We start from the raw sequence: 104,887 nt of genomic DNA on the forward strand, positions 1-104,887 counted from the left end.
ATCGACCCGGTGCTCCGGTCCGGGGAGGTCGGCTACTGGACCGCCCCCTGGGCCCGGGGCCGGGCAGTGGCCGTCCGGGCCACCCGCGCGGTCAGCCGGTGGGCCTTCGCCGAGTTGGGGCTGCACCGGATCACCTGGCAGGCCGAGGTCGGCAACCACGCGTCCCGGCTGGTCGCCCTGCGGGCCGGTTTCCAGGTCGACGGACGGCTCCGGCTCGCCGACCCGCATCCGCGCGGTACCCGGGACGGCTGGATCGGCTCGCTGTTGCCGGACGACCTGGCCGGCACCGACCCGGACCAGCCGGACGGCGGTGGACCGGCGGGCGGCCCGGCCGGCAGCGGCTCGCTGCAGGCACGCCGGGCTGCCCTCTTCGCCGCGCCCCAACCGGTGCTCTTCGCCCGGGCCGCCGACGGTACGGAACTGCGGCTCCGCCCGCTGCACGAGCCCGACCTGGACGCGATCGTGCACGCCTGCCGCGACCCCGAGAGCATCCGCTGGACCACTGTTCCTGACCCGTACCAGCGGTCGGACGCGGAGTTCTTCGTGCACGAGCACGGCCCGACGGTGTGGCGTCGGGGCACCGGCGCGGTCTTCGCGATCGCCGACGGGTCCGACCGGTACGCCGGGGTGATGGAACTCCGGATCTCCCCGGCCGATCCCCTGGTCGGCGACCTGGGTTACCTGGTCGCCCCGCGGGTGCGCGGCCGTGGCTACTGCCCGGCGGCGGTCGCGGCCGTCTCCGCCTGGGGTTTCACCGCCCTGAACCTGGCCCGGATCGAGTGGCGGGCCAACGTGGGCAACACCGCCTCGCGCCGGGCCGTGGAGAAGGCCGGCTTCACCTTCGAGGGCACCGCGCGGCACGCCCTCAACCACCGGGGCAACCGGGTCGACGCCTGGATCGGCGCCCTGCTCCCCGGCGATCTCGGGCTCTCCACTGACCCCGGTCGACCTGGAGTCGGCGGCTGACCACCGGTCCGGCACGCTCGTGCGACGGCCCGGCCGGCACGCTCGTGCGACGCGTCGTGCTCGGCGGTCGACGCCGCAGGCGGACCGGCGGGCACGGTCGAACCCACCGGCCCCGGGACCATCCCCGGGTCCGGTGGGACACCGCAGGGGATCAGCCGGCCAGGGCGATGATGCCGTAGTCGTAGCCCTTGCGCCGGTAGACGACGCTGGGGCGGCGGGACTCCTTGTCCAGGAACAGGTAGAAGTCGTGGCCGACGAGTTCCATCTGGAACAGCGCGTCGTCGACCGTCATCGGCTCGGCCGGGTGCAGCTTCTCCCGGGCGATGTGCCAGGGCTGCGCGTCGTCGTACTCGTCGAACTCGGGTTCGGAGACCGCACGGCGGTTGCCGTTCGACCTCGCGGGTGCGGGGGCGGTGAGGGTGGCCAGCGCCGAGTCACCGGCGTCGACGACCGGGAGCCGGGCGGTGGCGGCGGCGACGGAGACCGGGGCGTGCCGGCCACGGTGTACGCGACGCCGGTCGGCGGCCCGGCGCAGTCTCGTGTCGAGCTTCGAGATCGCCGCGTCGAGGGCACTGTAGAAGTCCTTCGCGCACGCCTCCGCACGGACCACGGGTCCGCGGGAGATGCAGGTAATCTCTATTCGCTGGCAGTGATCGGACTGTCGCGGATTGCGTTCGTGAAAGAGTTCCACGTCGATCCGAATAAGCTTGTGGTCGTAGCGCTCGATCTTGGCGAGCTTCTCGGCTACGTGCACTCGGTAATGATCCGGCACCTCGACGTTTCGACCCTTGACCACGAGATCCATGCGTGACCTCCCTGCGCCATCGGAGAGTCTGCGGAAACAAAAATCCCGGTCAGCCCGCCCCTGGAGTGTCCATTCGGCTTGACCGGATCGAGAACAACGGCGATGCCTCCCTCCACGTGCGTCCGCGGGGCGGTGGAACATCCGTCATACCCCCGGTAAATAAGACGCTAACCCCAATCGACCCGTCAGTCACCCCGGTCACCAAGACCAATTCGAGAAGATTTGCAGGAGGTGCACGACGGGGTGAATGTAGTGGCACGCAGAGTGAACCCTTTCCAACCTCCCCTTGCGGTCCGGCGGACCGCAGGGTCGGGCGCGGTGCGTGAGCGCCGCGGTCCAGGTCGGAAAGGTTCAGTTATCCGCGCCCCCGCCGGACGGTGGCGGCCAGCACCGCCGCCGCGTACACCGGAATGCCGGCGCTCTCCAGCCGTCTGGTCACCGCGGCCAGCGTGACCCCGGTGGTCACGATGTCGTCCAGCAGCACCACCGCCCGGCCGGCGGCGATCCGGCGGACCGCCCGCGACCGGCCGGCCCGGAGCCGGAACGCGTCCCGGGCCGCTGCGGCCCGGCCGGCGCTGTCCAGCGTCGCGGAATCGGGCCGGGGCACCGCGTGCAGCGGCTGGGCCGTCGCGACCGGCCAGCCGGCGGCCCGCAGCCGGACGGCGCAGTGCCGGGCCAGCCGGCGCAGATGGTCGCCGTGCCGGGCCCGTACCGCCCGTGCGGTCGCCGGCACCGGCACCAGCAGCACCGGCCGGCGCTGGCCGACGGCCTCCGCCACCACCTCCGCGAGCAGCCTGCCCAGCGGCCGGGCCAGGCCGTGCCGGCCCCGTTCCTTGTACGACAGCAGCGACTCCCGCAGCGCGCCCTGGTAGCTGCCGAGCGCCACGCAGTCCGGCAGCCCCGGCGGTGCCGGGGTGGGGCGTACCGGGGTCGGGCGCAGTGCCCGCAGGGCGGCGGCACAGGCCGGGCAGGCGCCCTGGCGCAGCGGCAACCGCTCGGCACGACAGCCCGCACACTCGGCCGGCAGCACCAGGTCGGTCAGGTCGGCCCAGACCCCCGCCAGCACCACGCGCCCCCGAACAGGTCAGTAGAGGTAGAAGGAGGCGGTGGCCGAGTTCACGTTGGGCGGCGGCTCACCCGCACCGGGCGCGATCTGGCTCCGGGTGATGATCGTGTCGGAGACGAAGGCGACCTCGTTCGCCTCGTACGTCGGGGGTAGCGGCGGCGCCTCCAGGGAGGTGGGGTCGGCGGCCAGCGCCTCGACGGGGGCGGCGCTGACGTACCTGATCTGCCCCGACTCCACCGCGCCATCCACGTTGATCCGGTTGATCGCCTTGGCGTCCTCGCTGTCCACCCCGGCCACCAGGAGCAGGTTCTCGCCGAACCAGTCCACCGCGCTCAGCGAGTGCAGCGAGGTGGCCACCTGGCGGGCCGGCTCGACGTTCAACCCACCGTCGACCGGGCGTACCCCGGCGACGTAGAGCCGGCCGCCGGAGACGAAGGCGATCCGGTTGCCGTCCATCGACGCCGCCACCGCCGTCGCGCCGAGATCCGTACCGGAGAAGGAAACCCGGGTCAGCCGGGGATTTCCGGCGGTGAAGGTGTAGAGCTTGCCCTGGGCGACGACCAACCCGACCGGTCCGCCGATCCCCGCCTCCTTCAGCCACACCGGACGGCTGAGGTCGTCGTACTTCTCCTCGCTGGTCAGCAGGCTGGTCGCCACCCCCGGGCCGGTGCCGGTACGCAGTCGGAAGGACTCGCCGTCCCGGACGACCAGCGCCACCGCGACGTCGTCGCCGTTGCGGCTCACCCCGGCGGTGACGATGTCGTGGTTCTCCGCGGCGGGAATCGGCACCGGCCTCGGTTCGCCCGGGTTGGTCAACGGATAGATCCGGCCAGCGAACACGCCGTACCGGGCGGCGGCACCGGTGAGCTGGTAGAGCGGGTGGTCCCGGCGGTAGTCGGCGGCGACCTCGATCATCCTGGACTGGTTCTGGATCTTGAGTTCCAGCTCGTTGTCGAGCAACTGGTTGTTCCGCAGGGACCAGACGATCTGGGTGAAGAGCTTCTCCAGTTCGAGCTTGGTCTCCAGGGCACCGGCCTTGACCGCGAGGTTGATCTCCAGCCGGCCCCCCTCCTCCGGCGCCGGCACGTTACCTACCGGACTGGTGCCCTCGGGCAGCGCGACGGCCGACTTGAGCCACTCCGACGGGCCACCGGTCAGCCACTCGAGCACCTCGGTGGCGTGCCGCTGCACCGGCACCGTACGGGGCAGGTAGCGCAGGTCCGGCACCAGCGAGGTGCCGTTGGCGTTCCAGAAGTAGATGGTGTGTTCCTGGTAGTAGTCCCGCAGGGCGTCGTCGGTCATCAGCAGCACCTCCGGCGGCTGCAGCACCCACAGCCCGCCGCCCGTCCCCGGGTCGGTCGGCGCGGCGCCGACGACGAAGGAGTACTCCGTCTTCTGCTGCACCGGCTCGCCGATCGAGCCGTTGGCCCGGAGCACTCCGATCTGCTGGACCTCGACCGTCACCAGACTGGTGCCGTCCTTGTTCTGGGTGACCTCGATCCCGCCGCCGTCGACGTCGACCCGGACGACGTTGATGTCGCCCTTGTCGTCCGCCTTCGGTTTGAACTGCTTGCTGTCTTCGATGTACTCGTTGACCCGCTCGTACGCCTCGCCCGGCTCGCCGGCCGCGGCGGTGAGGAAGTTCTTCGCGAACGCCTCCGGGTCGCTGCCACTCGTGGTACGGCCGGGCGGCTGCGCTGCCGGGTGGTCGGCCGGAGCGGTGTCGGCCACCGGCCCCCTGCCGTCGATCCGCACGTCGCTCTCGCCCGGGATGCCACAGGCGGCCAGCCCGGAGAGCAGCACCGCCACGGCCCCGAGCGCGATGCCGCGCCGGCTCATCAAGAGCCGCCCGAGAAAGCCCTGGCGTTGGCCATGGGAAGGAGAGGGCGGTCAGGCGTGGCGTTGGTTTTCGGCATGGCGTCGACTCCCTTTGCCGGGCGGAAGTGTCGGATGCGGCTGGGTGTGGGCGAGACGGTGCGCTACACCTGGGGGAGCGTTAACTGGTCACCTCGCTCCGCTCGGCGTCGGCCGGAGCCCTCGGAGCGGCCAGCCCGCCTGGTACCGGCTCGACGGCCTCGTCCGGGGCCGCTGTCCCGACCGGGGCGTCGGGAGCGTCCATCGCCCCGTCGGCCGACCCGCTCGGACCGCCGGCCGGGGTCGGGCCGTCGGCGGCGGCCCCGGGACGGTCCGCGCCGGGCGGCGCTGCGGCGGTTGCGCCGCCGACCGGGGTCGGGACGGTCCAGCCCAGGCCGTCCGTACCCCCCAGCGGCGCGTCGGCCGGCACCAGCCGCAACGGCGACGAGGTCAGCCGGTCACCGGCCCGGGCCGGCAGGGTCAGCCGGAACTGGGCCCCCTCGCCCGGCGCGCCCCACGCCTCCAGCCAGCCACCGTGCAGCCGGGCGTCCTCCAGGCTGATGGAGAGACCGAGCCCGGTGCCACCGGTCTGCCGGGCCCGCGACGGGTCGGCCCGCCAGAACCGGTTGAAGACCAGCTTCTCCTCGCCGGGCTTCAGCCCCACGCCGTGGTCCCGGACCGTGATCGCCACCGCGGTCTCGTCCGCCGCCAGCACCACCGCCACCGGTTTCCCGGCACCGTGCTCCACCGCGTTGCCGACCAGGTTGCGCAGGATCCGCTCCACCCGGCGCGGGTCGACCTCGGCGATCACCGGGGTCTCCGGCACGGTGACCCGCAGCGGCGTACCGCAGCGGCTGGCGAGTGACTCCAGCCGGTCGGCCACCCGGTGCACCACCGGTACCAGGTCGGTGGGCTCGGCGTCCAGCATGGCGAACCCGGCGTCGAATCGGCTGATCTCCAGCAGGTCGGTGAGCAGGTCCTCGAACCGGTCCAGCTCGGCGTGCAGCAGCTCGGCGGTACGGGTGACCGCCGGGTCGAAGTCGTCCCGCTCCGCGTAGATCAGGTCGGCCGCCATCCGTACGGTGGTGAGCGGGGTACGCAGCTCGTGCGAGACGTCCGAGGTGAACCGCCGTTGCAGCCGGGACATCTCCTCCAGCCGGACGATCTGGCGTTGCAGGTTGGTCGCCATCTGGTTGAACGACGACGCGAGCATCGCCAGGTCGTCCTCGCCGTTGACCACCATCCGCTGGTCGAGCAGCCCCGCCGAGAGCCGCTGGGCGGTGCGGGCGGCGACCCGTACCGGATTGACCACCAGCCGGGTCACCAGCCCGGAGAGCAGCCCGAGCAGGACGACCAGGGCGAACCCGGTGGCTAGCACGGTGGCCCGGGAGCCGTCCGCGATCTGGTCCCACCGGGTCAGCGGTACGAAGTAGTAGAGCTCGACCTGGCCGAGCCGGGTCGGCACCGGCGAGCCGTAGACCAGGTATTTCGTCGGCCCCTTGTCGAAAAGGTCACCGGTGCGGAACTGGTGCGCGATGTCGCCGCCCCGGACCTTGTCCTCCAGCCCCGGGGTCAGGATGCCGTCGATGTCGACCTGGGGCGAGGTGGCTGGCGCGACGCCGGTGACCCGCAGCGACACCACCACGCCGCCGAGCTGGGCCGGGTCTCCGCCGGCCAGGTAGTTGACGGTGTTCTCCAGGGTGGCCCGCACCCCCTGCTCGGCAACGGTGGTGTGGTTGCTGAGCTGCTCGGAGGCGTACTCCTGGCCGTCCTCAAGCCGGGTCTTGACGTCGCTGGTGGCGTTGTCCAGCACGATCTCGGTGATGTTGTCGGCGACCAGATAGGCGAACCCGCCGACCAGCAGGCTCGACGCCACCAGGGTGATGGTGACGACCCGCACCTGGAGCGAGCGCCGCCAGGTGCGGTGCAGGCCGGTGACCGCCCGCGCCGCCCGGGCCGAGCTGGCGCGCCGGAGCCGCCGCCCGGTCGCGGCGGTACGGGCGAGAAGGGCGGACGACGAGGTCAGGGTGCGGGCCACAGTGCACCCCAGGCTATCCGGTGCCCGCCTTGTAGCCGACTCCCCGCACCGTCAGGATCACCTCGGGTCGCTCCGGATCCGGCTCGATCTTGGCGCGGAGCCGCTGGACGTGCACGTTGACCAGCCGGGTGTCGGCGGCATGCCGGTAGCCCCAGACCTGCTCCAGCAGGACCTCCCGGGTGAAGACCTGACGCGGCTTGCGGGCCAGCGCCACCAGCAGGTCGAACTCCAGCGGGGTCAGCTTGACCTCTTCGCCGTCCCGGCTGACGGTGTGCGCCGGCACGTCGATGTTGATCTGGTTGCCGGGCGGACCGATGGTCAGCAGCTCCGGCGCGGCGTCCTCGCCCCGGCGCAGCCGAGCCCGCATCCGGGCGACCAGTTCCTTGGGCTTGAACGGCTTGACCACGTAGTCGTCCGCGCCCGACTCCAGCCCGAGGACCACGTCGACGGTGTCGCTCTTGGCGGTCAACATCACGATCGGGATGCCCGACTCGGAGCGGATCGCCCGAGCCACGTCGATGCCGCTCATCCCCGGCAGCATCAGGTCGAGCAGGACGATGTCGGGCCGATTCTCCCGGAACGCGGCCAATGCCCGTTCTCCGTCGGCGACGAACGAGGGCAGGAACCCCTCGCTGCGCAGCACGATGCCGAGCATCTCGGCCAGCGCGGGGTCATCGTCGACGACCAGTACCCGGGCTCTCATGACACTAATATTCCACCCTCTTTTCCACGGCGTGGTCCCCGCGCCTCCCGGCGCGGCGTACCGCCGGCCCTTCCCTGGCCACGAGGCGCAGTAGCTTACCCTGGTCAACCTTCTGGCACCAGGGATGGACCGCTGCTGATCCGCCCTCGGCGGCGCACACCGAACCGTGACGTGGGAACCGGCCGAGCGGCTCCGTCCGGGATGAGCCGGCGTGACACCATGACTGCTGCGGCGTGTTCCCCGCCACCCCCGATGCCCGCCAGGAGTACGTTTGCCCGACGCCGGCCCGATCGCCGTACTGCCGCTGCGGCCGCTCACCGTCGGTGAGCTGATCGACTCGGCGGTCCTGCTGCTCCGCGACCACGCCCGGGTACTGGTGCCGGTCGCCCTGGTACTGGCCGCGCTGGAGCAGCTCCTGCTGTACCCGCTGCGGCTGGTCGCCGAGGTCACCCCGCCCGCCTACCTGCCGAGGCTGGACGAGCTGCCGGCGTACTGGTTCCTGCTGGCGGTCGGCGCCGCCTGCGAAGGGGTGATCATCGCGCTGCTCGGCAACCTGACCGCCCGGGCGGCCGGTACGGTCCTGCTCGATCCCGCCGCCCCGGTCCGCCGGCTGCTGCACCCGGGCGGTGCCCGGCTCCCCGCGACGCTGCTCGTCGCCCTGCTGGCCGGCGCGGTGATGTTCGTCGCGTCCCTGGTCATGCCGCTCTGGGCGGTCGGGTTCGCGCTGCTCGGCTCCGTGGCCCCGGCGATCGTGCTGGACCGGTTCGGGCCGTTCCGGGCGCTGTGGCGCTCCGCCACCCTCGCCCTGCGCATCAGCGGCCGCGCCGCGGCGATACGGCTGCTCGGCTACCTCGTCTGGTGGCTGTTGCGGATCGGGCTCGCCGTCGGTGCCGTCACCGGCCTGAACTCGGCCGGACTGCTCGCGCCGGAGTGGCAACTGCCGGTCGGCATCGCGGTCTGGGCACTGGTCAACAGCGTCGCCTATCCCGCGCTCGCCTGTGTCGACGCGGCGGTCTACCTGGAGGCGCGGATCCGCACCGAAGGGCTGGACATCGTCGTCAACCGGGCCCGGCAGACCGGAGCGCCGGTGCTCACCCCGATGGCGGGTCGACGGTGAGCTTCAGCCGCTGGTGGACCGAGACGACGGCTGCGCTCGGCGACCGCCTGCCGCTCTCCCTGGTCGCGCTGCTCCTGGTGCTGGCCGCCGTGCTGGTCGCGCTCGGCTGGTTCCACTACCCGGCCTGGGTGCCCCGCCGGCTGCCGCGCTGGCGCCTCTCCCGGTGGCGGCGACGGCGGCAACCCCGTCCCGCGCCGGCCCCCGAGCCGGAGCCGGAGGCCGCGGCCGAGGATCCGGAGCTGCCGGACGTACCGGCCGGGACGCTGGTCGCCCTCGCCGACCGGTTGGCAGCCGAGGGCCGGTACGCCGAGGCGGCCCGCGAGCGGTTCCGGGGGATGGTCCGGGAGCTGGTCGACCGCGGGGTGCTGGAGCACCGGCCGGGGCTCACCGTCACCGAACTCGCGACGGCGGCCGCCGGGAAGCGTCCCGAGGTGGACCCCCCGCTCTCCGAGGCCGGCCGGGTCTTCTCCGACCTCTGGTACGCCGAGCGTCCCGCCCGGCGCGAGCACGACGATCGGATGCGCATGCTCGCCACGGAACTGGGCCGGACCCTCGCCAGCGGAGACCGTCCGGTACCGACGACGGGATGGCCCGGAGACGGACCAGGACCCAATCATCCGGAGCTGAGCCACGACCCGATGGCCCGGGAGACGAGTCAGGACGGGACGGCCCGCAGATGACCGCTGCCCCGGACGCGCCCGCACCGGACGTGCCCGCCCCGGACGCCCCGGATGCGCCCGCACCGGATGCGCCCGCACCGGACGGCGAGCGGCGGAGCGGCGCTGCGGCGTCCACACCGGACCCTGTGCCGGCCCGGGGAAAGGCGGGCCTCCGACGGCGTCGCTGGCACCGGATCGCGATCCCGCTCGGTGCCGTCGCCGCGCTGCTCGCCGTCACCGGGATCACCCGGGCGATCGACCAACCCGACCCCGGCTCCCCCGGCTTCCTCTCCCCGGTCAACGCCGACGACGAGGGCGGGAGCCGGCTCGCCGACCGGCTGCGCGCCGAGGGCGTCACCATCGAACGGTTCACCAGTACCCGCCAGGCCCTGATCCAGGCGACCAGCCGGGGGTTCACCCTCTTCGTCCCCTCGCCGGGGCTGGTGCACCCGCTGTACCTGCCGTACCTCGCCGAGCCCGCCGACCGTGCCCGGGTGGTGCTGGTCGACCCGCCGCAGCGGGTGCTGGACGGCGCCGAGCTGCCGCTGGCCGTCGCCGGGCGGCGGTGGGCCGCCGGTGCGGTCGAGGCCGACGCCGACGGCCGGCCCTGCGCGCTGCCCGAGGCGGCGAGGGCTGGGCGGGCCGCCGCGCTGTTGCAGCGGTACGCCAGCCCGCCCGAGCTGGACGACAGTACCGACTACTGCTACTCGGCCGGGCTGGTCCGGACGGAGCGGCGCGGCAGCGAGGTCGTCGTGATCGGCGCCAGCGACCCGTTCCGGAACGACCGGATAGCCGAGCGGGGCAACGCCGCCCTGGCCACCGGGCTGCTCGGTACCCACGACCGGGTCGTCTGGCTCGACCTGGCCGGCCCGGAGCCACCGCCGCCGTACCATCGGGACGGCGAGCTGGACCCGTGGACGTCGGCGCCCGACGATTCCGGGACGTACTCCGACGGCGAGCCCGAGGAGGGCGACGGCACCCCGGAGTACGACGGCCGGCCGCAGCCGGCACCCGGGCAGGACGACCAGGCGGCCCCGTCGGAGCGGCGCAACCCACTCTGGGACGCCTTCCCGCCCTGGTTCTGGGCCCTGCTGGCGCAGCTCGCCCTGGCCCTACTGCTGGTGGTGCTCTGGCGGGCCCGCCGGCTCGGGCCACCGGTCGCCGAGCCGCTGCCGGTGACCGTTCCGTCCGCCGAGACGGTGCTGGGCCGTGGCCGGCTCTACCAGCGGGCCCGGGCGTACGGGCCGGCGGCGGAGACGCTGCGGGCGGCGGCGCTGCACCGGCTGACCCAGTCCCGGGGCGTACCGCCCGACGCCGGCCCGGACGAACTGGCCGCCGCCGTCGCCGCGCGCACCGGCCGGGGCCCGGCCGAGGTGCACGACCTGCTCTACGGGCCGGTCCCGGAGACCAACCAGGAGCTGCTCGACCTGGCCCGGGCGCTCGACGACCTGGCCGCCTCCCCCGGCACCGCCCCGCCCGGCCAGCCCCGGCACGACCGCCCCAGCGAAGGAGAAGCCTGGTGACCCGATCCGCCGGAACCACAGACCCGCGCTACGCCGCCGCGCCGTACCAGGTGCCGGCCCAGGCCGGCACCCCGGTGGAGGCCGACCAGGCCCGCGCCGCCCTGCACCGGCTGCGCACCGAGGTCGCCAAGGCGGTCGTCGGGCAGGACGCCGTCGTCACCGGGATGGTGATCGCCCTGCTCTGCCGGGGGCACGTGCTGCTGGAGGGCGTACCGGGGGTGGCCAAGACCCTGCTGGTGCGCACCATCGCAGCCGCACTCGACCTGGACTCCAAGCGGCTCCAGTTCACCCCGGACCTGATGCCCGGCGACGTCACCGGCTCACTCATCTTCGACCCGCGCACCGCCGCCTTCACCTTCCGGGAGGGACCGGTCTTCACCAACCTGCTGCTCGCCGACGAGATCAACCGGACGCCGCCGAAGACCCAGGCCGCGCTGCTGGAGGTGATGGAGGAGCGGCAGGTCTCGGTGGAGGGAAACCGCCGCCCGCTGCCGGACCCGTTCATCGTGGCCGCCACCCAGAACCCGGTGGAGTACGAGGGCACCTATCCGCTGCCCGAGGCGCAGCTCGACCGGTTCCTGCTGCACCTGACGATGCCGCTGCCGAACCGGGACGAGGAGCTGGGCGTACTCCGGGCGCACCACGCCGGCTTCGACCCGCGCGAGCTGACCGCCGCCGGGGTACGCCCGGTGGCCAGCCCGGCCGACCTGGCGCTGGCCCGCACGGCGGTCAGCCGGGTCGGCGTCGCCGAGAGCGTGCTCGGCTACATCGTGGACCTGTGCCGGGCCACCCGGGCGGCGCCCGCGCTGGAACTCGGTGCCTCGCCCCGGGGCGCCATCGCGCTGCTGGTCACCGCGAAGGCCTGGGCCTGGCTGGCCGGGCGCGACCACGTCACCCCGGACGACGTCAAGGCGATCGCCCGGCCGACGCTGCGGCACCGGCTGCGGTTGCGGCCGGAGGCCGAACTGGAGGGCGTCACCACCCGGTCGGTGCTGGACGCGGTGCTCGGCACCGTGCCGACGCCACGATGACGGGACGGGCGGCGATCCTGCTCGGTGCGGGCGCGCTGACCCTGCCGCTCTGGCCCGCACCCTGGCTGGGCGTGCTGCTGATGTCCGGGCTGGTGCTGGCGCTGACCGTACTGGACTGGCGGCTGGCCGCCCCGCCCGGCGCGGTCGAGGCGAGCCGGGACGGCGACCGGGCGGTCCGGCTCGGCGACACCGCCACCGTCTCGGTACGGCTGCACAACACCTCGGGCCGGGTGCTGCGCGGGCTGGTCCGGGACGCCTGGGTGCCGTCCGCCGGGGCCCGGTTCGACTTCCCCGGCGCCCCGACGGTACGCGTCGAGCCCGGTGCCCGGGTGGAGCTGCCCAGCCGGCTGACCCCGACCCGGCGCGGCGACCGGCCGGCGCTGCGGCTGACCCTGCGCTCGTACGGGCCGTTGGGGCTGGCGTTCCGGCAGCGGAGGGAGCAGCCGCCGACGCCACAGTGGACTCTGCGGGTGCTGCCCCGGTTCGAGTCCCGCCGGCACCTGCCGGAGAAGCTGGCCCGGCTGCGGGTCATCGACGGCACCGAGGTGGCCCGGGGCCGGGGCCAGGGCACCGAGTTCGACACCCTGCGCGAGTACGTGGTCGGCGACGACGTGCGCTCGGTCGACTGGCGGGCCAGTGCCCGGCGGGCCGACGTACTGGTCCGGACCTGGCGACCGGAGCGCGACCGGCGGGTGGTCTGCGTACTCGACACCGGGCGCACCTCGGCGGTACGGGTCGGCGACGAGCCCCGGCTGGACGCCGCCATCGACGCCGCGCTGCTGCTGGCCGCACTGGCCGCCCGGGCCGGTGACCGGGTCGACCTGCTGGCCGTGGACAGCGCCGTCCGGCTCGCGCTGACCGGGGGCGCCCAGTCGACGCTGCTGGCCCGGATGGTCGACGCGCTCGCCCCGCTCCAGCCGGCCCTGGTGGAGACCGACTTCGAACTGGTCGCCGGGGAGATCCTCCGGCGGGAACGCCGGCGGTCCGTGGTGGTGCTCTTCACGGCCCTGGAACCGGGCGCCCTCGGCGAGGGACTGCTGCCGGTGCTGCCCCGGCTGGCGACCCGGCACCGGGTGATCGTGGCGTCGGTGCACGACCCGGTGCTGACCGACCTCACCGCCCGGTCGCCGGAGACCGTCCAGGACGTGTACGCGGCCGCCGCGGCCTGGCGGGCGCTGGCCGACCGGGACCGGGTACGCGCGGCGCTGGCCCGGCACGGGGTGACCGTGGTCGACGCCCCGGCCGACCGGCTGGCGCCGATGGTCGCCGACACCTACCTCCGGCTCAAGGCCCTCGGCCAACTATGAAGAAAGTCGGTCCGACTTCCTCCCCCCGAGGGTCCTGGGACAAGCCATCGGATCTCTGACGCCTACCGAGGTCAGCGCGGGTCGATGCCGAGGGTGGTGAGGGCGGTCGGGAGGGTCGGCGCGGTGCAGAGCTGGCGTACGCCGCCGCGCTCCCAGAGCAGGAGTCGACAGGTGCGGCCGTCGTAGTGCACGGCGACGGGCTGGCCGGCGTGGTGTCGGGCGAGCCGGCGGATCAGCGGTACGGGATCGTCGACCGCGACCGGGGCCGGGGTCTGCGGCACCGGGATCGGTTGGGTGGGATCGTCGGGGACACGACGGGCCACGGCGAGTTCGAGATGTTCGAGGCAGTACCCGATCGCGGCCTCCGGGGTGGGCCGGGCGGGCAGGGTGTCCGGGGCGACTGGTAGCCCTGGTGGTTCGATGTTGACGTCCCAGCCTTCGCCCTGGACGAGTCGGAGGTCTCCGGCGTTGTCGACGTGGTCAACGAGGGTGACCGTGACGGTGAGGCGCAGTCCGAGGACGAGTCGGATCAGGTCGGCCAGGGGTGGCACGTCGGGCCGGCGGGCCAGCACGAACAGCCGGGCGCCGGGCTGGCCCCGGGACGCCTGGTGCAGGTATTCGGTGAGCGGGTCGGCGCCGGGGTGCGGCAGGGTGACGATGCCCTTGCGCAGGTCGTGGCGGACTTCGCCGCCGCCGTCGAGTTCGGTGAGGTCGTCCGGGCGTACCCCGAAGAAGCCGGCCCAGGTCGCCAGCCGGAACGGGTCGGGGAGCTGGTGCACCGGCTTGCCGCCGGGTTGGGTCGCGACGTGCGGCGCCGAGAGCCGTTCGCCGGCCCGCCAGCCCTGCTCACCGGTCTGCCAGGTGTGCTCGTCGCCGCGCCAGGTGAGGTCGCCGGCCCGCCAGCCGTGCCGGTCGACCTGCCAGTGCAGGTGGGTGACCCGGCCGGCGAGGTCGGTGAGTGTGACGGTCAGGTCCCGGTAGAGGCGGTGGCTGTCCCGGCAGGTGTCGCAGGGCAGCGCCGACGGGCTACGGCCGGCGCCGGAGCATTTCGGGCAGTCCGGGTCGGCCCGCTCGGCGAGCAGGAGGCAGTCACAGCGGCGGAGCCGACTGTGCGGGTCACAGTCGGGGCAGTCGACGTACGGGACGGGTGGGCCCCGCCAGGACGGTGCCGGCGGCTGCCAGCCGCGCCGCAGGATGCTGGTCTCCCGGCGGTAGATCTGCCCGGTGCCGGATTCGGTGAACGTCTCGGCGGTGTCGGCGACCCTGAGGCTGGTGTGCCACCAGCGGCCGTCGCGCCAGATCGCCTGTGCCCCGGCAGTCAGGGCGCCGGTGTGCAGGTCGGTGCAGTCGGCGAGCATCCGCCGTTCGAGCTGGTCCAGGTCGACGGCCGGCGGGTCGACCGGCGGCCGGTCGCCGCCGGTCAGGTAGTGAGCCGGGGCGGCCCGGCCACGCGCCTGAAGGTCGTAGAGCGCGTCGAGGTCGCCGGTGGCGACAATCGCCCCGGCCAGGTCGTCGGCGCCGCCGAGCGCGTCGGTCGACACCGGCCCGCCCGGCACCTCGTAGCGGAGATGCCAGGTGAGGTCGGCGGCGGGATGCCTGCGGCGGGCCTCCAGCACCAGGTCCAGGCGGAGCAGGTCGGCGAGCCGGCAGCGCCGGGCCAGGTCGCGGGCGGGGTCGGGGGGCGGCTCGGCGGCGCTGCGGCCGAGGAAGAGCTGCCAGGCGTCGTGGCCGTGCGACGCGATCGCCTCCGCCTCCAGTGCGGCCCGGGTCTGCGGTGGCAGGTCCGGGCGCCACCGGGACGGCAGCAACACCACCGGCCCGTCCGGGGACCTGGGCGGGTTGCCCGCCTCGGTCCAGGAGGCGGCGCCGACGGTGCTGGCCAGCTCGCGCAGCAGCGGCGCCAGCGGCAGATGCCAGCTTCCGCCGTCGCCCGGCCACCGCGCCGGTTCCACCACTCCGGGTACGACGTTCGCCGAGGCCACCGCCCCGGTGTCGACGTTCGCCAACGTCAAGACGAGTTGGGCGCGCAGCCGCCCGGTCTGCCGGCAGCGGTGGCAGGGCTGCGGCAGCGTGCCGACTCCCTGGCAGAGCTGGCAGTCCTGGTATGCCTCCCCGTCGCCCCACTGTCCGACGTCGACGAGCAGCCGATCACCACCGCTCGTGCAGGGGCAGGCGGCGAGGACGAAGGTGAGCCGGTCGCAGGCGGGACAGTCGAGCACCGGCGGACCGGCGCCGGGATCCGGTGGCCCGCTTCCGGCGCCGGGATCGATCGCCCCGGTCACCGGTCCAGCTCCAGACTCGCGCACGGCACCTCGTGTTCGGCGCGCAGCGCACAGCGTCTGCCGGCGGCGAGGAGCCGGTCGCAGAAAAGGCGGGACTGCACCGTCTGGTCGTCCTCGGCCGAGACGGTCGCCTCGGCCTGGTCGACCTCGGGCAGCCGGCCGAGAGTCCGGGCCAGCATCCGGGCCGCCTGCCGGGCCGCGTCCAGATCCGGCGCCGTGAAAGGCACGTGTACGACGTAACGGTCGGCCATCAACGATCCACCAGCTCGCCTGCCGTCGTCGCATGCCGGGACTGCCACCGCCGCAACGCGTCCTTGATCCGCGCGTTCTGCTCCCGCACCGCCGCAACCTCGTTGTAGGCCCTGGCCAGATCACCGGCCACCCGGTCAAGGAACTCGGCAACCTCGACCGGATCGACTCCCCGCCCGGTCAAGCCGACCGGGGTGAACCGGCGCAACCTCACCTGCGACGGCAACAGCGGCCGATACGCCGCCGACCGGTACGCCTGGCCGAGCCGCCGAGGCGACCTCCGATCCCGCCCGAACAGCCGCCGAAGAAGAACCCACACGACACACCACCAACCTCTCCTAACAGGTCAGGACCCTTCCGCAGCAGGTCAGGACGTGGATGGGTGGCGCCGGCCCGGATCCCCTGTCGCTGTCGAGCCGGCGCCACCCCGCCCCACCGACGCAGCCGGAGGCGCCGTACGACAGCAGGGCGTGACTCGGGGGTCGGGGCGGACAACCCGTACAGACTGGCCGCCCCGACCAGGAGGTACGAGCGCGCCAGAGGTTGGAGACCAAGGAGCACTCGCAGGAGGGAACTTAACCTAACTAGTTCCGTCTGGTCAACGCTCAACTGGTTCGGTGTACACAGAACTTGCTGCGTACACCTCGGTCGTGATCTCATGGCAGGTGGAGACCAAGGAGTGCCCATGCCTGCCACAAAGTGGGAGAAGCTTGCTGACCACATCCGGAACCAGATCAGGTCCGGAGAACTGAAGCCGGGCGACAAGCTGCCCTCGACAGCGCAACTCAAGGCCGAGCACCGAGTATCGAACGCTGTGATTCGCTATGCCATGCATGCACTTCGGACCGAGGGCTTGGTCGAGAGCGTGCACGGAGTCGGCGTCTTCGTAGCTCAGCCCAAGTAGTCCTGGCTACGGCACACACAGCGGCCAGCGGGGCTGCATGCCGAATCACTCTCAGATAGTGTTCGCTCGACCACCCGAGCGTGATGGCCGCCAACCTACTTACACCCGCTCCGTGCGGCCATCACTCTCACGCGAGCCGGTAACTGGGGAGGACCGCATGGCCAGCATCGAGGAAGTCAAAGCCGCACTGGCACAGGCCGCTGAGCAGGGCAACACCACGCTCAACCAGATCCGGTCATCGATCGAGAGCACTGACCAGGTACTCACGCGTCTGCGGGGCGTCGCTGCCGGCACAAACCACGCCATGATCGCCGAAGCAATCCAGCGCGCCGAGCAGAGCAAGCAACGGCTCACCGAGGCAGCGACCCTGATCCAGGGCAGCACCGCCGCCGCCCGCCAGTACGTGAGCGTCTTGGGCTAACAGGGCTGACGCCATGAACGTCAACGAGGTCAAGGGCACGATCCGCGAGGGAAACCATGCAGCCAGAGAGTCCAGGACGATCCTCGAACAGGTGGACGCAGAAGGCGATTCCGCCGCAGGACTCGCCCGTCTCACGATCCATGACAGCCAGGATCGAGACGCGCAGGCCGGTTTGCGGATCCTTGAGGATCTTGGTCGCGAGGTCGAGTTGACAATGCGTCGTATCGACGCCGCTGTCGACCACGCCGATGCCTATCTCAAAACTCTCGGATGACCGAGCCCATGGCCGAGGTCGTGGTGCAGTTGCACGACGTACGCCAACGCCTCGCCGCCGCCGCAGTCACCGCAAAGCGCGCTCAAGCCGACGCAGAACACGCCCAAGGGCGGTACGCCGAGGCGGCATCGGGCACCGAACACCCCCACATGCAGGAGGCTCTGCGGGATATCCGAACAGCCGGTGAGAAGGCAGCTAGGATAGCCCGCTTGTTGACCAATGCAAGGTCACACTTTACCGCCTATTTGAACAGGATCGCTCCCGGGTCCGCATCCGATTCCGACGTATCGGAAGCAGAGATGCCATCGGGTGAGCGTCTGCTTAGCGAAGCCGAGCGACGGGGGCGCAAGGCGGAAATCATCTGGCGCAAGCAGACGCAGAAGGCGGAAGACACCGAGTCCACCTTGAAGCAGGTCGAGGACGCCGGAAAGACGGTTATCAACTACTTCAGGCAGCAGCAGAACCCGCCCGGCACAACCGCCACCGGCACGACAGCACAGAAACCCCCACCGTCCCAGGAACGCCCGCAGATCGACAACCCGGTGACCGCCGCCATAATGGCTACCGGTGCAATCGCCGTCGCAGCAAAGTCGGTCTTGAACAACGTCAGAAAGCAACGAGAGAAGAAGCGAGATGACGATCAAACCTGAGCTGCCCGCCTACATCCGGACTCTTATCCAGGGCGACAATGACGCCCACGACAGGATCCAAGCCCAGCTCGACAGCGAGGGTTGGGACGGGTTCGCTCGCTTTCTCGCTTCGCTGTTCTTCCTCGCGGTTGAGAGGCGTTTCGGGGAAGACGCAACGTCAGCAGATATCATCAAGTTTGTGGCGGACCTGCGTGCCGGAATGACCGACGGTGGCCCCGAGATCAACGCCGAGGACGCCGAAGCGCTGATCAGGGCCAACATCGACCCAGAAGCCGACTACGATGTCGACCCCAGCATGATCGGTAAGGTCCAAGCCGCCGTCGTATACAAGGTGCTTACCGACGAACGCATCACAGATGAGGACCTCGACGCAGTTCTTACCGAGGCAGCTCAGCTCGCGTCGCGCTCTTGAGGGCGAGGAATGTCAGGCTACTTCAGGCAGCCTCGTATCAGACCGAGTGCCGAGCAATCGGAGCCGAGTTTGGATAGTTGGGTGTCGATAAATTCGGTGTAGAACGCGGCTGGCGAGCGGGATAGCCGGACTGCTCCGCGGCGTGCCACTGGTGCAGCCACGGCTCCAACTCCAGCAGGCCGGCGAGCAGCGGTAGCAACCGCTCCGGCGACCACAGCTCCTGTGTCTTCCGATCCAGGTAGGTAGTGGCCAACGCCTGCGCCTGGGCGAGATGATCCCAGCCGGCCCGGCCGAGCAGTTCGCTGCCGTCGGTGTCCCGGCTCGCTCCCGGGCACGAGATGAATCGCTCCTTCGGCACGTCGAGCTTGCCCCGCGCCCGCCAGTACGACGACCGCAGCTCCGGCCCGACGGCCAGGACTCAGCGCCGACCGGCTCGGCTCCGGTCCACCGGCCAAGTCAGGGCCGGACGGGTTCCCCGCCGGCGTTGGCCGCGCGGCGGCCGAAGTAGAGGACGTACCCGAGGAAGCCGAGCCAGGCGAGCACGCCGATCCCGACCCGGACCCCGGTGGGGACCGCCGCCGGGGTGACGAACGCCTCGATGAGGCCGGCGACCGCGAAGAGCCCCACCAGGCCGACCGCGACCAGGATGCCGGAACGGCCGGCCCGGGCCACCGCCTGGCCCCGGGTCAGGTCGGGCGGCGGCGCGATCCAGGCCCAGCCGATCCGCAGGCCGACACCGGCCGCCACGAAGATGCCGGTCAGCTCCAGCAGGCCGTGCGGTGTGATCATGCTGAAGAAGACATCGGTACGGTCGTAGGCGGCGAGCACCCCGCCGGTCACGCCGATGTTGAGGGCGTTCTGCCAGAGCAGGTAGAACACCGGCAGGACCAGGATGCCGGAGGCCAGACAGCGGGCGGCGATCCAGGCGTTGTGGGTCCACAACTGGAAGGCGAAGCTCGGCGCGGAATATTCGCTGTAATAGCCGACGAACCGGGCCTCGAACGCCTCGGCCGCCGCCTCCTCGCCGATCAGCGCCGCGGCGGTCTCCGGATGCGCGGCGGTCCAGTACATCAGAAAGCCCGCGACCAGGACGAACCCGACGCCGACCGCCGTCCACCACGGCCAGGCCCGGTAGACGGCCAGCGGAAAGCCGGTGGAGAAGAACCGACCGACGGCGGCCCAGGAGAAGCCGGACCGGCCGGCGAGCCGGCCCCGGGCGGCCAGCACCAGTTGGGAGAGCCGGGCGACCAGCACCGGATCGGGCGACCGGCTGCGTACCACCGACAGGTGCGTGGCGACCCGCTGGTAGAGCGCGATCAGCTCGTCGGCCTCGTCGGCGCCGAGCCGGTACCGCCCGGTCAGCTCGGCCAGCCGCCGCCATTCCCGGTCGTGCTCCGCCGCGTACGCGTCGAGATCCAACTCAGTCCCCCAGGGTTCGCGACCATAGTGTTCACTGTCCACGTGACAGCGCAAACACCGAGGTTCGTTCCGGGCCGGCCGGCACCGCCCGGCGGATACGGTGCGGACGCCGGACTGGTCAGCGGCGAAGCGGTCGAGTTGGACATCCGGGCCGCCCGGCTCGGCTCCCGGGTGCTGGCGCTGCTCATCGACATCCTGGCCCAGGTCACCCTCGCGGTGATCCTGGTGATCGGGGCGGGAATCCTGCTCACCTCGTTCGTCGGCCCCGGCGCCTTCGACGGGGCGACCCTGCGCGGGTTGCAGACCGTCGGCGTGGTGCTGATCCTGGTCGGCTACCCGGTGGCATGCGAGACCCTGAACTCCGGCCGTACGGTCGGCAAGCTCGCCGTCGGGCTGCGGGTGGTACGCGCCGACGGCGGCCGGGTCGGCGTCCGACAGGCGCTGACCCGCAGCCTGGTCGGCGTGGCGGTGGAGTGGCCCGGTCTGGTGCTGCCGCTGCTGACCTGGGCGGTGGGGGTGACCGTGATGCTCACCGACCCCCGGGGACGGCGGCTCGGCGACCTGGCCGCCGGCACCCTGGTCATCCACGACCGGAGTCCGGCCGGCACCGGCTACGTCCCGACCATGGTCCCGCCGCTGGCCGGCTGGGCGGCCACCCTGGACCTGACCCGACTGGACGACGGCCTGGCGCTGGCCGTACGCCAACTGCTCAGTCGCACCTCGACGCTGACCCGGGACGCCCGGCGGCGGCTGACCCGGTCCCTCTGGGCGGAGGTGGCGGCGGTGACCTCCCCACCACCCCCGCCGGGGCTGCCCGAGTGGGCCTACCTGGCCGCCGTACTGGCCGAGCGGCACATGCGGGCCCGGCAACGGCTGGCGGGTACCCGGTCGGTGACCTCGACCCTCTGGCCGGAACTCGCCGCGCCGGCCGTCGAGGCTCCGGGGTTCGCGCTGGTCCGGCCGGCGGCCCCGGCGCTGGCGCAGTCAACGGTGCCGCAACCCGCGATGGCGCGGCCCGTGGCGGCCGGTGCGGGCACGCCGAACGGGTCGGCCCGGTGAAGGCGTTCCTGCCCTGGCTGCTGGTCCTGGCGGTGGTGATCGCGCTGAACGCGCTGCGGCTCCGGCCGCTTGCCACGGCGGTCGCGATCGCCTGGCTCGGCTACTGCGTGTGGACCTGGGTCCGGCCCCGGCGTGGATGACCCGGCCCGGACCGGCCGAACGAACGAGCCCGGACCGGCAGGCTGCCGGCCCGGGCTCGACGGTCACGTCTCTCAGTAGCGGTAGTGCTCCGGCTTGTACGGGCCCTCGACCGGTATGCCGAGGTAGCTGGCCTGCTCCTTGGTCAGCTCGGTCAGCTTGGCGCCGAGCGCGTCCAGGTGCAGCCGGGCGACCTTCTCGTCCAGGTGCTTCGGCAGCGTGTAGACGCCGACCGGGTACTCCTCGGTCTTGGTGAAGAGTTCGATCTGCGCGATCGTCTGGTTGGCGAACGAGTTCGACATCACGAAGCTCGGGTGCCCGGTGGCGTTGCCGAGGTTCAGCAGCCGGCCCTCGGAGAGCACGATGATCGAGTGGCCGTCGTCGAACTGCCAGACGTCCACCTGCGGCTTGATGTTGATCCGCTGCACATCGGAGCGCTTGGCCAGCCCGGCCATGTCGATCTCGTTGTCGAAGTGGCCGATGTTGCCGACGATCGCCTGGTGCTTCATCCGGGCCATGTGGTCGTTGCGGATGACGTCGAAGCAGCCGGTCGCGGTGATGAAGATGTCGGCGGTCTCGACCACGTCGTCCAGGGTGGAGACCTGGTAGCCGTCCATCGCGGCCTGCAGCGCGCAGATCGGGTCGACCTCGGTGACGATGACCCGGGCGCCCTGGCCACGCAGCGACTCGGCGCAGCCCTTGCCGACGTCGCCGTAGCCGAGCACGACCGCGGTCTTGCCGCCGATCAGCACGTCGGTGGCCCGGTTGATGCCGTCGATCAGCGAGTGGCGGCAGCCGTACTTGTTGTCGAACTTGCTCTTGGTCACCGAGTCGTTGACGTTGATGGCCGGGAAGAGCAGTGTGCCGTTCTGCTGCATCTCGTAGAGCCGGTGCACGCCGGTGGTGGTCTCCTCGGTCACGCCCTTGATGCCGGCGGCGACCCGGGTCCAGCGCCGGTCGTCCTCGGCGAGCGAGCGGTGCAGCAGGTTGAGGATGACCGCGTACTCCTCGGAGTCGGCGCTCTCCACCGGAGGCACCGCGCCGGCGCCCTCGAACTGGGCGCCCCGGTGCACCAGCAGGGTGGCGTCCCCACCGTCGTCGAGGATCATGTTCGGCCCCTGGCCGTCCGGCCAGAGCAGCACCTGCTCGGTGCACCACCAGTACTCTTCGAGCGACTCGCCCTTCCAGGCGTAGACCGGTACCCCGGACGGGGCGTCGGGGGTACCGTCCGGCCCGACCACGATGGCGGCGGCCGCGTGGTCCTGGGTGGAGAAGATGTTGCACGAGGCCCACCGGACCTGGGCGCCGAGCGCCACCAGGGTCTCGATGAGCACCGCGGTCTGGATCGTCATGTGCAGCGAGCCGGTGATCCGGGCACCGCGCAGCGGCTGCTCGGCGGCGTATTCGCGACGGATCGACATCAGGCCGGGCATCTCGTGCTCGGCGAGTCGGATCTCTTTGCGCCCGAACTCGGCGAGGGAGAGGTCCGCCACCTTGTAGTCGCCCTCGGCGACAGTGCCGGGCCGGGGCGCGGCGGACGAACCACCCGCCGGTGCCGGGAGAGTGCTGGTCATGAAGGCTCCTGTCGTACGGTCTGCGGCCGACCCTCCACGTTACGCCCCGGCCGTACCGCGGCGGACTCCGGTCGGGTCGCAAACCGGACAGTACGGGTCGGCCCGACGGCTGCCCGAACCGGGCGGGACATCCTCGGGTGACGGCGGACAGCGCGCGGGGCGGTCGGTCCGGGCGGACTTCCACCCAGTCTCCGGCCGCCCCGCGCATCCCCCCGGTTTGGTTCCCCCGCGCGTGTCTCGGACCTGCGTCGCGATAACGCTGCGTACCCATAGCGTCACACTGAGCAAGGGGGGTGTCAAGCCGATCCGCAAATTTCCGTTTCGTGCGGACTCGCATTCCGCCGACCAGGGTGCGGCGCAGGTTCCGGCGACCGGGCGAAGCGCAGGGTCGGAGAGCTCGGGTAAGCCGGACGACTCAGGAGAGTCCGACCGAGGCGACGTAGAGTTCCCCGTCGCCGCTGACGGTCAGCGGCCCGCCGTCGGCCCGGCCGATCGCCGCCGCACCCGGCCCGAGCAGCGCCGACCCGGCGCCGTCCGCCACGGTGACCTCGCCGGCCAGGCAGAGCGCGATCCGGGGGCCCCGGAGGTCGAGCCGGGCCGACCCGACCCGCTCGTCGAGGCGTACGCCGTGCAGGGCGAAGTCGTCCACCGGTACCGGCCAGGTGACCACGCCCGGAGCCACCGGAGCCGGACTGACCACCGGGTCGGCCAGCACCTCGAAGCGGAGTACCCGGAGCAGCTCCCGTACGTCCACGTGCTTCGGGGTCAGTCCGCCGCGCAGCACGTTGTCGCTGGCCGCCAGGATCTCCACCCCGGCGCCGTGGAGGTAGGCGTGCAGGTTGCCGGCCGGCATCCAGATCGCCTCGCCCGGGGCCAGGCTGACGTGGTTGAGCAGCAGCGCGACCAGCACGCCCGGATCCGCCGGATAGCGCCGGGCCAGCTCGCGGGCCAGCTCGGCCGAGGCGGCGAACTGCTCGCCGACCTCCGCCGCGACCACCGCCGAGACCAGCGCGGCCCGCTCCGACGACGGCCAGGTGAGCAGGGTACGCACCGCGTCCGGCAGCCCGTCCGTGCCGGTCCGCAGCGCGGCGACCACCGGGTCGAGCGCGGCCACCCCGAACGCGTCGAGCAGGTCCGCCGAGCTCTTCGGATCACGGAACCCGCACAGCGCCTGGAACGGCGAGACCGCGACCAGCATCTCCGGCTTGTGGTACGGGTCGACGTAGTTGCGGTGGGTCAGCTCGGGGTCGGTGGTCTCGGCCGCGTACCCGGCCCGGGCCTGCTCGGCGTCCGGGTGCGCCTGCAACGACAGCGGCGCCTCCGGGGCCAGCACCTTGAGCAGGAACGGCAGCCGCTGGCCGAACCGGTCGATCACGTCGGCGCCGAGCCAGCGCCCGGGATCCTCGGCGAACGCGTCGACCAGGCTCAGCGGCGCCCCGCCCCGGAGCAGCGTGCTCGGGTCACCGGGATGGGCGCCCAGCCACAGCTCCGCCTCCGGGCCCTCGCTCGGCACCGGACGGCCCTGCAACTGGGCGAGGACGGTCCGCGACCCCCATGCGTAGTCGCGGATCCGACCGTGCAGCGGCTCCACTGCTCAGGCCCCCTTGAGTTCCGGTACCCCGTCCGCGGGCTGCTCCGCGTTGCGGTAGATGTCCGGCTCCAGGTAGATCACCCGGGCGATCGGTACGGAGTTCCGGATCCGCGCCTCGACCGAGTTGATCCCCTCGGCCAGCTCGGCCGCCGTGGCGTACGGCCGCACCGCGACCTTCGCCGCGACCAGCAGCTCCTCCGGGCCCAGGTGCAGGGTCTTCATGTGGATGATCCGCTCGACCTCGGAACCCTCGGTGATCGCCTGCTCGATCCGCTGGACGTCCTCCGGGCTGGCCGCCTCGCCCAGCAGCAGGCTCTTGGTCTCCAGCGCCAGGATGACCGCGATGGTCACCAGCAGGATGCCGATCGCCGCGGTGCCGGCCGCGTCCCAGCGGCCGTCGTCGGTGACCAGGGTCATCGAGACGCCGATCAGGGCGAAGATCAGGCCGAGCAGCGCGCCCAGGTCCTCCAGCAGCACCACCGGCAGCTCCGGGGCCTTCGCCCGGCGGACGAACTCCCGCCAGGACGCCTTGCCCCGGACCGCGTTCGACTCGACGATCGCGGTCCGGAACGAGAACGACTCCAGGATGATCGCGATCACCAGTACGACCACCGGCAGCCAGTGCCAGCTCTCGATGCCGTGCGGGCCCTTCGGGCCAGTCTGCTCGTGGTACTTGTGGTACGCCTCGTAGAGCGCGAAGAGGCCACCGACGCTGAACAGCACGATGGAGACGATGAACGCGTAGATGTAGCGCTCGCGGCCGTACCCGAAGGGGTGTTGCGGGGTGGCCTTGCGGGTCGCCCGGCGCCCGCCGAGCAGCAGCAGCGCCTGGTTGCCGGAGTCGGCCACCGAGTGGATCGACTCGGCGAGCATCGACGACGAGCCGCTCAGCCCGAACGCGACGAACTTGGTGACCGCGATGCCCAGGTTGGCCAGCAGGGCCGCGACGATCGCCCTGGTGCCGCCACTCGCGCTCACGACCGGTCCTGCACCGTGTCGGCCGGGGTGGGGGCCACGGCGGCCCCGGCCCGGGTGATCTGCTCGGTCACGGGTTGGAAAGCTCCTTCATCTCGGTGATCGCCGGTACGGCCATCGGGTCCAGGCCGTGCGCCAGCGCCAGGTAGATCGAGGCGAAGTCGGGCACCGCGGTCAGCGAGGCGAGCCGCTCCAGCGCGGATCCGCCCTCGGCGGTCACCACGTCGCAGCGCACCCCGCGCCGCTCGGCGAGGGTCTGCACGGCCTCGGCCCGCCGCTCCTCCACCACCAGCGGCTCGTCGGTGTCGTCGTCGGCGTTCAGGCCGCCGTCGCGGAGCAGCACCAGCCGCAGCCGGGTGCCGGTCGCCTCGTCCTCCGGGTCGGCGAAGATGTCCCGGCTGGACTCGCCGAGCCCGCCGAACACGCCGTCGAGCAGGCCGACCCGGCCCCGCCCCGCCTCGCCGAGCGCGCCGGCCACCACCGGGTAGCGGGCGTTCGCCGAGAGGGTGTCGCCGAACCGCCGGGCCGCGACCGTGGCCAGCGGCGACGAGCCCCAGACGATCGGCACCGATCCGGCCAGGCCCAGCGCCAGCGACTTGGCCGGGTTGACGAAGGACTCGGCGGACGGGCGGCACCGGTCGGCGTCCGCGTCCAGCCGGGCCGCCGTCTCGGCCAGGTCCGCCTCGTTCACCTTGACCAGGCCGAGCGCGCGGGCGGCGAGCAGCACCGGCACGGTGAGCGCCCAGAGACTGGCCCGGGCCGGTGCCCGGCGGGGCACCGGGACGAAAGGCGCCCGGGCGCCCTCGGCCACCGATTGGAGCTGCGAGTCCGGCGCGCCGACCGCCACCAGCCGGGCCCCGCGCCGGGCGGCGGCCTCGGCCGCGCCGAGCGCCTCGGGGCTGCGTCCGGAGGCGCTCACCGCGATGACCACGTCCGCGGCGCCTACCCAGCCGGGCACCCCGGCACTGCGGTGCTGGATCACCGGGACCGGGCAGCGCGGGCCGGCGACGGTGGCCAGCACCTCACCGGTACGCGCGGCGGTGCCGATGCCGGCGATCACGACCGCCCGGGGGCGCCCCTCGTCGGCCAGCACCCCGAGGTTGGCCTCGGCGGCCAGCGCGGCGGTCTCCCGCACCTGCGCACCGGCGGCGGCGGTGTGCCGGAGCATTCCGCCGGGGTCGTTCTTGTCCATCGCGGCGACGTCGTCGAGCAGCGCCTCGTCGGCGACCGGGCGACCGCGCAGACCGGCCGTGCCGTCCATCATCGCTGGTCCGTAGTGCCGCCGGGGGTCGCGTCCGAGCCGGCCACCGGGCCGCCGCGCGCCTCGTCCAGCAGCAGCACCGGCACGTCGTCGCGCACCTCGAAGATCCGCGCGCACTCGGTGCAGGTCAGGGTCTGCGCCGCCGGATCGTAGTCCAGCGGTGCGTGATGGGTGTCCGGGCAGGCCAGGATCTCCAGCAACTGCGGGTCGAGGGCCACCGTGCGGCTCCTTCCACTCCTCGTGCGGTAGGTCGGGTACGGCGGGTCTCCGACCAGCGCGATGGATCTTATCGGCGAACCAGTCCGAGCACCTCGTCGCGGAGTGCCACCATCCGGTCCGGGGTGGGCGCCTCGACGTTCAACCGGAGCAGCGGCTCGGTGTTGGACGGGCGCAGGTTGACCCAGGCGCCGTCGGGGAAGCGCAGGGTGAGCCCGTCCAGCTCGTCGGCCTCGGCGTCCGGGTAGGCCGACCGGACCTCGGCGAGCTTGGCCCGCTGGTCCGGTACCGTCGAGTTGATCTCGCCGGAGGCGGCGTACCGCGCGTACGCCCGGGCCAGGTCGGAGAGCGGGCCGTCCTGCTCGCCCAGCGCCGCCAGCAGGTGCATCGCGGCGAGCATCCCGGTGTCGGCGAACCAGAAGTCCCGGAAGTAGTAGTGCGCCGAGTGCTCGCCGCCGAAGGCCGCGTTGGTGCGGGCCATGTCGGCCTTGATGAAGGAGTGCCCGACCCGGCTGCGCACCGGCTCGCCGCCGTGCTCCCGGACGATCTCCGGCACCGCGCTCGACGTGATCAGGTTGTGGATGATCGCCGCGCCGGGATGCTTGGCCAGCTCGCGTACTGCCACCAGAGCGGTGATCGCCGACGGCGAGACCGGTTCGCCCCGCTCGTCGACCACGAAGCAGCGGTCCGCGTCGCCGTCGAAGGCGAGCCCGAGGTCGGCACCGTGCTCGCGTACGGCCGCCTGGAGGTCGACCAGGTTCGCCGGGTCCAGCGGGTTGGCCTCGTGGTTGGGGAACGAGCCGTCGAGTTCGAAGTAGAGCGGCACGATCGACAGCGGCAGCGCCGGCAGGACGGCGTCGCCGAGCACGGCCGGTACGGTGTACCCGCCCATGCCGTTGCCCGCGTCGATCACCACCTTGAGCGGGCGGATCCCGGTCAGGTCGACCAGGGTGCGCAGGTGGGCGGCGTACGCGGGCAGCAGGTCCCGGTGCTCGATCGGCGGCAGCGGCTCGTCCGCCGGCCGCGGCTCGCCCTTGTCCAGCAGCGCCTGGGCCCGGTCACGCAGCTCGGCCAGCCCGGTGTCCTGGCCGATCGGCTTGGCCCCGGACCGGCACATCTTGATGCCGTTGTAGGCGGCCGGGTTGTGGCTGGCGGTGAACATCGCGCCGGGCAGGCCGAGGCTGCCGGAGGCGTAGTAGAGCAAATCGGTGCTGCCGAGGCCGAGGTGGAGCACGCCGAGCCCCTCGGAGCGGACCCCCTCGGTGAAGGCGGCGGCGAGGCCCGGCGACGACTCCCGCATGTCGTGGGCGACGGCTACGGTCCCGGCCGGCTCTCCGGAGGTACGGAGAAGCTGCGCGAAGGCCGCGCCCAACGCCTCGGCGGCCCGCTCGTCCCACTGATCGGGAACGGTACCCCGGACGTCGTACGCCTTGACGATAGCGGACAAATCAGACAAGATCTCGCCCCTCAGCCGGACACTCAGTCAACGGCCTGAGCGTATCGGAGCCGGACGCCACGCCCCGCCCCAAGGCGATCTGCCGGCGGCGAACAGGTGCCGTCCGCCCGGCTCGGCGTGCCGTGGCGACCCCGACACGCCCGGCCGGACGGCGGTCCGGCTACTGCTGAAGCCTCCGGGCTACTGCTGAGGCCCCCGGGCCGGCGGCAGGATCAGGGTGGCGTCCGGTCCACCGGCCGAGGGCTGCTCCGGAGGTGCCGTTCCGGCCGATCGGGGCCGCGCGGCACCCGGCTGGGCCGGCGGCACGTCGCCGGGGGGCACGGAGCGGGCCCGGGCCGGCGCGTGCGGCGGCGTGGTGTGCGGCGGGACCGTCCCGGGCTGCCGGGGCGGCGTCGTTCCGGCCGGGCGCGGCGTCGGCGACCCGGCGGCGGGCAGGATCAGCGTCTGGTCACCCACGACCGGTGGTACCCCCGGCCGCCCGCCGCGCTCCGGCCCGACCCCGTCGACCGGACCGGCGCCCGGCAACGGTCCGACCGGGCTGACCGGACCGGCGCCGGGCATCCCCGCACCACTACGGAAGACCGGACCCACCGGCGCGATCCGGGCCGTCGGCTCCGCACCGGCCGAGCCGACCGGACCGGCGCCAGGCATCCCCGCACCACTACGGAAGACCGGACCCACCGGCGCGATCCGGGCCGTCGGCTCCGCACCGGCCGGCCCGATCCGGGTGGTCGGCTCCGCACCGAGCAGGATGATCCGGGCGGTCGGATCCGTACCGGCCGCCGACGCCCCGGCCGCTCGGCGCCGCTCCGCCCGACCACGCCGGATCAGCAGCACCATCAGGGCGATCCCGACCCCCACCATCACCACGCCGACCAGCATCACCATGCCACCCAGCCCGAGCGACGACCCGCCGGACTCCTCGGCGGCGACCGGCTGCGTCGGCAGGGCGCCGGCCACGTCCTGGGTCGCCTCCGCGGCCGGCTCCTCGGTGGCCTGCGCGGTGGCCGACGGGATCACCAACGCGGGGGTACGCGCCGAACCCGGGGCCTTCCCGGTCCGGCCGGTCATCCGGGCCGAGTCGGTGGCCCGGCCGAGCAGCCGGCCGCCCGCCGTGTACGCCTCGGCCAGCAGGGTCACCCGGCCGGCGGGCGCGCCTTCGGCCAGGTTCACCTGGTAGCGGCTGGAGACGCTCTTCCTCGCGCAGAGTTCGGGCTTGCCCGGTGCGGTACGCCCCGTGACGACCAGCCCGTTCGCGGCGTCGGATACCGAGACCGGGCGCCAGCGACCGTCGTCGGCGACCCGCACCTCGACCCGGTCGGCGGTCAGCCCCGGGAGGTGTACCGCGAGCCCGGTACGGACGCTGACGCAGCCGCCGCTGCGCATCGAGACATTCACCGTCACCGACGCTGGCGAACCGCCCGCGCTGATCGAGTTCGGCGCGCGGAGGCGTACCGACTCGCCCTCGGCCACGGCCGGGGCGGCGGCGAATGACACCGTCGTGCCGACCAGCAGGCCGACGGTTCCCAGCCAGGTCGCGCCACGCCGTACCGACATGATTACCTCGCTCGTCGCAGTCCAAGATCCGGGCACAGGCTACCGCTGGACCGGCAGCCGCCTTCTCTCATGCCCGGCCAGCGCCGCGCCGAATCCTCCGGCCTGGCCGGAAGTAACCTTTCTGCGACCAGAAGCGACCGGATGGCTCCCGCCGTTACACCCCGGCGAATTTGCGTAGTTCGGCCCGGCAGAGCCGGTCGGCCTGCCGGGTCGTCTCCGGCAACCGGTAGCGCGGGGTGAGCCGGAGCACCTGGGTGCAGGCATTGTCCAGGTCCATCCGGTGCCCGACCGAGACGAAGACCGGTTTGACGCCGTCCTGGGTACGCAGCACCCGGCCGACCTGCTCCGTGCCGTCGACCAGCGGCGCCCAGGACCCGCGCCGCCGCTCCGGCCCGGCCCACGTCCCGACCAGCGGGGTCTTGCCGACCCCGATCGCCGGACGGTCGGTGAGCACGCCCAGGTGGCAGGCGAGCCCGAACCGGCGCGGGTGGGCGAGCCCGTGCCCGTCGCAGACCAGCAGCTCCGGCTCGACGGTCAGCCGGGCGAGCGCGGCGAGCAGGGCGGGCAGCTCCCGGAAGGCGAACAGCCCGGGTACGTAGTCGAAGGCGGCCCGGCCGGTGACCACCGCCGTGTCGAGTACGGCCAGGGTGGTCGGGTCCAGCACGGTCACCGCGGCGGCGAGCCGGTCGCCGTCCTCGGCATACGCCACGTCGAGCCCGGCCACCGTGCGGGGGGCGGTCGGCCCCGGCCCGGCCAGGTCGACCAGCGGGCGCAGCCGGTCCTGCACCGCCTCCGCCTCGGCGACCGTACCCGGGGTCTCGATCGTGGCGGAGACGGTGCACAGCTCCGGCGGTCGGGCTACCACTCGATCCCGCTCAGCACCATCACCCGGGACTCGGTGTAGTCCTCCATCGCGCTGCGTACCCCCTCCCGGCCGACGCCGCTGCCCTTCACCCCGCCGTACGGCATCTGGTCGGCCCGATACGACGGCACGTCGCCGACGATCACGCCGCCGACCCGGAGCGTCCGGTACGCGGCGAACGCGGTCTGGAGGCTGTGCGTGAAGATCCCGGCCTGCAACCCGTACGCCGAGTCGTTGACGGCGGCGAACCCGGCCGCGTCGTCCGGCACCGGCGCCACCACCAGGACCGGCCCGAAGACCTCCTCGGTGTTGACCCGGCACTGCGGCGGCACCCCGGTCAGCACCGTCGGTGTGTAGTTCGGGCCCTCGCGACGACCGCCCAGCTCGACGGTGGCCCCGGCCGCCACCGCCTCGTCGACCCAGCTCTCCACGCGCCGGGCGGCGGCCTCGTCGATCAGCGGCCCGACGTCGGTCGCCTCGTCGGCCGGATCGCCGGTTTGCAGTGCGGCGACCGCCGCGACCAGCCGGGGCAGGAAGCCGTCGAGCAGCCACTCGTGCACGAAGACCCGCTGCACCGCGATGCAGCTCTGCCCGGCCTGGTAGTTGCCGAAGGCGGCGATCCGCCGCGCGGCGTGGTCGAAGTCGTCGGCGCTGGCCCAGTCCGCGCAGACCACCGCGGCGGCGTTGCCGCCCAGCTCCAGCGTGACGTGCTTGCCCGGCACCGCCTGCCGGATCGCCGCGCCGACCGGCCCTGAACCGGTGAACGACACCACCGGCAGCCGGGGATCCCGGACCAGTTCGCCGGCCCGGTCGTTCGGCAGCGGCAGCACCGAGCACATCCCGGCCGGCAGGCCGCTCCCCGGCCCGTCCGGCTCGGTCACCTCGGCCAGCAGCTCGCCGAGGAGCAATGCGGTCAGCGGGGTCGCCGGGGCCGGCTTGACCACGATCGGCGCCCCGACCGCGAGCGCGGGGGCGACCTTGTGGGCGACCAGGTTCAGCGGGAAGTTGAACGGGGTGATGCCGAGCACCGGTCCCCGGGGCAGCCGGCGTACCAGGGCGATCCGCCCCTCGCCGGTCGGCTCGGTGTCCAGCCGCTGCATCTCGCCGGACCAGCGCCGGGCCTCCTCGGCGCCCCACCGGAAGGTGGCGACCGCGCGGGCCACCTCGGCCCTTGCCCATCTGACCGGCTTGCCGCTCTCGGCGGTGATCAGCCGGGCGACCTCCTCGGCCCGCTCGGCGAGCCGGCGCGACACGTGGTCCAGGGCTCCGGCCCGGACGTGTGCCGGCAGCGCGGCGGCCCGGTCGGCCACCGCAGCGGCGGCGGCGACCGCCGCCTCGACCTGCTGCGGGTCGGCGTGGCTGGTCCGGCCGACCTCGCGACCGTCGTACGGATGCCGGACCACGAGCGGATCGGCGCCCCGGGCCGGCCGGCCGGCGAGGAGGAACGGCACGGATTCCACGCCCGGCAGCCTAACCCTCCGGTACCGGCCGGCGGGTCACCGCTCGCCGTCTCCCTCGCCCGGCCCACTGCTCGGGTGGTCGGCGGGTCACCGCTCGCCGTCTCCCTCGCCCGGTGCGGTGCTCAGGTAGTCGTGCAGCCGGCTGGACCCTTCGAGCATCGCGGTGGCCCGCTCGGTCAGCTCCAGCCGACGCCGCGCCACGGCGGCCCGGAGCGCGGCCGTACTCCCGGTGCGGCGCAGACCGTCGAGGATCGGCTGGATCTGCGGCAGCAGGTAGCGGCTCCGCCGGAGCATGCTGATCATCTGGGCGTCCCGGATCTCGGCCGGGCCGAACCGGCGGTACCCGGTGCCCCGTTCCCGCTCCGGTATCAGCAGTCCGGCGGCCTCCCAGACCCGCAGCGCCGACGTACGCACGCCCAGCCGGGCCGCCAACTCGCCGATCCGCAGCGTCAGCCGGGGCATGCTCGGCGACTCGGTCTCCTGCTCGGCGACCGACTCCAGCGCCGCAGCGGTCTCGGCGAGCGAGCGGCGCTCCTCGTGCAGCCCGGCATGACTGGCGTCGACCAGCGCGAGCGCGGACGGCAGGTCCCCGGCGTGCACCGCGTGCATGATCGAGCGGGCCGTCTCCCAGCCGTACCCCCGGGCCAGTGCCCGGTAGGTCAGCAGCGCCCGGCGGTGCCGCTCGTCGAACTGGCGGTATCCCGAGGCGCTCCGGGGCGCCGGTGGCAGGACCCCGGCGTCGAGATAGTTGCGCACCTGCTGGGTGGAGATGCCGGCCAGCCGGGCCAGATCGACGGGACGCAGTCTCCGCTCCGGCCGGCTCACCACGCCGTCCCGCCGCCCGGAGTCCGGCGCGCCGGGTTGAGGGTTGCCACGCGCATCCGCCCAGGATATGCCCAGGGGTTGCCAGAACTCTCAAGGCGGTTTGGAGCGGTGCTGGAAGGCCGGCTGATCGGCGGCTACTCGCCGACCGTACCGTCGAGCAGTTCCCGGGCGATGTCGAGGTGGCCGACGTGCCGTGCGTACTCCTGGAACAGGTGGAAGAGGATGCGGCCGAGCGACGGCGCCTGCGCGGCGGTGCGGAACCGCCCGCCGAGCCGGGCCGGCTCGGCCAGGTCGGCGGAGGCGGCGAGCGCCCGGGACCGGCGTACCTCGTCGTGGTAGGCCGCCAGCACGTCCTCGACGGACTCGTCGGCCGGTACCCGCCACTCCGCCTCGTCGTCCTCGGACGGGTACGCCAGCACGTCCTCGGCGGCGAACCCCCAGCGCATCCACCGCCGCTCCACCCAGCCGAGATGCTTGACCAGTCCGAGTGGCGACCAGCCGAGCGGCTCGACCGGGGCGCGGAGTTCCGGCTCGGTGAGGCCGTCGAGCTTGCGCAGCAGCGCCTCCCGGTACCAGTCCAGGTAACGCAGCAGCAGTTCGTGCGGGTCGGTGACATCGACCGGCGGATCGTCGAGGGTCGCCGGCCGGCGTTCGGGCGATGCGGACATGCCGGCGAGGCTAGCCGGAGGCCCGCCACCGCGCACAGGCCCGCGTCGAGGACGGGATCCGCTGTGCCAAGGACCGGTCTGGGCCTGGTCCCACGAACGCGATCGAGAGTGTCAGACCGTATCCCGCAAAGCCCTCCGGGCTCGTGGGCATTTCCCGAACGAGCAGGCGACGCGGCATGTGCTGGTGGGCGGGAACCTTGGAGATGTTGGCAGCGTCCCAGTGGGGCATCACTCTTCGAAGGAGGATCGGGTGGCGCGACGATACCTGGTGGCCGTCCTGTTTCTGCTGACCCCGGCTTTGGCAGCCGCAGGCTGCTCGGACGGCGCCCCGCCCACCGCCGGGCCGGTCACGGGTGCGTCGTCGGGCACGCCGAGTCCGAGCCATCCATTGCTGGCGAAGGTGCCCGAAGGCGGCACGCTGGGAGTCATCGTCACTCTGCAGTGGCCGGACGGCCAGACTCCCCCGCCATCGGACGACGAACGCCGGTTGCGGGCCATCGCCCAGGCGCAGGACGAACTCATCCAGGCGCTGAAGCCCTACGACGGCGCCAAGGTGAAGACGCGGTTCCGGCTCTATCCGCAACTCACGATGGTGGTTGATCGGCAGGCGTTGGCCTTCCTGCTCACCTCTCCCCTGGTGAAGTCGGTCGGCGAAAACGGCCGCAAACACACGACCGCTGCCCTACGCCTCCAGACGCAACAGGTCAGTTGACTCTGGCATGTGGCTCTGACACCGGAGCAGCGGGCGGACCGGAACTCACCGCCGGACCCTGGAAACCCCGTGCGTCGGGACCGGCATTCCGGCTAACCTGCCCCCGTGGCCAGTCCTGCCGCTTCGGCGTACCCCGACCTCTCCGGTCGGCTGGTGCCCTCGCCCGGGTCGTCCCCGGCCCTGGACCGACGGCGTTTGGTGGCTCGTTCCCGAGCCCGCCGAGGCCGCCTGAGCTGACCAGCCCTGTTCACGACCGGCGGACCGATCCGCCGGTACTTCCGGTACGTCGATCAGTCCGCTCCGCCCCATCGGTCCGGTAACGGATCGGAGCGAGAGAGACGTACCTGGGATGAATCTCGAAAGTCTGCTCACCGACCGGCTGGCGCGGTCGTTCGCGGCGGTGGCCGGCGGCCCGGTGGATCCGGTGGTCCGGCGCTCCCGGCACGCCGACTTCCAGGCCGAGGCGGCACTGTCGCTGGCCCGCCGGCTCGGCCGGGCACCCCGGGAGATCGCCGCCGAGGTGGTCGAGCGGGCCGCGCTGGCCGACCTCTGCTCGTCGGTGGCGGTCTCCGGTCCCGGATTCGTCAACCTGACGGTGGCGGACGACCTGCTCGGTACGCTGCTGTCGAGGATGGCCGCCGATCCCCGGCTCGGCGTGCCGACCGCGACCACCCCGGAGACGGTGGTGGTGGACTACTCGGCGCCGAACGTGGCCAAGGAGATGCACGTCGGCCACCTCCGCTCGACCATCATCGGCGACGCCACCGCCCGGCTGCTGGAGTGGCTCGGGCACCGGGTCGTCCGGGCCAACCACCTGGGCGACTGGGGTACCCCGTTCGGGATGCTGATCGAGCACCTGACCGACCTCGGTGAGTCCACCGCCGCGTCCGGGCTGTCGATCGGTGACCTGGACTCGTTCTACAAGGATGCCCGGGCCAAGTTCGACGCCGACGAGGCGTTCCGGCGGCGGGCCCGGGAGCGGGTGGTCGCGCTCCAGGGCGGGGACGAGTCGACGCTGCGGCTGTGGCGGCTGCTGGTCGCCGAGTCGGAGTCGTACTTCCTGGCCGTCTACGACCGGCTCGACGTGCTGCTGACCCGGGCGGACTTCGTCGGCGAGAGCCACTACAACCCGATGCTCGGCCCGGTCACCGACGAACTGGACCAGCTCGGCCTGCTCGTCGAGAGCGGCGACGCGGCCTGCGCCTTCCCGCCCGGCTTCCCCGGCCGGGACGGCGAGCCGGTGCCACTCATCGTGCGCAAGCGGGACGGCGGGTACGGCTACGCCGCCACCGACCTCGCCGCGCTCCGGTACCGGACCCGGGAACTCGGCGCCACCCGGCTGCTCTACGTCGTCGGCCTGCCGCAGCGGCAGCACTTCGAGATGGTGTACGCGGTCGCCCGGCAGGCGGGCTGGCTGCAACCACCGGCCCGGGCCGGGCACGTCGGCTTCGGGCTGGTCCTCGGCCCGGACGGCCGGAAGTTGGCCAGCCGGGCCGGCGACTCGGTGAAGCTGGTGGACCTGCTCGACGAGGCGGTGGCCCGGGCGGCGGCGCTGGCCCGGCAGAAGAACCCGGGCCTGGACCCGGCGGCGGTCGCCGAAGTGGCCCGGGCCATCGGCATCGGGGCCGTCAAGTATGCCGACCTCTCCGCCGACCGGACCCGGGACTACGTCTTCGACTGGGATCGGATGCTCGCACTGCACGGCAACACCGCCCCGTACCTCCAGTACGCGCACGCCCGGATCCGGTCCATCTTCCGGCGGGCCGGCCGGGCGGCGCCGGAGGGCGTACCGATCTCGATCGTCGAGCCGGCCGAGCGGGCGCTCGCGCTCGAACTGCTCGACTTCGGCGCGGTCGTCGGCGCCGTGGAACGGACCCTGGAGTTCCACCGCCTCGCCGGCCGCCTCTACGGGGTCGCGGTCGCGTTCAGTGGCTTCTTCGAGCACTGTCCGGTGCTCCGGGCCGAGCCGGCCGTCCGGGGGAGCCGGCTCGTCCTCTGCGACCTCACCGCCCGGGTACTCCGGCAGGGCCTGCACCTGCTCGGTATCGCGGCACCGGAGCGGATGTGAGCGAAACCGCGTACCTGAACGCCTGCCGGCGCCTGCGATAGCCCGAGGCGATAGCCCGAGGCCCGCCCCGGTTCGCCGGAGGGGGAGGCGGCGGAGCGGGGCGGGCCGGTCGGGTGACGAGGCGGTCAGCGGCGGCGGGGAACCCAGTAGAGGATCTGGCCGGTGATCAGCGCCGGATGCGTGTCGGGCAGCGCTTCCAGGGCGCGGGCAAGGTGTGCGGCGAGGTACATCATCAGCCCCACCCGGTCACCCCGGAAGCCGATCAGCAGGGACAGCCGGGCCGGCGAACACGGCCAGGGGTCGGAGCAGGTCTGGCAGCGGTACGCCTGCGCCGGGAGGTGCCGGCCGGACGGGTACTCGCGTCGCATCCGCCGCGTGGCGCGGTACCAACGCTCCTGCGGCCCGATCACCGGTCACACCCGCTCCCGCTGCCAGGCACGCCCAGCCTGTCCCGGGGTCAGCGCACCCGTGCGGCCGTTTCGCCGATAGGAGCGGGACGGCGCGTCCCAGCCGGGTCGGCGGTTGTTCGCCAGGAACCGGGCCGGCGAGGGTAACGCGTCCCGGTCCACTGGCACCGGAGCGTCAGTGCGGAGAACGGCCCGGTACGCCGCCCCGGTCAACGGCGGCACCGTCGGCGCGTGCGGCATCGGAACCAGGTCCACCGAGTCTGGGCACCGCCAGCGGAGGCCGCACCGGCAATACCGCCAGAGCCGACGCCAATTCCGGCGATGATACGGCTTCGTCCCGCGACCGAACCTCATACTGCCCTACCTTCCATAGCGCCCGACGGCCCGATGAGAGCGCCGGAAACCGATCTGAAATGCGTGGTTCCACCTTGGACGCATAGGCCCTACGCTGGGAACACCTCGCGCCCCTATGGGTAGTGCTGGCAGATCCATCGCGTGCGTGAATGCCGTTGAAGAGCCGTGAAGAATTGATCTATCTCCTGGGGAATGCTGATGACCGAAGTACCGGAACCACTGGCCGCTTTCATCGTTGTCGAGATCCGCCGAGGGAGGCAGGCGGCCAAGATGACGCAGGAGGCGTTCGGGCGGGCGGCGAACTTTTCCGCCACCCACGTGAGTGCCGTCGAGAACCGGACCCGCGCACTGACGATGGACTTCATCGCCGGTGCCGACCGTGCGCTGAAGACAGGCGGGGTGTACGAACGCCTCGTGATCACCCTCGGCGTGCCGACCTGGCTGCGCGAATGGATCGACCACGAGCGCGAAGCGGTCGCCCTGCGGTCGTTCGAGAACGCCGTGCTGCCGGGTTTGTTCCAGACCGAGGCGTACGCGCGGGCGCTGCTCAGCGGCGCACTATTCACCGTGGAACAGGTGCGGCAGAAGGTCACAGAGCGGCTGGCTCGGCAGGCCATCCTCACCCGCGAGGATCCGCCCCAGGTCATCTCCATCGTTGACGAGTGCGTGCTCCGCCGGGTCATCGGCGGGCGCGAGGTGATGCGCGAACAGTTGGCACACCTGCTCAAGCTGGGCACCACTCCGCTGGTGCAGATACAGGTAGTACCTGCCAACGTCGGGTCGTACCCTGGACTCGGCGGGCCGTTCGTGTTGGCGACCCTGCCGACCAACGCAGACGTGGGCTACATCGACAATCAGTTGCACGGGCAGGTGGTCGAGCAGCCCGCCGACGTGTTGCAGTTGCGTCGGGCATGGGACGCCATCCGGGGCAGCGCGCTAACAGTCCCGCAGTCAACCGAGTTGATCACGGAAGTGATGGACAAGCTATGAACCTAACCGGCGCCGAGTGGCGCAAGAGCACGCGCAGCAGCACGAACGGCGGGAACTGCGTCGAGGTCGCCCGCAACCTCCCCGGCGTAGTCGGCGTGCGGGACAGCAAGGACGTCACCGGTCCCGTGCTCGCCTTCGCACCGACCGCCTGGCGCGCATTCGTCGGCGAGGTCAGCCGGCGTTCGTAACGCCCAAGGATGGAGCAGCCATGGACCTGATTGGCGCCGAGTGGCGCAAGAGCACGCGCAGCAGCACGAACGGCGGAGACTGCGTCGAGGTCGCCCGCAACCTTCCCGGCGTCATAGCCGTACGAGACAGCAAGGACGTGACCGGCCCCGTCCTCGCCTTCGCACCGACCGCCTGGCGCGCCTTCGTCGGCGAGGTCACCCACCGCCGGTAGTACTGCTGCCATCGGACACGACCAGCGCCCCGCTCCCCGGCAGACCCGGGCGGTGGGGCGCGGTGTTCGGGTACGTCACTGTCCGGAGAGTTCGGCGAGCATCCCCTCGCAGCTTCGTACCACGACCCTCGCCGCGCGGCGCTGGTCGACGCCGCGCAGCGGGTCCTCGGCCAGGTCCTGCCAGCGGCGTACCGCCGCCGAGCCGCGCGCCCACAGCTCGTCTGCGGTGGCGTCGTGCTCGACGCCGAGCCGGGCCGCCACACTCGCACCGTCCCCGCCGATCAGCCGGTTGGCCTCGGCCGACAACTCGGGGTCGAACCGGAGCTGGCCGCCGAGCAGCGCGGCCGAGAGCCGCAGCTCGCGGAACTCGTGCGCGCCGGCCAGCACCTGCTCCAGCCGGGCCAGCAGCTCCGTCGCGCCCGGTCGCGGCTCGGATCGGAGCAGCGACTCCAGCGCCATCAGTACCGCCCGGGACTTGAGCACCGGGGCGCGGTCCACGAAATACCGGGTCATCGACTCGCGCAGCTCGGTCAGGCCACTGCGCCGGACCAGCTCGGCGGCGAGCCGGGCCCGGCTGTCGGAGCCGGTCCGGACGAGCGTGGTCGACAGGCGTACCCCGAAGATGCCGAGCCGGTCGAGCAGCCGGCGCCGGGTTTCCACGTCGAGCGGGATCGGGAAGTCGGCGGCGAGGAACCGGTCGGTGGAGAGCAGCAGCCGATCGGTTTCCGCCCGGGGCAACCCGGCCAGCGCGGCGAGCGCGGCGTACTCCGACTCGCTGAGCATCCGGCCGGCGAGCGCGACGAGCCCGCCGAGCGCGACCACGCTCAGGCAGTGCGCGTTGACCCGCGGGTCGCGGCGGTGCCGGCGGGCGAGCTGCCGGGCGGTGAGCAGCGCGTCGACCCGGCCACCGGCGAGTTCGTCCACCCTGGACAGCACCAGGAGTACGTTCACCGGCGCGGCCCGGGCCACCGAGCCCGGCTGCGCCGCCTGGAACGGCGGCAGATCGTCCCCGCTGCCGTCCCGGCTCAGATAGAGCACGGCGTCCGCCTCGCGGACGATCCGCTGCACGGTGGCCGCGCCGCCACCGGGACCGCCGACCAGTTCGGCGTCCCCACCGGCGGTCGGCCCCGCCCCGAGCGCCAGCCGCCCTTTCCCGGCCCGGTCGTCCTCGTCGGCCGTCCGGGTGTCGTCGGCCCGATGACTGACCGCCGGAGTGTCGATCAGTACGGCGTGCCGCAGCGCCCGGGTCGGCCACTGCACCACGATGTCGTCGACCTGGTCCCACCGCCCGCCACCGAGGTCCACCCGCATCCCGCTGGCGGTACGGGTCACCGCCAAGTCCCGGGGCGCCCCGCCGGTCGGGTACGCGGTGACCCGGGGCTCCGGTCCGTCCTCGTACCAGGTGAAGACCTGGCGGCCGTCGGCCACCTCGACCGGGGCGACCGCCTCGCCCATCACGGCGTTGACCAGCGTCGACTTGCCGGACCGCCACGGGCCGGCGACGGCGATCCGCAGTGGCTCCTCGAACCGGGCGAACTGCCGGTGCAACTCCTCCACCGCTCGGGGATCGTTGCCGTAGACCTCCAGCGCCTCGTGCACCAACCCCCAGGCCGCCTCGTCGAGCCGGCCGACCCGGCTCGCGCTCACGGCCCGGGCTCCAGTCCGGTGCGGCCGGTGTCGAGGGACTGGGCGCCGGTCAGCGCCTGCGCCTTCTCGTAGAGGTCGGCCAGCCGCTTCATTTCCAGGGCGAGCCGGCGCTGCCGCTGGTCACGCTCGGCGGCGTCGGCCTCGGCCGCCTGCTTCGCGCTCCGGAACGACCGTACGATGCCCTCCTGCAACTCCTCGGTCAGCCCGGTGAAGTGGTCCCGGAGCATCCGCTGCACCTGCCGGGCGGTGTCCTTGCAGTCCTTGCTCAGCCGGAGGAAGAAGTCGTCGACGTGCCGCTGCGTCGCCGTCTTGACCGCCACCTGCCGGCGTTTGAGCAGCGACTTCCCCTCGTCGCGGACGCTCTTGCCGCCGAACAGCGCACCGGCGCCGAGCGAGATCGGGTTGATCAGCGGCATCCCGGCCAGCGTGGTGGCCAGGCCGAACATCAGCACACCGCCGTACGAGCCGCGCAGCCCGGTGACCAGCTTCTGGGTCCGGGTGAACTTCTCCACCGTCGGCTGCTCCATGATCTGGATCCGGTCGCTGAGGTTCTCCGGTACCCGTACCGACCAGCTCGGCAGCGCGTCGAAGCCGTACCTGTCGAACTGGCTGGCGACCCGGTTGGCGATCCAGCCGCAGCGCTCGGCCAGCCACGCGTAGTTCGCCTCGGCCGCGTCGGTGAGGTTTTCGGTCAGCCACTCCTGGAAGGTGTCCCAGCCGGTGAGCGGGTCGGCCTTGTCGAACGCCTCGTCCACCTTGCGCAGGATCTGCCGGGTACGGTCCCGCAGGTCGTACTCGACGTCGGAGATCAGGTCCGCCATCTCGTCGTTCAGGGTGTTCTGCCAGCGCACCGAGCAGCGGCGCAGCTCGTCCACCTCGCGCTGGGCCGCGTGCAGTTTCGAGATCGGGCCGGACTGCTCGACGGCGACCTCCTTCGACACCGCGAGTTCGGCGCGGAGCGGCGCCGCGAGCTGTTCGAGGACGGTCCGGGCGCTGAGCGCCACCGCCGCCCGGGCCAGCACGTCGGCCTTGCCGGCCTGGTCGCGCTTGATCCGGTTGAGCAGCTCCGGGAAGTGCGACTCGGCGTTGAGCTGCTTGTCGTTGCTCCGGGCCGCCTGGAGGCGCAGCGTCGCGGAGACCGGGATCAGCGCCGCCGGTACGCCCGCGTCGGCCAGGTGCTGCCGGTTGCGCTCGACCACGGTACGCCAGTGCGGCACCATGTCGATCTTGCTCTGCACCACGGCCAGGTTGGCGTGCGACCGGGCGATGTGCAGCAGCAGGTTCAGCTCGGCGACCGAGAGTTCCCGGGTCACGTCCGAGACCAGCAGCACCAGGTCGGCCTGGTTCGGGGTGGCGGCCGGACTGATCGCCCGCCCCGGATCGGTACCGTCCGCTCCGGGCGTGTCGACGAGGACGAGTCCGGAGGCGAGCAACGCCCGGGGGATGCCGATCTCGGCGTGCTCCAGCCCACCGCCCGGCCGCCGCCCCACGGTCCCACCACTGGTGACCGTACGCCCACCGCCGGCCGGTCCGGCGGCGGCCAGGGCTTCCCCGATCCCGCCGCTGCGACCGCTGATCCGGGCCACGATCTGCTCGATCGGCACGGCGAGCCGCTGTGCCGGACCGGGTACGGCCGTGCCGGGACGCGCACCGGAGACCGGTGCGCTGGCCGGACCTGCCGGGCCGGTCCGCTCCGGTGGCCCCTGCGGGGCGCGTCGCCGGGCCGTCGGCCGCTCCGGATCCTGGCCGTCCGCCGGCCGCCGCGCCGGCTGGTCCGGTGCCTGCGGCGGGCTCCAGACCAGGGCGGCGGTCGGCGTCTCGGCGTGTCCGACCACGGTCGGGATGGTGGTGCTGACCCCATCCCCCACCGGGCAGACCGAGGCGTTGAGCAGCGCGTTGACGAGTTGGCTCTTGCCCTGTTTGGGTTCGCCCACGATCAGCACCCGCAGCCTCGGATCCAGCAGTTGGGCCCGCCGGAGCCGAAGCCACGAGATCAGGTCGCCCCGACCGTGCGCGCCGGAGACCCGCACGATCTCGTCGAGTACGTCAAGCCAGATGGGCGCCATCACCGCACCAAGTGTGCCGGTTGCGCCGGAATTATCAAGAGGACCGAAGGCCGGACCGTGGGACCACGGTCCGGCCTTCGGTGGGCCTCACGGACTTCCCGCGCTCAGAGAAGGTCGTCCGCGATTCCCAGGAGGCCGCCGGAGGTGGAGGCGTCTACTTCTCCGGCATGGCCGCTGTCACCGATGACACCCGAGGTGGTGTCGCTGAGAGTGTTGCCGAGGCTGTCGGTCAGGCCGGTCACCGTCGAGGTGGTGTCGTCGAGTACCGGTGTCCCGGTCGAGCTGAGCGGTTCGAGGTCCAGCGCGTCGCCGACCCCGGTCACCGTGTCGGTCACGCCACCGACGGTGTCGGTCACGCCGCCGACCGTATCCGACACGCCGCCGACACCGAGCGAGTCGACCAGCCCGGTGACGTCGTCCAGCGTGCCCTGCACGGTGTCACCGGCGAAGTCGACCAGGCCGATCTGACCGCCGTCCACGGTGTTTCCGACCGGGCCGTCGGTGGTGCCGACCGCGCCGGTGGGGTCGGTGAGCACCGGGTCGACCACCTCGGAGTCGAGGGTGTCGGCGACGTCCACACCGGTCGGCACCAGCGGGTCGACCAGACCCAGCGGGTCGGAGAGCTGGTCGGCGCCGAGCCCCGGCAGCACGCCGTTGAGCGCGCCCGGCGCGACGCTGATCGCGCCCAGCGTCGCCGCGTTGACGTCCGAACCCGGCGAGTGCGTGGAGACGCCGAGCTGCGTGGCGACGCTCTGCAACTGGCCGATGACGCCGCTCGGGTCGAGCTGGAACTGGCCGAGCCCCAGGTCGTCGCCGACCGGCGCCAGCGAGGTGAGGCCCTGGACCGGCGCGTAGTCCACCACCAGCGGCACCACGTCCTGGACGTCCGCGACGCTGATGTCGGCCAGTCCGGCGTCGCGCAGCGTCCCCTCCGGGTCGATCTCGAAGGCCGAGCGGGCGTCCGGATTGGTCAGCAGGTTCAGCACGAAGTCGTGCAGTGTCTGGGGCGAGCCCATGTGCCGGTCTCCTCGGTGCGGTCCCCGCCCGGCGCGGGGTCCGGTGCGGTGTCGTGGCGGCGACGGATCCGCGTCCGGTGAGAGCGGGCCCGTCTGAGGTGGCGCAGGTGGAGCCTGAGGTGGCGCAGGTGGAGCCTCCGGCGGCGGCGCGCTGCGTTGCGCCGCCGCCGGATGTCTGCAGCAGACGGTAGACCGGATCGAGCGCGCCGGACATCGGGGACGGCGCCGGGGTTCAGCGGCCCGTTCGCTAGGGCCGTGCCTTAGATCTGCGTTAGGGGCATAGGGGATGCGTTCCGGCAGAGTTAGGGTCCCGATGGCGGATAGATCTCTGGTACGAAAAGATGACTCCCTAACGGCCCACCGGGCGATCCCAGCCGCCCAGGGGTCGTCCCCGGGTGAGGCCGCGACATGGTACGCGCCGTCCTGGGGTGATGACTCGCGGTGAAGGAATGATCGGATGCCCTACGTCCTCGGAATCGATATCGGCAGCACCACCACGGCTGCCGCTGTCGCCCGGCTCCGGGGTAGCAACTGGGATCCCCCTGAACCCGTCCGGCTCGGACCGGCGGGCTGTTCCGTGCCGTCCGTCCTGCTGATGTCGAGCAACCGGTCGATCACGGTCGCCGACCCCGACGAGTACGACGGTCCGGTCGACAGCGGCTGGGTCGCGCGTGGCTTCGTGAACCGGATCGGTGACGACGTACCGCTGCTGGTCGGTGACGAGGCGTGCTCGGCGCAGGCGCTCACCGCCATGCTCGCGATGTGGGTGGTCGAGCGGGTGATGGACCAGGAGCGCGAGCGTCCCGAGTGGATCGTGCTCAGCCATCCGGCGGGCTGGGGCGACTACCGGCGGCACCTGCTCGGCGAGGCGCTCTGGGACGTCGGACTCGCCGACGTGGCCCTGCTGCCGACGCCGGTCCTCGCCGCCGCCAGCCACGCCGCGCGCGGCTTCTCCGGCCGTACCCTCGCCGTCTACACCCTCGGCGGGCACACCTACTCCACCGCCGTCGTCGACCGGGCCCAGCCGCTCGGCTTCGACCTGCGCGGCGGGCTCGCCGACGCCGAACCACCCGCCGGAGCCGACTTCGACGAGGCACTGGTCGAACACGTCCGCGCCAGCCTCGCCAAGGAACTCGCCGACCCGACCGACCCGCTGGTCCGGCACGCCCTGCTCGGGCTGCGCCGGGAGTGCCGCCGGGCCAAGGCGGAACTGACCGCCGCCGAGACCGCCGACGTACTGGTCCGGCTGCCCGACCGGCAGACCCGGGTTCCGGTAGGCCGGGCCGGGTTCGAAGACCTGATCCGGCCCGCCGTCACCCTGACCGTGGACGAGCTGACCCGTACGGTCCGGTCCTGCGGCCTGGCACCACACCAACTCGACGGCGTGCTGCTGGCCGGCGGCTCGGCCCGGATCCCGCTGGTGCGCGAGCTGCTCGCGGCCCGGTTCCCGGTACCCGTCGAGGTCGAGGCCGACCCGCAGCTCACCGTCGCGGCCGGTGCCGCCGTGGCCGGCGGCCAACTGCTGGACCGGCAGCGGGGCAACCGGCCGCCACCTCGCCCGCCGGTGATGCGTCCGCCCCGACCCGGCGCCCGGCGCGGCGAACCACCGGCCCGCCGGCAGCGCGGCCGCTCCGGCGACGGCCGCGAATCCGGCCGGCACGACGAGGAACAGTCCCCGCTGCCGCCCCGGCCGCCGATCCGGATCACCCCGCTGGAGCTGCCGATGCGGGCGCTGTCCCGCCTCGCGTCCGGCCGCGACAGCATGGTGATCGGCCTGGCCGTGCTGGTGGTCGCGCTCGGCGTGCTGCTCGGCGCGGCCGCCGGGACGGACCCGCTGACCGTCGCCGCCCCGGACGGGTGGGGCCGGTGAGGACCGCCTTGACGCCGCGTACCGACACCGACGCCCCGCTCGTGCTGGACGAGCAGACCGCCGCCTTCCTGAACCGGGTCGACGCCGACCCGCAGGCGCCGCTCTGCACCGCCGTACAGGCGGCGGGCGGGCACGGCAAGACGGCCGTACTGGCCCGGCTGCGCCGCGGCTACCAGCAGGCCGGCGTACCGGTGCTGGACTCCTGGCGGGAGCTGGCCGATCCCGCTGACCCCGATCCGGTCGTACTGGTCGACGACGCCCACCTGCTCGACGCCACCGCCCTGGCGGAACTGCGCCGGCTGGCCGAGACCGGTCGGACCCGGCTGGCGGTCGCGTTCCGGCCCTGGCCCCGCCCGGCCGGGCTGGCCGAACTGGCCGAGGTACTGCACCGGGGCGGGCCACCCGTGCTGCTCGGCCCGTTCACCGAGCAGCGCACCGCGGCATACCTCGGCACGGCGTACGGGTCGACGGTGCCGCCGGGGATCGCGCGGCTGGTGCAGGAGCAGACCGGTGGCGTACCCCGGTTCGTCGAATGGCTGGCCCGGGCGCTGCGCCCGGCCGACCGCCGGGCTGCCCGCGCGGAGCGGCCGCCCACCGGTGCCGAGCGCCCGGCGCCGGCCCTGGAGATCCCCCGGTCGGTACTGCTCCAGTTCGCTCCCGAGTTGGAGAGCCTGGACATCGAGGTACGCCGGCTGCTGCTCGCGATGGCGGCCGGCCCGGCGCTCCCCACCGACCTGCTCGGCGCGCTGCTCTCCCGGCACCCCGACGAACTCGACGAGTTGCTGGCCGGGGCCCGGGCCGCCGGACTGCTCGGGTCAGACGACCGACTCGCCCCGATCGTCCGGCGGGCCATCGCCGCGCTGAGCCCGGCGAGCCAGCGGGCGGCGGTCTGGCAGCGCTTGGCGGAGTTGCAACTACAGCGAGGCGGGCGGGTGCTTCCGCTGGTCCGGTCGATGCTCGACGGCGGCTTCGGCGGCAGTTGCCCGGCCGGCGTCGCGGAGGCCGCCGGTGACGAGGCGCTGGGCGAGGACCCGGCGCTGGCCGCCCGGCTCTTCGCGGTCGCCGCCGCGGCCGGACGGCCGGTGGCGGCGCGCCGGGCGATGGCGGCGGCGCTCTCCGCCGATCTCGACTCCGCGCTGCGCCTGGCCGACCGGCTGATCGCCACGCCGGACTCGCCGGACCGGGCCGAGGGGGCGGCCGTCGCCGCGACCGCGCTGGTGCACCGGGGCCACATGGATCGTGCGGTCGAGCTGTACCGCTGGTCGGGCACCCCGTCGTCGCTGGCGTTCGCGGCTCTCGGCGCGGCCGGTACCGGTCGGGTCGACCAGCTCGACCGGGTACTCGCCGATCCGCCCACGGACGGTCCGCCGACGCTGCTCGCCAGCGCGGCGCTGCTGATGGCCCGGGGGCTGAAGGAGACGCTCTCCGGCCCGCCGACCGCCGCGCTCTCCACCCTGGTGCAGGCGTCAGCGCTGCTCGAACCGGCCGGCCGGTCGGTGCTGCTGCCGGAGACCCCGGCGGCGCTGGCCGCGCTGGTCGCCCTGCACTGCGGTGAGCTGGACATCGGCGAGCGGGCCCTGGACCGGGCCGCCGCCGCCGGGCTCGGCGCGGCCCTGACCGTCCGTCGGCACCGGCTGCTCCAGGCCTGGCTGCTGATGGTCAGGGGGCGGGCGACCGAGGCCGCCGCGCAGTTGGCGACGGTCACCGCCGGCCCGGTGCCGCTGGAGTCCCGCGACCTGATCTTCGCCGCCGCACTGGACCTCGGCACCGCCCGCCGCAACAGCGACCTGCCGGCCCTGCAACGCGGCTGGGAACGTGCCCGGGAGGCCGTCGTACGCCACCCGGTGGACCTGTTCACCCTGCTTCCGCTCGGGGAGTTCGCCATCGCCGCCGCCCGGCTCGGCGAACTGGACCGGCTCGCCCCGTATCTGGGCGAGGCCCGGAACCTGCTGGCCCGGCTGGGCGATCCACCACTGTGGACAACCCCGCTGCACTGGAGCTGCCTGCACGCCGCGATCCTGGCCGACCGGCCGGCGGTGGCGGACGAGCACGTCGCCGCGCTGGCCGCCGCCACCGGGCACACCCGGTACGCCTCCGTGGTGGCCGCCGCCGGGCAGAGCTGGGTCGAGGTGCTGCGCGGCGCCGTCGACCCGGTGCGGGTGGAGGCCGCCGCGCGGGGCCTGCACGGCATCGGACTCTGCTGGGACGGCGCCCGGCTCGCCGGTCAGGCCGCGATCCGTACCTCCGACCGGAAGGCGATGACCACCCTGCTGGACTGTGCCCGGATGCTCCAGGGCCGGCCGGCCGGGGCCAAGGGCGGTATCCGACCGGCGGGTGGTGAAGCCACCCAGGTGGCGGACGCCATCGCCGTACCGACCGAGAACCGGCTCAGCGAACGGGAGCGGGAGGTCGCCGAGCTGGTGCTCAGCGGCCTGACGTACAAGCAGATCGGCGACCGGTTGTTCATCTCGGCGAAGACCGTCGAACATCACGTGGCCCGGATGCGTCAGCGGCTGAACTGTGCCAATCGCGGCGAACTGCTGGCCCGACTGCGGACCATCGTCGAGGAGCGCTCCGGCGGCCGGCCGGTCAGCTCTCCGTGGCCACAGCGGACGGCACGGTGAAGGGGGCGGCGCGCCGGATGGCGGCGTTCGGCTCCGGACTCCGGCGAGGGGGGCCGATCCGTACCCCGGCGGACGCCGCGCCGGTGGACGGTCCGATCGACCGCCCGGGCCCGGCGGACCATCGGCCCGATCAATCACCTCCACCGGACCAGCGACCCGACCAGGCACTGCCATTGGAACAGCGAACCGACCGGGCACGGCCACTGGAACAGCGACCCGACCGGCCACGGCCGGCGGAGCAGCGAACCGACCGGGCACGACCGGCGGAACAGCCCGGCAACCCGCCACGGCCGGCGGGACAGCGACCCGACCAGGCACGACCGGCGGAGCAGCGAACCGACCGGGCACGACCGGCGGAACAGCCTGGCAACCCGCCACGGCCGCCAGGTCAGCCGGGCGCCCGGCCACGGCATCCCGAACAGCCCGGCAACCGGGCACCGCATCCCGAACAGCCCGGCGGTCGAGCGCGGAACTCCGCGGAGCACGGCAACCGGGCAAGGCCGGGGGAAAAGTCGGCCGAACCGGGGAGGCCGGTAAAGCGGCGGGTACCGGAAGGCAAGCCCGGCTCCGCGCCCGGTGGTCCGCCCGGGCGGACCGACCCCGGTCCGGGGCGCGGGAACTCCGGGCCAGCACGGAGCGAGTCCGCGTCCGGACCGGTCCGCAGCGGCTCCCGACCGGCGAGGAACGAAGCCGGACAGGTAAGGGACGAAGCCGGGCAGGTGCGGAGCGAGTCCACATCCGGGCCGGTCGGGGGCGGCGAGACCGAGTCGCCAGGGTCGCCGGTCGGGTCGGCACCCACCCGGATCGTGGCCAAGGGTGCCGCCCTGCTGGTCGTGCTGACCGTGCTCTGGGGCTACGCCACCTTCCTGACCGCCCGGGACGCGATGGACCTGCTCGCGGTCCGGACCCTCGGCACCCAGCTTGGCCAGCCAACCGACGCGCTGATCCTCAGCCTTCAGGCGGAACGCCGGCTCAGCATGGTCGAACTGGCCGCACCGGGCCGGCACCGGGCGGCCCTGCTCGAACAGCGCGCCCGCACCGACGCGGCGGTCGGGGCGCTGCGGCGGTTCACCGACCGGACGGATCTCCGGCTGGCCACCGTCGGCGCGGTGCGGGAGCGGGCCGCGGAACTGGTACGGCGGCTGGACGACCTCCGGCCGCTCCGCGACGACGTCGACGGCGGCCGTGCCGACCGGGCCAGCGCCGCCGCGTCGTACGGAGACATCATCGACGCCGGCTTCGCCGTGTACGGCTCGCAGTGGGCCAGCCGGCGGAGTGACCTGATCGAGGAGACCCGTACCCTCCTCGCACTGTCCCGCGCCGCCGAGCTGCTCTCCCGGGAGGACGCCCTGGTGGCCGGGGCGCTCGCCTCGCCCCGATTGACCGGGGCCGAACACACCCGGCTGGTGGACCTCGTCGCGGTGGCCCGGTTCGCCCGGGCCGAGGCGGGGGCCGGACTGCCCGGGGCGGAGCGGGCCGGCTACGAGCGGCTGGTCACCGGCCCGGTCTTCGCGACCCTGCACGCCGCCGAGACGGAACTGCTGGACGCCGACTGGGACGGCGCAAGCCCACCGGTCCCGCCCGCCCGTTGGCAGGCGGCGACCGAACCGGCCCTGTCCGAGCTGCGGACCCTGGTCACCATCGGGGTACGGGACAGTGTCGACCGGGCCAGCCGGGGCGCGGCCGGGGTGGTCGTCCGAGCCGGCCTGGTCGGTGGCCTCGGCCTGGTGGTGCTGGTGGCAGCCGCCGTACTGACCCTGCGCGGCACCCGGCGGATCGTCGCCCGGCTGGACGAGTTGGGCAGCGAGAACGCCACACTGGTCGGTGCCCGGGACGACCTTGCGGCGGAGCTGGCCAGCCAGCGGAACCGGGCCGCCGAACTGACCGACCGGGCGGCCGAGTTGGCCGCCCAACGCAAGCGGCTCACCAGCCAGCGGGAGCAGCTCGTGGCGCAGACCGGGCGGCGGCAGGCGGAGACCGAGCGGGTGGCCGAACGAGCCGCGCAGATCTCGGCCCGACTCGCCGCGCACCAGCGGGCCCGGGAGGTCAACGTCTGGTTGACCCGGGAGAACCAGAGCCTGCTGCACCGGCAGATCGGCCTGCTCGACGCGATGGAGCGGCGGGAGACCGACACCGAGGAACTGGCCGAACTGTTCCGGCTCGACCACCTCGCCACCCGGATCCGGCGCAACGTGGAACAGCTGATCAGCCTCTCCGGAGGTACGCCGGGCCGGCGCTGGCGGCGGCCGGTGCCGCTGGTCGACGTCGTACGGGGTGCGGTGGCCGAGGTGTCCGACTATCCACGGGTACTGGTGGCCCCCCACTGGTCGGGGGCGGTCGCCGGGCGGGCCCTGCCCGACCTCATCCACCTGCTGGCCGAGATCATCGAAGCCGCGCTATCCGGTTCGGCCCCGACCACCACGGTGCGGATCGCCGGCGAGGTACGCGACGGCGGTCGGGCGATCATCGTCAGTGACGACGGCGTCGGCCGGGGTCCGGCCGAGCTGGACGCTGTCAACGAGTTGATCCGCGACACGCCCAACACGGGACCGCTCAACGGCGCGGTCGGGATGTACGTGGTCGGCCGGCTCGCCCGCCGGCACGGCGTCACCGTCGAATTGACGGCCGGGCCTCGGGGCGGGACAGCCGCGATCGTGCTGGTGCCGGCTACGCTGCTGGTCGAGACATCCGAGCCCGAACCGACGCCTGCCCCGGGCACCACCACCGCAGCGGGGCGGCCGACCGACACCGCCGTCGGACAGCCGGCTGGCGCGCCCCGACCCGGGGCCGCCCCGGCTCTGCCGGTCCGGGTCCGCCGTCCGGACCCGGACACCCCGGTCGGCACCCCGAGCCGGGCCGCCGGCTCCGCTCCGAACGGCGCGCCCGTCCGGCGCGCCGAAACCGACTGGTCGGCGACGATGGAGCTGCCGGTAGCGCTCCCGGCACCCACCGACGACCAAACCGAGAGCAGCGAGAGGACGACAGGTGACTCACGCAGTGGTCACGACGGATAACCTGGTCCGGATACTCGACGAATTCGTGGACCGGGTCTCGGCGGCCGAGCATGCCGTGGCGCTCTCCCCCGACGGGCTGCTGCTCGGGGTCTCCCGGGGGGTCGGCGGCGAACTCGCCGACCAGCTCTCCAGTGTGGTCGCCGGCTTGCAGGCGCTGGCCCAGGCCGCCGCCCGATATTCCGGCCCCGGTGGCGTGCGGCAGGTCATCGTGCAGATGCACCGGGCCTTCCTGTTCGTGGCCGCGACCCGGGGCGGCGCGATCCTCGCCGTCCGGTTCGCCGGGGACGCCGACGTCGACGAGATGGCGTACGAGGTGGCGCTGGCGGCCGGCCGGGCGGACTCGCACCTGCCCACCTTCCCGGTACCGGCCGATGACCTGACCGGGGGGTGACACGGGGTGCGCACCGGTGCAGGAGGTCGGCACGACGACGCCTGGTACGACCAGGACGCCGGGCCGGTGGTCCGCCCCTACGCGATGACGCGGGGCAGGACGCAGCCGATCCGGGGACAGTTCGATCTGATCTCTCTGGTGGTGGCCCGCTGGCCGGTGCCGCAGCGCGCCGAGCTGACGCCGGAACAGTCCGAGATCCTCGCCAGTTGTCGCCGGCCGCTCTCGGTGGCGGAGATCGCCGCCGCGCTGGACCTGCCGGTCGGTACCGTACGGGTGCTCCTCGGTGATCTGCTGGACGCGGGGCTGATCGACACCCACGAGCCGCCGGTGCTGGACGCGCCCTCGGAGGATCTGCTGGAGGCTGTGCTCGCCGGGTTGCGGGCACTCTGATCCGCTCGGCCCGGTCTGACGGGCGGGGGCGGCGGGGTGTCGCCACCCGTGCAGCGAAAGGGAAGTCACGTGCGCAAAGTTCGACAACGTCCGGCGCGTACCCTGCCGGTCGCCATCCTCGACGTGCTGCTCGCCGGGGTGGCGGCAGTACGCGCCCTGGTCCGTCGGGTGGCCGGGCTGCTGCCGGCACGCCGGGGCGACCGGGTGGTGGCGAGCGTGATCGTCGCGGCGGCGCTGGTCGCGGTCATCGGCACCGGGTTCCTGGTCGTCACCCTGCTCCGCACGCCGGACCAGTTCGCGCCGCTGGGTGTGGCGCCGCCGCCCTCCGCCGAGATCGAGGTGGAGCCCGGGGACGGGACGGACACTGCCAGTGGTAGCGCGACCCCACCGGCCTCCTCGCCACTGGCCCCGTCACCGACGCCGCCCCGGGCCGGGCCCCGGAGCAGGCCGGAGCGCTCCGGCTCCCCGTCCCCGACTCCCCCGCCGCCCCTGGCCGCCCGGTACGCGACCGAGGACGTCACACTGCTCAACTACACCGCCTCGGTGACCATCACCAACCCCGGTCCGGCTCCGGCCAGCGACTGGCGGCTCGTCATCACGCTGCCCCGGACCACCCAGTCCGTCGCCGCGGTGGACGGCGCCCAGGCCAGCCGCGAGGGCGCCACCTGGACCTTCGTCCCGGACCGGGCGACCAGTCGGGTCCCGGCACGCGGCTCGGTGCAGGTGCGCTTCCGGGTCGACGGCGCGCTGATCGACGGGGAGCCGACGGCCTGCACGATCAACAACCGCCCCTGCGAGGCGTAGCCGTCCGCGATGAGCTGCGCACGCCGCTGGCGACTATGCACGGCTGGATCGACCTGTAGCAGGCATACCCGCCGGTCATCAGGCATAGCGGGGCCGCCAGCAGCGACGTCGGCCGGTCGGCGTCACCGGCCGGGCCCGGCTGGCGCCCGCCCGGATGCGGCCCGTCGTCGCGGCGGCCACAATCCGGGTCATGGATCAGACCTCGATCACCCTCGGGCCGGCCTTCTTCGTCGTCCTGGCGGCGCTGGCACTGCTCGGCGCCGGGGTCGTCGGCTGGGCAAGGCTCGGCCCGGGTCGGGCGGTACTGACCGCCTCCGGCCGGGCCGCGATCCAGCTCGCGGCGGTCTCCGCGATCATCATCCTGGTCCTCCGCTCCTGGTGGTCGACGCTGCTCTTCGTCGTCGTGATGTACGTGGTCGCGGCCGGCACCTCCGCCCGCCGGGTGACCGGTGGACGTACCGGCTGGATCACCCTGCTCCCGATCGGGCTCGGCGTCGCCCCGGCGCTGACCCTGCTCGTCAGCACCGGCGCCGTACCGCCGACGCCGCTGGCCGTACTCCCCACGGCCGGGATCCTGATCGGCGGTGCGATGACCGCGACCAGCCTGGCCGGCCGGCGCGCCCTGGACGAGTTGCACACCCGGCACGGCGAGTACGAGGCGGGGCTCGCCCTCGGTTTCTCCGATCGGGACGCCGCGATGGAGGTCTGCCGGACGTCAGCCGGTCAGGCCCTGGTGCCAGCTCTCGACCAGACCCGTACGGTCGGACTCGTCACGCTGCCCGGCGCGTTCGTCGGCGTACTGCTCGGCGGTGCTAGCCCGGTGCAGGCCGGCGCGACCCAACTGCTCATCCTCGTCGCGTTGCTCGCCGTGGAGGCGATCGCCATCGCCGGAACCGTCGAACTGGTCGCTCGGCACCGGTTGACCGCCGCCCCGCAACCGGCCGGCTCCGCCCCGACCCGTCACTGATCCGGCGGCGTCCCGCCGTCAGCCGCTATCCGACCGTCCAGTCGAGCCGGCCCTCGGCGTCGACGGTCGGGCGGTACCGCCCGGAGTACGGCTCGCCGGTCTCCAGCGACTTGGCCACTCCGGCCAGCAGCTCACCGACCGAGGCTGGCCAGCCGTCGAAACCGGTGCCGTCCTCGGGATAGAACTCGCCGATCCGGCCGTGCCGACCAGGCCGCTGGTCGACCAGCAGGCTTCCGCCGTCACCGGCCGACGCGAACGGTACGAAGGACGGGTGCCACCAGTGGTCGTCCATCGACACGTCGGCCCGGACGTTGCAGTTCACCGCCCAGTCGGCGGCGATCTGGTCGAGCCGCAGCGGCCGGTAGAAGGGCGGGAGATCGAAGTCGTCCGCCCCGTCGTGTCGGCGCAGCGAGGCGACCAGGTCGGCGGGGAACGCCACCGACATCCGGGCCTGGAGCGCGGCGATCCGGGCCGGTGCGGCTGGCGGGCGCAGGCCGGCCCGGCTGCGCGGGGCGTGCCGGGCCAGCCAGCGCTCGATGCGCAGCCAGGCGGCGTCGACCCGGGCCGTGGTCGCCGCGTCCGGCACGGTGCCGACCACCTTTCTGGCGGGATGGACGCAGGCGACGGCGAACGGAGACCCGGCCGGGGTCGGGGTCCACACTGGCATCGGCAGCCGGGCGGTCGGCCCCGCTTCGTTCGGCATCTCCCGGATCGTGGTGATCCGCTGGGTCACCTCCGCCGGACCGGTCGGCGCGACGACGGTCAGGCCGCAGAGCAGCAGCACCGAGGCGAGGAAGACCACCAGCAGGACGACCAGTACCCGCTTGCCGCTGACCGTCCGCCGGACGGGCGTCCGGGCCGGCCGGTGCCCCACCGGCTCCGCCACGATGCGGCTCGGCCTCCCCTGCCCCGCACCGGAAACCGGCTCCGTCCCGGCACCCGGCGGCTCCGCCGGCCCATCGGCCGACGACGCAGCCCCGCCAGCCGACCGTTCCGCCGACCCGGCAGCCGACCGCTCGGCCGAGTCGGTGGGCGGCGTGGCTGGTGGTGCGACCTCGGACGGTGCCGGAGCGGTGGTCGAGGTCGGGCGGCGGCTGGCGTGCAGCAGCGGATCCAGCCAGCCCGGGGCCGCCGCCCGGAACGCCTCCGGCCGGTCGGCCGCGTCCGCCGGAATCCGGCCGGCCAGCCCGACCGGCAGCCCGGCGAGTTCGTCACCGTCGCCGACCGCGACCACCGTACCGGTGAGATCGCGTCCGTCGAGGACGTCGAGGGCCAGCGTGGTGTGGTTGGCCGCGTCGGGCCCCAGGTCGGCGACGAGCACCACCGGAGCGCCGAGCGCCCAGGCCAGGTCCGCGAGGGTCCAGCCAGCGCGACCCAGCGGTACGACGAGACCGGACGCCCCGGTCACCAGGACCAGCCCATGGGTACGCGACAGCGCCCGTACGAGCCCGACCAGGTCGTCCACGCCTACCGGGTCGACGGCACCGGCGCGCACCTCGAGATAACTGGCGAGGTTGTCCCGCAGCAGTGTGGGCGCGACGTCGGAACCGTCATCGACGATCCGGAGCACCGCCGCCCGGGCCGTCGACGCCGCGCAGAGGACGGCCGTGGCCACCGCCCAACTCGTGGTCGACGAGATCGTGGTAACCACCCACGGACCACCGTCCGGCCAGGACATCGACGCCTCCCCAGGTCGCCCGCAGCCTACCGAAACCGCCCGGGTACGGGGGGACCCCGCGCGCCGCCCGGCCTCGCCGCCGCTGCGCCCGGGCCCGTTTCGCTCCGGGCACCGGCGGGCACTTCAAGGGTCGGCGAGGTGCGGAGAGCACCTCGGCGAGAAACTGGAGGACACGATGGGCATGGGAGACAAGATCCGGCACAAGATCGAGGAAGTCGCCGGAGCGGCCAAGGAGAAGGCCGGCGAGGCGACCGGCAACGAGCGGCTCCGTGCCGAGGGCGCCACCGAGCAGACCGAGGCGAACGTCAAGCAGGCCGGTGACCACGTGGGCGACGCCGCGCGGGACACCCGGGACGCGTTCCGGCCCTGAGTTCCCACCCGGACCCGGGTGGTGGGTGCCTCGACCCTGGGCACTCACCACCCGGGTTCGCCGTGCCGCCGGCAGCCCCGCCGAGCTGCTGGTTAGGCGTGGCTTATCTTACTTAGGTGCCCCTAACCCTCCGCACCCCGGCAGTACCGGGCCAGGCGCCGCCGCCCCCGCACCGGACCACGGCCGGTCGGCGTACCGCCCTGGTGCTGGTGCTGCTCGCCGCGGTCGCGCTGGCCTGCCTGGCGAGCGTGCTGATCGGCGCGAAGCACGTACCGCCGGGCGAGGCGTTGCGGGCGTTGACCGGTGACCGGAGCGGAGACGCACTGCTCGTCGCGGAACTGCGCTTCCCGCGTACGCTGCTCGGCCTGCTGGTCGGGGTCGCGCTCGGGGTGGCCGGCACGCTGGCCCAGGAACTCACCCGCAACCCGCTCGGCGATCCCGGACTGCTCGGCGTCTCGGCCGGAGCCGCCCTGGCGGTGGCGACCAGCATCGGGGTACTCGGACTGACCTCGCCCTACCAGTACGTCTGGTTCGCCTTCCTCGGTGCGGCCCTGGCCGGCGCCCTCGTCTACGCCGTCGGCGGTGCGGCCCGGGCGTCGGCGAGCCGGGGCAGCGCCTCTCCGGTCAAACTCGCGCTCGCCGGCGCGGCGGTCACCGCGCTGTTGATGAGCCTCACCAACGCGCTGGTGCTGCTGGACGTCCGCACCCTGGACCAGTACCGGTTCTGGGCGGTCGGCTCGCTCGCCGGCCGGGACGGCGGCCTGGCCGGTCAACTGAGCCCGTTCGTCCTGGCCGGGCTGCTGCTGGTCGCGGTCATCACGCCACGACTGAACGCGCTCGCCCTCGGTGACGACCTCGCCGGCTCGCTCGGGGTACGGGTCGGCACCACCCGGCTGCTCGGCGCGGCCGGCGTGATCCTGCTGACCGGCGCCGCGGTGGCCGGCGCCGGTCCGGTCACCTTCGTCGGGCTGGTCGTGCCACACCTGGTACGCACCTTCACCGGGCCCGACCTGCGCTGGCTGCTCCCCGGGTCGGCGCTGGCCGGTGCCGCGCTGCTGCTCGGCGCCGACACCCTGGGCCGGCTTCTCGACCATCCCGGCGAGGTGCAGGCCGGCGTGGTGACCGCGATGATCGGCGCCCCGTTCCTGATCGTCCTGGTGAAGCGCGGCCGGTTCCGGGAGCAGACCCGATGAGCCTGCGCCTCCCCGACCGGGCCGCGCCGGCACCGCCGCCCGAGACGAGCGCACCGCCGCCCGGGACGACCGCACCGCCGGTTGTCGGGGCGGCCCGGCGACGGGGCCGGGTGGGCTGGGAACTGGCCGGGCTCGGCGGCATCGTCCGGCCCCGGGTGGTCGGGGTGCTGCTGCTGGTGGTCGTGCTCGCCGCCGCCGGGCTGGTCGCCTCGGTCTCGGTCGGCGAGTTCCCGATCCCGGTCGGTGACGTCGTGGCCGCCCTCACCGGCACCGGCGGGGCGGACGCCACCCTGATCGTGCGCGAGCTGCGGCTGCCCCGGGCACTGACCGCGCTGCTGGTCGGCTGCGCGTTCGGGCTGGCCGGAGCACTGATGCAGGCGGTCACCCGCAACCCGCTGGCCAGCCCGGACCTGATCGGCGTGACCGCCGGGGCCAGCACCGGCGGGGTGGCCGCGGTGCTGATCGGCGGGGTGACCTCGGCCGGCGCCGGCTCGTACGCCAGCGTTCCGTTCGGCGCGCTACTCGGGGCGCTGGTCGCGGCGAGCATCAGCTACGGGATGGCGTTCCGGGACGGCACCATCACCGGGTTCCGGTTCGTACTCGTCGGCATCGGCGTGCAGGGGGCGCTCACCGCGCTGACGAACTGGCTGCTGGCCCGGGCCGACGTCAACGAGGCGTCCCGGGCGATGGTCTGGCTGACCGGCTCGCTGAACGGGCGCGGCTTCGAGCACGCCTGGTGGATGGGGCTGGCCCTGCTGGCGGTCGTACCGGTGGTGCTGGCGCTGATCCGGCCGTACCAGTTGCTCCAGTACGGCGACGACACCGCACGGGCGCTGGGTCTGCCGGTGGACCGGGCCCGGATCGTGTTGCTGCTCGCCTCGGTCGTGCTGGCGGCGGTGGCGACGGCGGCGGCCGGCCCGATCGGTTTCGTGGCGCTCGCCGCACCGCAGATCGCCCGGCGGCTCACCGGTACCGCCAACCTGCCACTGCTGACCAGCGGCTGCGTCGGTGCGGCCCTGCTACTCCTCACCGACCTGGCCGCCCGGCTGGTGCTCGCCCCGATCGAGCTGCCGGTCGGCGTCGTCACCGGTGCGGTCGGGGCGCCGTACCTGATGTGGTTGCTGGCCCGGGCGAACCGGGTCGGCCGGGCCGGCTGAATGAACCTTCTCCACCTCCGCTGCGGTCCGTGGTGGCTGCGGGTGGAAGCCGGAGCGCAGCCGTCGCGCGGTCCAGGTGGAGACAGGTTCGGTGTCCGGCGGGGCGTACGCCGGCCCACGACGGCAGGACATCTCGACCGGTGCCGGCGACCGGCGAGGCCCGACGATAATGTGGAGGACGAATGACCGCGCTGCTGGGCAGCGACCTTCGGCTGGGGTACGGCGACCGGATCGTGGCCGAGGGCCTCGACATCGAGCTGCCGGCCGGCAAGGTCAGCGCGCTGGTCGGGCCGAACGCCTGCGGGAAGTCGACGGCGCTGCGGGCGCTGTCCCGGCTGCTGGCACCGGCCGCCGGGGTCGTCTATCTCGGCGGGGACCCGATCGCCAGCCTGTCGAACCGGGAACTCGCCCAGCGGTTGGCGCTGCTGCCGCAGTCGCCGATCGCCCCGGACGGGATCACCGTGCGGGACCTGGTGGCCCGGGGGCGTACCCCGCACCAGCACTGGTGGCGGCAATGGTCCCGGGCCGACGAGCAGGTCGTCGACGCGGCGCTGGCCGCCACCGGCACCGCTGAGCTGGCCGACCGGAACCTCGACGAACTCTCCGGCGGGCAGCGGCAGCGGGTCTGGATCGCGCTGGCGCTGGCCCAGGACACCCGGGTGCTGCTGCTGGACGAGCCGACCACCTATCTGGACCTGGCCTACCAGGTGGACGTGCTGGAGTTGGTCGCCGAGTTGAACCAGCGGGACGGCACCACGGTGGTGATGGTGCTGCACGACCTGAACCAGGCGTGCCGGTACGCCGACCACCTGGTCGCGATGCGGGCCGGCCAGGTCGTCGCGGCCGGACCGCCGACCGAGGTGGTGACCCCGGAACTGGTCCGCGAGGTGTTCGGCCTCGACTGCCGGATCATTCCCTGCCCGGTGGCCGGCACGCCGATCGTCGTACCCGAGGGGCGCCGCCGGTGACCGGCGGTACCGGTGCCGGCAGGCCGGGTGGGTCGGTGACCAGGGGCGACACGACGCGGTGATCGGGTTCGCAGTTTCCATTCAGCGGTGAGCAAGGCTAACCTAACTACGAAGTAGGCGAGCCTTACCTTAGTACAGGAAGAAGGAAGTTCCATGCGTCGATTCGCGCGCGGCACCGGGGCAGCCCTCCGGCTCGCCGCCGGCCTGACCGGGCTGACCCTGGCCGTCGGGCTGTCGGCCTGCGGCACCTCGGACCCGGCGGGCGGGACCGACACCGGTCAGGGAGCCGCGGTCGACGCCGGATTCCCGCGCACCATCACCCACGACAAGGGCAGCACCGAGATCAAGGCGAAGCCGCAACGGATCGTGGCACTGGACAACAGCCTGGTGGAGGCGGTCGTACTGCTCGACCGGCCGCTGGTCGGCGGGATCGCCAGCTACCGGAACCAGCAGACCTTCCCGGACTATCTCGGCGACGCGGTCAAGGACACCAAGGACATCGGCCCGCTGGACAACCCGAACCTCGAACTGATCGCCTCGCTCCGGCCGGACCTGATCGTGTCGGCGACCGTCCGGCACGAGGCGCTCTACGACAAGCTCTCCGCGATCGCGCCGACCGTCTTCGTCAAGACCACCGGACCGATCTGGAAGGACAACATCACCCTGCTCGGCAAGGCCCTCGGCGAGGAGACCAAGGCCGAGCAGGAGTTGACCGCGTACGAGGCGCGGGCCAAGAAGATCGGCGACGAGGTCAACGCCAAGGCGAACAACCCGTCCGTCTCGGTGGTCCGGTTCGTGGACGGCCCGACCCGGCTGATGGCGAAGGCGTCGTTCATCGGGATCATCCTGGCCGACGCCGGGCTGAAGCGCCCCGCCTCGCAGAACGAGGAGACCTTCGCCACCGAGATCAGCGAGGAGCAGATCGAGCTGGCCGACGCGGACCACATCTTCGTCACCACCTACAGCGGCGGCGAGAGCTACAAGGAGAGGTTCCAGGCCAACCCGCTGTGGACCCGGCTGGCCGGGGTGCAGGCCAAGCACCTGTACGAGGTCAAGGACGAACTCTGGATGACCTCCGTCTCGGTCCAGGGTGCCCACTTCGTCCTCGACGACATCGCGCAGACCTTCCAGGTCGACCCGGCGAAGTAACGCCGTGCGGCTCTATCTGACCGCGCTCAACCCGACCGACTCGGTACTCGACGGCTTCCTGCCGGCGGCCGCCCGGCTCGGGCTGCCGGTGACGGTACTGACCGACCAGCCTGCCGCCTGGCCGGCGAGCCCGGCCCAGCGGTCCGGGGCGGAGGTGGCCGGCGCGGACGTCCGCGACGTGCGGGGCGTACTCGACGCGGTGCACCGGGGCGAGCCGCCGGTCGCGCTGCTGTCCAACAGCGACCACCTGCAGACCCCCACCGCGCTCGCCGCGGAATACCTGGGACTGCCCGGCAAGGACTGGCGGGCGACGCTGCGTGGCAAGGACAAGCGGCTGACCCGGCGTACCGTCGCCGACGCCGGACTGGACCGGGTGGCGGCGGTGGCGCTCGGCCCGGACGACTCCCCGGAGCGGGCCGCGACCGTGCCGTTTCCAGCGGTGGTGAAGCCGCGCGAGGGCGTGGCCAGCGAGGACGTCTATCTGGTCGACGGGGTGACCGAGCTGCGTCGCCGGGTCGCGGAGATCCGCGCCCGGCGGCCCGGCCAGAGCCTGCTGGTCGAGGAATACCTGGCCGGTGACCTGCACACGCTGGAGACCCTCGGCGACGGCACCACGACCGCTGTGCTCGGCGGCTGGCGGACCAGCCTCGGACCGCCGCCGACCTTCACCGAGGAGGCCCTCGACTGGGCACCCGAGCTGCCGGCGCCGCTGCTGGCCCAGGTGCTCGCCCAGCTCGACGCGCTCGGCGTCGGCTTCGGCGCCTGCCACACCGAGTTCGTCGTCGCCGACGGTCGGGCCCGGCTCGTCGAGGTCAACTACCGGCTGATCGGCGACCGGGTCGACCTGGTGATGGCCGAACTGCTCGGCCTGCCGCTCTTCGCGCAGGTCATCCGGATCCACGCCGGCGATCCGCTACCGGCCCTGCCCGACCCGGTGAGCCTGGCCCGGCACGCCCGGGTCGAGTGGGTCTGTGCCGACCGTTCCGGGACCCTGGTCGCCGCGCCGGGCCCGGTGGACGCGACCGGACCGGGCGGGGTCCTGCTCGGCTCGCGTCCACTGCGGACGGTCGGGGTGACCGCGCCGCTGACCGGTACCAACCGGGACTATCTGGCCGCGCTGCACGGGATCGGCCCCGATCCGGCGACCGTGCGCGACGCGCTCCGCGACTTCCGGGCGGCCCACCGCTGGAAGATCGAGGCATGACGACGCAACGGCGAGGGCAAAAGGGCAGCGGATCCGGCGGTGGCTTCCGTGGGCGGGGCCAGCGGACCTCCGCAGGCGGTGCGGTGGCCGGGGCCGGCGCCGACGCCGCCGAGCGGCAGCTCTTCCAGCGGGTACTGGACACACTGCTTCGCGAGGACCACCTCGGCCTGGCCGGCAACGGGCAGCGCAGCGGGCGATGGTGGCTCACCCGGATTCCCGGCGCCCGGCTGCGGCTGCCGGTCGAGCCGGACGGGTTCCAGCACGAACTGCGTACCGCCCGGCCGGAACTGGTGGTGCTGCCGGACGACGGGCCGGAGCCGGCCGTACCGCCCGACGACCAGCCGGACCCGGAGCGGATGGTGCTGCGCGACGGCGGGACCGGCTCCGGTGTCCGGGGACGGGTGGTGCGGAGTCTCGACGGGCTGCTCGACGTGCTCGCCCCGGTGGACGATCCGGAGGCCGAGGCCGGGTGGGCCGCGTTCCGCGCCGAGTGCCGGGACGATCTCGTCGCCCGCCGGCTCGCCGCGCAGACCCGCTCCCGGGTCTACCCCGACCTGCTCGCCACCCGCGCCCGCACCCCGGACGGGATGGCCGGAGCGCTGCTCGACGACGTACTGGCCGCCCGGGCGGACCACCCGGTCTATCCGACCAGCCGGGCCCGGATCGGCCTGGACCGCACCGCCCTGCTCGGGTACGCCCCGGAGCACGCCCCGACCTTCGCGCTGTGCTGGCTGCCGGTGCCCCGCGCCGAACTGACCCTCACCGGTGCGCTGCCGGACTGGTGGCCGCCGTCCGGTGAGCCGGAGACGGTGCTGCTGCCGGTGCATCCGGTCACCGCCGACCGGCTCCACCTGCCGGTCCGCGCCGACGTGCCCGAGGTACTCGTCCGGCCGACCCTGTCGACCCGGACGGTGGCGCTGGTCGACGACCCGTACACGCACCTGAAGCTGCCGCTGGCCACGGCGGCGCTCGGGGCCCGGAACATCCGTACCATCGCGCCGGGCACCCTGGTCGACGGCGCGGAACTGCACCGGCTGCTGGCCCGGATCGCCGCCGCCGAGCCGGCGTTCGCGGGTCGGATCCTGCACGCCGACGAGAGCTGCTACGGCCATGCCGGCGATCCCGCCCGGTCCTTCCTGGTCCGCCGCTTCCCGGCCGAGCTGGCCGGGCGGGTCGTGGTCCCGGTCGCCGCGCTGGCCGCCGAGGACCCGGCCGGCGGTACCGTCGCGCAGCGGGTGGCCGGGGCGGATCCGCGCCCGCTGCTGGAGTCCTATCTGGACCTGCTGGTCGACTGGCACGGTTATCTCTGGCTGCGGCACGGCATCGCGCTGGAGGCGCACCAGCAGAACATCCACCTCGTCCTCGACCCGCCCGGTGACACCGGCCCGCCCGACGACACCGGCCCGGGCGCCGGCGCCGGTCCCGGGGCGGGCGGCGGCACCGGAGCCGGTGGTGGCCCGGCTGCCGCCGGCCAGCTCGGGCGGCAGCGGACCGGATCGGCCGGCGGCGGGCTGCGGCTGCTCTACAAGGACAACGACGGTGCCCGGCTGGTCCGGCGCCCCGGGCCGGCCCTGCGGGACGAGCGGATGTGGGTCACGGATCCCGGCGAGCTGGCCGACGTGTTCACCACGATCACCCTGCACCTCGCCGCCGCCGCGCCGCTGCGCGCCCTCGCCGAGCGGGGTGTACCGGTACCGGCCCCGGGCCCGGCGCTGCGCCCCCGGCTGCTCGCCACCCGGGACCGCTGGACCAGCACCCCACCCCGCACGACCCCACCCGGCCCGGCCGACGGCGTCACGAACGCACCCGGTCCGGTCGGCTGGGACGTGGCCGCCGCCGGGCGGCTGCTCACCGAGCGCGTCCTGACCGCCGACCACCTGCCGGTCAAGGCGATGCTCACCGCTGGAACGCTGCTACCGAAGCAGCGCACCGGCTGTGCCGACATCAACAAGTACTACCTGCGTACCGGTCCCAACTATCTGCGGTCCGATCGATGACCGGGGTCGGGGGCGGGCCGCGTCGCGGCAAGGAGCTGTCGATGACCGCCGCTGTGTCCCGGCCCACCGCCGACCTTGCCAGCACGCACACGCTGCTCGGCTGTGTCGCGCGGGAGGTCGCCGGTCCGGACCGGCAGACCACGCTGGCCGACGGCCACGCCGTGGTACGGCTGCCGCGCAGTGCCGTACTGCTGCGCTGTGCGGTGGCCCGGGTCTCCGAGGTGGGGGCGCACCGCTACGAGGGCCCGGTGCAGCGGTTCTCCGCCGGCACCTGGTCACCGGTGGACGCGGCCGGGCTCGCCGCCCTGGTCGCCGACGAGCTGACCCTGCGCACCGGGGTCCGCAACGACGAGTTCGCCGGGCAGGTGGTGGCGAGCCGGGACGCGCTGGACCGGGTGCTCCGGCTGCGCCCGCCCGCCGATCCGGACCCGACCGGCGACCCGGTAATCGACTCCTATGTGGACTCAGAACAGTCGCTGGTGCACGGCCATCCCCGGCATCCGGCCCCGAAGTGGCGCAGCGGCGACGTCGAGGCGTGGAACGCGTACGCTCCCGAGCTGCGTACCAGCCTGCGGCTGCGCTGGATCGCCGTACCGGCGGCGCTGCTCGGCTCGGACGGACCGTTCGACGAGCTGATCGAGGTACTCGATCCGCCCCCGGCGCCGGCCGGGCACGCCGTGCTGCCGGTGCACCCCTGGCAGTTCGAGCTGTCCCGGCCACTCGACCCCCGGCTGCGCGACCTCGGCGTGGCCGGTGCGGTGCTGCGCCCGACCGCCAGCGTGCGGACCCTCTACGCACCCCGGGCGGACCTGTTCGTCAAGACCAGCCTGCACGTCCGGATCACCAACTGCGTACGCAAGAACGCCCGCTACGAGTTGACCGGCGCGGTGGCGCTCACCCGGCTCCTCGCCGAGCTGCCCCTGCCGGCCGGGGTGGCGCTGCTGCCCGAGCCGGCGTACCGGACGGTGGAACTGCCGGGGCTGGACGAGACGTACGGGGTGATCCTGCGGGGTGGGCTGCGCCCGCACCTGGCCGAGGGCGAGACGCCGCTGATCGCCGCCGCCCTGGCCGCCGCGCCGCTCGCGGTGGCCGACCCGGTCGGCTGGTGGGAGGCGTACGTCCGGCTGCTTGTCCCGGCGGTGCTGGACCTCTGGTGGCGGCACGGGGTGGTACACGAGGCCCACCTGCAGAACGTGGTGGTGGTGCTGGACGCCGACCGGTGGCCGGTGCGGATGCTGCTGCGCGACCTGGAGGGCGTCAAACTCGACACCGAGCGCCGGGCCGACTGGCTCGCTCGGCTGCCGGCCCAGATCGGGTACGACCCCGAGCAGGCGTTCAACCGGGTCAGCTACTGCCTCTTCGTCAACCATCTGGTGGAGCTGGCCGGAGCGCTCGCCGACGCGCATCCCGGGGTCGAGGCGCGGCTCTGGGCGGCACTGCGCGAGGTGGTGCTGGAGACCTCGGCCCGGCTCGGCGATCCGCCCCGGCTGCGTGCCCTACTGGCCGGCGTACCGCTGCCGGTCAAGGCCAACCTGCTGGTCCGCTGGCAGCGGGCCGCCGACCGGAACGCCGGCTACCTGCCGTTCCCCAACCCGATCGGAGGTGCCTGGTGAGCGCGAGGAGTGAGCCGGGTTTGCGAGCCCCGCAGCGCGAACGAAAGGCGGGCCGGTGAACCTGGGGCCCGGTATCGACCGGCCGAGTTACTGGTACGACCTGGCCGGGCTGGACGCCTCCGTGGCGGCGATCCGGGCCGCGCTGCCGGCCGGGGTCGAGCTGCTGTACGCGATGAAGGCGAACCCGGACCCGGGAATCCTGCGTACCCTGGCGCCGCATGTCGACGGCTTCGAGGCGGCCAGCGGCGGCGAGCTGCGCCATCTGGCCGAGGTGTTCCCGGGTACCCCTCCGGCGGCGTTCGGCGGGCCGGGCAAGACCGACCCGGAGCTGGCCGCCGGGCTGGCCGCCGGGGTGCGCCGGTTCCACGTCGAGTCACCGACCGAGCTGCGCCGGCTCGACCGGCTGGCCGGGCACCGGGGCACGGTCGCCGAGGTGCTGCTCCGGGTCAACCTGCCGGTGCCAGTCGGCGACGCGGTGCTGGTGATGGGGGGCCGGCCCAGCCCGTTCGGGATGTCTCCGGCCGACGCCCGGGCCTGCGCCCGGCTCGACCTGCCCGGGATCCGGATCCGGGGCGTGCACGCCCACCTCGGCAGCGGGCTCGCCGCATCCGGTGCCGCCGCCGTGGCCCGGACGGTCGTGGAGTGGGCGGTGGCCGAACTCGACGCCCGCGAGGTGAACGTCGGCGGCGGCATGGCGGTCGACTACGCCGATCCGACGGCCCGGTTCGACTGGCCGGCGTACGGCGCCGCGCTGGCCGAGCTGCTCGCCGAGCATCCCGGCCGGACGCTGCGGATCGAGCCGGGCCGGGCACTGACCGTCTACTGTGGTCACTACCGGGTCCGGGTGCTGGACGTGAAGCGCTCCGGTGCCGAGTGGTTCGTGGTGGTGACCGGCGGCACGCACCAGCTCCGTACCCCGGCCGCGAAGTCGCACTCCCAGCCGTTCACCGTGCTGCCCCGGCCGGAATGGGGGTACCCGTTTTCCCGGCCGGTCACCGGGGCCGGCCCGGTGACGATCGTCGGGCAGCTCTGCACCCCGAAGGACGTGCTGGCCCGGGTGCCGGACGCGGCCGAACTGCCGCCACCGGGCCGGATCGCGGCCGGCGACACGATCGTCTTCGGCATGGCCGGCGCGTACGCCTGGAACATCAGTCACCGGGACTTCCTGATGCACGACCCGCCGGAGTTCCGGACCGGAGTGCCGGAGGACTGACCGCCGAGAAGTCTCTGACTATAGTCAGAAAAATGACGGCGACGATCGAACAGGCGGCGGCGATCGAACAGGCTCAATCGGTCCGCGATTTCAACCGCTACTACTCGCAGCGGATCGGGCTGCTCACCGACCGCTATCTCGGCCAGGACCGGCCGCTCAGTGAGGCCCGGCTGCTCTACGAGATCGGCACCGGCACGCCCGTCCGCGACCTGCGTACCCGGCTCGGCTGGGACTCCGGTTACCTGAGCCGGTCACTCCGCTCCCTGGAAGGGCAGGGCCTGGTCCACCTCCGGGCGCACGAGACGGACGGCCGGGTCCGGGTCGCCGAGCTGACCGCCGCCGGCACCGCCGAACTCGCCGAGCTGGAGCGGCGTGCCACCGCCGCCGCCCACGAACTGCTGGCACCGCTCACCGCCGCCCAACGGGCGGAGCTGATCGCCGCCCAGCACCGGACCAGCCGGCTACTCCGGCTGGCCGCCGTCACGGTCAAGGTCGTCGAGGCCGACTCGGCCGCCGCCCGGGACTGCCTGACCGAGTACGCCGCCGAACTGTCGACCCGGTTCCCCGAGGGCTACGACAGCCGGGCGCTGGTGGACCCGGCCGAGGTCGGCGGGGCCGGCGGCGCCTTCCTGGTCGCGTACGAGCATGATCTCCCGATCGGCTGCGGCGGGATCCGGACGTACGCGCCCGGTGTCGCTGAACTGTGCCACCTGTGGGTGCATGCCGACGCCCGCGGCCTGGGGCTCGGCCGCCGGCTGCTCGCAGAGCTGGAACGGCAGGCGGTGACCCGAAGCCTGCACACCGTGCGGCTCGGCACCCACGGATCGCTGCCCGAGGCGGCGGCCCTCTACCGCTCGGCCGGCTACCGGCAGATCCCGGTGTACGGCGACAGCCCGTACAACCAGCTCTGCTTCGAGCGGGTCGTCGCCGGTGACGTACCCGGGAAAGCGCTGCCGTCGCTGGACGGCCGGCGGTTCCGCGCGGTGGGCGAGGTCGACGGCGGCGAGGTCGGTGCCGCGACCGTCTTCGACTACCGGGAGCACGGCGGGGAGATCTCGGCGACGTACGCCGGCGGCAGTGTCCGGACCGGCCATCTGGTCGGCACCCGGGACGGCGACACCCTCGACTTCCGCTACGTGCAGCTCAACACCGCCGGCCAGACCTCCACCGGGCACTGTGTCAGCCGGATCTCCGTGCTGCCCGACGGCCGCCTCCGCCTCGACGAGACCTGGTCCTGGGAGTCCCGCGAGGGCTCCGGCACCAGCGCCGCCGAGGAGGTCGAGCCCCACAGCGGCGGGTAGGCCGGCTGGATGGATCGCTCGCACACGCCAAGCAGGATCCTCACGCCGCAGTGTCGCGTGGCTCGAAGCTGACCTTGAGAATCACGTCCAGCGACGCGGCCAGCCGCTCCAGCACTGGCAACGTCGGCACGGTCCCGCCGGCCTCGAAGCGAGCGACCGCCGACTGGGTCATCCCGGCTGCCTGGGCAAGCTGCGTCTGACTCCACCCCCGGCGCTCACGCAGTTCCCGAACCGCACGGCCCAACTCGAACGCCAACCGCGCCGCGTCATAGGCCTCCACAGCTCCAGGCTCGGCCATCCGCCGATCCCGCATCGCCGTCCATTCCGCCCGTTCGCCCATGACTCAGCCTTCCTCCTCGAGCTGGTGCGCCTCGTCCACGCACCGGGCAAACGCCCGGCGCGCCCGGTCGATCTCCCGCTCGTCGCGCATACGTGTCTTGTAGAACACCGTCAGCAGGATGATCCGCCGATCGGCCGCTATCCAGTACGTGATCCTCACCGCCTGCCGCTCCAGATAAAACCGCAACTCACGCAGCTTCCCGTCAAGCTGCTTCGTATACGGCTCACCCAACAGCGGGCCGTCCTCCGCCAGCAGATCGACGTAGAACGCCGCCCGGGCGAACAGTGCGGTCGGCAGGCTCTCCAACCACTTCTCGACCTCCGGTCCAGCTCGACCACACCCCAGGCCATAGCATCAATGCTATACCAGCGGTAGCGCTGGGCCATGCGGAAGAATCGATCGAATCGGCTGGCGCACGTCGAAACCGCTGCTCAGCGGCCTCGGCCGTTAGACCCCGGACGGGTACGTCTCCAGTTCGCCGGGGGCCGTCGAGGCGGGCAGCGGGTGCACCGCGGTGGTGTGGTCGCACCAGATGAAGGCGTCGTACCGGTCGCCGAGCCGGGTCGGCACGTAATTGCCCCACGCCTCGAACGACGGGTCGTAGACCACCCCGATCGCCCGGTGGTCGGCCTCGTCGACCAGCCAGTCCGGCCGGTCGACGGAGTCGAAGACCAGCATGGCCCGCTCGGGCAGCATGTGGTGCAGCCGCTCCTCCACCGACCCGGCCCGGGCCACCGGCACGGTCATCACCTCGGCCGGCGCGCCCCACCGGGTGCCGGCGACCACGCTGCCCTGGTAGCTGCCGAAGCCGACCAGCACCACGTCGTCGGCGCCGTACCGCTCCCGCGCGAGCTGGCCAATGTTGATCATCCCGCCCTGGGCCATGTCGGTGGCCCGGGCGTCGCCGATGTGCGTGTTGTGCGCCCAGACCACCGCCCGGGCCTGTGGGCCGTACCGGTCCAGCAGCCGGTCGAGGGTGTCGGCCATGTGGCTGTCCCGGACGTTCCAGGACTGCGGGCCGCCACCGACCATCGCCCGGTAGTACTTCTCCGCGCCGGCCACCACCGCCGCGTTCTGCCAGGCCGAGAAGGCGTCGGCGCCGTCGGCGGCGGCCCGTTCCCGGGTACGCGCCAACAGCCGCACCACCTCGGCCTCACAGCGGGCCGAGACGAACCGGCTGGCCAGCCCGTACTCCTCGATCCGGGTGCCGTACGGCTCGAAACACCGGTACGCCTCCTGGGCGGCCTCCAGCGACGCCGGGTCCTCCTCGCCCAGGTAGTCCAGGATCGCCTGCATCGAGTCCCACAGGCTGTAGACGTCGAGCCCGTGGAAGCCGACCCGTTGCCCGTCCGGCCGGTCCAGGTTGCAGGCCCGGAGCCACCGGCAGAACCGGGCCACCTCGGCATTGGCCCACATCCAGGTCGGCCACCGCTCGAACCGTTCCAGCGCGCGCTGCGGGTCGTCGTCCCCGCCCGGGGCGGCGACCACCGAGCGGTGTACCAGGTCGCAGTCCGGCCAGTCGCCCTCCACCGCCACGAACGAGAAGCCGCACTCGGCGATCAGCCGCCGGGTCAGCTGCTCGCGCAGCCGGTAGTAGTCGTACGTGCCGTGGCTCGCCTCGCCCAGCATCACCACCCGGGCCGAGCCGATCCGCTCCAGCAGCGGATCGAAGTCGTCCGGGGCCCCGAGCCGGTGAACCTGCATGGCCGGCGGCTACCCTGCGGACCGGCCGGGTAAACCCCTGGTGTGGGTGGGACTGGACCGGGTAAACGACCAGGTATGCGAGCTAACGCGATCCAGTTGCAGGAGTCGCTCGCCGGACTGGACTACCCGGTGTCAAAGGAGGACCTGGTGCGCTGGGCCCAGGAGACCGGCGTCGACACCCAGACTCTCAAGCTGCTCCAGTCGCTGCCGGTCGAGCAATTCCAGACCCCCGCCGAGATCGGCAACGCGATCATCGAACTCTCCTGACCCGCTGCCGGCGCGCTGCCGTCCGGCGGCACGTACTGGAGCCACGGCGGCTACATCGCCGACAACGGCGTCACGGCCGACGGCCGACGCAGTGTGGTGGTCTCGATGTCCAGTGTGCTGGGCCACTCGCGAGCCGACCACCTGCGACAGCAGCGCACCGCCGACACCCTGGTCGGGAACGCGCTCTGCGGCCGGAGGTAACCGCCGGCTGAGCAGACGTCAACCGCCGGCAGCGCCGTTCAGGTACGCCAGAACGGCCAGCACCCGGCGGTTGTCGTCGTCCGACGGAGCCAGGTCGAGCTTGCCGAAGATGCTGGCGGTGTGCTTGCCGACCGCACTCTCACTGAGGAAGAGCCGCTGCCCGATGGCGCTGTTGGACCGCCCCTCGGCCATCAGCTCCAGCACCTCCCGCTCCCGGGGTGTCAGCCGGGCCATCGGCGCGTCCCGGCTGCTCCGGGCGAGCAGCTTGGCGATCACGTCGGGGTCCATCGCCATGCCGCCGCCGGCCACCCGGCGGACCGCGTCGACGAACTGTTCCGCGTTGAAGACCCGGTCCTTGAGCAGGTAACCGACCCCGCCGGTGCCGTCGGCGAGCAGTTCCCGGGCGTAGAGCTGCTCAACGTGCTGGGAGAGCACCAGCACCGGCAGCCCGGGCACCTCCCGGCGGGCCGCCAGCGCCACCTGGAGCCCCTCGTCGGTCTGGGTGGGCGGCAGGCGTACGTCCACCACGGCCACGTCGGGGCGCAGCTCCAGCAGCGCCGCCAGCAGCTCCGGACCGGTCTCCACCGCCGCCACCACGTCGAAGCCGTGCGCGGTCAGCATCCGGGACAGGCCGTCCCTCAGGAGATAGAGGTCCTCGGCGAGGACAACGCGCACGGCACCTCCAGAGTCACCGTCGTCGGGCCGCCCGGCGGACTGCTCAGGTCGACGACGCCGTCGAATGTACCGAGCCGGCGGGCGATGCCGCGCAGTCCACTGCCCCGCGCCTCGTCCGCGCCACCGCGTCCGTCGTCGGCGACCACGATCCGCAGCCGGCCGTCGGCGTACCCGAGTCGGACGGTGATCCGGGCGGCCCGGGCGTGCTTCACCGCGTTGGTGAGCAGCTCGCTCACCGCGAAGTAGGCCGCCGACTCGATCGGCTGCTCCGGCCGGCCGGGCAGCGCGGCGGTGACCTCGGTCCGGACCGGCGTGTCCAGGGCGAGTGCCCGGACGGCGTCGACGAGACCGCGCTCGGCGAGTACCGGCGGATGGATGCCCCGGACCAGGTCGCGCAGTTCGGTGAGTGCCTTGGCCGACGCCTGCCGCGCCTCGGCCAGCAGCGCCCGGGCGGCCTCCGGGTCCTTGTCCAGCAGGTATTCGATGTTGCCGAGGTTGATCCCCATCGCGACCAGCCGGGCCTGGGCGCCGTCGTGCAGGTCGCGTTCGATCCGGCGCAGCTCGGCGGCCTGGCCCTCGGTGGCGTCGGCCCGGGTCTCGGTGAGCCGCTGCACCCGCATCGCCAGCTTGGCCCGGGCGGTCGGGGCGAGCAGCAGCGCGGTCCACCGGCCGTTGAGCCGGAGCACCGCCGGGGCGGCCAGCAGGCCGAGTGCGGCCAGGGCCAGCCCGACCGGCACCGCCGCCGCGTCGTGTCCGGCGACCGAGGCGTACCAGTCGGTGCCGCCGTCCGCCCGCAGCCCGACCAGCATCCACAGCCTCGGCATCGCCAGCCCGAAGATCCCGTAGCCGATCGCGGCGAGCGGGGCGGCCAGGGACAGCCCGCCGACCACCGGGTCGAGCAGCAACCATCCGACGTCCCGCCAGCTCGCCCGGTCCCGGGTGAGCCAGCGCAGCCGCAGGTCGTACGCGGCCCACCGCTCGGTCTGGTAGAGGTGGTTGCCCACCTGGTAGCGGCCGTCAGGCCGGCGGTCCGGCCTGGGCCGGGGCAGGTACGGCGACTCCACCGCCACCCCGCTCCACCGCCCGGCCAGGTGTCGGCGCAGTTCCGGCAGCCACCGGATGTTCTGGATCACCGGTGGCAGCACCACCACGATGCCCAGCCCGTAGGTCAGCAGCAGGGCGACGACGCAGAGCGCGGCCAGGGGCAGGGCGAGCAGGCTCAGCCCGAGCAGGGAGAGCAGCCGGAGCAGCAGCAGGAGTTGACGTCCGTACCAGACGCGGAGGCGGCCGGGCTGCCGATCGGTCTGAGCCAGCCACCACCGGGTCCACCGCAGGTGCAGGGTACGCAGCCAGGGCGACACCGCCAGCCCGGCGGCGGCGACGGCGAGTCCGGCCGGTACCGCCCACCAGTGCCGGCCGGCGGCGGTCACCGCGTACCAGCCGCCGGCGCCGACCAGCACGACGGGCAGGCCGCCGAGCAGCAGCCCGACCGCCGGAGTGAGAGTCATCCAGCCGAGGTCGCGGAAGGTGGCCGGATCGCCGAGCAGCCAGTCCAGCAGGCGGAGGAACTTGGGCACCCAGGGCCGCCGGTAGAGCCGGTTGTCGTGCAGGTAGCGGCCGTCCGCCTCCGGCTGCGGCGGCTCCGGCCGGGGCCGGTACGGCGACCCGAGCGGCGTACCGGGGCCGGCGCCGGCGAGCCGCCGCACCATGTCGGTCAGGTGCCGCCCGGCCAGGATCGGCACCGGCACCAGGAAGAGCAGGCCGAGCCCGAAGCCCGGCACGAAGAAGACCAGATGCACCAGCAGCGCCACCGCCCCGGCCAGGCCGAGCCCGGCCAGCGCCGCTGTGTGCAGCAGGGCGAGCCCGGCGGCGCGTACCGCTCTGGTTGTCATGCGGTCAAGTCTGGCCGGTCCCGGCCGGCGGCGGCAGTGCCGGAAGGCGCCGGGCGGGGGTGGGGCTAGCTACACCTCTGCCCGGTACCCGCCCCCATCGTGGTCGGCACCGGAAATTCCTAGCGTTATCGGCATGGATATCAACGTCTCCCAGCCGGCGGAGCCCGGGCCGGCCGCGCTGCGGCTCGTCGGGCTGACCAAGCGATTCGGCGACACCGCCGCCGTCGACTCCGTCGAGCTGACCGTCCCGGCCGGTTCGTTCTTCGGCCTGGTCGGCCCGAACGGTGCCGGCAAGACCACCAGCCTCTCCATGGCGGTCGGGCTGCTCCGGCCGGACGCGGGTCGCGCCGAGATCTTCGGCGTGGACGTCTGGCAGGACCCGATCGAGGCCAAGCGCCAGGTCGGGGTACTGCCGGACGGGCTGGCCTTCCCGGAGCGGCTCACCGGCCGGGAACTGCTCGGCTACTTCGGGCGGCTCCGGGGCATGCCGGCCGACCTGCTGGCCGGGCGGATCGACGAGCTGCTCCGGGTACTGGACCTGGAGCGGGCCGACCGGACCCTGGTGCTCGGCTACTCGGCCGGGATGCGCAAGAAGATCGGCCTGGCCACCGCGCTGCTGCACGCGCCCCGGCTGCTCGTGCTGGACGAGCCGTTCGAGGCGGTCGACCCGGTCTCGGCCGCGACCATCCGGGCCATCCTGCGCCGGTTCGTCGCCGGGGGCGGCTCGGTGCTGCTCTCCAGCCACGTGATGACGCTGGTCGAGCAGGTCTGCGACTCGGTCGGGGTGATGGACCGGGGCCGGGTGGTGGCGGCCGGCCCGCTGGCCGAGGTCCGGGGCGGCCGGAGCCTGGAGGAGGCATTCGTCGAGCTGGTCGGCGCACCGGTGCCGAACGGGGAGGAGCTGTCGTGGTTGGCGTCCTGATCGAGCTGCGGCTCACGCTGCTGCGCCGGTCGTTGCGTGGCACCCAGGGCTACAACGTCGGGTTCGGTGCCCTCTGTGGGCTGGCCGGAGCGGTCGGCATGATCTGGCTCGCCGGCCGGGGCACCCCGGCCCGGGCCGGTGACCTGCTCACCCTGACCCTGGCCGGCACGCTGGTCGGCTGGCTGGCCGGGCCGGCCCTGGGCGGCGGCGGTGACCTGGGCATCCGCCGGGAACACCTGACGCTGCTTCCGGTGCGCCGCCGCGACCTGCTCCTCGGCCTGTACGGCGCCGCGCTGACCGGGGTCGGCCCGGCGGTCACCCTGGTCTCGGCGACCGCCCTGGTGGCGTACGGCGCCCGGCTCGGCGTCGTACCGGCGCTGGTCGGCGTGCCGGCCGCGATCCTGCTGGTACTCCTGCTGGTGGCGCTCGCCCGACTGGTGGTGGCGACCCTCGGGGCGGTGCTGGGCGGCCGACCGAGTGCCGCACTGAGTGCGCTGCCCTGGGCGGTGATCACCGCCGGGATGGCGCAGTGCTGGGTGGTCTTCGTGGCGCTGGGCGGCAGCGCCCGACCGTTCGCCGACGGGCTGCCGGCCGCGGCCGCCCGGGCGCTGCGGATCGTGCCGTCCGGCTGGCCGGTCGTCGCGGTCTCCTCGGCGCACCGGGGCGACTGGGCGCTGGTCGCCGCCGCCCTCGCCGGGCTGGCCCTGCTGACCGCCCTGGCCCTGCTCGCCTGGGCCTGGCTGCTGGACCGACCGTCCGCCGCACCCGTCTCCCGGGTGGCCCGGCGTACGGCCGCCCGGCCGCCGGCGGGCTCCGCGTTCCGCGCCGTACTCGGCAAGGAGCTGCGTACCTGGTGGCGGGACCTGGTCCGGATCCACTACCTCAGCTTCGCCCTGGTCTACGGGCTGGTCTTCGTGCTGCTGCCGCTGGTGATCCGGATCAGTGACCTGCTGCCGCTGGCCGGCCTGGTGGTAGCGATCATGCTGGTCTCCTGCTCGGCACACCTCTACAGCTCCGACGGGACCGCCCTCTGGATGACCCTGATGGCGCCCGGGGCCGAACGCGCCGACGTACGCGCCCGGCAGGTCGCCTGGCTGCTCGTCGTCGCGCCGCTGGCGGTGGTACTCACCCTCGCCGGCCTGGTCGGCGCCGTGCACTGGTGGACCCTGCCCTGGGTGACCGGGCTGCTGCCGGTGGTGCTCGGCGGCGGCTCCGGGCTGGTCGTGCTGGTCTCGGTACTGGTGCCGATCCGGATGGCGGACCCGCACCGCCGGGGCGGCAATCCGGGTGAGGACGGCGGCCCGGTCGGCGGGCTGGTCTGGCTGATGCTCGGGCTGCTCACGGTGGTCGCCGGGCCGACCGCCTGGCTGCTCTACCAGGGCACCCGGGCCGGCGACCCGGCGATGCTCTGGTCCGCCACCCCGGTAGGGGTGGCCAGCGGCCTGCTCCTCGCCTGGGTGCTGGGACGGCTCGCCCACCGGCGGCTGGCGGCCCACGGCCCGGAACTGCTGGCCCGGGTCGGCACGGCCTGAGCCGCCGGCCAGGCAGTCCGCGGGGGTCGGGCCGGCACGGGGCGGCCCGACCCCGCGGACGTCGGGATCAGGACGGCAGGGTGACGGTGCGGCCCTGTTCCCGGGCGGTCTGCGCGGCGGCGAGCACCGCCACCACGTCCCGACCGAACCGCACGTCGCACTGCTGGTCGCGGGTGCCGCTGTCGACCTCGGTGCAGAGCTGCTCGACGGCCAGCCGGAGCGCATCGACCGGCGTGCCGTCGCGCTGCGGGACGACGTCGATGCCGTCCTCGCCGTGGAAAGCGAACTCGAAGGCGGTCGAGGCGGGCGGGGCGTCCAGGGCCAGCGACAGGGTGCTGGTCGCGGTCTCGCCGTGCGCCAGCGTCAGGTGCACGCTGTTCCGGGGTCCGCCCATCGCGGCGACCTGGGTCACCTGGCCCAGCACCGGCAGGATCAGCGAGACCGCGTGCGGGCCGACGTCCCAGAGCGCGCCGTGCTCCCGCCGCCAGGCCGATCCGCCGTACGGGTTGCCGGGCTGGAAGATCGACGCGTAGTGCACGCCCCGGGCGCCGTGCCAGCCGCCGGTGGCCGCCGCGCTGGCCAGGAAGGTGGCGATGGCCGGCTGGAAGCGGTTGGTGAAGAAGACCACCGATGCGATCCCGCTCTGCGCGGCGGCCGACACCACCCGGTCGGCGTCCGGCAGGCTCAGCGCCAGCGGTTTGTCGAGCAGCAGATGCCGGCCGGCGGTAGCGGCCCGCACGGCCAGATCGGCCTGTACGTCCGGCGGCAGCGCCACGGAGACCGCCTGCACGTCCTCGATCAGCGCGTCGGGGTCGGAGTAGGCCGGTACGCCGTACCGGGCGGCCAGCGCCTCGGCCTTGGCCGGGTCCCGGCCCCAGACGCCGGCGAGCCGGGCCCGGGGATGTCCGGCGAGTGCGGCCGCGTGCACCTCCGCCGCCCAATGACCGGTGCCGAACAGTCCAAACGTGAGCACGGGAATCCCCTCTTCGCGCCGCTGTGAGCAGGGAATTCTTCCTAACACACCCGGTCGGGGCCGGCCCGGCCGACCTAACCGGTCCGCCGTCGGCGCCGCCGGGTCCGGCCGCGCCGCTGGGTGAACCGCTGGACCGTGTGGTACGCCTCCCGCACCTCGGCCACCGACCGGTTCGCCTCGGAGAGCAGTTCCCAGGCGACGGCTTCGGCGGCCCGGGCCTCCTGCTCGGCCCGCCGGGCCCGGACGGCGGCCCGGTCGTACGCCCGTCGCGCCTCGGCCAGCCGCATCCGGGCGACGTCCAGCAGCCGCTCCCGCTCCTCCTGTGCCGGGTCCCAGTTCCCGGTACGCCGGAACACCTCGCGCAGTTGCGGCAGCGAGAGATCTCCCCGCCGGTACGCCGCCAGGGCCGCCCGGGACACCGCACGGTCCCGCTCCGGATCGGGCTCGGGGTCGCGGACCGGTGCGCTGTCCGCCGCCTGCCGGCCGGCGACTACCGCCTGCCGGGCCCGGTCGTACTCCCCCTCGGCCGCCTCCTGGTCCGCCCACGCCTCGTCCCGGTGCCGTTCGGCCTCGGCCAGCGCCACCCGGGCCGCGGCGGCGACGGCGGTGGCACGGCCGGCGTCGGTCTGGGTCGCCACCGCGTACGCCTCCAGCTCCTCGACGGCGGCGCGCAGCCGCTCAGGATCGGGTCGCGGGGTCCTCGGCCGGTCCGCCACCACGGCGAGGACGAGGAGGGAGAAGAGCACCACACCACCGGCGATCAGCAGCGCGGAGACCGCGTCGATGCCGGACAGGTCCACGCGGTGGGGCTCCCGGTGAGGGTGGCGGTCGGGGGTGACCCCAATCATAGAAGGTACTGATATTCCCGCCATGATCGCCCGGTGCCCCGGGAGTACGCGCAGGACAGGCGGAGCTCAGTCGCGCAGGGCCTCCGGCAGCGCGTCGCGGTGCAGGACGGCCAGGCCCGCGACGGCCCGGGTCAGCACGACGTAGAGCCGGTTCAGGCCGCGCGGTTCGGCGGCCACGATCTCGGCCGGCTCCACCACGACCACATGGTCGTACTCCAGTCCCTTGCAGAGGCTGGCCGGCACCACGGCGACGTCGGGCACGTCGACGAGTCCGGCCAGTTCGTCGGCCGTGTCGTCGGCGGCGACGACCGCGACGGTCGTGCCGCGCGGCGCCTGCCGGGCCGCCTCCCGAACCGCGGCGTGCAGATCGTCGACCCGCCGCACCGACAGCGTTCCGCCGGGCCGGTACGAACGGGTCGGCACGATGCCGGGGTCGAGGACCCGGGCCGCGTACTCCGCGATGACCTGCGGTACCCGGTATCCGGTCAGCAGTTCCAGCGTCCGGACCTCGCGCTTGCCGAGCCGGGTCAGCAGGGCGGGCCACGAGTCGGCCGCCAGCGGATGGGTCGCCTGCCCGAGATCGCCCACCACCGTCATCGACGCGTACTCGGCGCGGCGGGCGATCATTCGGCACTCCATCGGCGACAGGTCCTGGGCCTCGTCGAGGATCACGTGCAGGTAGGGCTCGTCGACCGATGGGTCGTCGTCGGGCTCCGTCACCGGCAGCGGCTCGGCGAGCACCGGCACATAGCCCTCCTCCCCGTGCGGGTCGAACCCGTCGGTCCAGCCGACCACCCGGTGCCCTTCGCGGAGGATGACGGCCTCGGCCCAGCGCTGGGCGGCGGCGATCGCGTCGTTGTCGATCCCCGGACCGGCGAGGGCGATCGGGGTCGGATGTCCGGGCGCGTACAGCTCCCAACCCTCGCGCAGCCCGCAGCCGAGGACGAAGGTCTGCACGGCGCGGGTGCCGGTGGTCAGCTCGCGCAGCCGCCACTCGGGCTCCGGCGCCTTCGGCCGGGCGGGCGGCTCGCCGAGCAGTTCGGTCAGCTCGTCGAGGAGCGGCACGTCGTCCACGGACCAGTCGGGCCGGTCCCGGTAGGAAGCGGCGAGCAGGTCGGCGTCCCGGTCGTCCAGGCCGACGACCCGGGCAGGGTCGGCGAGCCAACGGAGTACGGCCGTCGGGGTCAGCACCGGCCACCATGCCCGGAGGAAGCGGTGGAACTCGCCCCGGTCCCCGACCTCCTCGGCGAACAGCTCCCGGTCGAGATGCCGGCCGTCCAGCCTGCTCCAGAGGGCGTCCAGCAGGATCGCGGCGGCGGCCGGACGTGCGGCGTTGGGCATCGTGCCGGCCGCCTCGCACCGGGTGCGTACCCGGCGGCGGGCCGCCGTCAGGTCGTCCCCGTCGAGGGTGAGCACCTGTCCGGCGTAGACGAGTCGGAGCCGCTCCGGCGCCGTCGGCGGCGTCTGCCACATCGCCTCGGTCAACACGTCCCGGATCTGCTCGTCGCCCTTGATCCGGGCAACCGCCGCCCGGTCCCGGCGGGTGGCGGTCACGCCCGGCACCAGTTCGCCGACGGCGCGCAGGTGCACGCTCTCCTCGCCGAGGGAGGGCAGGACCCGGCTGATGTAGTTGGTGAAGACGGTCGAGGGACCGACCACCAGGATCCGGCCGTCGGTGAACCGGCCCCGGTCGGTGTAGAGCAGGTACGCCGCCCGGTGCAGTGCGACCTGGGTCTTGCCGGTTCCCGGCCCGCCGGTGATCAGGGTGACGCCCCGGGCGGGCGCCCGGATGGCCTCGTCCTGTTCCCGCTGGATCGTGGTGACGATGTCGCGCATGTGCGGGCCACGGGAGCGGCGCAGCGCGGCCAGCAGCGCACCCTCGCCGAGTACCCGCAGGTCACCGGCGTCGTCCGGCGACAGTACGTCGTCGTCGAGGTCGACGACCTGCTGACCTCGGCAGATGATGACCCGACGGCGTACCACGCCGAGCGGCGCTACCGGGGTGGCCCGGTAGAACGGCGCGGCGGCCGGCGCCCGCCAGTCGACCAGGAGCGGTTCCGTACCCTCGCGTACGCCCAGCCGTCCGATGCGGTAGGTCTCGCCGTCGTCGAGGTCGAGCCGGCCGAAGACCAGCCCCTCCGCTTCGGCGTCGAGCGCCCGTAACCGGGTGGCGGCCCGGTGGGCCATCGCGTCACGCTCGACCAGCCCGGTGAGCGGCCCGGCCACCGCCCTCCGGTTACCCTCGTCGGCGAGGGCGGTCGCCTGCTCCCGCATCACGTCGAGCCGCGCGTAGACCCGGTCGACGACGCGTTGTTCGGCGGCGATCTCCTGAGTTCTGGCGTCGGACACAGTGCTCCCCCGGTGAGTGCAGGCGTGGGCTTCCGGCGAGCATATGTACGGTTCAGGGCTGGGAAATCATCATTCGTGCCGACGCGAAAGGGTCGCCACGCTGATATCATGGAAGTCGTCGGCGGGGAGCGGTGCTCACCGACACGCAGGTCGGACCAGACGCCCCGGCCGACGTCCTACTACGTCGGTTAGTAGACTGCGACGGTGAGTCGAGACCCGTCCCGCGCCGCCGCGCTGCCATCTCGCACCGGCACCCACCCCCGGGCCGGCCGATGAACGATTTTCTGGTCGCGTCCTCGATCGTGCTGTCGCTGGTACTCGCGGCCTGGAGCCTGGTGACCACCATGCGGAACCGGCCGCCGGACGTCTCCCACCTCGCCGGCCTGGCCGTGCTGGAGTTGGTCCTGCTCGCGCTCGCCGCCGCGGCGGTGGTCGCCTGGGTCGGCGGCGAGCAGCCCGCCGAGGCCGGCACCTTCGCCGGTTACCTGGTCACCCTGGTCTGCCTGCCGCCGTTGGCCGGCGTGCTGGCCAGGATGGAGCCGACCCGCTGGGGTTCGGTGATCGTCACCGTGGTCTGCCTGGTGATCCCGGTGGTCGTGGTACGCCTGCAACAGACCTGGCAGGTTCCGGGTGGCTGAGACGATGAGCACCGGGACGGCAACCCCGGACAGGCCGCCCCGGCGGGTGAACAGCGGCCCGGGCCGGGCGCTGGTCGCGGTCTACATCCTGTTCGCCATCGCCGCGAGCTGCCGGGCCGGGGTGCAGATCATCACCAAGTTCGACGAGGCGCCGGTCGCCTACCTGCTCTCCGCGCTCGCCGCCGTGATCTACATCGTGGCGACCGTCGGGCTGGCCCGAGGCGACCGGGCCGGCCGCCGCACCGCGCTGGTCTGCTGCACCGTGGAACTCGTCGGTGTGCTCAGCGTCGGGGCGTTGAGCCTGCTCGACCCGGCGCTCTTCCCGGACGACACCGTCTGGTCGGACTTCGGCGGCGGCTACGGCTACATCCCGCTGGTGCTGCCGGTGCTCGGCCTGCTCTGGCTGCGGCGCACCCGCGCCACCACCTGACGGGACAGCTCACTCGACCGACTCCGAGCGGTGCAGCCGGATCCAGCGGTAGCCGTAGCCGGCCAGGTCCAGCGCGTCGAGCTTGCCGACCGGCGGGTACTCGCGGTCGGCGAGCACGTCGTTCGGCATGTCCGCCTCCGGATACAGCGCGCCCAGGTTGACGACGGCCGGCCGGGTGCCGAGGTTGTGCAGGAAGAGCATGCAGCCGGTCGGGCCGTCGGCGCGGTGCGCGAGCACCCCGGGCGGCATCTCCTGGTCGACGTGGGTGCACGAGCCGGAGCCGATTTCGGGGGCCTCCCGGAGGGTACGGGTCATCCGCTCGAACCAGGCGAGCAGCGACGTCGGGTCGTGCCGCTGCGCGGTGACGTTGATCTGCTCGTAGCCGTACTCGCCGCTGTCGATCACCGGCCGGACCAGCTTGTCGGCGGGGGCGCTGGAGAAGCCGGCGTTCGGCTTGACCGACCACTGCATCGGGGTACGGATCGACTCCCGGCCCGGCAGCGACAGGTCCTCGCCCATCCCGATCTCCTCGCCGTACCGGAGCACGGGGGTGCCGCGCAGCGAGAACTGGAGCGAGTACGCCAGCTCGATCCGGCGCCGGTCGTTGCCGAGCATCGGGGCGAGCCTGCGCCGGATGCCCCGGTCGTAGATCCGCATGTTCTCGTCCGGGCCGAACTGCGCGTACACCTGGGCCCGCTGCTCGGCGGTGAGCCGGGAGAGGTCGATCTCGTCGTGGTTGCGCAGGAAGGTGGCCCACTGGGCACCGGCCGGCAGCGCCGGGGTGTCCCGCAGCGCATCGATGATCGGCTCCGGATCCTGCCGGGCCAGCGCGAGCATCAGCCGGCCGTTCAGCATGAAGTCGAAGAGCATGTGCAGCCGGTTGGCGGAACCGCCGCTGTCGCCGAAGTAGTCGACGAGCTGCGCCGGCTGCACGTTCGCCTCGGCCAGCAGCAGCGCGTCGGCCCGGCGCCACTGGACGTGCTGGCGCAGCTCGGTCAGGAACTCGAAGTCCTTGGGCGAGTCCGGGTTGCCGGGCTCGGTCAGCTCGATGATGAACGGCGCCGCGTCGATCCGGAACCCGGCGACGCCGAGCTGGAGCCAGAACGACATGATCTTCTTGATCTCGGCCCGTACCGCCGGGTTGCCGAAGTTGAGATCCGGCTGGAAGCGGTAGAAGCGGTGGTAGAACCAGGCCTTCGCGGTCCGGTCGTAGCTCCAGGTCTCGTCCTGCTCGCCCGGGAAGACCATGCCCTGGCGCCGGTCCGGCGGCTCCTCCTCCGACCAGACGTACCAGTCCCGGTACGGCGAATCCGGCGAGGACCGGGCGGAGGAGAACCACGGGTGCTGGTCCGAGGTGTGGTTGACCACCAGGTCGATGATGATCCGGATGCCCCGGTTTGCGGCCTGGTGCAGCAGTTCCGCGAAGTCGCCGAGGGTGCCGAGCCGGGGGTCGACGCCGTAGAAGTCGGTGGCGTCGTAGCCGTCGTCGCGCTGCGTCGAGGGATGGATCGGGTGCAGCCAGAGGCAGGTCACCCCGAGCCGGGCCAGATAGTCGAGGCGGCCGATCAGGCCTTTGATGTCGCCGATCCCGTCACCGTCCGAGTCGGCGTACGTGTCGATGTCGAGGCAGTAGACGACCGCCTCGGCGTACCACCGGTCCGTCATAGCCGAAGCTCTTTTCCGGTCGGCCGCGCCGGCAAACCGGATCGGAGCCTCGGCTCCCGATCCCGGTCGGTGTAGCCGCGGTGATCACGGGGTATGGAGTCCTCTTCCCCCCGGGGCTTTCCCTGAGCCGAGCTACGAGCCGACGAAGGAGTGGGTGCGCGGTGGCCCTCGCCCAGGACGTGGACCCGACGCAACTCGGTGGGCTGACCGGCTGGATAGCCGGGGTGATTGACACGATGGGCGTACCCGGGGTGGGCTTGCTGGTCGCGCTGGAGAACATCATCCCGCCGGTGCCGAGCGAGCTGGTGCTGGCGATGGCCGGCTACCTGGCCGGCGAGGGACGGATGAACGTGGTCCTGGTGGCGCTGGCCGCCACCGCCGGCTCGGTGCTCGGCGCGGTACTGCTCTACTGGCTCGGCGCGGCGCTGGGCGAGGACCGGCTCAAGCGCTGGCTGGACCGGGTCCCGCTGGTCGACACCGACGACCTGGACCGGGCCGACCGCTGGTTCGAGCGGTACGGCTCCTGGGCGGTCTTCTTCGGGCGGATGATCCCGGTGGTCCGCAGCCTGGTCTCGATCCCGGCCGGCGCCGAACGGATGCCGGTGGGCCGGTTCCTGGCGCTGACCGCGCTGGGCAGCGGCATCTGGAACGCGATCTTCGTCGGCCTCGGCTACGGGCTCGGGTCCCGGTGGCAGCAGATCGACAGGTACGCCAGCTACCTCGACTACGGGCTGCTGGCCGTGTTCGTGGTGATGATCGGGTTCTGGGTGCTGAAGAAGCTGCGCCGACGCTCGCACCGGCGCCAGGCCGCCAGCACCCGCTGACGGCGGCCCGGCACCGGTGCGTCGCCGGTGTGCCACCCGGTCAGGGCAGCGTGTTCAGGTGCGGCCGGACGGTCCGGGCAAAGGTGTTGCCGTTGCTGACGTCCCAGTTGATCGACCAGGTCATCGCGCCCCGGATGCCCGGGTAGGTGCGCGGCGGGCGGAAGCTGCCGCAGCTCGTCCCCCTGGCCAGGCAGTCCAGCGCCTGGTTGACCAGGCTCGGCGCGACGATGCCGCCGCCGGCCGCACCGGGACCGGCGGGCAGTCCGAGCGCCACCTGGTCGGGCCGGAGCCCGGCTTCGAGTTGCAGGCAGGCCAGCGCGGTCATGAAGTTGACCGTGCCCTGGGAGTACGCGAAGGACTGGTCGCAGCCGAGCATCGAGCCGGAGTTGTAGAACTGGGTGTGCACGACGGTGAGGATGTCCCGGATGTCCAGCGCCAGCTTGAAGTACGACGCCGCCGGCGACTGCATGTCGATGGTCTGCGGCGCCATCGTGATGATCAGACCCGACCCGACCCGGCCGCGCAGTGACCGCAGCGCCTGCGCCATGTACGTCGGGTTGAGCCCGTTCTCCAGGTCGATGTCGACACCGTCGAAGCCGTACTGCTGGATCAGGCTGTAGACGCTGTCGCTGAAGTTGGTCGCCGAGGCCGCGTCGTTGACCGCGACCCGCCCGGTCTCGCCGCCGACCGAGAGGATGACCTTCTTGCCCCGCGCCTTGACGGTCCGCACGTCAGCGGTGAAGTCCGCGTTGGTGTAGCCGCCGACCGAGGCCGACAGTCCCGGGTCGATCCCGAAGGTGACCGCGCCGGGGGTACCGGTCGCCTCGGCGAAGGCGACGGCGATCACGTCGTACTCGGCGGGCACGTCCCGCAGCCGCAGCTCGACGGCCGGGTTGTCGAAGTTGTGCCAGTACCCGGTGAGGAAGTGCTTGGGCAGCCCGGAGGTGGGCGGATTCGTCGGCGGCGGGTCGGTGGGCGGCGTGGTCGGCGGGCGGGTGGTCGGCGGGGTGGTCGGGTTGCTGCCGCCGCAGGCCGCGCCGTTCAGCGTGCAGTTGGCCGGGCTGCCGGAGCCGGTGGCAAGGAAGCCGAACGACACCGAGCCGCCGGGCGCGATGCTGCCGTTCCAGGACCGGTTGGTGAAGGTGTGCCGCTGCCCCGAGGAGGTCAGCAGCGCGTCCCAGTAGCTGCCCATCGTGGTGCCGGCGGGTAGGTCGAAGGCGACCGACCAGCCGTTGATGGTGCTGGTCCCGCCGTTGGTGATGGTGTATTTCCCCTCCCAGCCGGAGCCCCAGTCGGAGGTCTTCACGAAGGTCGCGGTCGGCCCGGCGGCGTACGCGGGCAGCGCTGACCAGGTGACGCCGACCGCCGCCACGAGGCCGGCGACTACGGACAGGACAAGGCTTCTGCGGCGTCTCATGCGGTCCTCCACCGGGCGGTCGGGCGTCCACAGCCATCGACTGTCCGCTAATTATTAGGAAGGTTAACTGTTTTATGCAAGAGGGTGCACGGTTCCTCTCCACATCCGGAGGGGACACCGTGCACCCGTGGTCCGGCGTCTCCGGTGGGCCGAGGAGCCGGAGACGCCGGACCAGTCCTTGAGCACCCGCAGACTCGGCTGCGGGCCCGGGCTCAGCGCCGGAAGGTGAACCAGTTGAGGTTGGCGAAGTCCGCCGGTTGCCCGCTGCTGAAGGTCAGATAGACCGTGCGGACCCCGGTCACCGCCGAGACGTTGCCGGGAATCGACTGCCAGCTCTGCCAGCCGCCGGTGTTGCCCATGGCGAAACTGCCCAGCACCGGACCGGTCGGACTGTCCACCCGGACCTGCACCAGACCGCTCACCCCGCCGCCCGCACCCGAGGCGACCCGGGCCACGAAGTCCCGGGGCGGCGTCGAGCCGAAGTCGACCCGGTCGTACCGGACCCAGTCACCGTTGGCCAGCCAGCCGATGTTCTGGCCGCCCTCGCTGCACGCCTCGACCGCGACACCCTGCTGCCCGTTGTACGCCTCGGCCTGGATCGTCGAGTACGCGCTCACCGTGCCGCCGGGCGGCGGAGTGGTCGGCGGCGGGGTCGTCGGCGGGTTGGTCGGGTTGCTGCCACCGCCCCGGCTGTACACCGCGACGTAGTCGACCAGCATCGGCCGGCCGGAGACGGTCGCGGAGGTGGGGGTGGTGCCGCCGGCCACGCCGTTCGGGAACGAGCCGCCCATCGCGACGTTGAGCAGCAGGAAGTAGCCGGCATGGTCGGTCATCTGCGACCAGTACGAGCCGACCTGGGTCTGGGTGACGGTGTGGTAGTGCTGGCCGTCGACGTACCAGCGCAGTTGCTGCGGGCTGACCGAGGCGTCCCACTCGAACCGGTAGGTGTGGAACGCCGACTGGCAGGTCGAGCCGGGGCAGGCCCGTTGGGCGCCGATGCCGTTGAACTCGTTGCACGGCCCGCCGGGCGCGACGCCGCAGTGCAGTACGCCCCAGACCGAGTTGATCCCGTTGACGTTCTCCATCACGTCGAACTCGCCGATCCCCGGCCAGTTCTGGTAGTTCCCCCGGTACGGCGCGCCGAGCGCCCAGAACGCCGGCCAGTAGCCGGCCGCCTCCGCGCCGGTCACGTTCGGCATCTGGATCCGGCCCTCGATCGCCAGCACGCCGCCGGCCGGCGCCTTGAAGTTGCTGCGGACGGTCTCGATCCGGGACGAGGTCCACTGGCCGGAGGCGTTGCGGATCGGGGTGATCCGCAGGTTGCCGCCGCCGTCGTGGCTGACGTTGGCGGTGCTGTTGGTGTACGTCTGGATCTCGCCGGTGCCCCAGTTCGGCGGGCCACCGGGATAGCTGGTGCCGGTGTCGATGATCCAGTTCGCCGACGAGGGCAGCGTGTTGGCCGCGCCGGTGAAGTCGTCGCCCCAGACCAGGCTCCAGCCGGAGGCCGGAGGTGGAATGGCGGCGCGGGCGGTCACGGTCACCGTGCCGAGGACCGTGGCGAGCAGGGTGGAGGCGGCCACCAGCAGCGCGAGGCGCCGTCTGGTGGTCCGGCCGGCGGCATCCGGCCGGTCGATCCCGGTGGTGTTCATGTGTGCGGGCCTCTCTACGAGGGACGGGGAGCCCTACGGGGGACGGGGAGGCGAGAGAGCGCTCTCTCAGGAGTTGTACGTCCCGGACCCCCGCATGTCAACACTTGTCGATGCGCTACCCCCGCCGCAGTACCACCTGTTCCAATCCGGTCCACGCGGTGGTGGTGACCAGATACAGCACCGCCGCCAGCGGCAGCACCAGGGCGACCAGCACGGTCCCGTACGGCAGCAGCGGCAGCAGCCTGGCCAGTACCGCCGCGCCGGGCACCTCCGCACCGCCCGCCGAGGTGTCGGCCGGCCCCGCCAGGCCCGCCGCCCGGCGCATCCGCCGGGAGGACCACCAGGCCAGCAACACCAGCAGTCCGAGGAGTACGCCGAAGACCGGCCCGGCCGCCCCGGCCAGCCCGTCGCCGAGGTGCTGCCCGAGCGGCACCCCGAAGAGCCGCTCGGCGAGCAGTCCGCCGGCACCGGCGGCCGGGCCGGCGTCGCCCGGCACGGCGAACAGCCGGTACATCAGGAAGAAGAACGGCGCCTGGGCCAGCACCGGCAGGAAGCTGCCGAACGGCGAGACGCCGGCCTCCCGGTGCAGCGCGACCAGTTCGGCCTGGAGCCGGGCCGGTTGGTCACGATGTCGCCGCCGGAGTTCGAGGATCCTGGGCGCCAGGGCGGCACGGCGCCGCTCGCCCCGGATCTGCGCCCAACTCAGCGGCGAGATCAACAGCCGGATCCCGATGGTGAACAGCACGATGGCGGCGGCGGTGGCGCCGGTCCCGGCCAGCGGTTCCACCGTGGCGGCGAGAAGTGTGACGACGTGCGCGGCGGCGTCGACAGCGCCGTCGAGTGGTGCGAAGGCAAGCATGGAGAACCCCTCGGCTCGATTCCGGAACGCCGGACCGGGCTCACCCCCGGCCGGACGGGACGGCCCGACGTCGGAACCGCCACCGAGGAGCCGGGGGCGGGACCGTCCCGCTCGCGAGAGCGTCCGGAACGGAGCCGTCCGGGCGCCTGGCGCGGAAGCGGGCGTACGGGCGGGTTACACGGAACGGAATCGACCGGCGTGGCGGCGGACGGTGCTGCCGCTAACCGGCCGAGGGGTGCACCGAGGGCGCGCGGGGCCGGGGACGGCCGGCGGCGTCCGGATCGAGCTGGCGGGGCGTCCGGAACCGACGGGACCGCTGCCGGATCGTGGCGGTCTGGCGTACCCGGTCGATGTCGGCGTCCCGAGCGGCCGGCAGGCGGCCGGCCAGGGCGACCGCGAGCAGGGACGCCGCGGCCAGCACCGCGGCACCGGCCAGCGCCTCGACCGCCGGGCCGGTGGGCGCGCCAACCTGGACCAGCGCGTACGCCAGCCAGCCCAGCAGCACCGCCACCCGGCCGAGCGGACCCGCCCGGCCGGGGGTGGAGTTCAAGGGTGTCGCCGGCACGGTGCCCAGGCTAACCAGCGCGGGCAACCATTCGCCTTCCCCGCCCCCGGCAGTCCGACCGGATGCTCAGCCGCCGATCGGCCCTTCGGCATGATGCGGGCGACCAGCGCGTCACCGCACGGCCGGAGCCGGCCCGGCACGGCGTCACCGCCGGCCGGACGCCCCTACCGGGGCTGATGCCGCGAATGGCGTCCCGGGGAGTTTTCCGGCATCGACACTGAGGGTAATGAGCTACCTGTCGCGCCAGCGACACTGTTCCAATCGAATAATGGGCGGTGATGGTGATGGTGATGGTCGATGGAATGGCCGCACCGGTGAGACCTGCGCCGAACGCCGGACCAGACCCGCTGACGGTCGGGGTCGAGGAGGAGTTCCTGCTCGTCGACCCGGTGACCGGCGCGGCGGCACCCGCGGTGGAGGCGGTGCTGGCCGAGGTGCCCGACGAGCTGCGCGGGCAGGTGCAGCACGAATTCCAGACCAGCCAGATCGAGATCGGCACCCCGCCCGGCCTGGAACTGAGCGCACTGCGGCACTCGCTCGGGCTGCTGCGTACCGGACTGGCCGACGCGGCCGAGGCGGCCGGCGTACGCCTGGTCGCGGTCGGCACCGGCCCGGTCGACGGTCCGGTGCCGCCGCTGGTGGACAACCCCCGGTTCCACCAGATGGTCGAGCGGTTCGGGCTGCTGGTCCCGTCGCCCGGGGTGAATGGCATGCACGTGCACGTCGGGGTACCCGAGCCGGAGATCGCGGTACAGGTGCTCAACCACCTCCGCCCGGCGCTGCCGATCCTGCACGCCGCCACCGCCAACTCGCCGTTCTACGAAGGCCGGGACACCGGGTACGCGAGCTGGCGGTCGGTGCTCTGGGAGCGCTGGCCGTCGGTGGCGCCGACGCCCTGGCTGGAGTCGCACGCACACTACGACAGCCTGGTCGACGACCTGACCGGCACCGGGATGATGCTCGACGAGGGAATGCTCTACTGGTACGCCCGGCTGTCGTCGAAGTATCCGACGGTGGAGATCCGGATCGGCGACGTCTGCCCGGGCCTGGACGACACGATCCTGATCGCGGCCCTGGTCCGCGCCCTGGTCGACACCGCGCTGGCCGACATCGCGGCCGGGCTGCCGGCGCCCCGGGTGCCGCACCACATGTTGGTGGCGGCGCACTGGCGGGCGGCACGCGACGGCCTCGAAGGGCTGGCCGTCGACCCGGTCGACGGCGGCCTGCGGCCCGCCTGGCACCTGATGCGCCGGCTCTTCAACCGGCTCCGGCCGGCCCTCGAACGGCACGGCGACCTGCCCCTGGTCACCGCGCTGCTGAGCCGGTTGCAGGCGCACGGCACCGGCGCCGCCCGGCAGCGGGCGGCGTACGCGAGGCGGCGCGAGATCCCCGACGTGCTGGACGACCTGATCCGGCGTACCCGGGGCAGCGCCGACCATGGCTGAGAAGCTGGTGGTGGTGGGTGGCGACGCGGCGGGGATGTCCGCCGCGTCGCAGGCCCGGCGCCGCCGGGACGCCTCCGACCTGGAGATCGTGGCGTTCGAGCGCGGCCACTTCACGTCGTACTCGGCCTGCGGCATCCCGTACTGGGTGGGCGGGTTGGTCGACGACGCGGACCAACTGGTCAGCCGGGATCCGGCCACGTTCCGGACGGACTTCCAGGTCGACGTGCGGCTCCGGCACGAGGTGGTCGGCATCGACCTGGACCGGCGCGAGGTGGTGGCCCGGGACCTGGAGAACGGCGGGCGCGAGGTCCGGGAGGGCTTCGACCAGCTCATGTACGCCGCCGGCGCGGTACCCGTGACTCCGGACTGGGCCCGCACCGACGCGGCCGGGGTGTTCGGGGTGCAGACCCTGGACGACGGCGCGGCGCTGATCGACTGGCTGGACGGCGACCCGGCGCCGCGCCGGGCGGTGGTGGTCGGCGGCGGCTACATCGGCGTCGAGATGGCCGAGGCGATGATCCAGCGCGGCCTGTCGGTCAGCCTGGTCGAGCGGAGCCCCGAGCCGATGTCGACCGTCGACCCGGACATGGGCGCCCTGGTCCGCAAGGCGCTCTGCGGGCTGGGCCTGGAGGTGCGCAGCGGGATCGGCGTGACCGGGCTGGAGACCCGGGACGGCCGGGTCACCGCCGTGGTCACCGAGGACGGCCCGCTGCCGGCCGACCTCGTGGTGCTGGGTCTCGGGGTACGCCCGAACACCGCCCTCGCGGCCGAGGCCGGGTTGCCGATCGGCCCGACCGGCGGGATCCGGGTCGACCTGCGGATGCGGGTGGTGGACACCCCCGGCGTGTGGGCGGCGGGCGACTGCGTCGAGTCGGTGCACCGGGTCTCCGGCCAGCCCGTCTTCGTGCCGCTCGGCACCCACGCGAACAAGCAGGGCCGGGTCGCCGGGATCAACATCGGCGGCGGGTACGCCACCTTCGCCGGGATAGTCGGCACCGCCGTGACCCGGGTCTGCGACCTGGAGGTGGGGCGTACCGGACTGCGCGAGGACGAGGCGGCGGCGGCCGGCTTCGAGTTCGTCGCCGTACGGGTGGAGTCGACGAACCGGGCCGGCTACTACCCCGGGGTGAAGCCGATGACGGTGAAGCTGATCGTCGAGCGGCGCAGCGGGCGGCTGCTCGGCGCCCAGATCGTCGGCCGTTCCGAGGCGGCGAAGCGGATCGACGTGCTGGCGGTGGCGCTGTGGAACCGGATGACCGTGGACGAGATGGCCGGCCTCGACCTCGGCTACGCGCCGCCGTACGCCCCGGTCTGGGATCCGGTGCTGGTCGCCGCCCGCAAGGCGATCGAGGCGATCCGCTGAGCCGGCGGCAGCGGGGCCCCCACGTTCTCGATCTTCAGTAGCCGGTCGAGCAACGGACGCGGACACCGATAGCAAGCTGTCGCTGTCGCCTGTGGCCGGGACAACCCGGGGTGTCGACTCTCCGACCTTGACAGGGAGGAGAGTTGGTTGGATGGTTAGCTACATGAGTAATGAACCAACGAAGCTGAACCCGGCCGTACCGCCGCCCGGGCTTCGGCGCGCGGCGGGCGGGTCCGGCTGATGGAAGACGGGCGACCGATCTTTCTCCAGATCGCCGAGCTGATCGAGAACTCGATCATCGACGGCACGCTCGCCGAGGAGGGCCAGGTGCCCTCCACGAACGAACTGGCGGCCTTCCACCGGATCAACCCGGCGACCGCGGGCAAGGGCGTCAACCAGTTGGTGGACGACGGAATTCTCTACAAGAAGCGAGGTATCGGCATGTTCGTCGCCACCGGCGCCCGCGCGAGACTGCGGGACCGTCGCCGCGAGGAGTTCGCCCAGCAGTTCCTGCACCCGCTACTCACCGAGGCGAGCAAGCTCGGCATCGATGCCAACGAACTGAAGCGCATGATCGACCGATGGGAGCAGGGGCGATGAGTACGGTGGTGCGCGCCGAGCACGTCACCAAGCGGTTTCGTGACGTCACCGCCCTGGACGACGTCAACTTCACCCTGGAGGAGAACCGGATCCACGGCCTGCTCGGCCGCAACGGAGCCGGCAAGACCACCCTGATGCAGATCATGACCGGGCAGTTGCTGGCCAGCTCGGGTGAGCTGACCATCGACGGAAAGCCGCCGTACGAGAACGAGGCGGTGATGTCCCGGGTCTGCTTCATCAAGGAGAGCCAGACCTATCCGCAGTACTTCAAGGTGCGGCACGCCCTGGAGTCGGCCCGGCTGCTCTTCCCCGGCTGGGACGAGGACTTCGCACAGGCGCTGCTGGCGGACTTCCGGCTGCCGCTGGGCCGGCAGGTCCGGAAGCTGTCCCGGGGCATGCACTCGATGCTCGGCATCATCATCGGGCTCGCCTCCCGGGCCCCGCTGACCCTCTTCGACGAGCCGTACCTCGGACTCGACGCCGTCGCCCGGCACCTCTTCTACGACCACCTGCTCACCGACTACGCCGAGCACCCCCGGACCGTGGTGCTCTCCACCCACCTCATCGACGAGGTCGGCGAACTGCTCGAACACGTGCTGCTGCTGGACCAGGGCCGGATGCTGCTGGACACCACCGCCGAGGACCTGCGTGGCCAGGTGGTCACCGTCGCCGGACCGGCCGACGCCGTCGACGAGCTGGCCGCGCGCAACGAGGAACTGCACCGGGAGGCCCTCGGCCGGTACGCCCGGGCGACCCTGCGCGGCAGCTTCGGCACCGCCGAACGCGCCCAGGCGAAGGCGCTCGGGCTGGACCTGGAAGCGGTCTCGCTCCAGGACATCGTCATCCGGCTCACCACCGCACAGGCCCGGTCCGGCGGCGCCGCCACCGCTACCCGGAAGGAGACCGCCCGATGAACCGCGTGCTGACCATGACCCGGGTCCAACTGGTCGGCTGGCAGAACACCATCGGCTGGCCCTGGCTGCTGCTGATGATGATCTTCGCCATCAACTTTGCCCTCTTCCTGCTGATCGGGGACCGGGACGAGAGCCCGACGACCGGTGCGGTGATCTCGATCTACTTCGTCGTCTTCGTCACCAGCATCACCTGGATCACCCAACTGCTGCCGTTCAGCATGGCGCTGAGCGTGATCCGGCGGACCTTCTACCTGGCCTCCGCGCTCTTCCTGGTGCTCCAGTCCGTCGTCTTCGGCCTGCTGCTCTTCTGCTGCCAACTGATGGAGGAGGCCACCGACGGCTGGGGGATCCGGCTACGGTTCTTCGGGCTGAACTTCATCGACGACCTTAACCCGCTGCTCCAGATCGCGACCTACACGATGCCGTTCGTCCTGCTCGGCTTCCTCGGCATCTTCGTCGCGGTCTTCTACAAGCGGTTCGGGCTGACCGGGATGTGGCTGCTGAGCACCGCCACCCTGCTCGTGCTCGCCAGTCTCGCCGTGCTGCTCACCTGGCTCGATCTCTGGTCCGGCATCGGAGGCTGGCTGACCGACCAGCCGATGGCGGCCTGGTTCGTCGGCTGGCCGGCGCTGCTGGCCGCCCTGTTCGCCGCAGCCGGCTACCTGACCATCCGCCGGGTCACACCCTGACCGGATCGCCGGAAACCGGGCCCCTGCCAGACAGGGGCCCGGTTCAGCGCTTGGCCCGGGACCGGCGCGGCGCCCGCTGGCAGCGGGGACACCAGTACGAGTTGCGGCCGGCCTGGTCGGCCCGGAGGACCTCGGTGCCGCAGAGGTGGCAGGGCAGTCCGGCCCGGCGGTAGACGTACACCTCGCCGCCGTGCCGGTCGACCCGGGGCGGCCGGCCCATCGCCTCGGGCAGATGCTGGGGGTGCACGGTGTCGATCCGGCCCGTCTCGACGGCCGCCGACATCAACGCCACCAGGTCGGCCCAGATCTTCCGCCAGCCGTCCGGGGTGAGGTCCCGCCCGGGGGTGGTGGGTGGCAGGCCGGCCCGGAACAGCGCCTCGGTGACGAAGATCAACCCGGTACCGGCCACGATCGACTGGTCGAGCAGCAGCGCGAAGAGCGGGGTGGGACTGCGCCGGATCCGGGCGTACGGCGCCTCCGGGTCGGCGTCGGCGCGCAGCGGGTCGGCGCCGAGCCTGGCCCGCAGCGCGTCGACCTCGGGCGGGGAGAGCAACTCGCAGGCGGTCGGGCCGCGCAGGTCCAGCCAGTGCAGGTCGGTGTGCAGCCGCAACCGGACCTGGCCGACCGGCGCGGGCGGCTCACCGTCCCCGTCGGCGAACTTCCCGTAGAGCCCGAGATGTACGTGCAGCGCCTGCCCACCGGCATAGTGGTGCAGCAGATGCTTGCCGTACGCCTCGGTCTGCTCGAGTACGGCCCCGGAGAGCAGCGCGGCTCCCTCAGCGAACCGCCCCTGCGGGCTGCTGGCCAGCACCTTCTCCCCGCCGAACAGCTCCTGGTGCCGGGCTGCCAGCCGGTGGATGGTGTGGCCCTCGGGCATGGTCGCCAAGCATAGACTTCCGGTTCGCTCGGCTCAGGCGCGCGGCGGGGAGATGTTGACCATCCACGGTACGCCGAACCGGTCGGCGCAGGCGCCGAACTCGTCGCCCCACATCTGCCGCTCCAGCGGCACCGACACGATGCCGCCCTCGGAGAGTACGGTCCAGTAGCCGCGCAACTCGTCCATGTCGTCCCCGCTCAGGCTCACCGTGATGGCGTTGCCCGGGGAGAAGTCCATCTCCGGCGGCACGTCGGAACCCATCAGGGTGAACCCGCTGTCCGTCTCGAGCATGGCGTGCATGACCTGGTCGGCCTGGTCGCCCTCGGCGCCGAACTCGCCGAAGGTGTTGAGCACCAGGTTGCCGCCGAAGACGCGCTGGTAGAACTCCATCGCTTCCCGGGCGTTGCCGCTGAAGCTGAGGTACGGGTTGAGTCGAGTCGGCACCGGATGCTCCTTGGTCGCGGAAGAGCCGTCGTCGGGGACTAACGACGGAACACGTTCTCGGGTTCCAGTCGTGACCGAGGCAGGCGACACCACCATCGTCAAGTCAACTTGACGTCAAGGTGACTTGACGGCAGAGTGGGCCACATGACTGCACCTGACGAATTGGAACGGCGATTCACCCTGCTGACCGCTGCGGCTCGATTCGACCAGCTCCGGTTGCGGGACGCGCTCGCACCGCCGACCGACGAGCCGGACGACGACCCCGCAGCCAACCCGGACGCCAGGCCGCTGAGCCGGGAGGAGGCGTTGGAGCTGCTCGCACTCGGCGAGGTGATCATGCGCAAGGCGGCCTATGGCCGGCAGTTGACGGTCCGCACCGCGCGGGCGACCGGCGCCTCCTGGACGCAGATCGGCGCCGCGCTCGCCACCAGCAAGCAGTCCGCCTGGGAGACCCACACCCGGTGGCTCAGCGAGCAGGAGGCCGCGACCGCCACGCCGGGCACCGAGACGCCCGAGCCGGCCCAGCAACCGTCATGACCAGGTGCACCTGAACACCCTGCTCACGCTCCCCTCAGGTGACCTGGCCGAAGAGGCGGCGCTGACCGAGGCGGACCGGGCCCGGCTGGACCGGCTGTTCCGGGCCGAACCGGAGATGTCCGGGTACGCCAAAATCCAGGGCACCCGGCCGCAGACCCTGGCGTACGCGCTGACCGACTCGCCGGTCGGGCAGCTCGGCTGGATCGTGGAGAAGTTCCAGGAGTGGACCGACTCCGCCGACGTCCCCGAGGACGCCGTCGACCGGGACCTGCTGCTCACTTCGCCGCGATGGAGGAGCCGGACCTCTTCGTCACCGACGTACGGACCTTCTTCCGGGGCACTCCGCTGAAGGTCAGCCGTGCCAGGAGCGCCAGAGGGCGGCATACGCGCCGTCGACCCGGAGCAACTCGTCGTGGCTGCCCAGCTCGGTGATCCGGCCGTCCGCCATCACCGCCACCCGGTCGGCGTCGTGCGCGGTGTTCAGCCGGTGCGCGATCGCGATCACCGTACGCCCGGCCAGCACCGCAGCCAGCGCCCGCTCGGTACGCCGGGCCGTGGTCGGGTCGAGCGCGGCGGTCGCCTCGTCGAGGATCAGCGTGTGCGGGTCGGCGAGGACCAGCCGGGCCAGCGCGACCTGCTGCGCATCCGCGGGACTCAACTCCCGGGCCCCGTCCCCGAGTGCGGTGTCGAGGCCGTCGGGCAGTTCGGGGTACCAGTCGGCACCGACCGCGACCAGCGCGGACCGCATCTGTGCGTCGGTGGCGTCCGGGGCGGCGAAGGCCAGGTTGTCCCGCAGCGAACCGAGGAAGACGTGGTGCTCCTGGGTGACCAGGGCGATCCGGCGACGCCGCTGCGCCGGGTCGAGGTCGGTGACCGGGCAGCCGCCAAGGTTCACCTCGCCGTGCCGGGGGCGGTCGATCCCGGCCAACAGCCGGGCCAGCGTCGACTTCCCGGCCCCGGACGGGCCGACGATGGCCATCCGTTCGCCGGGCCGGACCGTCAGGTCGATCCCGTGCAGCACGTCGGGGCCGTCGGCGTAACCGAACCGCGCGCCCCGGACCTCGATCTCCTGCCCGGACGGGGTGGAGCCACGCCCACGCGGCTCCGGCGGCACCTGGCCGACGCCGAGCACCCGGGCGAACGAGGCGACGCCGCGCTGTGCCTGCTCCATCCATTGCAGGATCTGGTCCAGCGGGCCGATCGCCTGTTGCAGGTAGAGCGCGGCGGCGACCACCTCGCCGAGGCTGACCAGTCCGTTGTCGAGACAGAGGCCGCCGACGAGCAGCACCGCCGCGATCGGCAGCGGATAGCTCGACTCCACCACCGGATAGAAGACCGAGCGCAGCCTGAGGGTACGCCGACGGGTCGCCCAGACCTGCCCGATCCGCTCCCGGCCGTGCACCACCCGTTCGTCGGTGAGCCGGAGCGCCTCGACCGTCCGGGCGCCCTCGGCGGTGGTGGTCAGGGTCTCGGTCAGCTCCGCCGAGGCGGCGCCCTCGGCGAGGTACGCCGTGGAGGCCCGCCGCAGATACCAGCGGGTGACCGCGACGATCGACGGCAGCCCGGCGAGCGCGGCGACGCCAAGCACCGGATGCAGCAGGAATATCGCCCCGAAGAGCAGGGTCAGTTGTGCCACGGCGATCACCGCCACCGGCACCACCTGGCGGACCGTGACCCCGACCGTGGCGACGTCGACCGAGCTGCGGGTGGCGAGGTCTCCGGTGCCGGCCCGCTCGACGACCGAGACCGGCAGCGCGAGCGTCCGCCGGACGAACTCCTCGCGCAGCCGGGCCACCGCGCGCTCACCGAACCGGTGGCCGGCGTACTGGGCGTACCGGGAGAGCACGGTCTGCACCAGTACGCAGCCGACGATCGCCAGCGCCAGCCGGTCGATCGTGCCGGTGCCGGCGCCGGCCATCACCTTGTCGACGATGATCCCGAGCAGCCAGGGCGCGGCCAGCCCGGCGACGGTGGCCGCGACGTGCAACGCCAGGATGACGGCGACCGCCCGCCGCTCCCGGCCGACCAGGTCGCTCGCCGCCCGGCGTACGGTGGCCAGGTCCGCCACCGGCAGCCCGGTCACCGCCGCGCCCGCTCGCCGTCGGCGGACCCGCCGGCCGCGACCGGCTCGCCGTCCCGGGAGACCAGTGCCCGGTAACCCGGGTCGCGGTCGAGCAGCTCGGCATGGCTGCCGACGTCGACGATCCGCCCGTCGCGCAGGTGCGCCACCCGCTCGGCGTGTCCGAGCAGTAGCGGCGAGGTGGCGAGCAGGATCGTGGTGCGACCGGCCCGGGCCGCCCGGAGCCGCTGGGCGATCCGCGCCTCGGTGTGCGCGTCCACCGCCGAGGTCGGGTCGACCAGGATCAGCACCTCCGGCTCGACCAGCAGCGCCCGGGCCAGCCGTACCCGCTGGCGCTGGCCGCCGGAGAGCCGGCGGGCCCGGGCGTCGATCGGGGTGTCCAGCGCCTCGGGCAGGGCCTCCAGCACGTCCTCGGCCGAGGCGACCCGCAGACCGGCCCGCAGACCGGCGTCGGTGTGCCACCGTCCACTGTGCAGGATCTCCCGCAGGGTCCCGGCGAAGAGATAGGCATCGTGGTCGGCGACCAGGATCCGGGCCCGCACCTCGGGCAGCGCGATCGCGGTCAGCGGCACGCCGCCCCAGGTCACCCCGCTGGGGACGTACCGGCCGAGCCGGTCGGCCAGGGCGATCGCCTCGGCCGGGTCGGCGGCGGCGACCCCGATCAGCCGCCCGGCCGGCACGGTCAGCCCGGTGACCGGATCGTGCAGGTCGGCGGGGCCGGTCGGGGCGGCCCGCTCCGTCGCGGCACCGACGCCGTCCCGGGCCGCGCCACCGACACCGTCCGGGGTCGAGCCGGTGACGTCCTCCGGGGTCGAGCCGGTGACGTCGTCTGGGGTCAGCCGGAGCAGGGTGATGATCCGGCGGGCGGCCACCCGGCCCCGGATCATCATCCTGCTCCCCTCCATCAGGAACCACACCGGGACGACCAGCACCGCGACGTACCCGTAGACGGCGACGAGCTGCCCGACGGTGATGTCGCCGGCGACGGCCATCCTGGCGGCCAGCCAGACCACGGCGGCGAGGAAGCCGGCCGGGATCGCGGCGGTCAGCGCCTCGATCCAGCTTCCGACCGCACCGACCCGGTAGCCCTCGTCCCGCAGTTCCTGGGACCGGGCCGCATACCGGCGGGCGAACAGGTCCCGGCCGCCGACCCCGGCGAGCACGCGCAGCCCGGCGACGATGTCCCCGGCCCGGGTGGTCAGGGCGCCCTGCCGCTGCCGGTAACGGGACTCGGCCCGCTCCAACCGGCGCAGCAGCGGCCCGATCAGGATGGCGACCGCCGGCACGCCCAGCAGTACGCAGAGGGCGAGCAGCGGGGAGACCGACCAGAGGACGACCGCGATGACCGCGTACGCCACGATGGCGCCGACGCCCGGCCCGGTCAGTGTCAACACGTGCGAGGTGTTGGCGATGTCGGAACCGCCGACGGTGGCGACCTCACCGGCGGCGAGCTTGCGCGGCAGTACCGCACCGATCCGGGAGAGCTGCCGCAGCAGTACGGCGGCGGAGCGGGCGCTCGCGTCCTCCCGGATGAAGGTCATCGTCCGGTGCCGCTGGATCCCGAGCTGGGCCAGCCCGAACCCGGCGACGACGATCGCGCCGACCCAGAACAGCAGGGCGCGGGTGTCACCGGTGCGCAGCCCGTCGTCGATCGCCCGGGAGACGAGGTACGGCCGCAGCGACAGCCCGACCATCCAGGCCGTGCCGATCAGGCTGCCCCGCAGCACCCGGACGGGTTGGCTGCGCACCAGCCACCAGATGTACCGCAGTGGTCCCCGGGTGTCCGGCACCCCCGGATCGGGGTGCGGGAGCTGCGGCGGCACGCCCCCAGGCTACCGACGGGCCGCAGAGCTACCCACTCATTTCGGCGGCAGCGCCGAAGGACCGGGCGGCACCGACGGGTGGCGGGGCACCGGGAAGGGTCAGAACCGCAGGCCGAGGTCGGCGCCGGCACCCCGGCCACCGCCGCCCAGCCGACCGGCCGCACCGGTCCGGCCCCGGTCGTCACCCGGGCCGGTCTCGACCCCACGCTCGTCGCCGGCCGGGGCGCCAGCGTCGACTTCCTCGAACAGGAGGCGGAACACGCCCGGACCACCGGCACGGTGATCGGCCCGGACCGGACGGCGTACACGTTGCCGGCAGAGGCGTCCGGCCGATCAGCGGTGCGGCTGCGCCCGGGACAGTACGTCGAGTTCACCCTGCCGAAGGCCGCGAACGCGATCACCGTGCGCTACAGCATCCCGGACGCGCCGGGCGGCGGCGGGATCACCGCACCGCTGCACGTCACGGTGAACGGCAAGGCCCGGCAGACCATGACGCTGACCTCGGAGTACGCCTGGCTCTACAACCAGTACCCGTTCAGCAACGACCCGGACGCCGACCTGCTGCACCCGGACTGGTGGATCACCGAGTGCTCCTGCGTACCGGCGGCCACCACGCCGTTCCCGACGATCGGCAAGCCGTTCCGGCCGATGCACTTCTACGACGAGCAGCGGCTCCGGCTCGACCGGACCTACCGGGCCGGCGACACGGTACGCCTCACCGCGCCGGCCGGCAGCAACGCCGCCTGGACCGTGATCGACCTGCTCGACTCGGAACTCGTCGGCCCACCGAAGGTGCGGCTGCGCGCCGCGAACGTGCTCGCCTTCGGTGCCGACCCGACCGGCCGGCGGGACTCCGCCGACGCGATCGACCGGGCGATCGCCTTCGCGAAGCGGACCGGACTGACGGTCTATCTGCCACCGGGGACGTACCAGGTGAACCGGCACATCATCGTCGACGACGTGACGATCGAGGGCGCCGGCAACTGGTACACGGTCATCAAGGGCCGCCAGGTGGCGCTCGACGCGCCGGCGCCGGACGGCTCGGTGCACACCGGGGTCGGCTTCTACGGCAGGGACGCGGCCGACGGCGGCAGCCGCAATGTGCACCTCTCCGGCTTCGCGATCGAAGGTGACGTACGGGAGCGGATCGACACCGACCAGGTGAACGGCATCGGCGGCGCGATGAGCGACTCGACCGTCGACGGCCTGCACATCCGGCACACCAAGGTCGGCATCTGGTTCGACGGCCCGATGCGGAACGTCAGGGTCACCAACAACGTCATCGTGGACCAGATCGCCCACGCGCTGAACTTCCACACCGGGGTCACCGACTCGGTGGTCCGGAACAACTTCATCCGGAACACCGGCGACGACGCCCTGGCGATGTGGTCGGAGACGGTGCCGGACGCCCGCAACACCTTCGACCGGAACACCGTCCAGACCCCGACCCTGGCCAACGGAATCGCCCTCTACGGCGGTACCGACAACACGGTCTCGAACAACCTGATCGCGGACCCGATCCGGGAGGGCAGCGGCATCCAGCTCGGCTCCCGGTTCGGCGCGGAGCCGTTCGCCGGCACCACCCGGATCAGCAACAACACCGTGGTGCGGGCCGGCACGTACGAGCTGAACTGGAACATCGGGCTCGGCGCCATCTGGATCTACGCACTGGAGAAGGACATCGACGCGGACATCCAGGTGACCGGCGACCACTACCTGGACAGCACGTACAACGCGATCATGCTGGTCAGTGAGTTCTCGGTGAAGGACCTCTACTCGATCGACGGGGTGAGGTTCACCGACGTCCGGGTCGACGGCACCGGCACCTCGGTGGTCAGCGCCCGGGCCTCCGGCAGCGCCTCGTTCGCCAACGTCGACGCCCGCAACGTCGGCGCGGTCGGGGTGAACAACTGCGGCTCGTTCCACTTCCCGCCGACCGGCTCCGAGTTCCGGCTGACCGACCTCGGCGGCAACGACGGCGGCGGCGCGGCCGGCCCGTGGCTCGCGCCGTGGCTGCTGCCGAACACCATCACCTGCGACGACCGCCCGCCGGTCGTCCCGCCACCACCGCCGTCCCGCTGGTGAAACGCCGGGGTGGGCGTCCGGGCACCCCTGGGCGCCCGCCCCGGACCGGCGCTCCGCGTACCGTGGGGGTCGTTCCTGGCCGGCCCGTGACCTGGGCCCCGACGTCGCGGAAGGCGGACCGATGCACATTCCCGCCCGATTCAACGGGCCGCCCGGCTCCGGCAACGGCGGCTACTCCGCCGGCCTCTTCGCAGGCGGCGAGAGCGCCGAGGTCACGCTCCGGATGCCGCCGCCGCTGGACACCCCGCTGTCGCTGCTCGACTGCCAGGTCCGCACCGCCGACGGCACCGTCGTGGCCGAGGTCGCGCCAGAGCCCGAGGTCGACACCGCAGTCCCACCGATCGGGTACGCGGACGCGGTCGAGGCTGCCAAGGGGTACGCCGGGTTCGCCGACCATCCGTTCCCGACCTGCTACGTCTGCGGCCCGGAGCACACCGACGGGTTGGGGATCTTCCCCGGGCGGCTCGCCGACGGCAGCACCGCCGCCCCGTGGACCGTCCCGGACGATGTCTCGGCCCCGACCGTCTGGGCGGCGTTGGACTGCCCCGGCGGCTGGTCGGTGATCGGCGCCGGCCGCCCGTACGTGCTGGGCCGGATCGCCGTACGCCTGGACCGGCTGCCCGCCGCCGGTGAACAGTGCGTCGTACGCGGCGCCCTCGCCGCCGCCGAAGGCCGCAAGGCCCTGGTGCACACCACCCTGTACGCCCCGGACGGCACCGAGTTGGCCCGCGCCCGCGCCACCTGGATCGCCCTACCCGGCTGAAACGACCGGCATGCCCGCAGTCAGCCTCCGCACGACGCGGGCACCGCCGCGCTCATCTGGACATCAGCGGCGTCAACCACTGCCGTAACGCCGCTGATGTCCAGGTCGACGTGACCGGCTCCAGGCGCGGGCGGCACTCGTCGCGCGGTGCGTGACGTGATGTCGTGGGCTGGGACTGTCAGTAGGCGTGGAAGCTGCCGAAGCGTCCGGCTTCGTAGGTGCGGAGGGTTCCGGTGCTGGTCGCCTGGCCGGTGCAGTCGGCCGTCCGGTACAGCACAACGTTGGTGAAGCCGCTCCAGCCGACGTGGCCGCGCGCGGTCGCCGGCAGCGGCGCGCACTCACCGGTCGGGGCATCGACGTGCGCCACCTCGACGGTGAACGGCGTGCTGTAGAAGGTCAGGCCGCTGGGCTGCGCCGAGGCGGGCGACGCCGCGACGCCGAGTCCGGCGGCCATGCCGATCGCCGCAAAGAGACCAGCCCCGACCCTCGCGCGTGCTCGCCGCATCAGTGACCTCCAAGACATCGATGACGATGTCTTGATCATTGTCTACCTTTGTTGCGTGCGCAAGTATCTCTCGAAGCGATCGCGCCACGACCGGGACGGGCGCACCCGAAACCGCGTTTCCGGGCCGGGTGGCCGGGCCGTACGCTACGCCGGTGTCTGAGGTTTCGGGGGACTTCGAGATCCACATTACGGTCCATGCGCAGCAGGCCGAGAAGCTGGCGGCGTTCGCGGCGGATCACGGGGTGAAATTCCTGCACATCGTGCTCGACCGTGGTGCGTTCGCCTCCCAGCCGATGCTCACCCTGACCGGCCGGGGCACCCTGGACGAGCAGCGCGCAGCAGTGCAGCGCTGGCAACAGGAGCTGCGCGGGGCCGGCATGTACCCGTGCCGCTCCAAGATCGAGGCCGCGCCGTGGTGCACCGGCGTGCCGCAGTCGGACCAGGAGGCCGCGTCCGAGCCCGGGGGGCGGTACTTCGAGCACCACGTCAAACTGCTGCTGCCCGCCCCGACGGTGGCGGACCTGTTGACCCTCACCGGCCTGGTCACGCCGCACGACGCCCGGCTGTCCCGCAACGCCCGGCGGGAACGGGCCGACGGCGCGCAGGAGCGGTTCGTGACCCAGCGCTGTCACGGCGTCGGGCTGCGGACCGCCAAGCAGCGGCTCGACGCGCTCGTCGAGGCCATCCGGTCGGCCGGCCACGAGATCGTCTCGGTCGAGCAGGAGTACGTCGTCTTCGACGACCATCTGTCACACGACCAGGGCTGGCTGACCGAACCTCGCCGCCGGAGCCCCAGCGACTGGGCGACGAGACGCGAGGAGAAGATGAGAACCGCTCCGGCCGGCTCCCCGGACTACCCGCCGACCTACCGGCCGCTGCCCGCGGACCCGACCGTGCGGCAGCGGGCGGCGTTCGACCCGGCGCTGAAGCAGTACCCGAACGCCTACCGCGCCGGGGAGCCCGCCTTCCTGGTGACAGCCACCGGCCAGCGGTGGATCGGCGCCCGGCACACCGCGATGAACCGCATCCTGTCGGCGGTCGCCGCGACGCGCTGGGGAGCCGAGCACCTGGTGCTGCGCGGCAGTGTCACGATGGCTGCCTGGGTCGGCAGCGCGGCGCGGGAGCCGGGGGACCTCGACTTCGTCGTCACCCCGCACACCGTCCGGAGCGACAGCCCCGACGCCCGCGCGCTGCTCGACGACCTCAAGGCCGCCGTCCGGAGCATCCCGGACGACGCCGGCCTGCGCGCGGACCAGATCACCGAGTCGGCCATCTGGACGTACGAACGTGCCGACGGGCGGCGGCTGGTCGTCCCGTTCAGCACGCCGGAGGCGCCGGACGGTCACGTGCAGCTCGACATCGTCTTCGGCGAGCGGCTACCCATCGCACCGGAGGTGCTGGTGCTGCCTGGCGTCGACGAGCCGCTGCTGGCCGCGCCCGCCGCGCTGTCCCTGGCGTGGAAGCTGCTGTGGCTGGCCACCGACATGTACCCGCAGGGCAAGGACCTGTACGACGCCGTGCTCCTCGCCGAACACACCACCGTCGACCGGGACCTCGTCCGCGCGCTCATGCGAGACGAACTCGGTGCCGAAGCCGACGCCTTCACCGCCGAAACAGTGCTCGGCTGGGACGTCGACTGGGCGAACTTCGTCGACGAGTACCCCGGCGTCGCCGGCAGCGCACCACAGTGGACCAACCGGCTGGCGCTGGCACTCGACCGGGCCTGGGCCTGACCCCACACACGCCGCGGTCACTGCGCACCGCGGGTGCGGTGCCGAGCATCGACCAGACCCTCGGCTCCCGTCGGGTGCGGACGCGGAGGTGGGGGCGACCGTCCGCACTCCACCCCCGCCGGCCCGGTCCCGGGCAACGACGGGCTACCGAACCTGGTCCGACGGCTCGGTCCGACACGTCAAGGGCTGACCTGCCCGTCGCCGCTGTCTCCCCACACCGGCGACGTACGGCAGGCTGCCGACTGTTACTCCCCTCCCCCGTACGGCCGACCCGCTGTCACGGCCAGGCCGTGCTCCAGGGTCACCCGCCGTATTCCTCCGCGACCGTCGTGATCAGCTTCCGGGACAGTTCCTCGGTGAGGCTGATCTCCTCGAAGTCGCGCCAGACGGCGGCGTGGCTGTCCACCTCGTGCGGCTTCTCCAGATAGAGCGCGCCGGTCAGACCGCCGCTGTAGACGATCGGCGGCTCGGTGCGCCGCCCGAGTCCGTCCTTCGGAAACTCCAGAATGGCGAAGCCGCCGTTGGCGCGCTCGGCCCGGTAGAGCCCGGCCGAGAACGGCAGCACCCGGACCGAGATGTTCGGCTGCTGGCTGACGGCCACCAGGTGTCGTAGCTGCTCGCCCATCATCTGCCCGCTGCCGGCCGCCCGGCGCAACACCGCCTCGTCGAGGACGACGTCGAGCTGCGGAGCCGGTCCGCGCCGTCCGTTGAGGATCTCCTGCCGGGCCAGCTCGACCTCGACCGCCCGCTCGCGTTCGGCCGGCCCGAGTTCCGGGCTGGCGATCCGGAACACTTCCGTGGCATACGCCGGGGTCTGCAACAGGCCCGGGACGAACTGCGGCTCGTACATCCGGAGATGGCTGGCCGCCGCCTCCAGCCCGGCGTACGGCTCGAACCATCCGGGGATGGCGTCGCCGTAGCAGTGCCACCAGCCACGTGCCCTGGTTTCCTTCGCCAGCCCGGTCAGGGCCTCGGTCATTTGCGGTGACGCACCGTATATCCGGCACATCGCCTCGACGTCCAGCGAACGCATGCTGGTCGCCCCACTCTCGATCCGCCAGATTTTCGGCATCGACCACTCCAACGCCTCGGACACCACCTTGATGGTGAGCCGGGCCTCCTCGCGGAGCTGGCGTAGGTGCCGCCCCAGCTCTCTGCGAGGAACGGTGGAGTCCACCCCTGCCTGCACTACACTCCCCCTTCCGGTATTACCTTTCGAGTGAACCTTTCATTCGATATGTAATGTCCACTGAGTACTCTCTGTGATTCAGGTAATTACAGATCGTTAGAGGGAAATCGTTCAGCCAAGACGTAATATTGCATTGTTTCGCGCTCTAGTAAAGCATCGATTGCATGGCAGCCGAACCTCTGACGACCCAGGCGTGGGGAACGGAAATGTGGGACCACGATCCGGCCGCTCCGCTGTGGACCTGCACCGGATGCGGCGACGACTGGCCCTGTGCGGTCCGAAGACGACAGCTACGGGCGGAGTTCGCCGGCAGCATCGTCTCACTCAGGTACTACCTGGCCCATCATCTCGTCAACGCCGCCGAGGATCTGCGGCATGTTCCGGCCGGTTGGTTACACAATCGTTTCATCGCCTGGACCGACCGGGCTGCGGATCCACCGCCGTACACGTCGGCGGACATCCTCGTCAACAGCTATCTGCTGGCCGACTCGCACAGCCCCGATCGGTTCGGGAGATGCCCCGTGTGCGGCGATGCCACCAACTGCTGGGTGCGACTCGACCCGAACGGGCCCGGCTTTCTCATCCCGGTGCCCTGATGCACGAGCCACCTCGCCCCGGAATGGTGGTGCAGGTCGGGGCGGCTGCGAGCGTACAGTTCGGCGGTCGGCGGGCACTGCTGTTCCGGGTGACCAGGGTGGATGAAAGGCCCACCTATCCCGGCTGGTGCTGGCTCACCGGCTACACGCTCGACGAATACGGCGAGGCCGTCCAGCGACGCGTGATCTACGTCCAGTTCGCCGGTCTACGCCCGGTCCGTCGTCATCCGCAGAAGCCGAAAGTGCCGCTCGCCCCGCGGCACCATAGGCCAGAAACCGGCCGGCGCCCCGGCAGAGTGCCGACGGGTTCGCCGATGGGCGCACGATGAAGTCGCATTGAGTAGTTCGCCAGGGCTGGTCCTCTACCGGCATGGGATGCGGAAATGTCAGCGGCGGAGCGGTTCCTACTCGCCTTCCACGCATCCTCTACTCGTCTTCGACCCACCTACTACGCATCTCTACGCCGTTTTCTGGTGATCGGTCTGTCGGCAATCGCCGCTTCCGTATCACGACGGCGGCCGGTTCCGCCCGAGTGGCACCGGCGGCCGAGGCGGTGGCGCCCGCGCGGGATCCCGGTCGGCAAACTATGGGAGGGGGCGACCGGGCTCA

99 protein-coding genes and 1 pseudogene (1 of these 100 running past the window's edge) are annotated in these 104,887 nt (G+C 72.9%); 53 read left to right on the forward strand and 47 right to left on the reverse strand.

All coding sequences use genetic code 11. The annotated features are described in order from the left end of the window. A protein-coding gene (locus tag AAH979_RS22460) for a GNAT family N-acetyltransferase (RefSeq protein WP_346260082.1) crosses the window boundary here: on the forward strand, window positions 1–966 show its 3' portion. It extends 276 nt beyond the left edge of the window; only the last 966 of its 1,242 coding nucleotides appear in the window; its start codon lies off the left edge, out of view; its stop codon occupies window positions 964–966. 151 nt (window positions 967–1,117) lie between these two features. On the opposite strand, the gene raiA is transcribed toward AAH979_RS22460, so the two are convergent. The 5 genes from raiA to mtrA all read right to left on the reverse strand — a co-directional run bounded on the left by raiA (window position 1,118) and on the right by mtrA (window position 7,432). Continuing rightward, window positions 1,118–1,771 (reverse strand): ribosome-associated translation inhibitor RaiA, encoded by a 654-nt coding sequence (gene raiA / locus AAH979_RS22465; RefSeq protein WP_346260083.1) that lies wholly within the window; start codon window positions 1,769–1,771, stop codon window positions 1,118–1,120. A gap of 355 nt (window positions 1,772–2,126) precedes the next feature. Beyond that, window positions 2,127–2,837, reverse strand: a complete 711-nt coding sequence (locus tag AAH979_RS22470; protein ID WP_346260169.1) for a phosphoribosyltransferase family protein — start codon at window positions 2,835–2,837, stop codon at window positions 2,127–2,129. Window positions 2,838–2,855: 18 nt separating this feature from the next. Further along, window positions 2,856–4,676 carry an LpqB family beta-propeller domain-containing protein gene (locus AAH979_RS22475; RefSeq protein ID WP_346260084.1) on the reverse strand — a complete coding sequence of 607 codons (1,821 nt, stop codon included), beginning with the start codon at window positions 4,674–4,676 and terminating at the stop codon, window positions 2,856–2,858. 157 nt (window positions 4,677–4,833) lie between these two features. Beyond that, window positions 4,834–6,621, reverse strand: a complete 1,788-nt coding sequence (gene mtrB, locus AAH979_RS22480; protein ID WP_346260170.1) for an MtrAB system histidine kinase MtrB — start codon at window positions 6,619–6,621, stop codon at window positions 4,834–4,836. 121 nt (window positions 6,622–6,742) lie between these two features. Then, entirely contained in the window at window positions 6,743–7,432 is a 690-nt protein-coding gene (gene mtrA / locus AAH979_RS22485) for an MtrAB system response regulator MtrA (protein ID WP_101369873.1), read from the reverse strand. Between the two features lie 271 nt (window positions 7,433–7,703). On the opposite strand from mtrA, the gene AAH979_RS22490 reads away from it, so the two are divergent. The 5 genes from AAH979_RS22490 to AAH979_RS22510 are packed head-to-tail and all read left to right on the forward strand — an operon-like array spanning window position 7,704 to window position 13,069. Beyond that, window positions 7,704–8,549, forward strand: coding sequence for a hypothetical protein (locus AAH979_RS22490; protein ID WP_346260085.1), 846 nt, complete (start codon window positions 7,704–7,706; stop codon window positions 8,547–8,549). Then, window positions 8,546–9,229 carry a DUF4129 domain-containing protein gene (locus AAH979_RS22495; RefSeq protein WP_346260086.1) on the forward strand — a complete coding sequence of 228 codons (684 nt, stop codon included), beginning with the start codon at window positions 8,546–8,548 and terminating at the stop codon, window positions 9,227–9,229. The genes AAH979_RS22490 and AAH979_RS22495 overlap by 4 nt, the downstream gene beginning before the upstream one ends. Then, window positions 9,226–10,731, forward strand: coding sequence for a DUF4350 domain-containing protein (locus AAH979_RS22500; protein ID WP_346260087.1), 1,506 nt, complete (start codon window positions 9,226–9,228; stop codon window positions 10,729–10,731). Before AAH979_RS22495 ends, AAH979_RS22500 begins: the two co-directional genes overlap by 4 nt. A 50-nt stretch (window positions 10,732–10,781) precedes the next feature. Further along, window positions 10,782–11,762: a MoxR family ATPase gene (locus AAH979_RS22505; protein ID WP_346260171.1), complete on the forward strand. Its 981-nt coding sequence runs from the start codon at window positions 10,782–10,784 to the stop codon at window positions 11,760–11,762. Beyond that, entirely contained in the window at window positions 11,759–13,069 is a 1,311-nt protein-coding gene (locus AAH979_RS22510) for a DUF58 domain-containing protein (protein ID WP_346260088.1), read from the forward strand. Before AAH979_RS22505 ends, AAH979_RS22510 begins: the two co-directional genes overlap by 4 nt. A gap of 71 nt (window positions 13,070–13,140) precedes the next feature. On the opposite strand, the gene AAH979_RS22515 is transcribed toward AAH979_RS22510, so the two are convergent. Genes AAH979_RS22515 through AAH979_RS22525 form a run of 3 tightly spaced genes read right to left on the reverse strand, consistent with a single transcriptional unit; the run spans window position 13,141 to window position 15,898 of the window. After that, window positions 13,141–15,351 carry a hypothetical protein gene (locus tag AAH979_RS22515; protein WP_346260089.1) on the reverse strand — a complete coding sequence of 737 codons (2,211 nt, stop codon included), beginning with the start codon at window positions 15,349–15,351 and terminating at the stop codon, window positions 13,141–13,143. After that, entirely contained in the window at window positions 15,348–15,602 is a 255-nt protein-coding gene (locus tag AAH979_RS22520) for a hypothetical protein (protein ID WP_346260090.1), read from the reverse strand. The genes AAH979_RS22515 and AAH979_RS22520 overlap by 4 nt, the downstream gene beginning before the upstream one ends. After that, window positions 15,602–15,898 carry a DivIVA domain-containing protein gene (locus tag AAH979_RS22525; RefSeq protein ID WP_346260172.1) on the reverse strand — a complete coding sequence of 99 codons (297 nt, stop codon included), beginning with the start codon at window positions 15,896–15,898 and terminating at the stop codon, window positions 15,602–15,604. The genes AAH979_RS22520 and AAH979_RS22525 overlap by 1 nt, the downstream gene beginning before the upstream one ends. 360 nt (window positions 15,899–16,258) lie before the next feature. On the opposite strand from AAH979_RS22525, the gene AAH979_RS22530 reads away from it, so the two are divergent. The 5 genes from AAH979_RS22530 to AAH979_RS22550 all read left to right on the forward strand — a co-directional run bounded on the left by AAH979_RS22530 (window position 16,259) and on the right by AAH979_RS22550 (window position 18,261). After that, window positions 16,259–16,504 carry a winged helix-turn-helix domain-containing protein gene (locus AAH979_RS22530; RefSeq protein WP_346260091.1) on the forward strand — a complete coding sequence of 82 codons (246 nt, stop codon included), beginning with the start codon at window positions 16,259–16,261 and terminating at the stop codon, window positions 16,502–16,504. 157 nt (window positions 16,505–16,661) lie between these two features. Then, a complete protein-coding gene (locus AAH979_RS22535) occupies window positions 16,662–16,925 on the forward strand; it encodes a hypothetical protein (RefSeq protein WP_346260092.1) in 264 nt (87 codons plus the stop codon). Between the two features lie 13 nt (window positions 16,926–16,938). Then, window positions 16,939–17,199 (forward strand): hypothetical protein, encoded by a 261-nt coding sequence (locus AAH979_RS22540; protein ID WP_346260093.1) that lies wholly within the window; start codon window positions 16,939–16,941, stop codon window positions 17,197–17,199. Then, window positions 17,196–17,849: a hypothetical protein gene (locus tag AAH979_RS22545; RefSeq protein ID WP_346260094.1), complete on the forward strand. Its 654-nt coding sequence runs from the start codon at window positions 17,196–17,198 to the stop codon at window positions 17,847–17,849. Before AAH979_RS22540 ends, AAH979_RS22545 begins: the two co-directional genes overlap by 4 nt. Continuing rightward, a complete protein-coding gene (locus tag AAH979_RS22550) occupies window positions 17,833–18,261 on the forward strand; it encodes a hypothetical protein (RefSeq protein WP_346260095.1) in 429 nt (142 codons plus the stop codon). The genes AAH979_RS22545 and AAH979_RS22550 overlap by 17 nt, the downstream gene beginning before the upstream one ends. A gap of 37 nt (window positions 18,262–18,298) precedes the next feature. Here AAH979_RS22550 and AAH979_RS22555 read toward each other — a convergent pair whose 3' ends face one another. Further along, window positions 18,299–18,619, reverse strand: coding sequence for a hypothetical protein (locus AAH979_RS22555; protein ID WP_346260096.1), 321 nt, complete (start codon window positions 18,617–18,619; stop codon window positions 18,299–18,301). Between the two features lie 98 nt (window positions 18,620–18,717). Beyond that, on the reverse strand, window positions 18,718–19,680 hold the full coding sequence (locus tag AAH979_RS22560; RefSeq protein ID WP_346260097.1) for a stage II sporulation protein M: 963 nt from the start codon (window positions 19,678–19,680) through the stop codon (window positions 18,718–18,720). Window positions 19,681–19,722: 42 nt separating this feature from the next. Here AAH979_RS22560 and AAH979_RS22565 point away from each other — a divergent pair, with 42 nt between their 5' ends. Both AAH979_RS22565 and AAH979_RS22570 read left to right on the forward strand, forming a co-directional pair. Then, a complete protein-coding gene (locus AAH979_RS22565; protein WP_346260098.1) occupies window positions 19,723–20,739 on the forward strand; it encodes an RDD family protein in 1,017 nt (338 codons plus the stop codon). Next, entirely contained in the window at window positions 20,736–20,879 is a 144-nt protein-coding gene (locus AAH979_RS22570) for a hypothetical protein (protein WP_318402021.1), read from the forward strand. Before AAH979_RS22565 ends, AAH979_RS22570 begins: the two co-directional genes overlap by 4 nt. 72 nt (window positions 20,880–20,951) lie before the next feature. Here AAH979_RS22570 and ahcY read toward each other — a convergent pair whose 3' ends face one another. The 11 genes from ahcY to AAH979_RS22625 form a co-directional block, all read right to left on the reverse strand. Continuing rightward, window positions 20,952–22,451 carry an adenosylhomocysteinase gene (gene ahcY / locus AAH979_RS22575; protein WP_346260099.1) on the reverse strand — a complete coding sequence of 500 codons (1,500 nt, stop codon included), beginning with the start codon at window positions 22,449–22,451 and terminating at the stop codon, window positions 20,952–20,954. 415 nt (window positions 22,452–22,866) lie between these two features. Further along, window positions 22,867–24,042, reverse strand: coding sequence for a mannose-6-phosphate isomerase, class I (gene manA, locus AAH979_RS22580; RefSeq protein WP_346260100.1), 1,176 nt, complete (start codon window positions 24,040–24,042; stop codon window positions 22,867–22,869). A gap of 3 nt (window positions 24,043–24,045) precedes the next feature. Then, window positions 24,046–25,020 carry a cation diffusion facilitator family transporter gene (locus tag AAH979_RS22585; protein WP_346260101.1) on the reverse strand — a complete coding sequence of 325 codons (975 nt, stop codon included), beginning with the start codon at window positions 25,018–25,020 and terminating at the stop codon, window positions 24,046–24,048. A 67-nt stretch (window positions 25,021–25,087) separates the two neighbouring features. Continuing rightward, window positions 25,088–26,281 carry an SIS domain-containing protein gene (locus AAH979_RS22590; RefSeq protein WP_346260102.1) on the reverse strand — a complete coding sequence of 398 codons (1,194 nt, stop codon included), beginning with the start codon at window positions 26,279–26,281 and terminating at the stop codon, window positions 25,088–25,090. Then, on the reverse strand, window positions 26,278–26,496 hold the full coding sequence (locus AAH979_RS22595; RefSeq protein WP_346260103.1) for a Trm112 family protein: 219 nt from the start codon (window positions 26,494–26,496) through the stop codon (window positions 26,278–26,280). The genes AAH979_RS22590 and AAH979_RS22595 overlap by 4 nt, the downstream gene beginning before the upstream one ends. A 68-nt stretch (window positions 26,497–26,564) precedes the next feature. Beyond that, a complete protein-coding gene (locus tag AAH979_RS22600; protein WP_346260104.1) occupies window positions 26,565–27,950 on the reverse strand; it encodes a phosphomannomutase/phosphoglucomutase in 1,386 nt (461 codons plus the stop codon). A gap of 180 nt (window positions 27,951–28,130) precedes the next feature. Beyond that, window positions 28,131–29,507 carry a hypothetical protein gene (locus AAH979_RS22605; protein WP_346260105.1) on the reverse strand — a complete coding sequence of 459 codons (1,377 nt, stop codon included), beginning with the start codon at window positions 29,505–29,507 and terminating at the stop codon, window positions 28,131–28,133. Between the two features lie 154 nt (window positions 29,508–29,661). Beyond that, window positions 29,662–30,330, reverse strand: a complete 669-nt coding sequence (gene nfi, locus AAH979_RS22610; protein ID WP_346260173.1) for a deoxyribonuclease V — start codon at window positions 30,328–30,330, stop codon at window positions 29,662–29,664. A gap of 35 nt (window positions 30,331–30,365) precedes the next feature. Next, window positions 30,366–31,829 carry an aldehyde dehydrogenase family protein gene (locus AAH979_RS22615; RefSeq protein ID WP_346260106.1) on the reverse strand — a complete coding sequence of 488 codons (1,464 nt, stop codon included), beginning with the start codon at window positions 31,827–31,829 and terminating at the stop codon, window positions 30,366–30,368. An 87-nt stretch (window positions 31,830–31,916) separates the two neighbouring features. Beyond that, window positions 31,917–32,654: a MerR family transcriptional regulator gene (locus AAH979_RS22620; RefSeq protein WP_346260107.1), complete on the reverse strand. Its 738-nt coding sequence runs from the start codon at window positions 32,652–32,654 to the stop codon at window positions 31,917–31,919. 134 nt (window positions 32,655–32,788) lie between these two features. Further along, window positions 32,789–33,322: a DinB family protein gene (locus AAH979_RS22625; RefSeq protein ID WP_346260108.1), complete on the reverse strand. Its 534-nt coding sequence runs from the start codon at window positions 33,320–33,322 to the stop codon at window positions 32,789–32,791. Window positions 33,323–33,572: 250 nt separating this feature from the next. On the opposite strand from AAH979_RS22625, the gene AAH979_RS22630 reads away from it, so the two are divergent. Further along, the gene (locus AAH979_RS22630) at window positions 33,573–34,034 is read left to right on the forward strand and encodes a hypothetical protein (protein ID WP_346260109.1); all 462 of its coding nucleotides are present in this window, start codon (window positions 33,573–33,575) and stop codon (window positions 34,032–34,034) included. Between the two features lie 349 nt (window positions 34,035–34,383). After that, complete coding sequence (argS, locus tag AAH979_RS22635) at window positions 34,384–36,102, forward strand: arginine--tRNA ligase (RefSeq protein WP_346260110.1); 1,719 nt, start codon at window positions 34,384–34,386, stop codon at window positions 36,100–36,102. A 125-nt stretch (window positions 36,103–36,227) separates the two neighbouring features. Here argS and AAH979_RS22640 read toward each other — a convergent pair whose 3' ends face one another. Next, complete coding sequence (locus tag AAH979_RS22640) at window positions 36,228–36,512, reverse strand: hypothetical protein (RefSeq protein ID WP_346260111.1); 285 nt, start codon at window positions 36,510–36,512, stop codon at window positions 36,228–36,230. 3 nt (window positions 36,513–36,515) lie between these two features. Further along, on the reverse strand, window positions 36,516–36,764 hold the full coding sequence (locus tag AAH979_RS22645; RefSeq protein WP_346260112.1) for a hypothetical protein: 249 nt from the start codon (window positions 36,762–36,764) through the stop codon (window positions 36,516–36,518). A 297-nt stretch (window positions 36,765–37,061) separates the two neighbouring features. Between AAH979_RS22645 and AAH979_RS22650 the strand changes: the two genes are divergently transcribed. From AAH979_RS22650 to AAH979_RS22660, 3 genes are read left to right on the forward strand one after another with little or no spacing between them, the layout of a single operon-like run. Continuing rightward, window positions 37,062–37,853, forward strand: coding sequence for a helix-turn-helix transcriptional regulator (locus tag AAH979_RS22650; RefSeq protein ID WP_346260113.1), 792 nt, complete (start codon window positions 37,062–37,064; stop codon window positions 37,851–37,853). After that, window positions 37,850–38,041 carry a DUF397 domain-containing protein gene (locus tag AAH979_RS22655; RefSeq protein ID WP_346260114.1) on the forward strand — a complete coding sequence of 64 codons (192 nt, stop codon included), beginning with the start codon at window positions 37,850–37,852 and terminating at the stop codon, window positions 38,039–38,041. The genes AAH979_RS22650 and AAH979_RS22655 overlap by 4 nt, the downstream gene beginning before the upstream one ends. 20 nt (window positions 38,042–38,061) lie before the next feature. After that, window positions 38,062–38,253 (forward strand): DUF397 domain-containing protein, encoded by a 192-nt coding sequence (locus AAH979_RS22660; protein WP_346260115.1) that lies wholly within the window; start codon window positions 38,062–38,064, stop codon window positions 38,251–38,253. A 75-nt stretch (window positions 38,254–38,328) separates the two neighbouring features. Here AAH979_RS22660 and AAH979_RS22665 read toward each other — a convergent pair whose 3' ends face one another. From AAH979_RS22665 to AAH979_RS22675, 3 genes are all read right to left on the reverse strand, one after another. After that, the gene (locus AAH979_RS22665; protein ID WP_346260116.1) at window positions 38,329–39,900 is read right to left on the reverse strand and encodes a hypothetical protein; all 1,572 of its coding nucleotides are present in this window, start codon (window positions 39,898–39,900) and stop codon (window positions 38,329–38,331) included. Further along, on the reverse strand, window positions 39,897–41,966 hold the full coding sequence (locus AAH979_RS22670) for a GTP-binding protein (protein ID WP_346260174.1): 2,070 nt from the start codon (window positions 41,964–41,966) through the stop codon (window positions 39,897–39,899). The genes AAH979_RS22665 and AAH979_RS22670 overlap by 4 nt, the downstream gene beginning before the upstream one ends. Window positions 41,967–42,070: 104 nt before the next feature. Next, window positions 42,071–42,982 (reverse strand): IniB N-terminal domain-containing protein, encoded by a 912-nt coding sequence (locus AAH979_RS22675; RefSeq protein ID WP_346260117.1) that lies wholly within the window; start codon window positions 42,980–42,982, stop codon window positions 42,071–42,073. 457 nt (window positions 42,983–43,439) lie between these two features. Between AAH979_RS22675 and AAH979_RS22680 the strand changes: the two genes are divergently transcribed. After that, window positions 43,440–44,852: an Hsp70 family protein gene (locus AAH979_RS22680; protein WP_346260118.1), complete on the forward strand. Its 1,413-nt coding sequence runs from the start codon at window positions 43,440–43,442 to the stop codon at window positions 44,850–44,852. Continuing rightward, window positions 44,849–47,476: a LuxR C-terminal-related transcriptional regulator gene (locus AAH979_RS22685; RefSeq protein ID WP_346260119.1), complete on the forward strand. Its 2,628-nt coding sequence runs from the start codon at window positions 44,849–44,851 to the stop codon at window positions 47,474–47,476. The genes AAH979_RS22680 and AAH979_RS22685 overlap by 4 nt, the downstream gene beginning before the upstream one ends. Before the next feature lie 134 nt (window positions 47,477–47,610). On the opposite strand, the gene AAH979_RS22690 is transcribed toward AAH979_RS22685, so the two are convergent. Beyond that, a complete protein-coding gene (locus AAH979_RS22690) occupies window positions 47,611–47,961 on the reverse strand; it encodes a hypothetical protein (protein ID WP_346260120.1) in 351 nt (116 codons plus the stop codon). A gap of 234 nt (window positions 47,962–48,195) precedes the next feature. On the opposite strand from AAH979_RS22690, the gene AAH979_RS22695 reads away from it, so the two are divergent. From AAH979_RS22695 to AAH979_RS22715, 5 genes are all read left to right on the forward strand, one after another. Then, window positions 48,196–50,490 carry a nitrate- and nitrite sensing domain-containing protein gene (locus AAH979_RS22695; protein WP_346260121.1) on the forward strand — a complete coding sequence of 765 codons (2,295 nt, stop codon included), beginning with the start codon at window positions 48,196–48,198 and terminating at the stop codon, window positions 50,488–50,490. Further along, window positions 50,474–50,881: a roadblock/LC7 domain-containing protein gene (locus AAH979_RS22700; protein ID WP_318401977.1), complete on the forward strand. Its 408-nt coding sequence runs from the start codon at window positions 50,474–50,476 to the stop codon at window positions 50,879–50,881. Before AAH979_RS22695 ends, AAH979_RS22700 begins: the two co-directional genes overlap by 17 nt. A gap of 6 nt (window positions 50,882–50,887) precedes the next feature. Next, window positions 50,888–51,271, forward strand: coding sequence for a DUF742 domain-containing protein (locus AAH979_RS22705; protein WP_346260122.1), 384 nt, complete (start codon window positions 50,888–50,890; stop codon window positions 51,269–51,271). 69 nt (window positions 51,272–51,340) lie between these two features. Then, entirely contained in the window at window positions 51,341–52,075 is a 735-nt protein-coding gene (locus AAH979_RS22710) for a cellulose binding domain-containing protein (protein WP_346260123.1), read from the forward strand. Between the two features lie 190 nt (window positions 52,076–52,265). After that, entirely contained in the window at window positions 52,266–53,042 is a 777-nt protein-coding gene (locus AAH979_RS22715) for an ABC transporter permease (RefSeq protein ID WP_346260124.1), read from the forward strand. Window positions 53,043–53,067: 25 nt separating this feature from the next. On the opposite strand, the gene AAH979_RS22720 is transcribed toward AAH979_RS22715, so the two are convergent. Then, window positions 53,068–54,720 carry an SMI1/KNR4 family protein gene (locus AAH979_RS22720; RefSeq protein ID WP_346260125.1) on the reverse strand — a complete coding sequence of 551 codons (1,653 nt, stop codon included), beginning with the start codon at window positions 54,718–54,720 and terminating at the stop codon, window positions 53,068–53,070. A gap of 175 nt (window positions 54,721–54,895) precedes the next feature. Between AAH979_RS22720 and AAH979_RS22725 the strand changes: the two genes are divergently transcribed. The 10 genes from AAH979_RS22725 to AAH979_RS22770 all read left to right on the forward strand — a co-directional run bounded on the left by AAH979_RS22725 (window position 54,896) and on the right by AAH979_RS22770 (window position 66,885). After that, window positions 54,896–55,090 carry a CsbD family protein gene (locus tag AAH979_RS22725; RefSeq protein WP_318401968.1) on the forward strand — a complete coding sequence of 65 codons (195 nt, stop codon included), beginning with the start codon at window positions 54,896–54,898 and terminating at the stop codon, window positions 55,088–55,090. A gap of 116 nt (window positions 55,091–55,206) precedes the next feature. Beyond that, window positions 55,207–56,283, forward strand: coding sequence for an iron ABC transporter permease (locus tag AAH979_RS22730; RefSeq protein ID WP_346260126.1), 1,077 nt, complete (start codon window positions 55,207–55,209; stop codon window positions 56,281–56,283). Then, on the forward strand, window positions 56,280–57,440 hold the full coding sequence (locus AAH979_RS22735; RefSeq protein ID WP_346260127.1) for an iron chelate uptake ABC transporter family permease subunit: 1,161 nt from the start codon (window positions 56,280–56,282) through the stop codon (window positions 57,438–57,440). Before AAH979_RS22730 ends, AAH979_RS22735 begins: the two co-directional genes overlap by 4 nt. Window positions 57,441–57,622: 182 nt before the next feature. Beyond that, entirely contained in the window at window positions 57,623–58,408 is a 786-nt protein-coding gene (locus tag AAH979_RS22740; protein WP_346260128.1) for an ABC transporter ATP-binding protein, read from the forward strand. A 153-nt stretch (window positions 58,409–58,561) separates the two neighbouring features. Beyond that, the gene (locus AAH979_RS22745) at window positions 58,562–59,557 is read left to right on the forward strand and encodes an iron-siderophore ABC transporter substrate-binding protein (RefSeq protein WP_346260129.1); all 996 of its coding nucleotides are present in this window, start codon (window positions 58,562–58,564) and stop codon (window positions 59,555–59,557) included. Window positions 59,558–59,561: 4 nt separating this feature from the next. Further along, the gene (locus tag AAH979_RS22750; protein WP_346260130.1) at window positions 59,562–60,761 is read left to right on the forward strand and encodes a siderophore biosynthesis protein; all 1,200 of its coding nucleotides are present in this window, start codon (window positions 59,562–59,564) and stop codon (window positions 60,759–60,761) included. Then, window positions 60,758–62,758 carry an IucA/IucC family siderophore biosynthesis protein gene (locus tag AAH979_RS22755; protein ID WP_346260131.1) on the forward strand — a complete coding sequence of 667 codons (2,001 nt, stop codon included), beginning with the start codon at window positions 60,758–60,760 and terminating at the stop codon, window positions 62,756–62,758. The genes AAH979_RS22750 and AAH979_RS22755 overlap by 4 nt, the downstream gene beginning before the upstream one ends. A 41-nt stretch (window positions 62,759–62,799) precedes the next feature. Continuing rightward, a complete protein-coding gene (locus tag AAH979_RS22760) occupies window positions 62,800–64,371 on the forward strand; it encodes an IucA/IucC family protein (RefSeq protein WP_346260132.1) in 1,572 nt (523 codons plus the stop codon). 73 nt (window positions 64,372–64,444) lie between these two features. After that, window positions 64,445–65,584, forward strand: a complete 1,140-nt coding sequence (locus AAH979_RS22765) for an alanine racemase (protein ID WP_346260175.1) — start codon at window positions 64,445–64,447, stop codon at window positions 65,582–65,584. A 32-nt stretch (window positions 65,585–65,616) separates the two neighbouring features. Further along, window positions 65,617–66,885: a MarR family winged helix-turn-helix transcriptional regulator gene (locus AAH979_RS22770; RefSeq protein WP_346260133.1), complete on the forward strand. Its 1,269-nt coding sequence runs from the start codon at window positions 65,617–65,619 to the stop codon at window positions 66,883–66,885. A gap of 40 nt (window positions 66,886–66,925) precedes the next feature. Here AAH979_RS22770 and AAH979_RS22775 read toward each other — a convergent pair whose 3' ends face one another. The 3 genes from AAH979_RS22775 to AAH979_RS22785 all read right to left on the reverse strand — a co-directional run bounded on the left by AAH979_RS22775 (window position 66,926) and on the right by AAH979_RS22785 (window position 68,929). Then, window positions 66,926–67,225, reverse strand: a complete 300-nt coding sequence (locus AAH979_RS22775; protein ID WP_346260134.1) for a helix-turn-helix transcriptional regulator — start codon at window positions 67,223–67,225, stop codon at window positions 66,926–66,928. A gap of 3 nt (window positions 67,226–67,228) precedes the next feature. Further along, a complete protein-coding gene (locus tag AAH979_RS22780) occupies window positions 67,229–67,531 on the reverse strand; it encodes a type II toxin-antitoxin system RelE/ParE family toxin (RefSeq protein WP_346260135.1) in 303 nt (100 codons plus the stop codon). A gap of 141 nt (window positions 67,532–67,672) precedes the next feature. Beyond that, window positions 67,673–68,929 carry an erythromycin esterase family protein gene (locus tag AAH979_RS22785; protein ID WP_346260136.1) on the reverse strand — a complete coding sequence of 419 codons (1,257 nt, stop codon included), beginning with the start codon at window positions 68,927–68,929 and terminating at the stop codon, window positions 67,673–67,675. A 75-nt stretch (window positions 68,930–69,004) separates the two neighbouring features. Here AAH979_RS22785 and AAH979_RS22790 point away from each other — a divergent pair, with 75 nt between their 5' ends. Further along, a complete protein-coding gene (locus tag AAH979_RS22790; RefSeq protein WP_346260137.1) occupies window positions 69,005–69,196 on the forward strand; it encodes a DUF2795 domain-containing protein in 192 nt (63 codons plus the stop codon). A gap of 219 nt (window positions 69,197–69,415) precedes the next feature. On the opposite strand, the gene AAH979_RS22795 is transcribed toward AAH979_RS22790, so the two are convergent. Together AAH979_RS22795 and AAH979_RS22800 are read right to left on the reverse strand one after the other, a co-directional pair. Further along, window positions 69,416–70,072 carry a response regulator transcription factor gene (locus AAH979_RS22795; protein WP_346260138.1) on the reverse strand — a complete coding sequence of 219 codons (657 nt, stop codon included), beginning with the start codon at window positions 70,070–70,072 and terminating at the stop codon, window positions 69,416–69,418. Continuing rightward, window positions 70,036–71,964, reverse strand: a complete 1,929-nt coding sequence (locus AAH979_RS22800) for a sensor domain-containing protein (protein ID WP_346260139.1) — start codon at window positions 71,962–71,964, stop codon at window positions 70,036–70,038. The genes AAH979_RS22795 and AAH979_RS22800 overlap by 37 nt, the downstream gene beginning before the upstream one ends. A 133-nt stretch (window positions 71,965–72,097) precedes the next feature. Here AAH979_RS22800 and AAH979_RS22805 point away from each other — a divergent pair, with 133 nt between their 5' ends. Then, window positions 72,098–72,886 (forward strand): ABC transporter ATP-binding protein, encoded by a 789-nt coding sequence (locus tag AAH979_RS22805; protein ID WP_346260140.1) that lies wholly within the window; start codon window positions 72,098–72,100, stop codon window positions 72,884–72,886. After that, the gene (locus AAH979_RS22810; protein ID WP_346260141.1) at window positions 72,871–74,418 is read left to right on the forward strand and encodes a hypothetical protein; all 1,548 of its coding nucleotides are present in this window, start codon (window positions 72,871–72,873) and stop codon (window positions 74,416–74,418) included. Before AAH979_RS22805 ends, AAH979_RS22810 begins: the two co-directional genes overlap by 16 nt. A gap of 67 nt (window positions 74,419–74,485) precedes the next feature. Here AAH979_RS22810 and AAH979_RS22815 read toward each other — a convergent pair whose 3' ends face one another. From AAH979_RS22815 to AAH979_RS22825, 3 genes are all read right to left on the reverse strand, one after another. Beyond that, window positions 74,486–75,391 carry a Gfo/Idh/MocA family oxidoreductase gene (locus AAH979_RS22815; protein ID WP_346260142.1) on the reverse strand — a complete coding sequence of 302 codons (906 nt, stop codon included), beginning with the start codon at window positions 75,389–75,391 and terminating at the stop codon, window positions 74,486–74,488. Between the two features lie 74 nt (window positions 75,392–75,465). Then, window positions 75,466–76,191, reverse strand: coding sequence for a hypothetical protein (locus AAH979_RS22820; protein WP_346260143.1), 726 nt, complete (start codon window positions 76,189–76,191; stop codon window positions 75,466–75,468). 114 nt (window positions 76,192–76,305) lie between these two features. After that, window positions 76,306–78,588, reverse strand: coding sequence for a UvrD-helicase domain-containing protein (locus AAH979_RS22825; RefSeq protein ID WP_346260144.1), 2,283 nt, complete (start codon window positions 78,586–78,588; stop codon window positions 76,306–76,308). Window positions 78,589–78,860: 272 nt separating this feature from the next. On the opposite strand from AAH979_RS22825, the gene AAH979_RS22830 reads away from it, so the two are divergent. Beyond that, the gene (locus AAH979_RS22830) at window positions 78,861–79,226 is read left to right on the forward strand and encodes a hypothetical protein (RefSeq protein ID WP_346260145.1); all 366 of its coding nucleotides are present in this window, start codon (window positions 78,861–78,863) and stop codon (window positions 79,224–79,226) included. A 4-nt stretch (window positions 79,227–79,230) separates the two neighbouring features. Continuing rightward, window positions 79,231–79,656 carry a hypothetical protein gene (locus AAH979_RS22835; RefSeq protein WP_346260176.1) on the forward strand — a complete coding sequence of 142 codons (426 nt, stop codon included), beginning with the start codon at window positions 79,231–79,233 and terminating at the stop codon, window positions 79,654–79,656. A 9-nt stretch (window positions 79,657–79,665) separates the two neighbouring features. On the opposite strand, the gene AAH979_RS22840 is transcribed toward AAH979_RS22835, so the two are convergent. After that, a complete protein-coding gene (locus AAH979_RS22840) occupies window positions 79,666–81,321 on the reverse strand; it encodes an alpha-amylase family protein (protein WP_346260146.1) in 1,656 nt (551 codons plus the stop codon). Window positions 81,322–81,482: 161 nt separating this feature from the next. Between AAH979_RS22840 and AAH979_RS22845 the strand changes: the two genes are divergently transcribed. Next, complete coding sequence (locus AAH979_RS22845; protein ID WP_346260147.1) at window positions 81,483–82,145, forward strand: DedA family protein; 663 nt, start codon at window positions 81,483–81,485, stop codon at window positions 82,143–82,145. Window positions 82,146–82,185: 40 nt separating this feature from the next. On the opposite strand, the gene AAH979_RS22850 is transcribed toward AAH979_RS22845, so the two are convergent. From AAH979_RS22850 to AAH979_RS22865, 4 genes are all read right to left on the reverse strand, one after another. Continuing rightward, window positions 82,186–83,562: a cellulose binding domain-containing protein gene (locus AAH979_RS22850; RefSeq protein ID WP_346260148.1), complete on the reverse strand. Its 1,377-nt coding sequence runs from the start codon at window positions 83,560–83,562 to the stop codon at window positions 82,186–82,188. 212 nt (window positions 83,563–83,774) lie between these two features. After that, complete coding sequence (locus AAH979_RS22855) at window positions 83,775–85,211, reverse strand: carbohydrate-binding protein (RefSeq protein WP_346260149.1); 1,437 nt, start codon at window positions 85,209–85,211, stop codon at window positions 83,775–83,777. 115 nt (window positions 85,212–85,326) lie between these two features. After that, window positions 85,327–86,070, reverse strand: coding sequence for a membrane protein insertase YidC (gene yidC / locus AAH979_RS22860; protein WP_346260150.1), 744 nt, complete (start codon window positions 86,068–86,070; stop codon window positions 85,327–85,329). A gap of 220 nt (window positions 86,071–86,290) precedes the next feature. Further along, complete coding sequence (locus tag AAH979_RS22865; RefSeq protein WP_346260151.1) at window positions 86,291–86,635, reverse strand: DUF6412 domain-containing protein; 345 nt, start codon at window positions 86,633–86,635, stop codon at window positions 86,291–86,293. Between the two features lie 302 nt (window positions 86,636–86,937). On the opposite strand from AAH979_RS22865, the gene AAH979_RS22870 reads away from it, so the two are divergent. From AAH979_RS22870 to AAH979_RS22890, 5 genes are all read left to right on the forward strand, one after another. After that, a complete protein-coding gene (locus AAH979_RS22870) occupies window positions 86,938–88,080 on the forward strand; it encodes a glutamate--cysteine ligase (protein WP_346260152.1) in 1,143 nt (380 codons plus the stop codon). After that, complete coding sequence (locus AAH979_RS22875) at window positions 88,073–89,443, forward strand: FAD-dependent oxidoreductase (protein WP_346260153.1); 1,371 nt, start codon at window positions 88,073–88,075, stop codon at window positions 89,441–89,443. Before AAH979_RS22870 ends, AAH979_RS22875 begins: the two co-directional genes overlap by 8 nt. A gap of 240 nt (window positions 89,444–89,683) precedes the next feature. Beyond that, entirely contained in the window at window positions 89,684–90,043 is a 360-nt protein-coding gene (locus AAH979_RS22880; protein ID WP_346260154.1) for a GntR family transcriptional regulator, read from the forward strand. After that, window positions 90,040–90,957, forward strand: coding sequence for an ABC transporter ATP-binding protein (locus AAH979_RS22885; RefSeq protein WP_346260155.1), 918 nt, complete (start codon window positions 90,040–90,042; stop codon window positions 90,955–90,957). The genes AAH979_RS22880 and AAH979_RS22885 overlap by 4 nt, the downstream gene beginning before the upstream one ends. Then, on the forward strand, window positions 90,954–91,646 hold the full coding sequence (locus AAH979_RS22890; protein WP_346260156.1) for an ABC transporter permease: 693 nt from the start codon (window positions 90,954–90,956) through the stop codon (window positions 91,644–91,646). Before AAH979_RS22885 ends, AAH979_RS22890 begins: the two co-directional genes overlap by 4 nt. A 43-nt stretch (window positions 91,647–91,689) precedes the next feature. On the opposite strand, the gene AAH979_RS22895 is transcribed toward AAH979_RS22890, so the two are convergent. Beyond that, window positions 91,690–92,523 (reverse strand): DNA-formamidopyrimidine glycosylase family protein, encoded by an 834-nt coding sequence (locus AAH979_RS22895; protein ID WP_346260157.1) that lies wholly within the window; start codon window positions 92,521–92,523, stop codon window positions 91,690–91,692. Between the two features lie 33 nt (window positions 92,524–92,556). Further along, entirely contained in the window at window positions 92,557–92,967 is a 411-nt protein-coding gene (locus AAH979_RS22900) for a VOC family protein (protein ID WP_346260158.1), read from the reverse strand. Between the two features lie 144 nt (window positions 92,968–93,111). Between AAH979_RS22900 and AAH979_RS22905 the strand changes: the two genes are divergently transcribed. After that, window positions 93,112–93,504, forward strand: a complete 393-nt coding sequence (locus AAH979_RS22905) for a hypothetical protein (RefSeq protein WP_346260159.1) — start codon at window positions 93,112–93,114, stop codon at window positions 93,502–93,504. A gap of 4 nt (window positions 93,505–93,508) precedes the next feature. Continuing rightward, window positions 93,509–93,853 carry a hypothetical protein gene (locus AAH979_RS22910; protein ID WP_346260160.1) on the forward strand — a complete coding sequence of 115 codons (345 nt, stop codon included), beginning with the start codon at window positions 93,509–93,511 and terminating at the stop codon, window positions 93,851–93,853. Between the two features lie 3 nt (window positions 93,854–93,856). Here the strand turns inward: AAH979_RS22910 and AAH979_RS22915 are convergent, their stop codons facing one another. Beyond that, window positions 93,857–95,587: an ABC transporter ATP-binding protein gene (locus AAH979_RS22915; protein ID WP_346260161.1), complete on the reverse strand. Its 1,731-nt coding sequence runs from the start codon at window positions 95,585–95,587 to the stop codon at window positions 93,857–93,859. After that, window positions 95,584–97,311 (reverse strand): ABC transporter ATP-binding protein, encoded by a 1,728-nt coding sequence (locus tag AAH979_RS22920; protein ID WP_346260177.1) that lies wholly within the window; start codon window positions 97,309–97,311, stop codon window positions 95,584–95,586. The genes AAH979_RS22915 and AAH979_RS22920 overlap by 4 nt, the downstream gene beginning before the upstream one ends. Window positions 97,312–97,485: 174 nt before the next feature. Between AAH979_RS22920 and AAH979_RS22925 the strand changes: the two genes are divergently transcribed. After that, window positions 97,486–99,492: a glycosyl hydrolase family 28-related protein gene (locus AAH979_RS22925; protein ID WP_346260162.1), complete on the forward strand. Its 2,007-nt coding sequence runs from the start codon at window positions 97,486–97,488 to the stop codon at window positions 99,490–99,492. Window positions 99,493–99,613: 121 nt separating this feature from the next. Beyond that, entirely contained in the window at window positions 99,614–100,255 is a 642-nt protein-coding gene (locus AAH979_RS22930) for a hypothetical protein (RefSeq protein ID WP_346260163.1), read from the forward strand. A gap of 178 nt (window positions 100,256–100,433) precedes the next feature. Here AAH979_RS22930 and AAH979_RS22935 read toward each other — a convergent pair whose 3' ends face one another. Next, complete coding sequence (locus AAH979_RS22935; RefSeq protein ID WP_346260164.1) at window positions 100,434–100,709, reverse strand: hypothetical protein; 276 nt, start codon at window positions 100,707–100,709, stop codon at window positions 100,434–100,436. A 203-nt stretch (window positions 100,710–100,912) separates the two neighbouring features. Between AAH979_RS22935 and AAH979_RS22940 the strand changes: the two genes are divergently transcribed. After that, entirely contained in the window at window positions 100,913–102,493 is a 1,581-nt protein-coding gene (locus AAH979_RS22940; protein ID WP_346260165.1) for a nucleotidyl transferase AbiEii/AbiGii toxin family protein, read from the forward strand. A gap of 301 nt (window positions 102,494–102,794) precedes the next feature. Here AAH979_RS22940 and AAH979_RS22945 read toward each other — a convergent pair whose 3' ends face one another. Continuing rightward, on the reverse strand, window positions 102,795–103,682 hold the full coding sequence (locus AAH979_RS22945; protein ID WP_346260166.1) for a helix-turn-helix transcriptional regulator: 888 nt from the start codon (window positions 103,680–103,682) through the stop codon (window positions 102,795–102,797). Between the two features lie 206 nt (window positions 103,683–103,888). Between AAH979_RS22945 and AAH979_RS22950 the strand changes: the two are divergent. Both AAH979_RS22950 and AAH979_RS22955 read left to right on the forward strand, forming a co-directional pair. Next, window positions 103,889–104,101, forward strand: a pseudogene (locus AAH979_RS22950) (hypothetical protein); the annotation flags it as partial. A gap of 200 nt (window positions 104,102–104,301) precedes the next feature. Continuing rightward, window positions 104,302–104,607, forward strand: coding sequence for a hypothetical protein (locus tag AAH979_RS22955; protein WP_346260167.1), 306 nt, complete (start codon window positions 104,302–104,304; stop codon window positions 104,605–104,607). Window positions 104,608–104,887: the final 280 nt, after the last annotated feature.

The organism is Plantactinospora sp. ZYX-F-223 (genome assembly GCF_039649625.1).
Classification (GTDB): Bacteria; Actinomycetota; Actinomycetes; order Mycobacteriales; family Micromonosporaceae; genus Plantactinospora.

Bases quoted from the DNA above. Each gene is read 5' to 3' on its own strand.
- AAH979_RS22530 (WP_346260091.1), top strand. From the start codon at position 16,259: ATGGCAGGTGGAGACCAAGGAGTGCCCATGCCTGCCACAAAGTGGGAG.
- AAH979_RS22880 (WP_346260154.1), top strand. From the start codon at position 89,684: ATGGAAGACGGGCGACCGATCTTTCTCCAGATCGCCGAGCTGATCGAG.
- AAH979_RS22650 (WP_346260113.1), top strand. From the start codon at position 37,062: ATGACCGAAGTACCGGAACCACTGGCCGCTTTCATCGTTGTCGAGATC.
- AAH979_RS22510 (WP_346260088.1), top strand. From the start codon at position 11,759: ATGACGGGACGGGCGGCGATCCTGCTCGGTGCGGGCGCGCTGACCCTG.
- AAH979_RS22935 (WP_346260164.1), bottom strand. From the start codon at position 100,709: ATGGCCGCCGGACTCGGCGTCGCGGCGTCGCCCGCCTCGGCGCAGCCC.
- AAH979_RS22720 (WP_346260125.1), bottom strand. From the start codon at position 54,720: ATGTCCTGGCCGGACGGTGGTCCGTGGGTGGTTACCACGATCTCGTCG.
- AAH979_RS22785 (WP_346260136.1), bottom strand. From the start codon at position 68,929: ATGCAGGTTCACCGGCTCGGGGCCCCGGACGACTTCGATCCGCTGCTG.
- AAH979_RS22500 (WP_346260087.1), top strand. From the start codon at position 9,226: ATGACCGCTGCCCCGGACGCGCCCGCACCGGACGTGCCCGCCCCGGAC.
- AAH979_RS22550 (WP_346260095.1), top strand. From the start codon at position 17,833: ATGACGATCAAACCTGAGCTGCCCGCCTACATCCGGACTCTTATCCAG.
- AAH979_RS22850 (WP_346260148.1), bottom strand. From the start codon at position 83,562: ATGAGACGCCGCAGAAGCCTTGTCCTGTCCGTAGTCGCCGGCCTCGTG.
- argS (WP_346260110.1), top strand. From the start codon at position 34,384: ATGAATCTCGAAAGTCTGCTCACCGACCGGCTGGCGCGGTCGTTCGCG.
- AAH979_RS22770 (WP_346260133.1), top strand. From the start codon at position 65,617: ATGACGGCGACGATCGAACAGGCGGCGGCGATCGAACAGGCTCAATCG.
- AAH979_RS22775 (WP_346260134.1), bottom strand. From the start codon at position 67,225: ATGGGCGAACGGGCGGAATGGACGGCGATGCGGGATCGGCGGATGGCC.
- AAH979_RS22715 (WP_346260124.1), top strand. From the start codon at position 52,266: ATGGATCAGACCTCGATCACCCTCGGGCCGGCCTTCTTCGTCGTCCTG.
- AAH979_RS22870 (WP_346260152.1), top strand. From the start codon at position 86,938: ATGGCCGCACCGGTGAGACCTGCGCCGAACGCCGGACCAGACCCGCTG.
- AAH979_RS22955 (WP_346260167.1), top strand. From the start codon at position 104,302: ATGGTGGTGCAGGTCGGGGCGGCTGCGAGCGTACAGTTCGGCGGTCGG.
- raiA (WP_346260083.1), bottom strand. From the start codon at position 1,771: ATGGATCTCGTGGTCAAGGGTCGAAACGTCGAGGTGCCGGATCATTAC.
- AAH979_RS22535 (WP_346260092.1), top strand. From the start codon at position 16,662: ATGGCCAGCATCGAGGAAGTCAAAGCCGCACTGGCACAGGCCGCTGAG.
- AAH979_RS22670 (WP_346260174.1), bottom strand. From the start codon at position 41,966: ATGGCGCCCATCTGGCTTGACGTACTCGACGAGATCGTGCGGGTCTCC.
- AAH979_RS22790 (WP_346260137.1), top strand. From the start codon at position 69,005: ATGCGAGCTAACGCGATCCAGTTGCAGGAGTCGCTCGCCGGACTGGAC.
- AAH979_RS22745 (WP_346260129.1), top strand. From the start codon at position 58,562: ATGCGTCGATTCGCGCGCGGCACCGGGGCAGCCCTCCGGCTCGCCGCC.
- AAH979_RS22680 (WP_346260118.1), top strand. From the start codon at position 43,440: ATGCCCTACGTCCTCGGAATCGATATCGGCAGCACCACCACGGCTGCC.
- yidC (WP_346260150.1), bottom strand. From the start codon at position 86,070: ATGCTTGCCTTCGCACCACTCGACGGCGCTGTCGACGCCGCCGCGCAC.
- AAH979_RS22890 (WP_346260156.1), top strand. From the start codon at position 90,954: ATGAACCGCGTGCTGACCATGACCCGGGTCCAACTGGTCGGCTGGCAG.
- AAH979_RS22740 (WP_346260128.1), top strand. From the start codon at position 57,623: ATGACCGCGCTGCTGGGCAGCGACCTTCGGCTGGGGTACGGCGACCGG.
- AAH979_RS22540 (WP_346260093.1), top strand. From the start codon at position 16,939: ATGAACGTCAACGAGGTCAAGGGCACGATCCGCGAGGGAAACCATGCA.
- AAH979_RS22725 (WP_318401968.1), top strand. From the start codon at position 54,896: ATGGGCATGGGAGACAAGATCCGGCACAAGATCGAGGAAGTCGCCGGA.
- AAH979_RS22840 (WP_346260146.1), bottom strand. From the start codon at position 81,321: ATGACGGACCGGTGGTACGCCGAGGCGGTCGTCTACTGCCTCGACATC.
- AAH979_RS22735 (WP_346260127.1), top strand. From the start codon at position 56,280: ATGAGCCTGCGCCTCCCCGACCGGGCCGCGCCGGCACCGCCGCCCGAG.
- AAH979_RS22855 (WP_346260149.1), bottom strand. From the start codon at position 85,211: ATGAACACCACCGGGATCGACCGGCCGGATGCCGCCGGCCGGACCACC.
- AAH979_RS22930 (WP_346260163.1), top strand. From the start codon at position 99,614: ATGCACATTCCCGCCCGATTCAACGGGCCGCCCGGCTCCGGCAACGGC.
- AAH979_RS22875 (WP_346260153.1), top strand. From the start codon at position 88,073: ATGGCTGAGAAGCTGGTGGTGGTGGGTGGCGACGCGGCGGGGATGTCC.
- AAH979_RS22625 (WP_346260108.1), bottom strand. From the start codon at position 33,322: ATGTCCGCATCGCCCGAACGCCGGCCGGCGACCCTCGACGATCCGCCG.
- AAH979_RS22590 (WP_346260102.1), bottom strand. From the start codon at position 26,281: ATGATGGACGGCACGGCCGGTCTGCGCGGTCGCCCGGTCGCCGACGAG.
- AAH979_RS22805 (WP_346260140.1), top strand. From the start codon at position 72,098: ATGGATATCAACGTCTCCCAGCCGGCGGAGCCCGGGCCGGCCGCGCTG.
- AAH979_RS22755 (WP_346260131.1), top strand. From the start codon at position 60,758: ATGACGACGCAACGGCGAGGGCAAAAGGGCAGCGGATCCGGCGGTGGC.
- AAH979_RS22520 (WP_346260090.1), bottom strand. From the start codon at position 15,602: ATGGCCGACCGTTACGTCGTACACGTGCCTTTCACGGCGCCGGATCTG.
- AAH979_RS22675 (WP_346260117.1), bottom strand. From the start codon at position 42,982: ATGGGCTCGCCCCAGACACTGCACGACTTCGTGCTGAACCTGCTGACC.
- mtrA (WP_101369873.1), bottom strand. From the start codon at position 7,432: ATGAGAGCCCGGGTACTGGTCGTCGACGATGACCCCGCGCTGGCCGAG.
- ahcY (WP_346260099.1), bottom strand. From the start codon at position 22,451: ATGACCAGCACTCTCCCGGCACCGGCGGGTGGTTCGTCCGCCGCGCCC.
- AAH979_RS22895 (WP_346260157.1), bottom strand. From the start codon at position 92,523: ATGCCCGAGGGCCACACCATCCACCGGCTGGCAGCCCGGCACCAGGAG.
- AAH979_RS22660 (WP_346260115.1), top strand. From the start codon at position 38,062: ATGGACCTGATTGGCGCCGAGTGGCGCAAGAGCACGCGCAGCAGCACG.
- AAH979_RS22835 (WP_346260176.1), top strand. From the start codon at position 79,231: ATGAGCACCGGGACGGCAACCCCGGACAGGCCGCCCCGGCGGGTGAAC.
- AAH979_RS22830 (WP_346260145.1), top strand. From the start codon at position 78,861: ATGAACGATTTTCTGGTCGCGTCCTCGATCGTGCTGTCGCTGGTACTC.
- AAH979_RS22655 (WP_346260114.1), top strand. From the start codon at position 37,850: ATGAACCTAACCGGCGCCGAGTGGCGCAAGAGCACGCGCAGCAGCACG.
- AAH979_RS22800 (WP_346260139.1), bottom strand. From the start codon at position 71,964: ATGACAACCAGAGCGGTACGCGCCGCCGGGCTCGCCCTGCTGCACACA.
- AAH979_RS22885 (WP_346260155.1), top strand. From the start codon at position 90,040: ATGAGTACGGTGGTGCGCGCCGAGCACGTCACCAAGCGGTTTCGTGAC.
- AAH979_RS22905 (WP_346260159.1), top strand. From the start codon at position 93,112: ATGACTGCACCTGACGAATTGGAACGGCGATTCACCCTGCTGACCGCT.
- AAH979_RS22605 (WP_346260105.1), bottom strand. From the start codon at position 29,507: ATGTCGGTACGGCGTGGCGCGACCTGGCTGGGAACCGTCGGCCTGCTG.
- AAH979_RS22475 (WP_346260084.1), bottom strand. From the start codon at position 4,676: ATGAGCCGGCGCGGCATCGCGCTCGGGGCCGTGGCGGTGCTGCTCTCC.
- AAH979_RS22760 (WP_346260132.1), top strand. From the start codon at position 62,800: ATGACCGCCGCTGTGTCCCGGCCCACCGCCGACCTTGCCAGCACGCAC.
- AAH979_RS22545 (WP_346260094.1), top strand. From the start codon at position 17,196: ATGACCGAGCCCATGGCCGAGGTCGTGGTGCAGTTGCACGACGTACGC.